Raw genomic sequence first — 113,063 nt, 5'->3', positions numbered from 1 at the left:
GGAGCGGGGGCAACCGGTAATCAGCTCGCATGGGCGCAGAGGCAGTCGCGTACTAACCGAGCAGAATGGGCGTCAGTAGGGAAGGGGGGCCGCTAGCCTGTGCGGCGTGACGGGGAGAATCGAGCGGTTGGTGTACCGGCGCGACCACAAGTGGGCTCGGGAATTGCTGTTACTCCTCGGGGTCGAGGTGCATCCGCAGACCAAGATCGGGAGAGATCTCGTGATGCAGCACCGAGGGCAGGGGCTGGTCATTACCCCGAAGACCACGATCGGCAATAACGTCACGATCTACCAGCAGGTCACCATCGGCCGCGCGTCCCTGGATGGCACGGACGCCGAGAATGGCTTCGAGGGTGTCGAGGTGGGAGACGATGCTGTCCTCTGTGCTGGCGCGAAAGTGTTGGGCGGCGCCGGGGTGTTGCGCGTCGGGACCGGCACCGTCGTGGGGGCTAACTCAGTCCTTCTGAAGAGCACTGGCGACTGGGAGGTCTGGGGTGGAGTGCCAGCGCGAAAGATCTCCGACAGGCCCAGACCCCCGCAGTCGTAGCGGATTCGAGCAGAATGTCAGATCGGGGTGGCGGTCAGCCCCCACCGTTTGCGACCGTGAGGGCGTACCGGGTGCCGTCCGGGGAGGACAGCACCACCGCGCCGGCCGGGACGAAGGTGTCGGCGGCGATCTTCTGGTAAGGGCTCGGCGTGGGCAGGTCCCACGGGTAGCCATTGGCCACCGCCTCCGCGACGGCGCGCTTGGCGGGGCGCCCGTAGTGCACCCCGTCCTCCTCCCAGCCCGCCGCACGCCGCAGACGCAACGGGTCGTAGGGGTCGGCCACCACCGCGGCAATGTCGATGACGGCGGGGTATGCCTTCTTGAGCCAGGCGTTGAAGCTGAGCCACTGCCGCTGACGCACCGCCCCCGGCGCCGAGAAGGAGACCGACGAGAAGCATCCATAGCCCCCGACTCTTCACGAGCCAGATCATTGCGTGACACGGAGAGCCTCCGAGGGGGAACGGTCAAGTTCAGCGCAGATTTCATGGTGCGCCCCCGTCCATGACCATCCCGCCACCAGGGCCAAACGTGGCCGATTGTCCTCGGGAGGGTCGAGGTGCCGTCTGCGACCCAGGTCCGGAACAGCGGGCGCCTAAGTGACGTGACGGTTGAACGAAGTGCCTCTCGTGGAGTGGGCACGATGCTCGTAAGCAGGCCCTGAGAGACTTTCTCTCATGACCAAGTCCCGTGCCCTGATCACCGGCATCACCGGCCAGGACGGCCTCTACCTGGCCGAGCTGCTGCTGGCCAAGGGCTACGAGGTGCACGGGGTGATCCGCGGCCAGAACAATCCGCGCCGCGAGCTGGTCGAGCAACTGGTCCCCGACGTGCACCTGCACAACGGCGACCTGACCGACATGTCGAGCCTGATGCGCGCGCTCAACCTGTCGCAACCCGAGGAGGTCTACAACCTCGGGGCGATCACCTTCGTGGCCGGCTCGTGGGAGAACGCGGTGCAGACCGCCAACGTCACCGCGACCGGCGTCCTCACCATGCTGGAGGCTGTCCGCCTCCACTGTCGCAGCGAACCCAGCGCAGTCCGCTTCTACCAGGCCTCGAGCTCGGAGATGTTCGGCAAGGTGCAAGAGACGCCACAGCGAGAGACGACGCTCCTGTGGCCGCGCTCGCCCTACGGCGTGAGCAAGGTCTTCGGCCACTACATGACGATCAACTACCGCGAGTCCTACGGCATGCACGCCTCCTCGGGGATCCTCTTCAACCACGAGTCACCGCGCCGGGGCGAGGAGTTCGTGACCCGCAAGGTCACCAAGGCGGTCGCGAAGATCCACCTGGGGCTCCAGGACGAGCTGGTGCTGGGCAACCTCGACGCGCGGCGCGACTGGGGGTTCGCCGGCGACTACGTCGAGGCGATGTGGCGGATGCTCCAGCAGGACGAACCAGACGACTACGTGATCGCCACCGGCGTCTCCCACTCCATCCGCGACCTGGTCGAGATCGCGTTCGGTCACGTGGGGATCGACGACTGGCAGCGCTTCGTGCGCCAGGACGAGCGCTTCCGCCGCCCGGCGGACGTGGAGAGCGTCGTCGGCGACGCGAGCAAGGCGCGCGAGGTGTTGGGCTGGGAGCCGAAGGTGGCTTTCCCCGAGTTGATCACCATGATGGTCGAGGCCGACATCGAGGCTCTCAAGGCCGGCTGGAAGTGAGCCGGCAGGTCGTCATCGGCGTGTCCGACCCGCACGAACTTCGGGCCCCCGCTCCGGATCATCGTCATCCGGAGCGAGGGCCTCGCAGATCAGGTCTCGGACCCACCCACCGCAGGTGCGGTCAATGGGTGACGAGCTCTGCTTCGAGCCGCTGCGCGGCTGACGGAATCGCGGCTGCCTGCTCCGTGACCAGCACGACCCGGCCGATCGAGCCGGTGTAGCGATACTCGTCGCCGCGGGAGTAGTCATCGGTCACGGGCGTCCCGGGGTTTGCCCCGACGGTGAGCCGCCCCGCGCCGAACATCGCTGTCCTCGGCACTCTCCCCTCCCCGAGAAGTACCCCGTCGAGGAAGAGCCTTCCGACACCCGACCGGCCCAGCCCGCCACCGTCGTACTCGAACTCGTACTCCGCCACGTGCTCCCCCGCCGGGAGCGGTCGGTTGGCCCGCACGTGCGTCGTCTCGAGGCTGCACAGGTTGTGCGCGAAGGTGAGGATCCCCTGGCGCACGTAGAACGACAGGCCGTTGAACGAGCTGCCCAGACTCACCAGCACCCCGTCGGAGGCGTCGGAGTCGGCGATCAAGGGCACGGTGAACCGGAAGCTCCGGTTGGAGACGTTCGGGAACGAGGCGGAGGGCAGCCGGCGGGTGGTGGGCGGGAGGGTGACCCGGTTGCCCACGTCGTTGACCCTGCGGCCTGCGATCCCGGCGTCGATCCGCTCGATCCCCCGGTCGTCCAGCGGGAGCACCTGGTGGATCCGGGCCTGCTCGAGGAAGAGCTCCTGCAGCGCGGCGAGCCGCTCGGGCTCCTCGGTCGCGAGGTCCCGTGCCTGGGAGAAGTCCCGGGTGATGTCGTAGAGCTCCCAGACGTCGTCCTCGAAGGGGATGGGATCGGTGTTGGAGAGATCCCAGGGCGACCGGTGCTTGGTGACCGCAGTCCATCCCTGGTGGTAGATCCCCCGGTTGCCGAAGATCTCGAAGTACTGCGTGAGGTGACGGTCGGCGGCAGCACCGTCTCGCAGCGCGTAGAGCATCGACGTGCCCTCGATCGGGCGCTGCACGATCCCGTCGACCCGCTCCGGGTGCGGGATCCCCGCGGCTTCCAGCACGGTGGGTGCCACGTCGATCACGTGGTGCCACTGGGTCCGGAGCGCGCCGCGGTCGGCGATGCCCGCCGGCCAGTGGACGACCAGGCCGTTGCGGGTGCCACCGAAGTGCGAGGCCACCTGCTTGGTCCACTGGAACGGCGTGTCCATGGCCAGCGCCCAGCCCACGGGGTAGTTGGCGTAGCTGGTCGGACCGCCGATCTCGTCGAGCCGCTCGAAGATCTCCTCGGCGGTCTCGGGGAGCCCGTTGTAGGTGCGCTGCTCGTTGAACGTGCCGGTCTGGCGACCCTCGCAGGACGCCCCGTTGTCGCCGAGTATGTAGAGGACCAGCGTGTTCTCGAGCTCGCCGCTCTCACGCAGGTGATCGATGAGCCGCCCCACCTGTGCGTCGGTGTGCTCGGCGAAGGCGGCGTAGACCTCCATCAGTCTCTCGGCCACGGCCCGCTCGGTCTCGGTGAGCTCGTCCCAGTGCGGAGCGCCGTCGGGCCAGGCGGTGAGCGCCGTCTCGGTGGGCACGACTCCCAGTTCCTTCTGCTTCGCCAGGGTGCGCTCACGCTGCTCGTCCCAGCCGTGCGAGAACTGGCCGCGGTACCGGTCCTTCCACGACTCCGGGACCTGGAAGGGCGAGTGGGTGGCGCCGAACGGCAGGTAGGCGAACCACGGCTTCCCCCGGTCCACGCTGCGGACCGAGTCGATCCAGTCGGCCGCCCGGTCCACCAGGTCCTCGGAGAGGTGGTAGCCCTCCTCAGGCGTGCGCGGTGGCTCGACCTGCGTCGTGCCGTCGAAGAGGGCCGGGTGGAACTGGTCGTCGGCGCCGCCGATGATGCCGTAGAACTTGTCGAACCCCTCCTCGGTGGGCCAGTGCGTGAAGGGACCGACGTGGGTGATCTCCTCCTGCGGGATCTGGTGCCACTTGCCGAAGACGCCCGTGGCGTAGCCGTTCTCCTTGAGCACCCGTGCCAGGGGGGCGGCGTCAAGCGGTCGGATCCCGGTGTAGCCAGGCGCGGTGGAGGCGAAGTCGGTGACGACGCCCATCCCCACGCTGTGGTGGTTGCGCCCGGTGAGCAGCGCCGCCCGGGTGGGCGAGCAGATCGCGGTGGTGTGGAACCGGTTGAACCGCAGGCCGTCCTCGGCCAGCTGCTCGGCGACCGGCATCGCGCAGGGCCCACCGAAGGCGGAAGAGGCGCCGAAGCCCATGTCGTCCAAGAGCACCACCAGCACGTTGGGGGCACCGTCGGGCGCCTCCACCCGGGCGGGCGCCGGGAACGGGGTGGCCTGCTGACGGTAGTCGTGCTGGGCCTCGACGTCGGGGCGGCTCAGCACGATCGGAAGGTCGGTCCGGTTCATCGGGGTCTCCTCGGGGGGACGGCGGGCGGCGGCGGATCGTGTGTCGGGGGTGGCGCTCACTGGCTCACCAGCTCGGCGCGCAACTGGTCGGCAAGGGAGACCTCGAGCGAGTCGGGTCCGGAGACGAGGGTCACCGTGTGCACCGTGCCGGTGTAGGGGTTCCCGGCCCCACGGGCGTAGTCCTGGGCGACGGGTGAGCCGCGGTCGATCCCGACGTTGGTGGTCTCGTTGGTGGAGAAGGTCATCGGGGTGGTCTGCGCCAGCCGCCCCTGCCCGGCAAGGGCCCCGTCGAGCCACAGCTCGACCGTCCCGCCCGCACCGAACGCGTCACCGTCGAAGTGGAAGAGCACGTCCAGGAGGTGCCGTCCCGCCGGCACCGGCTCGTCGGAGACCACGCTCGTCCAGTCGACCCCGAGTCGGTTGTGCACGTAGCGCACCTGTCCCGCGACGAGGTGGACCGCCAGCCCGCCAGGCGACCCACCGTGCGCGACGAGGACGCCGTCGCTGGCGTCGCTCTCAGCGGTGAAGTCGACGGTGATCCGGTAGGAGGTGGACGTGAGCCGCGGGGTGCCACGCATCCCGACGTAACGGTCGGCCGGGGTGAGGGTGACGCTGATCTCGCTGGGGAGCGTCGGCGGCCCCTGCTCGCCGGCCACCGGGAACTTCCCGACCCGGTCGTCCAGCGGCAGCACGTGGTACTTGCGGGCCTCGGTCAGGAAGAGCTCCTGCAGTTCGGCGAGCTTCTCGGGGAGCTGGTCAGCGAGGTCGTGGGCCTGCGCCCAGTCGGTGTTGGTGTCATAGAGCTCCCAGCGGTCGTCGGCGAAGGTCAGCGCTTCGCGGCTCGCGATCTCCCAGGGGGTGCGGTGCTTGCTGACGGCGGTCCAGCCGTTGTCGTAGATCGCCCGGTTGCCGAAGATCTCGAAATACTGCGTGGTGTGCCGGTCCTCTGCCTCGCGGTCCTCGAAGGTGTGCCGGAACGAGACGCCCTCGATCGGGTCCTGGGCGACACCGAGCAGCTCCTCGGGCTGGGGCAGCCCGGCGGCCTCAAGGATCGTGGGCAGCACGTCGATCACGTGGGTGAACTGCTCGCGGAGCTCGCCGCGGGCCTCGAACCCGGCCGGCCAGTGCACGATCATCCCGTTGCGGGTGCCGCCGAAGTGGGAGGCCGCCTGCTTCGTCCACTGGAAGGGGGCGTTCATCGCCACCGCCCAGCCCACCGGGTAGTGCGGGTAGGTCTCCGGGCCGCCGATCAGGTCGGCCTGGTCCACGACTCGCTGCGGGTCCTCGACGAGCCCGTTGATCGTGAGGTGCTCGTTGAGAGTGCCGCCGAGACCCCCCTCGGCCGCGGCGCCGTTGTCGCCGAGCACGTAGACCAGCAGCGTGTTGTCGAGCTCGCCGGTCTCCCGCAGGAAGTCCACCAGCCGACCGATCTGGGCGTCGGTGTGCTCGGCGAAGGCAGCGTAGGCCTCCATCAAGAGCTGGGCGGCCTCCTGCTCGACCGGTGTGAGCTCGTCCCAGAGCGGTACGCCGGGGGTCCACGGGGCCAGCTCGGTCTCGGGGGGCACCACACCGAGCTCCTTCTGCCGCGCCAGAGTCGCCTCCCGCTGCGCGTTCCACCCCTCGGCGAAGTCGCCGCGGTTGCGCCCGCGCCAGTCGCGCGGCAGGTGGAAGGGCGCGTGGGTGGCGCCGAAGGAGAGGTAGGTGAACCACGGCTTGTCGTCGCTCGAGCGACGAACCTGGGTGATCCACTGCTTCGCCTGGTCGACCATGTCTTCGGAGAAGTGGTAGCCCTCCTCCTCGGTGCCAGGCACGTCGATGGCGGCGGTGCCGTCGTAGAGGGTCGGGGTGAACTGGCTCGACTCCCCGGAGTTGATCCCGTAGAACTTCTCGAAGCCCTCACCGGTCGGCCACCGGTCGAAGGGGCCGGCCGGAGTGATCTCCCAGTCCGGGGTCTGGTGCCACTTGCCGAACGCTCCGGTGGCATAGCCGTTGAGCTTGAGGACCTGCGCCAGCGTCCCTTGGCTGGGCTCGCGCATCGCGTCGTAGCCCGGTGCATTGGTGGCGAAGTGGGTCAGGTTGCCCATCCCCACCGTGTGGTGGTTGCGCCCGGTGAGCAGGGCCGCCCGGGTGGGCGAGCAGATCGCCGTGGTGTGGAACCGGTTGTACCGCAGCCCGTTCTCGGCGAGCTGCTCGCTGACCGGCATCGCGCAAGGCCCGCCGAACGCCGAGGAGGCACCGAACCCCATGTCGTCGAGGAGGATCAGCAGCACGTTCGGGGCCCCCTCCGGCGCGGTCGGCACGCCAGGGCGCGGGAAGGGGACTGTCTGCTGCTGGATGGTCTCCGCAGCCTCGACGGGCTCGGTGGTGAAGTGGTGCGGCAGGCGAGTGCGGTCCATTGAGGATCTCCTGGTGTGGGCGGTGGGTGGACTGGCGAGCAGGTCGAACGTGAGCTGGGCCCGGCGTCAGGCGTCGTTGGCGCAGCGGAAGCCGACGTTGGCCGAGGTGGAGTGGGGGTCGTTGCTGGAGCGGGCGGCGACCCGGTAGCGGTTGCAGTAGGAGTCGTGACAGAGGAAGGAACCACCGCGCATCACTCGCTGGGCCCCTGTGTCGGGACCGCGAGGGTCTTCGAGGGGCGACTCGGCGTACCAGGTCGGTGAGAACCAGTCCTGGCACCACTCCCAGACGTTGCCGGCCATGTTCCACAGGCCGTGCCCGTTGGGGCGGTAGCTCTTGGCCGGGGCGGTCGTGAGGTGTCCGTCGTCCTCGGTGTTCTGCGTGGGGAACCGGCCTTGCCAGATGTTGAGCCGCCAGGAGCCGCCGGGGACGAGCTCGTCACCCCACGGCAGCCGCTTGCCCTCCAGGCCGCCGCGGGCGGCGTACTCCCACTCGGCCTCGGTGGGGAGCCGTTTCCCGGCCCACCGGCAGTAGGCGTCGGCGTCGTGCCAGGTGATGTGGACCACCGGGTGGTCGGGCTTGGCCTGGGAGCGCGCGCCGTGCGGGTGGCGCCAGTCGGCGCCTCGTACCGCGAGCCACCAGGGAGCGGAGTCGACCTGGTGCAGCACGTCGCTCGCAGGCGCGTCGAGTGCCAGGTGGAAGACCGCGGAGACCCCGAGCTGCTCGGCCTCCGTGACGTAGCCGGTCTCCTTGACGAACCGGGCGAAGTCGCGGTTGACCACTGCGGTCTCGTCCAGGAAGAAGTCCCGCAGCTGTACCCGGTGCACGGGGGTCTCCCCGTCGGCGGGGTAGCCCTCGTCGTGGTGGTCGCCCATCGAGAACGAGCCGCCGGGGATCCGGACCTGCCGCTTGGTGGGGCGCTGCGACGCCCGCGGCACCCCGTCACGGCCCGGGTTCGGTGTGGGCAGCAGCGCAGCTCCCGGCGCACCGGCGCCGAGTCCGCCTCCGCAGCAGCTGCTCATGCCGTCACCGAGATCTCGTCCACTGCCCTGTCGCGGTGCCGTGCTGCCGCCCGGTGGGCGTCCGACGCACGGGCCGAGGGGTCCGGGACAGGGACGGCAGCGAGCAGGGCCCGGGTGTAGTCGTCACGCGGAGCGGCGAACACCTCGGCGGCCGCGCCCTCCTCCACCACCCGGCCGGACCGGAGCACGGCGACCCGGTCTGCGACCTGGTGCACCACCGCGAGGTCATGGCTGATGAAGACGCAGGCGAAGCCGAGCTCGTGCTGCAGCCGGGTGAAGAGCTTCAACACCTCGGCCTGGATCGAGACGTCCAGGGCGCTGGTCGGCTCGTCGGCGATCACCAGGCGCGGAGAGAGCACCAGAGCTCGGGCCAGGGCGACCCGTTGCCGTTGCCCGCCCGAGAGCTGGTGCGGCAAGCGGCCGGCCAGGGAGGTGGGAAGCCGCACGGCGGCGAGGAGCTCCTCCACCCGGGCCTTCCGCTCGGCCGTCGTACCCACCCGCTGGATCTCCATCGGCTCCCGGATCGAAGCGCCCACGGTCAGTCGGGGGTCCAAGGACCCAGCCGGGTCCTGGTGGACCAGCGCCAGCTCGCGGCGCAGTCGCTGGAGCCCGCCGGCGCGCAGGCCCGCGAGGTCCTGCCCGGCGACCTCGACCCGTCCGCCGCTCGGGGAGACGAGGCCAGCGACCAGCCGACCCAGGGTGGTCTTGCCGGAGCCGGACTCCCCGACCAGGCCGAGGATCTCGCCTTCCCGCACGTCGAGGGTGACCTGATCGACGGCGCGGTAGGGGGCGTTCCCGTGCCGGCCCGCGAACTCCACGGAGACGTCGTGCAGGACCAGAGCGCGTGCCTCGGGGCGAGCGACGAGCGGCCGCTCCGTCTCTGCGGCACCCGCCGGCGTCGCCTCCGGCATCCGGGGTACGGCGTCCAGCAGTTGGCGCGTGTAGTCGTGCTCGGGTGCCTCGAAGAGCTGAACCGTGCGAGCGGCCTCCACCACCTCGCCGGTCTTGAGCACCACCACCCGGTCCGCACGCTCGGCGACCACCCCCATGTTGTGGGTGATCAGCAGGATCCCCATCCCCGTGCGGTCGCGCAGGCCGAGGAGCAGGTCGAGGATCTCGGCCTGCACCGTGACGTCCAGCGCGGTGGTGGGCTCGTCGGCCAGCAGCAGCTTGGGCTCGTTGGCCAGGGCCAGGGCGATCGCCACCCGTTGCTTCTGGCCACCGGAGAGCTGGTGGGGGAAGTAGTCGAGGCGACTCTCCGGCTCGGGCAGGTCGACCTGACGCAGCAGGTCGAGGGCCAGCGCCCGACCCTCGGCGCGTGAGATCTTGCGATGCGCCCGGATCGCCTGGAGCAGCTGCCAGCCCACCCGGCGCACCGGGTTGAGCGCACTCTGCGGCTCCTGGAACACCAGGGCGACCTGAGCCCCGCGGACCTGGTTGAGCGCCCGCTCGCCGGCACCCACCATCTCCTGGCCGAGCACCTTCACCGAGCCTCGGACCGTGGCGCCCTCGGGCAGCAGCCCGAGCACGGAGCGAGCAGTCATCGACTTGCCCGACCCGGACTCCCCCACCAGGGCGACGACCTCCCCGGCGTGCACGTCGACGTCGATCCCGGCGACCGCGGGTCGTGGGTGGGCGAAGTCGATGTGGAGGTCACGGACCTGTAGCAGCGGTGCGGGCATGTCTATCTCTTCCTCGAGTGGGCGGCGAGCGCCTCGGAGACCAGGAGCAGGCCGAGGACCAGGACCGCGACGACCACGAGCGGACCGATCACCGCCGTCGGGGCGTGGTACATCACGCGAGTCCCCTCCTTGATCAGGGAGCCCAGTGACGGCGTCGGCGGGCTGACCCCGAGGCCGAGGAAGCTCATCGCGCCCTCGATGAAGACCGCCACGGACATCCCCAGCGCCAGCTGCACCATCAGCGGTTCGAGGCTGTTGGGGAAGACGTGCCAGCGCAGGACCCACCAGGAGGAGGCACCGGCGACCCGGGCCGACTCCACGTACGGCAGCTCGCGGATCGTGAGCACCGAGGTGCGCATCAGGCGGCCGAACGCCGGAATCTCGGCGATCACCACGACGGCGGTGACGGTGACCAGCCCCGGCCCGACCAGCATGGTGAGGGCGATGGCGAGGATGATCGTGGGGAAGGCGAGGATCAGGTCGAGCAGCCGCTGGAGCAGCACGTCGGCCCACGCCCAGAACGAGGCGGCCAGCCCCAGAAGCGATCCCAGGGCCGCCCCCACCGGCACGGCCCCGAAGACCACCAGCAGATCGACCCGGATCCCGTGGAGCATCCGGGAGAAGAGGTCGCGGTTGACCTCGTCGGTTCCGAGCAGGTGGGCGCCGGACGGCGGGAGCATGTTGGCGCCGGGGACCTGCTCGTTGGGTCCGTAGGGGGACAGCCAGGGCGCCAGCAGTCCAGCGAGGACGACCACCCCGACCAGGACGGCCCCGACCAGCCCGCGGCCACGCGTGAGCGCGCGCCACACCTTCTCGGGCTCGGCGCTGGACTCGTCTGCGAGGACGGCGGCGTCCAGCACCGCGACGGGCTCGAGAGCGGGTTCCTGCACGCTCATGCGGCACCCCCCAGCCGGATCCGCGGATCCAGCCATGCGTGGGCCAGGTCGGTGGCCAGCTGGACCACCACGAACACCGTGACGGAGAGCAGGAGCATCACCTGCACCAGCGGGTAGTCGCGCCCCGAGATGCCGCGCTCGAGCAGGTGGCCCAGGCCCGGCCAGGCGAAGATCGACTCCACGATGACCGCGCCTCCGAGCAGGTGCCCGACCTGCAGACCGGTGACCGTGATGCTGGCCGGCAGGGCGTTGCGCAGCACCTGGGTCAGCACGATGCGGGTTCGCGGGATGCCCAGGGCACGGGCGGTCACGACGTACGGCTTGTGCATCTCGGTGCGCAAGCCGGCGGTGAGGAACCGGGTCAGTGAGGCGGCGATCGGAGCCGCCAGGCAGACCGCCGGCATCACGAGGTACTGCAGGGTGATGTCGGGGCGTGCCGACAGTCCGCCCGGCGGCTCCCCGCCGGCGGGAAGCACCGGCCACAGCACCCCGAGCAGCAGCACCAGCACCACCCCGGTCACGAAGTTGGGGACAGCCACCGCCAGAGTGCTGAAGGCGGTGACGAGGCTGGTCAGCCAGCGCTTCTCGACAATCACCGAGAGGGTGCTGACAGCCAGCGCGACCCCGACCGCCAGGGCGAGCGCCACCGCGGCGAGGACCAACGTGTTGCCCGCGGCAGCGAGCACCAGCTCGTTGATCGGCCCGCCGACCACCATGGAGCGGCCGAGGTCGAGGGTGAGCAGCGCCCCGACCCAGTTGAAGTACTGAGCGACCTGAGAGCCGGTCAGACCGAGCTCCTGGCGCAGCGCCTCCAGCGCCTCTGGCCCGGCGTCGGCCCCGGCGAGCACCGTGGCCGGGTCACCGGGGACGAGCCGGAGCAGGGTGAAGACCAGCACGGACGCGACGGTCAGCACCCCGAGCGCCGACGGGATGCGGGAGAGCGCGTATCGGGCCACCCGTCACTCGCTCACTGTGGCGTCGGCGAGGTCGATCTCGCCGCGCTTGGACCAGGCCACACCCTCGAGCCCGGCCTTGGTGGCGAACTGGTGCTCGTAGTTGACGAGGCCGATGACGAAGGCGCCCTCGAGCAGGTCCCCGTTCAGGGCGCCGTAGGCCTTCTCGGCGTCCGAGGAGAGACCGTCGGACACCTTCCAGGCGGCCTCGGCGTGCTTCTGGTAGTCGGCATCGACGTAGTTGGAGGCGTTCCGCTCGGAGTTGAACGGATAGGCGCTCACCGTCAACGTCGAGGGCACGTACTGCGCGAAGGCGTGGATGTTGAGCCAGAGGCCCTTGTAGCTGCCCTCCAGCAGCGCCTTGCCGGACGTCGCGATGTCCAGGGGCTCGATCTTGGTCTCGATGCCGATCTCGGCAAGGTTGTCCTGGATGATCAGCGCGATCTGCTCGAAGACCCCGCTGCCGGCTCCGAAGCTGATGACGATCGGCGGCACGTCGCCGACCGCCTCGACGAGCTTGCGGGCGGCGTCGAGATCACCGGTGTAGGTCTGGTTTGCCTGGTCGTCGTGCGCCGGGGAGTAGTCGGGCCAGGGCAGGTTGTCGGTGTCGCCGTGACCGCGGTAGACCTCCTCGAGGATGCGGTCGCGGTCGATCGCTTGGGCGATGGCCTGTCGGACCCTGACGTCGTCGAGCCCCGGCGCCTTGACGTTGGCGCCGAGGTAGAGGGTGCGCTCCACACCGTCGAGGTCGAGGACCTGGAAGGCAGCGTCGTCCTCGAACGCCTCCACGTCGCGGCTCGTCGGGGTGAGCAGGACGTCGACCTGGCCGGACCGAAGCTGGGCGGACTGCGTCTGCGGGTCGGGGACGACGACGAGCTCGACGGTGTCGAGGTTGGGGCGGCCGTCCCAGTAGTCGTCGTTCGCCTCGAAGGTGATCTTGGAGTTGGGGGTCCAGCCCGTGAACCTGAAGGGGCCGGTGCCGATGTAGGACTTGCCTGTGCCGAACTCCGCCAGGGACTCCGCGTCGATGATCGGGACGATGTCGAGGAGGTCGAGGATGTTGCCGACAGGGTGCGCGAGGGTGAGCACGACCGCGTGCTCGTCGCTCGTGTCGTAGTCGGTGATCACGGCGGCGGTGCGCCCGAGCTGGCCGGCCCGCGTGGGGTCGGTGTAGGCCTTGAGGCTGGCCTCGACGTCCTTGGAGGTGAAGGGGCGTCCGCTGTGGAAGGTCACGTCGTCGCGCAGCTGGAGGGAGACCGTCCGGCCGTCCTTCGAGATCTCCCACTCGGTGGCAAGGCGGGGCTGGGGCTCCAGGGAGTCTCCGGGGTAGTCGATCAGGGACTCGTAGACCAGGCCGGAGATGGTGTTCTGGCTGTCCATCCCCTGGTAGAAGGTGGTCGGCTGGTGATCGACGCCCGTCACCAGGGTGACCGAGCCGCCCTTCTGGGGGTCGCCACCGGTGCCACCGGAGGCCTCGTCCACCGCGGAGCTGCAGCCTGTCGCGAGCGACAGGAGCACGGCCGCGGTGGCGAGTGCAGGACCGCGGTGCAGACGGGAGTTCGATGGCATGGGGGATTTCCTCTCGGGTGGTGCTCGGTGATCCGGTCGGTGGGGGAATGCGGGGTGCGGTCAGCTGGGTGAGGCGCCCGGCAACGAGCGCGCTGGCAGCCGGCTGGGTCACCCGGACATGCGCCGGGCGAGTTCGGGCTGGGCTGCCGGGTGCCTTCGCGGCACCGCGTCGAGGGGGTCTCGCAGCACCGCCTCCATGGCGGCGGCGCAGGCGGAGGCGGCTTGGACCCCGCCGTCGAACCTTGCGATGGCGAGGGGCATCGGGGGCAAGGTCGTGGCAGCCTCGAAGGCAGCGGTGAGCTCGCGGTGGGCGGTCTCGCCCGAGCTGAAGGCCTCACCCACCAGGACGACGCGCTCAGGGTCGACGATGTCGCGCACGGCGGCGACGGCGCGGCCGAGCACCTGGGCGCGAGTGCGCAGCATCGCCACCGCCCGTGGGTCGCCGGCCGCGCCGAGCTCGTGCAGGCTCTCGATCCGCGGTGCGGCGACCCAGCCGTGGTGATGGGCACGGGCCGCCAGGTCCGCGTCACTGGCGACGACCTGGAGACACCCGGTGCGGCCGCAGGCGCACTCGACGGACTCGCCGGTGGGCAGGTGATCCAGGCTGTTGACCCCCGGGACGACGACCTGGTCGTCGAGGTCGTGGGCCACGGCGTAGGAGACGGTGTCCCGGGCATAGACGTAGGCCGTCGAGACGCCCTGGGCGGCGGGGTCGCGCAGGCCGGCCGCTGCGACGCCCACCAGGTGCTCGGTCACGACGACGTCGAGCCCCAGCTCCTCCTCCAGCAGCAGCTTCACCTCGGTGCGAGTGATTCCGAGTCCCGACCATGACGCGACGGCGCCGACCCCCACCGGGGTGCGGAAGCGCAGCGAGCGCAGCTGGCCGGCCACGGCCTCGGCGGCTCTGCACAGGTCCGTCTCCAGCGAGTCGCCCCGGGCCAGGATGGCGCGTCGCAGGCACCGGCCGTCGAGCGTGGTGCAGGCGACCGTCAGGACGTGGCGTCCTACGTGCACCCCGACGAGCGTGTAGGACTCCTGGTCGAGCCCCACCGGGATGCCGGGACGCCCCGTCGCTCCGGGCACAGCCAGGTCGTGGCGTTCGCGAACGAGTCCGGTCTCGAGGAGGGCGGTGAGCGCACGAGACACGCTGGCGGCACTACAGCCGGTGGCGGCGGCCAGCCGCTCGCGCGTGGTGGGACCGCCACTGTGCAGACGCTCCAGGACGCGGGAGACGACGGGCCCACGCCGGCCGTGCGCCAGCACGACGAACGGGCTCCGACCCATCCCGCCTCACCCCCCACTTCCGCCTGATCTACATATTGTCACGTAATTTAGTAAAGATTGCGGACAAAGTATGGCCCTCCAGGGGCGCTACCTCAAGTGGGTGCGCGAGTTCCGTCCAGCGTGGAAGAAAGGCATGCCCGTCACTCGGGGAAAGAGGTCGATGGATCGAAGCTCGATGGCCGCCGACCCGGCACCATGTGATCTGCGCCATTGCCAATCTGTGAGTTTCGCTCACGCGCTGGCCGCAACGCGGTCTTTCGTGGGATCCCCTCCCCACTACCGTTCAGTAGTGATAGGCAGGGAGTGACGTGCATCAGAGGGTCAGCGATAATTCGACGGAAGGCTGAACATTCTCGGGATTCAGCGGGGGGATTCCATGACATATGCACCACCACAGGTCGCCACGAAAGAGGCGACCGGAGACGGTCTTATGCGGCCGCCGCATTCCCAGACCCGGCCGAACCGTTGGAGGGCGCGAAACCAGAGCCAGCTCATTCGAGCCATTCCATATCTGGTCTTCGTGGTGGACGCGCTAATCCTCACGATGACACTCGTCTCCGCGGCCTACCTGCGCGACCGGGTCGAGTGGGGTCTCGATAGTGACATCACCGGCGACGTCCGCTGGCTCGCACCGGTGATAGCTCTCGGGTGGCTGGGCGGCATCTTCTTCCTCGGTGGCTATCGTCCGGAGGTCTTCGACGCCGGCCTCGAGGAATACAAGCGTGTCTCCCGCGGCACGCTGATCGCCGCGGCGGTCGTCGGCATCGGGTGCTACCTCTTCAAGTACGACCTGTCGCGGGGCTTCTTCGTGCTCGCGTTCTCCTCCGGAACCGTGATGCTGCTCCTGGGCCGATATGGGTTGCGGCATGCGGCGTATGCGCTCAGGAAGCGCGGGCACCTGCTGCACAAGGTTGTCATCGCAGGCTCGCGCTCTCACGCCGACGAGCTTGCGACCAACCTCGCCCGCGAGCGGCGACTCGGCTACCAGGTGATCGGTGCGGTCACACCGGCCTATGACATGAATGAGCTCACCCCCAACGGCCTCACGGTCTTCGGCGACATCGAGGACCTGGCTCGGATCGCCATCGAGTCCGGCTCCGACGTGGTCTTCATCGCCGGCGGAGCCTTCGGCGCGTCGAGTCAGCTCAAGGAGCTCGCCTGGGCCCTGGAGAACCACGACATCCAGCTCGTGGTGGCGCCGAGCCTCACTGACGTCTCGGGGGATCGGGTGCGTTTCCGTCCCGTAGCTGGCCTGCCGCTCATCCACGTCGACGGGCCGCGCGGTCACCTCGCCACCCGAGGAGGCAAGCGGGCCTTCGATCTTCTGGGCTCGCTCATCTTGATTGTGACGCTGAGTCCCGTTCTGATGCTCGCCGCGCTCCGGGTCAAGCTGCACGATGGCGGTCCGATCTTCTTCGCGCAGACACGCATCGGTAAAGACGGCACACCCTTCCCGTGCCTGAAGTTCCGCACGATGGTCGTGGACGCCGAATCACGCGTGGAGAACCTGCAGCAGGAGCAGGGCTCACAGGCCCTGCTCTTCAAGATGAAGGACGACCCACGCATCACCAGGCCCGGCAGATGGCTGCGCCGCTTCTCGGTCGACGAGGTGCCCCAGCTCTTCAACGTACTGCGAGGCCACATGAGTCTGATCGGGCCGCGACCCCAAGTGCAGCGGGAGGTCGACCTCTACGAGGGTGCGATGATCCGCCGTCTCCGGGTCCGCCCGGGCATGACCGGACTCTGGCAGGTCTCGGGGCGCAGCGATCTCACTCCACAGGAGGCCATGCGGCTCGATCTCTACTACGTGGACAACTGGTCGATGGTGCAGGACTTGGCCATCCTGGCGCGCACCGTCAAGGCCGTCTTCGGGTCCAGCGGCGCCTACTGAACCACTGCTCGACTGCGCTGATCAGCGGTCGCCGAGGAGCCCGATCAGGTAGGCGCCGTACCCGCTCTTGCGCAGCGGCTCGGCGCGCTCCATCAGCTCCTCGTCGCTGAGCCACCCCATCCGCCAGGCGACCTCCTCGGGGGCGCCGACCTTGAAGCCCTGACGGCTCTCGATGGTGCGCACGAAGTTGGAGGCGTCGTTGAGGGAGTCGAAGGTGCCGGTGTCGAGCCACGCGGTGCCGCGGGGCAGCACCGAGACCTGGAGCCGACCCTCGTCGAGGTAGCGGCGGTTCAAGTCGGTGATCTCCAGCTCGCCGCGCGGCGAGGGCTTCAGCTCCTTGGCGTAGCCGACCACGTCGTTGTCGTAGAAGTAGAGCCCGGGCACCGCATAGGAGCTCTTCGGCTCGGCCGGCTTCTCCTCCAGGGAGATGGCCCGGCCCTGGTCGTCGAACTCGACCACGCCGTAGGCGGTGGGGTCGGCGACGTGATAGCCGAAGACCGCGGCGCCCTTGATGTCGGCGAACTCGGAGAGCTGGTTGCCCACCCCGGTGCCGTAGAAGATGTTGTCGCCGAGCACGAGGCCGGCGGTGTCGGAGCCGATGTGCTTCTCACCGATCAGGAACGCCTGGGCCAGCCCGTCGGGGCTGGCCTGCACCGCGAAGCTGATGTTGATGCCGAACTGAGAGCCGTCGCCGAGCAGCCGCTCGAACGCCGCGGCCTCGTGCGGGGTGGTGATCACCAGCACGTCGCGGATGCCCGCCAGCATCAGCGTGGTGAGCGGGTAGTAGATCATCGGCTTGTCGTAGACCGGCACCAACTGCTTGCTGATGCCCTGGGTGATCGGGTGCAGTCGCGAGCCGGTCCCGCCGGCCAGGATGATTCCACGCATGCGGCCCACCCTAGGGCTTCCGTCCCGTCCCTCTAGACTCCACGTCCATGACGCGTCTACTCGTGACCGGCGGGGCCGGCTTCATCGGCTCCAACTTCGTCCACTACCTGATGGAGCACACTGACGCGACGGTCACGGTGCTGGACAAGCTGACCTACGCCGCCAGCCGCGAGGCGCTGGAGGGGCTCCCGGCAGACCGGGTCGAGCTGGTCGTGGGCGACATCGCCGACGCGAGCGTCGTCGACCCGCTGGTCGCCTCCCACGACGCGGTGGTCCACTACGCGGCCGAGTCGCACAACGACAACTCGCTGCACGACCCGAGCCCGTTCATCCAGACCAACATCATCGGGACGTTCACGATCCTCGAGGCGGTGCGCAAGCACGGCGTCCGGCTGCACCACATCTCCACCGACGAGGTCTACGGCGACCTCGAGCTGGACGACCCGAAGCGGTTCACCGAGGACACCGCCTACAACCCGAGCAGCCCCTACTCGGCGTCCAAGGCCGCCTCCGACCACCTGGTCCGCGCCTGGGTGCGCAGCTTCGGGGTGCAGGCCACGCTGTCCAACTGCTCCAACAACTACGGCCCGTGGCAGCACATCGAGAAGTTCATCCCGCGCCAGATCACCGAGGTGATCGACGGCCGCCGTCCCAAGCTCTACGGGTCGGGCGAGAACGTCCGCGACTGGATCCACGCCGACGACCACTCCTCGGCCGTCTGGACGATCCTCAACAAGGGCCGGATCGGGGAGACCTACCTGATCGGCGCCGACGGGGAGAAGAACAACCTCGAGGTCGTGCAGCTGATCCTCAAGCACTTCGGCCGCGCCGAGGACGACTTCGAGCACGTCAACGACCGCGCCGGCCACGACCTGCGCTACGCGATCGAGTCCGGCAAGCTGCGCACCGAGCTGGGCTGGGAGCCGAGGTTCCAGAACTTCGAGGACGGGCTGGGCCGCACCATCGAGTGGTACCAGGAGCACCAGGACTGGTGGCGCCCCGCCAAGGAGGCCACCGAGGCCGCCTACGCGGCGAAGGGGCAGTGACCGTCGTGGCCGACACTTCGCTCCCCTCCCTCGAGACCACCCCAATCCCGGGCCTGGTCGTCGTCCGGCTCGACCTGCGCGAGGACGCCCGCGGGTTCTTCAAGGAGAACTGGCAGCGGGAGAAGATGCTCGCCATCGGCCTGCCCGACTTCGGCCCGGTGCAGAACAACGTCTCCTTCAACTCCGACCGGGGCGTGACCCGCGGCATCCACACCGAGCCGTGGGACAAGTTCATCTCCCTGGCCACCGGCCGGATCTTCGGCGCCTGGGTCGACATGCGCGAGGGCGAGACCTTCGGCGCCACGTTCACCCTGGAGATGGACCCGTCGGTGGCGATCTTCGTCCCCCGCGGGGTCGGCAACAGCTACCAGACGCTCGAGGACGACACCGCCTACACCTACCTGGTCAACCAGCACTGGCGTCCGGGCATCACCTATCCGGCCCTGGATCTCGCCGACCCGACGGTGGCGATCCCGTGGCCGATCCCGCTGGACGAGGCGATCATCTCCGAGAAGGACCAGAACAACCCCGCGCTCGACCCGAGCACCGCGATCGCGCGGCAGAAGACGCTGATCATCGGCGCGAAGGGCCAGCTGGGCCGGGCGCTCCAGGCCGACTTCCCCGACGCCGAGCTGGTCGACCTCGACGAGCTCGACGTGACCGACGCGGAGCAGGTTGCGGCCTGGCCCTGGCGCGACTACGACCTGGTGCTCAACGCTGCGGCCTACACCGCGGTCGACGCCGCGGAGACCCCCGAGGGCCGAGTGACCGCCTGGGCTGCCAACGCCTCGGCCCCGGCCACCCTGGCCGCGCTGGCCCGCGAGCACGGCTTCACGCTCGTGCACTACTCCTCGGAGTACGTCTTCGACGGCACCGCGCCGCTCGAGCCCGGCCACACCGAGGACGAGCCCCTCTCCCCGCTGGGGGTCTACGCCCAGTCCAAGGCGGCGGGCGACCTCGCCGTGGGCCTGGCCCCGAAGCACTACCTGCTGCGCACGTCGTGGGTGATCGGCGAGGGCAACAACTTCGTCCGGACGATGCGCTCGCTCGCCGAGCGCGGCATCTCCCCGGGCGTGGTCGACGACCAGATCGGCCGGCTCACCTTCACCACCGAGCTCTCCCGGGCCACCAAGCACCTGCTGGAGACCGGCGCCGACTTCGGCACCTACAACCTCTCCAACGCCGGCCCGGCGCGCTCGTGGTGCGAGATCGCCCGCGACGTCTTCGAGCTCAGCGGCCGCAGCCGCGACGACGTCTCGGCGGTCACCACCGAGGAGTACTACGCCGGCAAGGAGGGCATCGCTCCCCGTCCGCTGCACAGCGCCATGGACCTGACGAAGATCAGGGCCACCGGGTTCGAGCCGGAGGACGCCGCTGAGGCGCTCCGCCGCTACCTCGCGGGCTGAGGGAAGAGACCGCCGCGCTCAGGCGTCGGCGGTCTCCGACTCGGACTCCTGGCGGCCGTAGTCGTCCTCGAGGCGGCAGATGTCGTCCTCGCCGGTGTAGGCGCCGTGCTGAACCTCGATGATGATGAGCTCTTCGGCGTGCATGTTGGTGATGCGGTGTGCCGCCCCCTGGGCCACGTCGACGGACTCGCCGGGGCCGGCCACGATCGTCTCGCCGTCGACCACGCAGGTCGCGACGCCGAAGATCACGACCCAGTGCTCGGAGCGGTGCTCGTGGGTCTGGTAGGAGAGCCGCTGGCCTGGCAGCACGTGGATCCGCTTCACCTTGTAGCCCTGGCCGTTGTCGATGACGTGCCAGGAGCCCCAGGGGCGTTCCTCGGATGCCAGCATGTGTCTCTCCCCGTTCGTTCCGTCTGGTGTGTTGCCGGCCAACGGTAGCGTGACGGGGGTCGCACGCCCGCGCCTGGTCAGCGCCTGGTCACGCTCTGGAGCGCGGGCCGCACGTCGGCGAGGTAGACGAAGGCCGCGATGGTGAAGGCGATGTTGATCAGTCCGAGCACCCCCGGCAGCACCAGCGCGGCGACGAAGCCCAGGCCCAGGATCAGGCACCAGGTCACCTTGGTCAGCTTGCCGGCCGCCTCGTAGGCCTCCGCGGAGAACATCAGCGACGTGACGAAGGCGAACCCCTTCACCAGCAGCAGGCCGAGGAAGACGACCAGCATGAGGCCGCCCTGAAACGCGAAGAAGTCCACAGGGTCAGGATACGTGCTGACGCACGGGAGCCCCGGGCGCGTCCGCGCCCGGGGCTCCCGTGTCGTGCCGCGTGGTCAGAAGAGCATCAGCTGCGCCTCGTGACCGTTCCTTCAGTCGCCGACCTTCTTGGCGGCGTCGGTGACGGCGTTGGTCGCCGCGGCTGCGGTCTGAGCCGCGGTGGTGGCGGTGGCCTTGGCCGACGACTTGGTGGTGGAGGCCTTCTTCTTGGCCGGGGTCGACTTGACCGCCTTCTTGGCGGTGCTCTTCGCCGCGGAGCCGGTCTTCTTGGCCTGCGTCGTCGTGGTCTTGGCCTTGGCGCTGGTCGACTTGGCCTGCTTCACGGTCGCCTGGGTGGACTGCTGGCGGCGGATCCGGCCGACGAGCACCTCCCCGCGCTTGACCAGCTCGGCGTAGGTCTCGGTGGCGGTGTCGACGTTCTCGTCGAGGAGGGCCTGCACCTTGGCGGGGTAGGTCTTGGCGTCGGCCTGCAGCTCGGAGACGCGCGCCTCGATGCGGGCGCGCAGGGCGTTGAGGTCGAGGTCGAGGCTGGTGACGTCCTTCTGCACCTTCGCGACGCGAGCCTGCACGTCGGCGACGTAGTCACGCACCTTCTCGACCGCGAGGTCGTTGACGCCGACCCCGGCGTAGAAGACCTTCGCGGCCCCGGTCCTGACGTCGAACTTGGTCGTGGTCTTGGCCATGATCGTTCACTCCCTTTCGGTGGATGGAGCCTCGGCGGTCGGAGTCTCCGGCGGTCGAGCTGAGCCCTCCCCGGCGTTGAGCGCCAGGAAGGAGGTGTAGACGTCGAGCAGCGACTGCTTCTGCCGCTCGGTGAGCCTGGGATCGCCCAGGATGGCGGTCTCGGTGGCGCCTTCGTGACCCTCGCGCGGGTCGAGGATCCCTGCCTGCACGTAGAGCTGTTCGGACGAGATGCGCAGTGCCTTCGCGATCTGCTGGAGCACGTCGGCCGAGGGTTTGCGCAGACCACGCTCGATCTGGCTGAGATAGGGGTTGGAGACGCCCGCCAGGTCAGCGAGCTGACGGAGCGACAGCTTGGATGCGAGCCGCTGCTCCCTGAGGTACTCCCCCAGCTCCCCTATCTTCCCCTTGGCCACACCCTCATCGTGCTAGCAATAGTTAGCAGTTGCAAGCACGGCGGGAGTGAGTCACGACACTCACAAATTTGGTATGCCGGTGGGCAGACAGGCGCGGACCTCGCCGACCACCCGCCCGCCGCCGAGCAACTCGGCTCTCCCGGTCGCCCGGACGGCCTCGCCGTCCACGCCCGACTCGCCCAGCACCCCCGAGCGGGCAAGCGCCGCCGCCATCACCACCGGCCGCGCGCGGGCGCCCCCGTCGTCGATCTTGAGCGCGAACGCGCGCCCGTCGGGCAGGGCCACCGCGTAGCAGGCCTCGGCGCCGGCCTTCCCGATCGCGCCCGGGATAGCGGTGAGCAGTGTCGCCTCGTCGCGGGTGGTGCCGGAGACGTAGGTCGGGTGGGACCTGATCGCCTCCGCGACCCGGTGCTCGGGTCCGGAGTCGGCGACGGCCAGCGCCCGGAACGCTCGGGCCAGGCCGGTCAACGAGGTGGAGAGCAGCGGCGCCCCGCACCCGTCGACCGCGACGACCTCGACCGGCTCGCCCGTCAGCTCCGCGAACGTCTCGGCGATGGCGCGCTGCAGCGGGTGCTCGGGAGCGAGGTAGGTCGCGGTGTCCCACCCGCGCAGCACGCAGGTCGCGAGCATCGCGGCATGCTTGCCCGAGCAGTTCATCAGCACCGGTGCCGGCTCGGCGCCCTGGCGCAGGGCCGCCTCCTTCGTGGCGTCGTCCAACGGGAGGTCGGGCGGGGTCTGCAACGCGGTCTCGTCCAGCCCTGCACCGGCCAGGATGCGCCGCACCCCCTCGATCTGGAAGGGCTCCCCCGAGTGGGAGGCCGAGGCAAGCGCGAGCAGCTCGGGAGGCAGGTCGAGCCCGAGCCGCACCATGGCGAGCGCCTGGATCGGCTTGTTGCACGAGCGCGGCAGGATCTGGCCGGTCACGTCGCCGACCGACCACTCCGCCGAGCCGTCGGCGGCGAGGGCGACCACCGACCCGTGGTGGTGCCCCTCGACGAATCCGGAACGGACGACTTCGGCCACGAGGGCGGGGGTGGACATGTCGGTCAGGTTAACGACCGCGCCTTTGAGAGGATGTCGCGCGTGTCCGCCTCCTCGCCGCCCCAGCACTGCCCTACTCCCGCGGAGCTCGACGACCTCGAGCTCCTGGTCTCGGGGGCGTTCGCGCCCACCACGGGGTTCAACGAGCCGGGGAGTCCGATCACCCTGACGCTGCCCGCGGCGCTGCAGGACGCCGAGACCGTCGAGCTGGTCGACCCCGAGGGGCTGCCCCTCGCGCGGGTCTCCGGGACCACGGTGGAGCCGCTCACCCACGCCCAGTTCGGGCCGTTCCGCGACCACTACCTCTCCCCGGCGCAGGTGCGGGAGCGCTACGCCGGGCGCACCGTCGTCCCGGTCACCGACGCCCTGACCACCGCTCAGCTCGACGAGCTCGCGGGCCTCGGGCCGGTGCTGCTCCTCGCCCTGGCCGGCGCCGGCGCCCCGACCCTCTCCCCCGTCGCCCTGGTCCGCGCCAGCCTGGCCGCCGCCGCGCTGCTCCCGGACGCGGTCGTCGTGGTCGTTCCGTTCGCCTCGCACGGGGACGCCGACCTCGACCACGAGCTCGGCGTGCGGGTGGTGGACAACTACGCCCAGGGCGACCCGATCCACGGCCTGGCCGCTCCGTCGGACGACGACCACCCCGACGAGATCGCGGCGATCGTCGACTTCGACCGTCCCGAGCCCGGACGGCAGGGGCTCGTCCTCTTCTTCACCGGCCTCTCGGGCAGCGGCAAGTCGACGCTGGCCCGCGCGCTGACCGACCGCATCCTGGAGCAGGGCACCCGCACCGTCACCTCACTCGACGGTGACGTGGTGCGCCGCAACCTGTCGGCCGGGCTCACCTTCTCGAAGGAAGACCGCGAGACCAACATCCGCCGCATCGGCTGGGTGGCCGCCGAGATCGCCCGCCACGGTGGCGTCGCCGTCTGCAGCCCGATCGCCCCCTTCGACTCCACCCGGCAGCAGGTGCGCGAGATGGTCGAGGAGGCCGGCGGGGAGTTCTTCCTCATCCACGTCGCCACGCCCCTGGAGGAGTGCGAGCGGCGGGACCGCAAGGGCCTCTACGCCAAGGCGCGCCGCGGCGAGATCCCGGAGTTCACCGGCATCTCCTCCCCCTACGAGGAGCCGGAGGATGCCGCCGTCCGGGTGGACACCACCGGCCGGACCATCGACGACGCGCTCGACGACGTGCTCCGCGGGCTCGCCGCCTCCGGTCACCTCGTGCTGAGCGACGGCCCGTTGCCCGGCGCGGCGGTGGTCACCCCCGCCGAGGAGCCGCTGAAGGTGCTCTTCGTCTGCACCGCCAACATCTGCCGGTCGGCGTACGCCGAGGTCACCTCCCGGCGGCTCGTCGCCGGCCGCACCGGCGTCGAGTTCGCCAGCGCCGGTACGCACGGGCACGACAGGGAGCCGCTCGACGCCGAGATGGCCGCCGTCCTCGCCGAGGGCACCGCCCACGACACCTTCGCCAGCCGTCCGCTCTCCCGCGACCTGGTCGCCGACGCCGACCTCATCCTGACTGCCGAGAGCACCCACCGGGGCTTCGTGCTCGAGGAGCACCCGGAGGCCTTCCGCAAGGTCTTCACCCTGGGCCAGTTCGCCGAGGCCGCCGCCGCCAGCGACCTACGCGGCCGGGCGCTCATCGAGGAGCTGGGTCGACGGCGCAGCGCCCCGGACGCCGCGCTCGACATCCCCGACCCCTACCGTCGCGGCGCCGACGCGGCCCGCGCCTGCGCCGACCTCATCGACCGCCACCTCGGCGTGGTCATCCCAGCGCTGACCGAGGTGAAGGACTCCTGATGGACTGGCTCAGCGGAGACGTCCTCACCGGGGCCTTCTTCTCGATCCTGGCGGCCGGCTTCATCGTCGGGACCGTCGTCGGCCTGACCGGGATGGGCGGCGGGGCGCTGATGACCCCTGCCCTCATCTTCCTGGGCGTCGGGGAGACCGCGACGGTCGTCACCGCCGACCTCACCGCGGCCGCGGTCTACAAGACCGGTGGCGCGATCGTGCACAAGCGCGAGGGCTCCCCCAACATGCGGCTGGCGATGTGGCTGGTGATCGGCTCGGTGCCCACCGCCTTGCTGGGGCCCTACCTGGTCTCGTGGTTCACCGACAGCCCCGAGCAGCTCGACCGGACGCTCAAGCTCTGCATCGGCTTCGCGCTGCTGCTGGCGGCGCTCACCTACGCGCTGCGTCTCTACATCAACCTGCTCCGCGTGCGCGCCGGCAACCACGTGGTCGACGACAACCCGGTGATCCGCCCGCTGCCCACCCTGCTGGTCGGCATGGCCGGGGGCCTGCTCGTGGGGGTCACCAGCGTGGGCTCTGGGTCGGTCATCATGATCTCGCTGCTCATGCTCTATCCCGGACTGTCGGCGGTGAAGCTGGTCGGCACCGACCTGGTGCAGGCGGTGCCGCTGGTGCTGGCGGCCGCCATCTCCAACATCGCCATCCACGGGCTCGACTGGGGCATCCTGATCCCGCTGGTCCTCGGCTCGGTGCCCGGCACCATCCTCGGCAGCAAGCTGGCGCCGCGGGTGCCGCAGTCGCTGATCCGCCGCGCCATCGTGGTGGTGCTGACCATGTCGGGCGTCGCGCTGCTCGACAAGGCGGGCTGGGCGCCCCTGGGGGCCGGCGAGGACGAGACCTCACCGATGCTGGTCGCCGCGGCCGGGCTGGTCATGGTGGTGCTGGTGCCGCTGGTGTGGGGCCTCATCCGCAGGACCACGGGGTTGCCGATGTTCGGCTCGCCGACGGTGGCTCAGCTGGAGGACCCGTCGTACCGTCCCGGCCTGGTTGGCATGAAAAAGGACCCCGGCCGTTAGGCTGTGCGCTCAGGTCGGCTGACACTAAGGGGAAGTGTGGAACTCCGCGACTACTGGCGCATCGTCCAACGCCGCTGGATGTTCATCCTCGGAACCGTGGCCGTCTGTCTGGGGGTCGCCGCTCTCCTGACGCTCAACGCGACCCCGCAGTATTCCTCGAGTGCCCGACTCTTCGTCTCCACCAGCCAGTCGGACACCTCCCAGGCCTACCAGGGCAACCTCTTCGCCACCCAGCGGGTCGCCTCCTACGCCGATCTGGTCGGTGGTCGGGAGCTCGCCGAGGTCGTGGGGCAGCGCCTCGACCTGGACGAGGACGAGATCAGTGGGCTCCCCGACCGGGTGAGCGCGGGCGTGGTGCCCGAGACCGTCATTCTCTCCATCACCGCCACGGACCCTGATCCTCGCGCGGCGCAGAACCTGGCTCAGGCCTATGTGGAAGAGCTCCAGGACCTCATCCGGGAGCTGGAGACACCTTCCGGCGAGGACATGGCAGCTCCCATCAAGGCGACGGTGGTGGACGACGCCTCGTTCGACGACACCCCCGTCTCTCCGCAGCCGCTCCGCAACTACGGCCTCGCCGGCGTCCTCGGCCTCCTCCTCGGGCTCGGGATCGCCGTGCTCCGCGAGGTGCTCGACAACACCGTGAAGACGAGCGAGCAGGCCACCGCCGCGGGCAACGCGCCGGTCCTCGGCTCCATCACCTTCGACAGTGCCGCACCTAAGCGGCCCTTGATCACCTCGCTCGAGCCGCACGCGCCTCGGGTGGAGGCCTTCCGGGTGCTGCGGACCAACATGCAGTTCGTCGACGTCGACCAGGACGGCGGGCGCGTCTATGTGGTCTCCAGCTCCGTGCCGGGCGAGGGGAAGACCACCACCTCGGCGAACCTGGCCCTGGCCATGGGACAGACCGGCTCCAAGGTCGTGGTGGTGGAGGCGGATCTCCGCCGCCCGCGCCTCGCGTGGGCCCTTGGCCTGGACAACACGATCGGGCTGACCACCGCCCTGGTCGGCAAGGTCTCGCTTGACGACGCCCTCCAGGAGCACGAGTCGGGCATCACCGTCCTCCCCAGCGGCGCGATTCCCCCGAACCCGTCGGAGCTCCTCCAGTCGCACGCGATGGCGGAGCTGCTGGCGTCCCTGCGCTCCCGCTTCGATCTGGTGATCCTGGACGCGCCGCCCCTGCTCCCCGTCACGGACGCGGCGCTGATCGCCGCGCAGGCGGACGGCGCGCTCCTGGTGGCTCGGCACGGCAAGACCACCAAGGACCAGCTGGCCCACGCGGTCGAGCGCCTGGACGCTGTCGGTGCCCGGACCGTGGGCCTGGTGCTCAACATGGTCCCGCGGCGCAAGGGCCTGGGGAGCTACGGCTACGGGTATGGCTACGGCTACGCACCCGACGTCGAGGTGCAGCCCAAGCAGGGACGGAAGACCGCCAAGGCTTCCGCCTGACGAAGGCTTCCGCCCCGGCTCAGCAGGCCGAGTCGAAGGCGGTGTCGGCGTCTCCGGAGACGATGCTCGGCGTCACTCCCACGACCCCGCCTCCCGTCTGTCCGTCACCCGTGGACATCCGCCAGGTGACGTCGACGTTGTCGGTCGGGGTGAGGAGGGCGACCAACGACGCCACCGGACGCCCGTTGAGCTCGACCGTCTCCACGTCGACCGGCTCCCCGTCGAACTTGACGTCCGAGATCTCGCCACCGACGGGCCCATAGATCCGCGTCAGCACAAGCTGGGACCCGGGGTCGGTGCCGTAGATCCCCCCGCCCGAGATGTAGGCGGGAAGGTCCTCCACCTCGGCCCGCGAGATCGTGGACCCGAGTCGCAGCGACCCGGCGAGCCGCTGGCGGCCCCCAGCACAGGACTCCGCGCGGACCTTCACACCGTGGCGCAGGTAGTAGGACATCTTGGAGCCGGTGGCGTCGTCCAGGGTCACGTCGACGAACGGGGTCTCCGACTGCTCGGACTCCAGCTCGCCAGCCACGGCAGTCCCGGCCAGCTTCTCCTGATCGACTGCCACGAACGAGTGCATGAGGAAACGCCCCTCGCGGCCCGCCCGACCGAACCCGGCCGCCAGGTCCATCGGCGACTCGGGCTCCCCCGTGACCGCGTCGAAGATCGCAACCGCCATCGTCTGGAACCGTGCGTCCTGGGCGGTTGGGTCCTCCAGGTCTCGGTAGGTCTGGTGGAGCAGCTGGTCGACGGCGTTGTCCGCATCGATGGTCACCCCGGCTGCGGAGACGGGTCCCGTCCCCTTGAGCAGGTAGGAGAGCGCGACGGTGTCGAGGCTGAGGACGCCGTCGAGCTCGATGTCGCGGCCGTCCTCGAAGTGCGCGCGCCACAGGTCGGCAGCGCGCGGGAAGTGCGGGGTGAAGTTGGCGTCGTGCCAGTAGGTGCCGAGCTGCACGTCGTAGATCTCCCGCTCCGCCGGGGTGATCGGCAGCACGGGAGCGGCCCGTTCGGGGAAGTCGGAGGTGGAGCCCTGCTCGACCATGGCGATGCGACCACCATCGGTCCGCAGATGTGCCCAGGCACCCGGCAGGCCTCCGCCGGCGCGGATCTCGGCGTTGTTCTGGAAGACCACCAAGTAGTCCCGCGAGCCTGACCCGCCGAGCATGCCCGGCAGGAGCTCGGTCGCGGTGGTCGCGGCACCGAACCCGCGGTCTGCACTTGTCACCAGTTCGGCGTACTCCTCGAAGGGATCACGCAGCGCCGAGACGAAACCGTCGCTGTCGATGCCGGAGACGTCGTCTGCCGCGTCCGCGAGGGCGGTAGCCGCCTCCTGGACCGGGGCCCCGAGCGCGCTCACTGCCGACAGGCTCACCCCGTTGCCGCCGCTCACCTCCCGCAAGAGCTCCGAGGTCTTGAGGAGGGGAGGCACTGCATCAACCGCGAGGGTCTCGAGCGAACGCGCCAACGCACGCACACCGCGTGCGTCGTCGCCGACGACCGGAAGATATCCAGCGACACTCCAGACGACACCGTCGGCTCGCCTCCGGGCCGCGGAGCTCGACTCCTCGAGGTCGCTCGCAGCTGACTCAGCGTCCTCGCGGTCGTCAGCCTGGATCGCGGCCTGCAGCCCGCGCGCGTCACCTTCGGCCGCCTCGAGGTCCCCCTTGAGCTGCCACCCGACCCAGGCGGCGTACCCCACGGTCAGCAGGAGCACGACAAGGAGCAGTCCCAGGGCACGGCGCAGGGTGAACACTCACAGTTCCTTCATCGGTGGTTGGTGAAGTGGGCTCAGCGTAGACAGAAGGCCCCGCCTCCCGAGGGAGACGAGGCCTTCTGGGTCGCTCGTGAGGAGCGATCGATCAGCGGGCGCCGACCTTGAAGTTCACGGTCTCGCGCGAGTTCTTGAACACCGAGTTCTTGGCGGACTTGAACTTGACGGCGACCTTGTAGTTGCCGCGCGGGAGCTTGCCGATGCCGAAGTTGCCCGAGCCGGAGTACTTGCGGGTGACCGTCTTGACCTTCTTGCCGTTGGGCTTGCGGACCACGAAGGTGATCTTGCCCTTGGCCTTGGCGTTGCCGACAGTCGCGATGTTGATCTTGAACCGCACCGGCTTGCCGGGGGTGATCACGTTGGGGACCTTGGGCTTCACGACGGTCTCGACGCTGGGCGGGTAGGGCGCGGCGGTGGCGGTGGTCGCGGCGCCGACAAGGCCGGCGGCGGTCAGGAGGCCAGCGGTTGCGGCACCGGCGATGAGCTTCTTCATGTGTACGTCCCCCATGTGAAAGGCGTCAGAGTTTATTGATATTGGAAGGTCTGCGCCCGACCCTACGTGACGGGATTGGATCGTGCACATCACTCGCGCTATCTGGACACAATGTCACCCAGAGTTAACAACTGGCCCACGCTCGGGCCGGGATGTCCGGGTCCTCCGGGGGCGGGGCTAGCATGTGGGCTGCTGTTCCGACGAGAGGCGCTAGTCAGTCATGACCCACACCCACGCCGACTACCAGCTGAGTCAGCTCGACCAGCTGGAGGCGGAGTCGATCCACATCTTCCGCGAGGTCGCTGCGGAGTTCGAGAAGCCGGTACTGATGTTCTCCGGCGGCAAGGACTCCATCGTGATGATGCGGCTGGCCGAGAAGGCCTTCTTCCCCGCGAAGATCCCCTTCCCCGTCCTCCAGGTCGACACCGGCCTGGACTTCGACGAGGTGCTCTCCACTCGCGACAACTGGGTCAACCGCCTGGGCGTGCGGCTCATCGTGGCGAGTGTCGACGAGGCCATCGCGAGCGGTGTCGTCGTCGACGACGGCAAGACCTCGCGCAACCGCCTCCAGATCGGCACCCTGCTGCACGCCATCGAGGAGGGCGGCTTCACCGCCGCCTTCGGTGGCGGCCGCCGCGACGAGGAGAAGGCCCGTGCCAAGGAGCGCGTCTACTCCCACCGCGACGAGTTCGGCCAGTGGGACCCCAAGATGCAGCGCCCCGAGCTGTGGAGCCTCTACAACGGGCGCATCCACCCGGGTGAGCACATGCGCATCTTCCCGATCTCCAACTGGACCGAGCTCGACGTCTGGCACTACATCGACCGCGAGGGCATCGAGATCCCGTCGATCTACTTCGCCCACGAGCGCGAGGTCATCAAGCGCGACGGCATGTGGCTGAGCCTCTCCGACGCCGTGCAGCCCAAGGGCAACGAGACGGTGGAGAAGAAGATGGTCCGCTTCCGCACGGTGGGCGACAAGTCCCAGACCGGCTGCGTGGAGTCGACCGCGTCCACCACAGCCGAGATCATCGACGAGATCGCCATCGCCCGGGTCACCGAGCGCGGCGCGACCCGCGGTGACGACCGATTCTCCGAGGCGGCCATGGAAGACCGCAAGAAGGAAGGCTACTTCTGATGAGCCCCGAGATCTCTCCCGTCGCCGAGAAGCACGAGGGACGGGCCCCGATGGACCTGCTCCGCTTCGCCACCGCCGGCTCGGTCGACGACGGCAAGTCGACGCTGATCGGGCGCCTGCTGCTCGACTCGAAGTCGATCTTCGAAGACCAGCTCGAGGCCGTCGAGGCGTCGTCGCAGTCCAAGGGCTACGACTACACCGACCTGGCGCTGCTCACCGACGGTCTCCGCTCAGAGCGCGAGCAGGGCATCACCATCGACGTGGCCTACCGCTACTTCGCCACCCCGAGCCGCAAGTTCATCATCGCGGACACCCCCGGGCACATCCAGTACACCCGCAACATGGTCACCGGAGCCTCCACCGCCGACCTGGGTCTCGTGCTGGTCGACGCCCGCCACGGGCTGACCGAGCAGTCGCGCCGTCACGCGGTGCTGCTGTCGCTGCTGCGGGTGCCGCACCTCGTGCTGGCCGTCAACAAGATGGACCTCGTCGACTGGGACGAGGCCATCTATGAGCGCATCCACCACGAGTTCACGACGTTCGCCACCAAGCTCAACATCCCGGACCTCGAGGTCATCCCGATCTCGGCGCTCAACGGCGACAACGTGGTGACCCGCAGCGAGAACACCCCCTGGTATCACGGGCCGACGCTGATGCACCACCTCGAGCACGTGCACGTGGCCTCCGACCGCGACCTCGTCGACGTCCGCTTCCCCGTGCAGTACGTCGTGCGCCCGAAGTCGGACGCCTTCCACGACTACCGCGGCTACGCCGGCATGGTCGCCGGCGGCGTGCTGAAGAAGGGCGACGAGGTCATCGTGCTGCCCAGCGGCATGACCTCGACCATCGAGGCGATCGACCTCTTCGACAAGGAGATCGACCAGGCTTTCCCGCCCATGTCGGTCACCATCCGTCTGGCCGACGACGTGGACGTGAGCCGCGGCGACATGATCGCCCGCGTCAACAACGCGCCCAAGCCCAGCCAGGACATCGACGCGATGATCTGCTGGATGACCAACGAGCCGCTGCGGCCGCGTCAGAAGCTGGCCATCAAGCACACCACCCGCAACGGACGCGCCATGGTGAAGGACATCCAGTACCGCTTGGACGTCAACAGCCTGCACCGGGACCAGGACACCAAGGAGCTCGGGCTCAACGAGATCGGGCGGGTGCAGCTGCGCACAACGGTGCCTTTGCTGTGCGACCCGTACGCGAAGAACCGGACGACGGGCTCGTTCATCCTGATCGACGAGGCCACCGGGGTGACCGTCGGAGCAGGGATGATCAACACCGGCTCTTGAGCTCTCAGAGCATGGCAGAAGCCCCGGGCCTCGGCCCGGGGCTTCTGTCGTCTTGGAGCCTGTTCAGGTCACCCAGCCTCGCGGAGTGACTCCCTGTTCTCGCGATACCAGTCGACCGTTGCTTGAATTCCTTCGCGCAAGCCGATCTGCGCCTCCCAGCCCGCTTCCTGCAGTTTGGTCACGTCCAGAAGCTTCTGCGGCGTGCCGTCCGGCTTGGAGGTATCCCACTCGGTCTTGCCCTGGTAGCCGACTGCCTCAGCCACGAAGCTAGCAATCTCCTTGATGGTGGCGTCGCGACCCGTGCCAACGTTGACCTGCTGGGGTCCGTCGTAGTGCTCCATCAAGTGGACGCACGCTGCGGCCATGTCATCGACGTGGAGGAATTCCCGCCGAGGCGATCCGCTCCCCCAGTTGGTGACCACTCCGGCGCCCGACTCCCGTGCCTCGTCGTAGCGTCGGATCAACGCGGGCAGGACGTGACTCCCCGTGGGGGAGAAGTTGTCACCCGGGCCGTACAGGTTGGTGGGCATGGCGGAGATCCACGGCCGCCCATACTGACGGCGTACTGCCTGAACACCGAGGATCCCGGCGATCTTGGCGATCGCATAGGCATCGTTGGTCGGCTCCAGGTGCCCCGTCAGGAGTGAATCCTCACGGATCGGTTGCTCGGCCAGTCTGGGGTAGATGCAGGACGAGCCAAGGAACAGCAGGCGCTCGGTGCCGTGCTCCAGAGCGGCGTCCATGACGTTGGTCTGGATGCGGAGGTTCTCGCTTAAGAAGTCGACCGGGTAGGTGTCGTTGGCGAGGATGCCGCCCACCTTCGCCGCGGCCAACACCACGTAACGGGGCCGTGTCTCGGCAAAGAAGTCGAAGACGTCGCCCCGCTCCTTCAGGTCGAGCTCGCTCGAGGATCTCCCCACCAGGTTGGTGTGCCCTCGGCCCTCCAACTGGCGCCAGATCCCAGACCCCACCATTCCGCGATGTCCGGCGATATAGGTCGTCGCACTACGGTCTAGTGCACCCGGCACGAAGTCGATGTCCCCCATCAGAACTTCGGCCACCCCTCGAGCGTCGGCTGGTCGATCCAGTGCCGCCCTTCGTGCTGGAGTGCCTCGACGTCCGCGTCGACCATGATCCGGGCGAGCTCGTCAGTCTGTACCGTCGCCTTCCAGCCCAGGTTGCGCTCAGCCTTGCTCGCATCCCCGACGAGAGCATCCACCTCCGTGGGACGGAGGTATCGCTCGTCGAACTTCACGTGCTTCTCCCAGTCGAGGCCCGCGTGCTCGAAGGCGGTCACGACGAAGTCCCGCACCGTGAAGTTGCCGCCGGTGGCGAGGACGTAGTCATCCGGCTCGTCGGCCTGAAGCATGCGCCACATGCCTTCGACGTACTCCGGGGCGTAACCCCAGTCGCGGATCGAATCGAGGTTGCCGAGGTAGACGTGCTCGTCCAGCCCTGCCTTGATGCGGGCGACAGCGCGCGTGATCTTGCGCGTCACGAAGGTCTCGCCACGGCGCGGGGACTCGTGGTTGAACAAGATGCCGTTCGTTGCGAAGAGGCCGTAGCCCTCGCGGTAGTTCTTGGTCACCCAGTAGGCATATACCTTGGCCGCCCCGTAGGGAGAGCGGGGATAGAAGGGCGTCTCCTCATTCTGCGGAGGAGGGGTAGCGCCGAACATCTCGGAACTGGACGCCTGGTAGTAGCGGCACTTCACGCCCGCAACCCGAACTGCTTCCAGCAGACGCATGGCACCGATGCCGGTGGTGTCGCCTGTGTGCTCGGGTTCGTCGAAGCTCACTCGGACGTGCGACTGCGCGGCGAGGTTGTAGACCTCGTCGGGATCGATCTCTCCGAGCAGCGTCACCAAGCGGGCCCCGTCTGACAGATCGCCGTAGTGGAGAAAGAGTTTGGCTCCGGGGTTGTGCGGGTCAACGTAGAGGTGATCGATCCTCGAGGTGTTGAAGGTTGAGGCGCGGCGGATGAGTCCGTGAACCTCGTATCCCTTGCCCAGCAGAAGCTCCGCGAGATAAGAGCCGTCCTGCCCAGTGATTCCCGTAATCAGGGCCTTCTTCATGTAACGCTCCTCCATCTACGCGACGGGCGACGCTCAACGAGATCCGAAATCCAGTTCTCGAAACTGTCGAGCGCAGCACTCTCTGAAAGGTGTTCTCTAAAAAAAGCGCGGCCGCGGTCGCCAAACTCATCCGTCGCGTCCTTATCGCGCGCCACTGATTCTACTGCAGTCAGGAGCGCCTCTGGCTCCCCAGGCTCGACGCGGACACCCGCCCCCGATAGCGCGATTTCCCCTGCGGTGACACTCCCTGTGGCCGTGGCAGCGATGATTGGCCGGCCGCTCGTGTAGTAAGAAGTCAACTTACTTGGGACTGACATTTCCGCAACCCCCGGCAACTCGTTGACCAACAGAACATCCGCGGCTGCGAGAGCTTTCCCGTAATCACCATCCGAAAGAGGCGGGAGGAATTCGAGGCGTTGCACGCCCGCGCTCGCCGACACAAGGGAGGGCAATTGATTTCCCCCGCCTAGCAGAACGAAGCGCACTTGCGAGACGCGATCATCCGCGCATCGAGCCGCGTTGATCACGTTCTCCAGTCCTTGCTTGACCCCCATATTTCCCGCGTGGAGCGCGATCACGTCCGAATCCTTCCATCCAAAGTGAGCGCGAAAGGCCTGTCGATCAGCAGCATCGACTGGTTGCATGTGGCTCCAGTTGCGGATGACACGCACACTCTTCTCCGGCAAGCCGAACTCTCCGCACATGATATTCTGGAACCGCGAATGTACAACCGCCACACCATCGCTCGTTCGCACCGCGAGGGCTTCGATGCGAGCCACGACGCTCGCTATAGTCGACCCCACCTCACCCGTCTCAGCTATGCCTCGGGAGTAGAGATCTTGAACCCAAATGCCGACGGGGGACCTGCGGCGCGTCAACCTAGCACGCAAAAGACTGACGGCACTGGACAGTAGCGCGGGACTGACCAGAATCACGACATCTGTCGTACCCCAGTTCTGAATAGCAGCGCGCAACCCAAACGCAGACTCCATGATGATTCGTCGAGCAGTTGTAGGGTCGCTCGGAACGGGATGCCACAGGCGGGTAATTTCGACCCCGCGCTCAGTCCGTGTCTCCCTCCAAGCCCCATAATTTGGAAAGATCTCCCAGTTGGGGTAGTGCGGGACTCCGGTTATCACCCGCACCTCGTGCCCCCTAGAAGCTAGCCCTTCGGCGAGCTTCGTCGTGTAGGGAGCATTCCCGCTCGGTTCAGGAGCGTAATGCATGCCAATGATGAGGACCCGTAAACCATGTCTCATCGGGAAGACCCTCTCGCTCTGTCCATGCCGTCAGGCTAGTGGCCCTAGCGCACGAACAGAGAACCCAACCAGTGCTCCCGATGGTCAGACTCGCGTCTCGCGCCGTGGCGCCCTTCCGCGTAGCCTCTCCAGCACCGCCGTAGAATGGCCCCATGGACTCACCCACTCGCAGTCTTTCGGGCTTCAGCGGGGCTGGCTATGACATTGGCCGCGGCAAAATCACACAGGCCCTTTGGTTACTGGTCTCGGGATCCGTGTTCATGCGATGGTGGATGCCTGCGCGCTGTCGCGTCTGGCTCCTGCGCGCGTTCGGTGCCGACGTGGGGGAGGACGTGTTGGTCCGTCACCGCGTAAGGATTCACTGGCCATGGAAGCTGCGAATCGGTGATTCTTCTTGGATCGGCGAGGGTTCTTGGCTGTTGAATCTTGAGCCCATCGACATCGGCGCCAATGTGTGTGTATCGCAAGACGTGCTGCTGTGCACCGGGAGCCATGACAGACATTCGAAAACATTCGAGTTTGACAATGGCCCTATAGTCGTTGGAGATGGGGCGTGGATTGCCGCGCGAGCCACGGTTTTGCGGGGCGTCACAATTGGACGCCGAGCCACAGTAGGCGCCTCTGCCCTGGTCACGACTGACGTTCTTGCCGACTCTCTCATTCTGGCTCCTTCCGCCAAGACGAGACGTGCATCCTGATGCGCATACTCCAAGTAGCGACGCTTGTCAGCCCAGACGGTGCATACGGCGGCCCAGTTCGAGTAGCAATAAATCAATGCCGAACACTTCGGGAGTTGGGGCATGAAGTTACATTCGCAGCCGGTGAACGTGGCTACGCTCAGGTGCCTACTGAACTCGACTCAATCCCCGTCAGGCTGTTCCCTGTTCGGCGAATCGTGCCGGGAACCGGATTTGCGGGGTTGAGTTCGCCACACTTACGCCGATGGCTCAAAAGGGAGGCGAGCCAGTTCGACGTAGTTCATGTACACTTGGCACGCGACCTCGTAACATTGCCGATTGGCGCAACAGCTCTACGACTAGGGCTGCCTGTCGTAGTCCAAACGCATGGAATGATCGACAAGAGCACCAACCCGCTCGCTCGACCTATCGACGCTGTCCTCACCCGTCCCATCTTGCGAAGCGCCTCCGCCGCCCTGTTTTTGACCCAGCGCGAACGTAGGGATGTCGAAGAGGTTGCTGGACCGCTGGCACACATGAAGGAACTCGGAAACGGAGTTCCTCTGCCTTCTGATCAATTATTCGCGCGCCGCCCGAATGTGCTATTCCTCGCGAGGCTACAATCGAGAAAACGACCCGTCGATTTCGTTAAGGCGGCCATGCAATTGGCGAACAAGCACCCAGATACTCATTGGCTTCTTGCCGGCCCCGACGAGGGGGAAGCGGCGGCCGTAACAAGACTGATATCTGAGTCGAGGCTTAAGAACCTGACATGGGTAGGTGCGGTCCCGCCGGAAGACACGCTCGCCCATATGGCCTCTGCCGCAATCTACTGTCTCCCGTCTGTGGATGAGCCGTATCCGATGAGCGTCTTGGAGGCCCTATCGGTCGGTACTCCAGTGATCGTTACCGACTCGTGTGGCCTTGCGGACGCGGTGGCCTCGTCTGGGGCAGGGCTAGTCACCGACGGATCCGTCCAGTCCTTGGTTCACGCCCTGGACCAGATGCTCGGCAATCCGGCAGAGCGTGTTCGGATGGGAGAGCGGGCGGCACATCTTGCTGCCACTCGATTCAATATGGCATCGGTGGGCACTGCCCTTGAATCCATCTACGCCGAGGCCATTTGATTTAGATGCGCCGAGTTCTTATCGTACAGCCCTATGTTCCACTATACCGGGTTTCGTTCTTCAATTCCTTAGAGTGCACACTGCGAAGGCAGGGGGTTTCCTTAGTTGTCGCCGCCCCCTCCGCAACGGGAGATCAGGCGAAACGAGGAGACGCTGCATTGGACCAACCATGGCATCTCCGCACGGAACAGCGCGTCAAGACACTACCATTCGCGAAATTCACATACTACGGCGCCGCCACGCATATTCTGAAAGCGCATGCCGTAATCGTCCCCGCCGCTGCTTCCTGCCTTGACACGCATCTAGCAATGCTCGCACAAATCCGGGGGACTAGAGTAGGACTATGGGGGCACATTGCCAACTACGTCAAGGAGGCGAACCGTCTAGATGTGGCCATCGAGACAAGGCTGATCAAACGGGCAAACCACGTTTTCGCCTACACGGATGCCGGAGCAGCCGAGGCCAAGTCACGCGGCGTACCAACTGAACGAGTCACCTCGGTCGGCAATACAATCGATACAGGTGAACTGGAGACCGCGCGCGCTCAACTAAGGGCGACTGAGATTTCTTCCTTCCGTGATGCCCTAGGCATAGGCGACACGCCGACCGGCTTGTACTTGGGTGGCCTTGACGCGGACAAGCGAGTTGACCTACTGGCGGCGTCCCTAGATCTCCTGTGGGCTCGGGGTATTCCATTCAAGCTTCTCGTCTGCGGGTTGGGTGTTGAGCGGGAACGCCTGACCCCAGCGTCGGAGCGGGGGCAGGTGGTACTCCTTGGGCAGGCAGATGCGCGCCTCAAAGCTATCGCCGGCGCCGCATCGTCAGTCTTGGTGAACCCCGGACGAATCGGATTAACCGCTGTTGATGCGCTGGTGCTCGGTCTGCCACTTGTCACGTCTGACTGGGCGTACCATGCGCCGGAAGCGGAGTACTTGGTCCCTGGAAGGGATCTATTCACCACCACTTCTGATCCGGGCGACTTTGCGGATCTCATCATGGCGGTCTGCTCCGCCCCGCCCGCCACTCTATCGGCACCCCCAACCCTCGAGCGAATGGTTTCGTCGTTTGCTTCCGGTATAACCACAATGCTCAGCCGTTGATTTTGCTATCTCTGCATGCGAGGCAGTGTGGGCGCACCTAATTCCCATCGATTGCAGTGCAAATCACCTCTGCGAACACTTCGGGAGTAAACTGCAGGATTTCTGGATCACTAATCGGTTCGTCGAACTGTTCGCGGGAGTAGATCATTTGCTGCGTCAGGTTCGAAAGATTCGGGGCGACAGGGAAGACTCCACGCATATCGCGCACCGAGTCGAGCACCCCACACTGTGCGGATACTACCGCGTGGAGCCCGGCTGCCAGAGCCTCGTTCACGACCAATCCCCAGACCTCTTCAGAGGAAGCCAGAATCAGAGTGTCGTGATTGGCAAGCACCTCCGGCAAGTCAGCGTTGTTGATATGCCCCACGACTTGGACGCGCTCCGATATCTCCCGGGAAGTCAAGTATTCGACGATCCTTGCCTTTAACGGACCGGTGCCAACTATGGTTAAAGTGTCGTCCGGCCTTGCTACTTGTTCAAAAGCGCGGATGATCTCTAGAACACGCTTCCGCGGGATTAACTGACCGACGTAAATGAACGCATGTCCGACGCGCGAGACATTTGAGCGTGTCTTCTGAGCTTGAAAGAAGGCCGAAGTGTTTACGGAGTTGAAACCCACTCGAATCCGCTCCGGCGGTACACCCATGGCCTCGACGGCCGCCGCAGCGGCGATGCCCGGCACGACGACGCACGACATCGCCCGAAAAAAGATGCGTCGCGCAAATGGAATCGGCCCCTTTCGCCATCGTTGCGACTCTAGTGTACTTTCGTAGAATGCGATGACGCGAGACCCCTTAAACCTGGCCGCGAGCAGAACTTGGAAATAGGCGGGGGATTCCCATCCCCCCAGGATCACAACTCCCCTGCGAGGCACCCACTTTGAACCGATGAGGCTTCGTATGACGTAATGCCGGTGAGGCCCTCGGCTCGCGCGGATCGCTGGGAGCTCTACGTATTTCACTCCGTGAGATTCGCTATGCTCCCAATCATTGGGTCTACCGGCTTCGCCAGCCCGGATGGTTTCGTTTGATTCGAGCAGCCCGACCGTGAGGTCGTGTCGATGCGAAAGGTGCCGCCACAGCGGCACGCGGTACGGCGCAGCCATATTGGTGAGCCACAGGACCTGACGCGTCGACTGTTCCCTTTGACCGTTCATCTACGACTCCTGGTTCGCCGCGTTGAGGCTGCATGCCGGGCTGAAAGCGCCTCGACAGTGTGCACTACTGACGAGTACGACGCTGTCAATGAGCGGTTTGCGAAGACAGAGGTACCTGTGCCTCAGAACGGCTTCGTCTGCTATGGGAAAGTCGTGGCGATTTCTGCGATCGTCACGCCCGCCCCGGGTGGTCTGCCCCATGGATTGCGTGAGGTGCGCGATCCATCGGTCGCACGAGGTCAACGGGTTGTGCGTCCCAGGTCCCGAACGGCTGACCCGTGGATTCTCGTGCCCCACGAGCCCCTCAGTAGGAGGTATGGCACCCCGCGGATGCACCGCGGTTCAGCGGGAAGGTCCTGAGTCGCCGCTCCCATGGGTTTGGGCATCGGTCCAGAGGCGGGCACGCCCACGCGAGGCGTAGCTGATCGCCTGCCCTGAAGTACTGGGGACGTTCAGACGAGCCGAACAAGCGGCCGCTCGAGCAGATCAGTCATCAAATGATCGAGGACGTTGTCGACCGCCCGGAGATTGTCGATGTCGACGGCACGCGAAAACTGACCCCCAGATTGCCGTTGACAGAGATGTGCGTAAGCACCAGACGATGTACAAGGCAATTTGCGGCCACGCCCGTGGCGAGCTAGAACACGACTGGCGAAGCGACTGCGCCGCGGCTGAGCAGTTCTCGCGCCCCAGAACAGCGTCGACAACAGCCGCCGGCCGCGGTTCGTCGACCCGATGGCACCGATGGCACTGACCAGCGAGGCCCCGGCCGAAGTCGAAGACCGCACCGTGCCGGGCCTCGGAAAGTGAGCTCGTCGTCGGCGCCGCCCAGGATTCGGGGATCGCGACGCAGGTCGAATGCTCGAGCAGGTCTGTCATGCTCGCCCCCGTCGGACGCGACTGTAGCGCCGACGCCGTCCGCCAGACCCTCATCGACATCGGGGACAACTGCCCGACGCGCTACGCCGATCGGCTCACCCGGACCAGGCCTCTGAAAGGTCAAGGCGCCGCGCCTCCACGTGGCCACCGACTCGCCGTCTACTTCTGTGAACCCGCCTCGCCCGTCGGCGCGGCAGCAACCGGAACACCATCGGCCGCCTGCAGCAGTACTTCCCCAAGGGTGTCGACCAGTCCAAACTGACGATCGACAAACTCCAGCACGACGCCGACGAGCTCAACGGCCGGCCCCCGAAAGTCGCTCGATCGAGACACCCAACTGAGCGACTCGCTGCTTAATATGACGTCTCTTGACCATGACCGTTGCTGGGACGGCTGGAATCCAAGCCCCGCGAGGGCAAGGTCCACTGCGCCGACGTGCTCGACACCTGCTCCCGACGCGTAATCGGATGGTCGATCGACTCCACACACACCGCTGCGATAGTGACCAGCGCCTTGGGACGGCCATCGACAGGCGTCTCGACCGGGTACAGCTGCCCTGCACGGCGATCCACTCCGATCAGGGTATGGAATCCACCTCCTTGGGCGTTGCCCCGCGGGGGGGGGGCGGGTTGGACGCTTGGAAGGGCCGATCAACGACTGCTACGACAACTCCTTGATGGAGACATTCTGGTCCCGCATGCAGGTCGAGCTCCTGGATCGCGCACGCTGGCCTACGAGAACGCGGTCTTCGACGGACCTGGAAATCTGGCACAACCGACAGCTCCACTCCGCACTGGAATTCCTTCCCCTAGGCCTGTTCGAAGCGCAGGCTCGATCAACCTTGGCTCAGAATCCATCATCCGGGCTCCACCATTCCTGCGGCACCCCAAACTCTCCGGACACGCCGGAGGCGCTCAAACTCGCCCATAGGGCCATTCCAGCCGTAAACGCAAGGGCCACCCTTGGGCCCGAAGTAGACACGCGCCCTCGGCGCAGCCTTGCATAAGCGACCTACTCTCCTGAAAGGACCCGCCTCCTACTAAGAAGGCGAAGACCCAGCGCGGTCAGGACGCTGAGGAGCAGCGCTTGGGCCACGGCGAACGCGGTAGCGGCCCCGAGGGCACCCCAATTGGATGCAACCAGTGCCGTTATCAACAATTGAACGGCGACCACGAAACCCATCGCAGCAGCCACTGCACGCTGGAATCCCCGCGCTTGCAAGAACCCCGCAACAGGCTGGTTGCCGATGGCCGCAGTCGTTCCAATCGCAAGCACTGTCAGCACCATCGCAGAGTCCGCATAATGAGGTCCGAGAAGTATTCCGACTACCCATTTGGAGGAAGCAGCCACAGTTAGTGCTGCCGCGACTGCGAGGCCGATTATCCATAATCCGGGAATCACCGAACGCAGTGCTTGGGATGCACTGTGGGCTCGCGCGACGATCGGCAGCATCGCCTGCGTGAAGGCGTTAACCACTAGGGCGAGAGGCGCCGTCCAGCGATTCACTGCCCCGTATATGCCTGCAGCATTTGGACCCGCCACTATTCCAAGCAGAACGACATCCAGTCCCTGAGCGCTCGTCGCTACCGAGAACGAGCCAAAAGCCGCCGAACCGTGCCAAGGATTCGTCCCTCGCCAGCTCCAACGGAATCTGATGCCCAGAGGGGTGCACAGGACGGCAACAACAGTTGCCATCAGGGCTCCAGCGCACAAACCCCCCACAAGGGAGGCTTCCGGCGGCCAGCCGGCCGACCACAGGGCACCCATGGCGCAAGCAGCCAGCGTCCTTTCAATCACTTGTAGCAAACCAACTAGGGGCGCCTGCTGGGCTGCGCGCAGGGGCACGCACGTGGACTGAATCAGGACCGTTGTGAACGCTACAAGTCCAGCCGCTGCCAAGAGCCAGGAATCGGGCCGCAATGCTAGAATCGTCCCTGCCCAAAGGATGGCAACCAAGCCAGCAAGAGTGGCCTTGCCTATGTATCTCGAGCTCACTTGGCGGACGCTCAGCCGACTGGCCGCGATCTCCCGCACCCAGAGGCTATTTGTACCGAAATCGAGAATTCCGGCGGCCACCGTTCCTAAGGCCAAAGCCGTCACCGCTCCCCCAAAGGAGGAAGGGGTTGCCTGTGCGGCTGCGACTAGGTACATCGCGGCAGTGATCACTTGTCCCAAACCGGTGCCGAAAGCGAGCCCAAGAGCCTGTGCATTGATGGACCCTTTACGTGGCGTCAACTGATCAAGGCTCTCGCGAAGTCGTCTTCGTCCAAGGGACCGGATGGGTTGGGTTCGTCGAAACTCATAACCCGCTCAATCGCGGACATGATTGCGCTCCGCTCCAACTGTGCCCAAGTCGCCTGACCTGGCACGGCGTCACAATCTCGCCGCAAAGAATGTGCGCCTGCCGCGAGGACCCTAGTGCCTGCCGCTCTCGCCTTCCCGAATAGCCCACTAGGCCCTTCGTTCGAGTGCGCTAGGACAACGACGTCTAAGGCCCCAATTGCTGAATCCAACTCAACTTCATCCAAGAGACGGTCAACCACCACCGTCCTGACGCGGCGAGAACTGCACTCCTCATGATCCCGTAGGAAGTCGGAAACCTCGGGGGCAATCTGGCCAGCAACCAGCAGCCCCACCGGCTTGGCAAGGGCGACGCCCTCCAGCGCGCTGACAACCAGCGGAACGTTCTTCCTAGGGGATACTGCACCGAGAATGCCGAACCACACTCTTGACGAGTCGAGGGACCAATCTCGTTTCAGATTTGTGATATTCGAAGGTTTCGCCGAAAAACTCACGGGATCCTGCACTATAGGCAACGGACTCGATGTCGCAGATACGCTGCCCAGCGTCTTAACTCGAATCGTGCGGCAGCAATTCAGCGACAAGAGCAGAGCCCACTTCACGGCCCACTTAATTCGGCCAAGGACAACGCCACCCTCCCTGTCAGCCTGGCTTCGCATAATCAGGAGGGACAAATCCCCTGGTGCACGCCATCCTCTCCTCAGGAACAGCGCCTTCAGATGCCGATCCGCGTCCGGGACAACCGTTAGGTTCGCCATAGTCATCTGTGCAGCCACTTCAACTTGTCGCCAAGTCGCCTCGTCCGAAAATATCAAGCTTATGTTCTTCCTATACGCCGTCAAGTGGAGATCGAAGGCTTGGCGCGCCGCAGGCGTATCGGGAAGTAGCAGGGTTACGTTTTCCCCGCTGTTCATTAAATATCGAATCAGCAGGCGCACATAGTAAAGGCGGTGCCCCGTCGCGTTCAACTCAGCGATTAAGATGTTCTTGGGCGCCTGTGTGCTGCGTTCCGGGTTGCGGGAGCGGCCACCGGGCCGCCGTCTCCATCGTTCGCTCAGCAGATGGGTTGGCAGATCACGCACACGCGTCAGAACTGATTTGGAATTGAGCGACACACTCATACACCGATTCTCTGAGGGGCTGACAGGCGTTCCAAGACCGCGCGGAGACGAGAGGCACATTGGCTGTCAACGTAACGCGACAACTTTCCGAGCGTAAGCGCAGTTCATCACTCCGCTAGCGAGCGATTCTGTACCCTACGGTCCACTTCGATCCCATTGGAAGAGGGTACAGCGCTAATGATCCTCCATTATATGACGTAGGCTTCATCCCGCGTCCGAGTAGGACGGCTCCGTGGCCCCTGACTCCACAGAAGCCGAGGCCATCAAGCTCTTCGCCAACACCTACCTCGCGATGCGGGTCGCCTACTTCAACGAGCTCGACTCCTTCGCCGTCACCCGCGGCCTCGACACCCGCGCCATCATCGACGGCGTCGGCCTCGACCCCCGGATCGGCACCCACTACAACAACCCGTCCTTCGGCTACGGCGGCTACTGCCTGCCCAAGGACACCAAGCAGCTCCTCGCCAACTACTCCGAGGTCCCCCAGACCCTCATCTCGGCCATCGTCGAGGCCAACCGCACCCGCAAGGACTTCATCGCCTTCGACATCCTCGACCGGAAGCCCTCCGTGGTCGGCATCCACCGGCTCATCATGAAGGCCGGCTCGGACAACTTCCGCTCCTCCTCCGTCCAGGGATCATGAGGCGGATCAAGCAGTCCACCGCCTCGCACTTGGAGAGATGCAATCTGACCGTCAAATTGAGTTTAGAGTCGACTAGTGGCGCGGATTTGAGGTGGTCGGACGGTTGGCCTTCGCGAGGACTTGTTCGGCGGTCTTGGTCCAGACGAAGGGATGTGAGCGGTCGTTCCAGCCGTCGCTGAACGCACGGATCTTGGCGTTGAGGTCCTTGACGGACTTGAAGACGCCGCGGCGGGTGGCTTGGCGTTCGACGATGCCGAACCAGACCTCGACCGGGTTCATCCACGAGGCGTGGGTAGGGGTGAGGTGCACGACGAACCGGGGGTTCTCGGCGAGCCACGCGCGGACGTTCTTGTGCTTGTGGGCGGCGTAGTTGTCCATCACCAGGTGCAGCTGGACCGGTTGTCCGTCCTCGTCGAGGACGTGACGGTAGGTCCGCTCAATCTGCTTGAGGAAGGCTACGAACTCCGGGTGGCGATGTCTAGGGCGGCGAACAGGGTACTGGTCGTGGCGGTAGTAGTCGTGCGACCTGCGCTCGATTCGGCCATCCTGCATGGGCAGGATCGGCACGGTCCGGTCAGAGCTTGGATCAGGGACTTCTCATCGATGACAGCACGATCGCGTTCTCCGGCCGGGCCAGGTAGAGCCCGCAGATGTCGGTGACCTTGCCGACCAGCTCGGGGTCGGTGGAGAACCGGAACGACTCGGCCTTCCATGGATTGACCCCGTAAGCCTTCCATGGATTGACCCCGTAAGAGCGCCACGCTCGTGCGGTCGAGGTGTTGGGGACCTTGAGCCGATCGGGGCCAGCAGCCGGGTCGACCAGCTGGCGAGGCCGGCCAGGACGTGGCACGTTCGCCAAACCCGCGATCCCATGCTCCTCATAGCGCCCGCGCCAGTTCAGCACCGTGGTCACGGTCGCGTCGGTCAGCTCCGCGATCCGCGGTGTTGGCGACGCCGTCAGCGGCCAGCCTAACGATCCGTGCGCGTTTTGGCTGCCGTCGCGCCGCCCCGGTTCGAACGATTCCAGCGTTCAAGGTCCGCACGGTCACCGCCGCGAAGGACAAGAGCAGGAGCAGGGCGATTCGCCATGCCGCAGGATTTCAGATCTCAACCATCTATCTATTTCCGACACGCGCCACTAGTTGCACCTCTCGGCCTCTCAGAGACTAGCCAGATACATATGAGCAAGGCGGTCCCATTCGCCATTGCCTGCAACAGGGATCCCCGGAGCACGATCACCATGTAGAACGGCATAATCGCCCCAGCGATCGCCGAAGCTCCTCCGGTGGATATGGTGTGAGTAAACGCGCGGTCGCTTTTTGCGAGCACATAACCTAAGAGGCACAGTACAACAATTACGCCGACGAATCCCGCTGCAATATAGGCCTCAGCCCACAGCGGTGCAGATAGGTTGGTAAAACCATATCCACGCGCTTCCGCCAGCAGCACTCCTGTGTCTAGCGGCTTACTCGGCCACCAGTTCCGCGGCACAAAGAACAGCATCGCACCTAATGCCTGCTGAACACCCTCGAACCCGTGCGTCCGGACATAGTAGACGGTGTTACATAACTGCGCGAAAGAGTCATAGTCGCCACTCTTGGCCAGTAGTGAGAATTCGAAGGCACGCGTTGTACCACCTGAGCTACGGCGGAAAATGTCTGAAAGGGGAAAGATCACCACTAGTCCACCGATAAGCCCCAAGAGCGTGGCGCGTGTTCGGGCCCGTGTTGCGGTCGCACCAGCGAGTACAGCAAGGCTCAGGAGCACGGTTCCAAAGATGATTCGAGGACTGCTCACCGGATTGTTCACGAGGATGAGTAGTAGCCCTACGCTTACGGTCGTTAGGCCTAGCGGAGAACGCTGTCCTCTTGCGCGCGCCTGACGTCTTATCCAGACTAATGCGTGGAACGTTACGAGGGGAAGGGCGAGCGCAAATCCGCTGGCCAAACCCGCCATAGCGGAGTTGGGGAATGCTGCGGAGCGGGCCATGCTCAGTGCATCTCGACTTGTGAACATCGGAGCGAGGCCCGTTCGATGGACGACCAAGCCAACCACAATAAAGCACACTAGGACCATCACGCGGGTCCGAGATTCGGAAATGACCCTGCCCGCGGGTGAACTTTGCACTAGCCCTTGGCGACGTCCCAACCAAGACCCCGCTTCAAGAGCGGCTAGGCCAGTCAGCGCTATTAACAGCGCTGTGCGTTGCGTATTGTCGAGCACGTAGGGCGTCGTGTCAGGATCGATATTCAATCGGATCTGTAACAGGGGGGCGAGGCCCAAGAATGTATAGACGAATGACCACGTTGAAGCGGCATACAAACTTGGCGCGGCCCTGGCAATGAGGATAGCGAGGTGCACAGCGGCCCACACCATGACGAGCATCGCAAGTGGCCAAGGCCCCTCGGTGCGCGGGGTGAAAGCGTCAGTGAGCGCTGGCCCCCCGACGGCCAGTAGGCCGAACGCAGTCACAGCGATCGGGATTGACGCTAGCGTCCGACGAAGATCCCCCTCTGTGTCCTCCGATGTCGAGGTCGTCGCAGTCACCCCAGTCACTCTATACGCCTGCACCGGCTCTGCCTCCAGACGAGCTGTCAGAGCCGTTCTTGGGCCACCTGTGGAACGAGTACTCGCAGATCGCAACGCCGAAAGCCCGACTTCGTTTGGTCAGGCGGCGGCACCGCGACGTTCTCGGAAGGTGGTTGCCACGGTGGCCATCCCGTCGCGCATTTGGTGCGTTCGGTGGCTGTGCACCCGAACCCATTGTGAGGGGCCGCATTCCAGCCCGCCATGGTGACAGCATCGAGTGCAAGACGCCGCCTCCGAGGAGGAGCCAGAAGGGCAGGTCGCTTAGCCTGATGACGCAGTCAGGCAGTCGGCGAGCCCGGTCGGCGTACCGCTCACTTCCACGCTGTGCCGCGCGGCGGAGTGAGCGGCCGCTTCCATCCTAGTCGATTTCTTTCTTCGCAATCGCACTCAGCTTCCCAATGGGTCGCGCAGGCACCCCTGCGGCAACAACATCGGACGGGATACACCGGAGACAACGGAGCCCGCACCGATCACAGAATTGTGTCCTATCCGCGCACCCTTCAAGGCGATCGAACGGGTTCCGATAAAGACATTCCGTCCTATCCTGACCTCGTCCTCGGGTTTAGGGAAAGGAAGAGCTGCATACCTTCTCTTGGGATGATCCAGCGGATGGAAGTCAGTGTCTGAAATTATGACGTCCGCGCCGATCGGAGCGCCCTCTCCAATTGTAACTTTGCATGCGCAACATATCGCCCCACCGGTCATCCCTACATCCGCTCCGATATCGAGGTGCGCGCCGGGCAGCATGGCCCTCAAAATCACCGGGTGTTGGATACCAAGCGTCGCCATTGATACGTCAGAGATGAACCGACTGCGAGTTCCAATCTCTATTTGCGCTCCACGTGCGACGTCGATGATCGGCGTCCCATGAACCGCACGCCCGCTCCAACCGTCACCCCGCGTCTGCGAAGCAGAGTCGATTACAAGTCTGACTCGATACGGCGAGCCGCGCGCCGGCCAAAGGAAGTCACGCATGCCACCTTAGCGCCCCCTGTCTGGAAGCCAGCTATCTCCACGAAATGGCAGAGCGTGTCTCGCCTGATTCGCGTCGGCGCCCAAGGCGCTTCGCTCGCCGCCTGTAGAACGTAAGGTCGCGGAGTCACCAAGCAGTCAAGCATCATTTCGGCTCTACGTTCGGCGAAGCCATCCTCTGAGGTGTTCTCAAGCATCACGCGGACGATGCGCGGCCACGGCTCGAAATACGCGACGCATGACCGCACAGAGACACGGGAGAAATACTGCTCGGCCTGCAGCGCGGCCGGTGAGCGAAATGAAGGCACGGGTTCGAACTTCGCGTGAAGCGCGGACCGACGTCCCTCAGTGAACGCACGGGCTGATTCCTCGCGATCGAGCGGAGTGGGACAACCCTGTATCGGCTCTTAGAGGCGAACGAGCAGATAAGGTGCTGACCCAAGGTTATGGCCGTGCTCGCTGACCAAGCAGGAGCGCCTGAAGTATCCCCAGCAACCCTCCAGCCGTGTTCGCCACCACGTCGACGTACTGCGCGCTCCTGATCGGCAGCAGCAGCCCCTGCGTCAGCTCGATCGCTAACGAGCCGACAAACGCATAGACGACCCAGTTGGCCCACGGGTGCTTCGGCAGCGTGAGCGAGGCCAACAGGGTCAGCGGGGCGAACATCAACGCGTTGAGACCGAACTGCACCCGGCCGGGAGTTGCGAGCTCGTGCGGGAAGCCGATCCAGAGCAGCACGTCGCGGGTCTCTGCGATCACCCGGTTTGCCAGCGAGGCGTCGGGCTGGAAGAGCACGCCCGCGAGGAAGACGACGTACCCGGCCAGGAGCAGGAGGAGCGGGCGTCGGGTCACCGCCCCAGTGTGGCGGGTGCGTGGGGCTGCCTGTTCAGCAATCCCCCCGACTGGGTACAGGCCGACTCGAACCAACCCACAGGAGGAATACAGATGGCCACCGGTTACAACGTGCCCGGCATGACCGCCAAGGACAGCGAGACCGTCGTCAAGGCGCTGCAGGACAGGCTCTACGCCTACAACGACCTGCACCTGACCCTCAAGCACGTGCACTGGAACGTCGTCGGTCCCAACTTCATCGGCGTCCACGAGATGATCGACCCGCAGGTCGAGGCCGTGCGCAACTTCGCCGACGACACCGCGGAGCGGATCGCCACCATGGGTGGCGTGCCGATCGGCACCCCCGGCGCGCTGGTCAAGGCGCGCTCCTGGGACGAGTACTCCATCGGGCGCGACACCGCCCAGGCCCACCTCGGCGCGCTCGACCTGGTCTACGTCGGCATCATCAAGGACAACCGCAAGGCGATCGAGGAGGCCGGTGAGCTCGACCCGATCACCGAGGACCTGCTCATCTCCCAGACCTCCGAGCTCGAGCAGTTCCACTGGTTCGTCCGCGCCCACCTGGAGAACGCCGCCGGTCAGCTGAGCACCGCCGGTGCCTCCACGGAGAAGCAGGCGGCGTCCAAGGCCAAGGGCGGCAGCAAGAAGAAGTAGTCTCCGCTCCTCGCTACGACTCCGCAGCTCCGGCCCCGAGAAGGGGTTCGGAGCTGCGGTCGTCTCCTGCTCTTCTCCGGTGCGACGCCCGCCCCGGGCGGACCCTTCACTCCCCGGTCACCATCCGTTCACCCGCGCCGGGGACCCTCCTCGCCATGAAGACGACAATCGCCGCCCTCGCCACCCTCCCCCTCCTCGCCGCCGGAGGCGTCCTGGTCGCCGCCCCGGCGTACGCCGACGACGTCAGCTGCCGCGGCACCCTGGGCGCCACCACCCTCGACGACAACCTCGTCGTCCCGCGGAACGTCACCTGCCGGCTCAACGGCACCCGGATCGAGGGCAACATCGAGGTCGAGAGCGGCGGGACGCTGGTCGCCAGAGGCATCCGCGTCGACGGCGACATCCAGGGCGAGGGGTTCCAGCGCGTCGTGGTGAAGCCGCGCAACGGCGACCGCTCCCGCGTCGGGGGCAACATCCAGCTCGAGGACGGCGGCAAGGGCCGGATCGTGCGCACCGTCGTCGACGGCGACATCCAGCTCGAGGACAACGGGCGCTTCGTGGTGCGCCGCAACGCGGTGGACGGCAACCTGCAGTGCGAGGACAACAGCCCCCGACCGGCCGGTGCCGGCAACCGGGTCGCCGGTGACAAGGAAGGCCAGTGCCAGAGGCTGTGAGCCTCAGAGCAGGTCGAACTTCTGCCCCAGCCGCTCGGAGTCCTCGCTCCCGGACTCCACGCACGCCCCGCTGATCCCGAGGCTGACCCGACCGGCCTCGAACTTCGACTCCTGCACGTTCAGCCGGACCTTCTCCTCGCCTTCGCCGTCGACCAAGATCGCGTAGGGGCGGGGGGTGTCGGCGGCGTTCTCGACCTCCCAGCCGTCGGCCACCAGGGCGTCGGAGGCCGCGGCCACCCGGGCCGCGGCCTCACCCTCGCCACCGGTCAGGGTGCCGCCGCCCAGCACCTGCATCGAGCTCTTCGGCTCGACCCCGCAGACCCGCCACTCCGCGTCGGCCTCGGAGACCTCGAAGCCCGCCTGCCCGAGCACCTCGACGGCGTCGCGGAACCGGCTCTCCACCAGCTCCTGCGCCTGGGAGAGCGCCGCCCGGGACTCCTCGGGATCGGGCTCGCCGCCGCACGCACCCAGCATGAGCACCAGCATGGCACCGCCGACCAGGGTCCGCACCCCGCCCATCAGTCGTCCTCCCTCGTCTGCGACTTGCCGGGCACGCCCTGGGTGGGCTCCCGGTCGACCTCCGGGTCCACCGGAGAGCCGAAGAACGGGTCGTAGGAGTGCTCCGCCTCGTTGACCTGGTCGCCGTGGCCGTCGACGATGAGGCCGATGTTGTAGAGCGACTCGGTGTTCACCGACAGATAGTTGGAGTGGGCGTCGCCCCAGTTGCGGATGTCCTCACGGTCCACCCGCTCCGCCTCGAACCGGGTGGCGCCGAAGTCGTCCTCCGACGGGTCCCTGCCCAGGCCCAGCCCAGCCTTGCCGGCCCAGCCCTCGTCACCCAGGACCGCGACGATGTCGCGGCTGTCGCGGCCCACGTAGACGTGGTCGCGCCCCACGCTGAAGTCGTCGGCGTGCTCGGCCGGACCCGCCCCGGGGCTGCCGACCAGCACCACGTCGTCGGCGTCGAGGTCGAACTTGCCCGTCGCGTACGACGTCGTGGTCGAGCCGTAGCTGTGCCCCACGGCGGTCAGGTGCGCCCGGTCATCGGGGTCGTCGCCCCGGCTGGCCCGCAGGCCGTCGATGGCGTCGGCGAGGCGTCGGCCGCCGTCCTCGGCGCGGCCCTCGGTCAGCGTGGCCATGTCGACGGGGCTGTCGGGTGCGTCGTACCCCAGCCAGAACATCGTCGCCACGCTCGATCCGTCGCCGTTGTAGCGCGTCGCCTCGTAGAGGTTGTACATCTCGCTGGTGTAGTCGTCGACCTTGCCCATGTCGGTGGTGATGCCGGGGGTGAAGACCGCGACGTCGTCGGCGGTGTCGAGGTCGCCGATCGCGACCGCGACCCGCCCGTCGCCCTCGAAGGCGGTCGGGTCGTAGAGCCACAGCTGCGCCCCCGGCCTGCCGCCGCCCGGCAGCGGGTCGTCATAGCCCTCCGCGCTCTTCAGCGCGCTCTCCGTCGCCCGGGCGTTCGCCAGCGCCTTGCGCTCCAGCGGGGTCAGGGTGCCGTCGTCCTCCTTCGCCGCCAGCCGGGCCAGGTCGCCGTCGAGCAGCACCCGGTTGGCGTCGTCGCGGGCACCGGCCGGCAGCCCGTCGGCGGCGCCGATCACCTCCGGGTAGGCCGAGGTGACCGCCTCCCGCTCCGCGTCGGTGAGCCCTTCCCACCAGTCGTGGACCTGCTCCGGGCTCGAGCTGGGGCCGGGCGCGCCGGGCTTGGCCATCGCGTCCCTGGCGGCGTCGCTGACCCCGCCCAGGTCGGAGAGCGCGTCGCCCAGGTCGGTGGCCGCCTCGAAGGAGCGACGCAGCAGGTCCTCGGCGGCCTGCACCTGGGCGAGGAGCACGTCACGGTCGGTGACCAGGTCGTCGACCGCCCGGGTGAGGTCCCGCGCCCGGCTCTTCAGCTCCGCGATCTGCGCCGGGGTCGCCTCGGTGGTGGCCGCGATGTCGGCCACCAGCACGTCGCGCCGCGAGTTGAGCGTCGTACGACGGTCCTGGAGCTGCTCGTGGGTGCGCAGCAGGTCGCGCAGGGTGTCGGCGTAGGAGGTGACCGCGTGGCCGATCCGCTTGACCGTCGCGGCCATCGAGGCGTGCTCCCCCGACGCCTTGCCGGCGGCCTCCCGGTAGGCGACGTAGGCCTCACCCCACCAGCCGTCCTCCATGCTCTGCAACGAGGCGGCGGAGTCGCCGAACTCCTCGTAGCGCCCGGCCGCGGCGTAGAGCGCCTCGGCCAGCGAGTCGGCACTGCCCGGGTTGCCGCCGGGCCGCCGGATCGCCGCGACCTCCGCCGGGACCAGGATCGTCACCGTGCTCATCGCTGCGGCCCCAGGCGCCCGTCGAGCTGGCTGTAGTCGGAGGCCTGGCCGGAGTCGGTGCCGACCACGTCGGCCACCGAGGCGCGCAGCGCGCCGGTGAACCCCACCGCGATCGCCTGGCTCTCCTTGGCATAGCCCGTCCACGCCGACAGGAACGCCGACGCCGCCCCCTGGACGCTCGGCGCGACCCCGCCCGTCGGCGCAGAGCCGAGCTCCTCGGCGGCTTCGGTCATCAGCGTCTCCAGCTCCTCCCACCGGCCGATGCCGCGCTGGATGGCCGCCATCTCCCACTCCATGTGGGTCATGAGGCCACCGCCAGCTCGCGTGCCGTCGCCTCGCCCACCGGGTGGTCGGCGCTGCGCACCCGCAGCACCAGCCGCCCGGCCTCGGGGACCAGCACCAGCGAGAGCTCGGAGCGGCCCAGCTCGCCGTCGCGCCCGGCCATCACCCGCGGGAAGCCGGTCGGCGGCACCAGCACCTGCCACCCGTCCTCGCGCAGGGTCTGCGCCGCGGTCTCCAGCCGGGCGGCGACCGTCACGGGGTCGGCCCGGTCGACCGTCAGGGTGATCTCGCGGCGCACCCGGTCCGACGCCCCGCCCGGCACCCAGCGCGCCCGCCAGTCCGCGTGGACGTCGCCCAGGTCGCCCACCAGCCGCACCCACGCCCGGCGTACGTCGTGGTCCTCACGCGCCGCGACCTCCGTGGGGTCCGCCGCCGGCGCCCCCGGCGGGGTCTCGACCCGCGCCTCGGTCGGCAGGACCACGATCTCGACGTCGAGGTGCCGTCGTCGCACCACCGACCAGAACGGGTCGGCGGTGACCACCCGGGCGGCCGCCCGGCCGTGGTGACCCGGTGAGGGACGCTGGTCGTCGCTGTCGCTCATCTCATTCCTCCGCGTCGAGACCCGAGAGCTCGCGGACGCGCTCGGCCAGCAGGTCGGTCGCCGTCCGGTACTGCTCCGCGGTGTGCGGCTTGTAGTCGAGCAGGCCCTTCTTCCCCTGGGGCCCGAGCCCGGTGAGCGCCACCTCGTAGGGCCCGACGGTGAAGTAGGCCTTCCGGGTGTCGCCCTTGAGCTTGCTGTCGTCGAAGAGGTAGGCCACGTCGGCGGCCGTCCCGTCGAGCTGATCGACCAGGCCGATCACCCTGGCCTGGTCGATCGTCACCTCGTCCCACAGATGCTGCGGGTACGTCGTCCGCACGAAGTGGGCCGCGAGCACCTCCAGGGCCTCCACGGCGTCCTGGGCGAAGCGGATCTCCACGGTCAGGTCTGCGGTGTAGCCGATGTCCCCCCGGGCGTTCCTCTCGCTGACCTGGCGGGTGCACGAGCTGGACGACACCTGGGTGAACGGCTCAGACCCGATCGCGCGGCGCTCCTCGGGGGAGCGCGGCAGCGACATCACCTCGGGCTGGTCGGTCTCCGCCTTGCCGAAGACCTCCTCGAAGATCTCGGGCGTGAGCACCTCGCACGGCTCCAGCCAGGCGATCCCCTCGGGCGACTCCGTCGAGCCGTCGAGGCTGGTGGGCAGCGGCTGCCCGGCGATCGCCGGGTCGGCGATGCGCTCCGCGATCGTGGCGAAGAGCTGCTTCATCACCGGCACCTGCTGGCGGTACTCCTTCGGCGTCAGCGGCGGGGGCGTGAAAGTGCTGATGTCGGAGGTCCCCAGGGAGACCGAGACCATGGCGTGGCCGTGCCCGACCACGAACTTGCGGCCGCCCTTCACGTGGAGCACCCCGTCGAGCCCCTTGACCGGCACGCCGCCGGACCGCTTGGCGCTGTCGATCTCGAGGTCGATGATCCACTGCTCGGCGTTGGTGCGCCGCAGGTAGGCCAGCTCCTTGCCGGTCCCCGACCGCTCGGTGCGGCGCATCTTCTTCGCCACGGTCTCGGCGTCGGCGAAGTTGCGCACGTCCACCTGGAGCAGCGTGGAGTTCTTGCGCTTCGGGTCGAGGTCGTGGTCGTTGTAGAGGTAGCGGCAGCTGGTGTCGACGCTCTCACCGACCGTCCGGGAGATCCGCTTCACCTCCTGGTTCGACACCGGGACCGACTGGATCCGCTGGGTGACGTAGCCGCGGGGCGACATCGGCTTGGTCGCTGCCTCGACCACCTCCACCGGCAGCAGCGCGCACGCCTGGACGGCCGGGTTGTCGCCGATCATCACCGGCTCGGGGGCCGGGGTCTCCTCGATGGGCTGCGCGGTCGTCGCGCCGCCGCCCTCGCCGCCCCCGGCCTCGTCGTCGGACCCGCTCCCCCGACTGGTGATCGAGACCGCCAGCGCCGCCACGATCACCGCCACCACCACGAAGACGACGGCTCCGAGCGCCACCTTGCTCCCCGTCGTACGACCTTGCTCCATGTCTCTCCCGCATCCGTTCCGCGCACGCTCGTCCCTGCGCGCCCCTCCTGCCCCGTTGCGCACCTCGGGAAACCCTCTGACCACCGCGATGGCAGGATCGCCCGTATGCATCTGGCTCGGCGACTGCGACAGACGATGGCGGTGTCGCTCGGTGCGACGCTGCTCCTCCAGGGGCTCGCCGGCTGCGCCGGCGCCGCCGAGCCGAGCGATCCGGAGCCCACCGCGGGGTCATCGGCCCGCGAGGCCGGCGACCTGTTGCCCTACGCCACCATCGACTCCTCCCGGCTCGAGGCCGGTGACGGCAGCGACGACCGCCCCAACATCGTCATGGTCCTCACCGACGACATGCGCGCCGACGAGCTCGACGAGATGCCCAAGACCCAGGCGCTGATGCGCGAGCGCGGCCTGGCCTTCACCGACGCCATCTCCCCGCACCCGCTCTGCTGCCCGGCCCGCGCCGAGCTGCTGACCGGGCAGTACGCGCAGAACAACGGCGTGCGCCACAACGAGTCGAAGTACGGCGGCTACGGCCGCATCAAGACCAAGAACACCATCGGCACCTGGTTCGCCGAGCAGGGCTACAACACCGCCTTCATCGGCAAGCACGCCAACGGCTACGAGCACGACAGCCCCCGCGACCCCGGCTGGCACGTGTGGGAGCCGATCACCGGCAACCCCACCGACTACTACCGCTTCCGCTTCTTCGGCAACGAGCAGTGGCGCGACGACTACGTCACCGACCGGATCGCGGAGAAGACCGACGACGCGGTGCGCAAGATGGCGGCCGCCGACAAGCCGTTCCTGCTGCTCTCCAACCACATCGGGCCGCACGAGCGCCAGCAGTACGGCCCCGGCGGGCTGGTCGACCCACCCCCCGCCAAGCGGCACGCCGACTACCCCGTCAACAAGGTGGCGCCCCCCATCAAGGCGCCCTCCTTCAACCGCAAGGTCGAGGGCGGCCTGCCCCGCAAGATCGCGGTCAAGCAGCGGATCAACACCCGCAAGGTCCAGAAGCGCTGGGAGGCGCGGGTGCGCTCGCTGCAGTCGGTCGACGACGCCGTGGCCAGCCTCTTCGCCCGGCTCGACGAAGCCGGCGAGGCCGACAACACCTACGTCATCTTCACCTCCGACAACGGCTTCAGCCTCGGCGAGCGGCGCCTGCACAAGAAGAACAACCTGGTCCAGGAGGCGCTGCTGGTCCCGCTGGTGGCCACCGGCCCCGGTGTCCCGGCCGGCGCCACCTCCGACCTCCAGGTCACCCTCGTCGACCTGGTCGCCACCATGGCCGACCTCGGCTCGGTCAAGCCGCGCCTCGACGTCGACGGGGTCTCCTTCAAGCGCACCCTGCTCGGCGGCACCCAGCCGTGGCGCGACACCACGCTGATCCAGACCGGCGACAAGTACAAGCCGCGCAAGCACCGCAACCTGCGCTGGAAGGGCTGGGGCCTGCGCGGCGTCCGCACCGACCGCTACGCCTACGCCCGCGACGTCAACACCGGCGAGCGGCTGCTCTTCGACCACGCCCGGGACCCCTGGGAGATGCGCAACGTCGCCCGGGCGCCGAAGTACCGGCGTACGGTCGCCGCGCTCGACAAGCGGGCCACCCGGCTGATGCGCTGCGCCGGCGCGGCCTGCAACCGGACCTTCGGGAAGGTGCCCGGCCCGCGCTGACCTCAGCCCAGCCGTGGCGGGAAGCGTAAGCACCGTCGGCAGCGCCGACATGGTGCTTTTGCTTCCCCTCACCGCTCCACCACCCGCCAGCGCCGGGCCTGGGACGACGACCTGGCCCGCTCCACGGCGGCCAGCATCCGGCGCACCTGGACCTGGGTGCTGTCCCCCGCCACCACGGTGAAGGTCTCCAGCCCGACGGCGCGGAAGCGCTCCGCCCGGTCGACGTCGGACCGGTGACGGGAGCGGGAGCGGTGCAGGGCGCCGTCGTACTCCCCCGCGACCCCGAGCTCGGGGGCCAGGAGGTCGGCGACGCCCACCAGCCGCCCCGCCGGGTCGATCACCCGCGCGTTGAGCAGCGGCTCCCCCAGCCCGGCGTCCAGCTGCCAGACCAGTCTCATCGCGGTCTCCCGGGGAGAGGCGCTGCCCTCCCGGGCCAGCCCCAGGGCCCATCTGGCCCGGCGGGTGCCACGTCGGCGTACGTCGTCGTCGAGGCGGGCGCGCACCCGGGCCGAGCTGGTCAGGCCCGCCGCCAGGACCATGTCCATCACCACCACGGCCGCCCGGTCGTGCGGGGCGAGCATCATCTCGTCGAGCACCGCCGTCTCCACGTCGCTGCACGGGATCGACTGCCGCCGGCACCCGGGAGCGGGGGCCGTCGTACGGATCGTCCTGGCCCCGGGCACTGCCCGGCGGTATGCGTGCGGGATGCGGATCGGCACCGGCAGCCACGAAGAGCCGTCGGCGGAGAGTCCGTCGAAGAATCCGCCGCCGGCGAGCCTCAGGCTCGCCCAGCCCGTGACCAGCCCACCGGGCGGCAGTGCCGGCGCCACCTCGGCGGCTCGTTGCTCCGGGGTCCGGGGCACCTCGGCCGGCACGTAGAAGCCGCCGCCCACCCTCCGCCACTTCCTGCCTCGCGCCTGCCCGCGGGTCGGGCCGTGGACGCCTGAGGGGTCCAGTGGCACCGGCGGCGCGACCGTGGCCGGCCGGCAGACCGGGCGCCAATCGTCTCGTTCCATGACAGGAGCGTCATGGAGAGCAGAGGGGATCGCGCGGTCTGCCGCCGCCCACCTGTGCACGACCCACGTGGCGGGAAGCCGGAGCACCGGCTGGGGAGACCGGGTGGTGCCTCAGCGTCCCGCCGCGCGAGACTCGGCCTGCTCCCGCGACTCCCGGGCGGCCTCGCGCTCGAGCCTGGCCAGCCGCTCGACCTCGCCCTGGCCGACCGTGCCGTCAGCGGTCTTCGCCGCCAGCCGGGTGGTGACCGACTCGTCGCGGATCCGGTCGGCCCGCTCCCGCACCTCGGGAGGCAGCCCCTCCGCGCCGGCGACCAGGTGGGAGTACGACGCCACCACGGCGCGGCGCTCGTCGGCGGAGAGCCCGCGCCACCACTCCCGGACTTCCGCCGGGGAGCTGTCGTCGCCCGGGGCGCCCTTCTTGGCCATCGCGCGCTGGGCGATCTCGGGACGGCCGCCGTCGACCGCGGTCACGTCGTCGCGGTCGGTGGCGGAGTCGAGGGTGTCGACCAGGAGCTCTTCGTTGCTGGTCGCCAGCTCGGCCAGGGCACGGTCGTCCTCGACCAGGGCCTGGTACATGCGGTCGAGCTCCTCGGCGCGAGCCTGGAACGCCTGGACCTGCTCGGGGGTGACCGTCCCGGCACCGTTGATCTCGGCGGCGAGCGCGGCGACCCGGTCGTCGAGCCGCCCTTTGCGCTCCACGTGCTGGTCGTAGGTGCGCTGGTGGTTGCGCAGCCGGTCGGCGCAGGCGATCAGCACCCGCCCGCTCCGCTTGAGGGTGTTGCGCATCCGGCCGGCCCGGACCGCGACGCGCTTGGACTTGCGCACGTACTCGGCGCTGCTGTCGCCGCCCCACCCGCGCATCCGCCCGAACTGCGCGGACTCATCCGAGAACTCGTCGAACCGGCCGGCCGCCTCCAGCACGACGCCGGCGAGGGCATCGATGCCGGCCGGGTCGCCCTCGGGCTTGAAGAGCGGCTCGGGCCGGGAGACGGGCATCGCGATCTCGACGCTCGCGGTGGTCACGGCAGCGGGCCCAGTCGTGAGGCGAGGCCGGGCGAGGCCGGCATCGCCGGCGGCTCCGGCGGGGTGGGCGGCTCGCCCGGGCAGGCGACGGCGAGCTGGGTGAAGGTCTGCGCGAGGTGGCCGTCGGTGGTGTCGAAGTCGCGCAGCGTCTCCTCGAGCGCCGTGACGATGTCGCCCGCGTCGTCGGCGGCCTCCTTGGCGTAGACCGCCCAGGCCGCGGCGAACTCCTGCCCGACGGCCTGCACGCGGGGCGGTAGCGCTCCGGTGTTCGCGGACCCGAAGTCGCCCGACGTCTCGGTCATCAGGGCGACGACGTGCTGCCAGTCCCGCACCTCCCGGACCACGTCGTTGCGCCCGATCAGGATCTCCCGCATATTGCCTCCCCCGTTCCCTCCCCCAGGCGGCCGGAACGCGCCGCCGAGCGGAAGATGACCCCCGCCGCGTCGTCCCAAACCCGGCTCCTGACACATCTCAACCGCTGGAACGAGGAGGCGAGGGGCGGGGCGGCTCAGGCCAGGAAGGCCGCCACCCGCTCGTGGTAGCCCGGCGGCTGCAGCAGGAAGGAGTCGTGCCCGTGCGGCGAGGCGATCTCCGCGAAGTCGACGTCGACCCCGCAGGCGCGCAGCCGCTCGACCATCCGCTCCGCCTGCGCGGTGTCGAAACGCCAGTCGGAGTCGAACGACGTCACCTGGAACCGCGCGGTCGTCCGGGCCAGCGCCTCGGCCGTCGCCGGGTCGCCGAAGGGGTCGAAGTAGTCGAGCAGCCGGGTCAGGTAGAGGTAGCTCAGCGCGTCGAACCGGTCGAGGAACGTCTCCCCCTGGTGCTGCAGGTAGTGCTCGACGGCGAAGTCGGGAGCCAGCGTCCAGTCGTCGCCGGTGCGGTCGCGCCGGTGGCCGAACTTGCGCTCCAGCGACTGCCCCGAGACGTAGGTGATGTGCGCCATCATCCGCGCCACCTTCTGCCCGCGCCGCGGGGTGACGCCGTGCTCGGCGTACCGCCCGCCGTGGAAGTCGGGGTCGCCCATGATCGCCTCCCGCGCCACCGCGGAGAAGGCGATGTTCTCGGGGGTGAGCCGGGATGAGGCAGCGACCACCACCGCCCGGTCGAGCTCGTCGGGTGCGTCGATCGCCCACTGCAGCACCTGCATGCCGCCGAGCGAGCCGCCCACCCCGGCGTACAGCCTGGTCACCCCCAGGTGGCGCAGCAGCCGACGGTGCACCTGGACCAGGTCGCTCATGTGCAGCAGCGGGAAGTCCAGGAAGTACGGCGACCCGGTCGCCGGGTCGATCGACAGCGGCCCGGTCGTCCCCGAGCAGCCGCCCAGCAGGTTGGGGCTGACCACGAAGAAGCGGTCGGTGTCGACCGGCTTGCCGGGCCCGATCAGGTTGTCCCACCAGCCGCGCTTCTTCGCGCCCACGTGCATCCCGGCGGCGTTGGCGTCACCGGTCAGGGCGTGACAGACGAAGACCACGTTGTCGCGGGCCGGCGACAGCTTGCCGTAGGCCTCGTAGGCGACCTCGACGTGGTCGAGCCGGCCGCCGCCACGCAGGTGCAGCGGGTCGGTCTCGGAGGCCACGACGGCGCGCTGGGTCTCCACGTAGCCAAGGGTGCCGCTCACGCGGCGACCCTACTTGCTCAGCCGATCAGCACCCCGCGGCTGGTCAGGGGTGCGACCCCTCAGCGCACCGCCGCGACGTCCTGCCGGAACACGTTGAGCCTCGCCGGTGACGGTGCCGACGACCACCCCGGCGGTGGGCGGGTCCTCAGGGCAGCGAGAAGCGGGGACGTCATCGCACCCGCACCCCGCGACTGGTCACGACGGACGGCTGCTGGCCCGCTCGTGAGTAGGTGACGCGGAACGAGAGCGTCGTGCCCCGGTCGGCCTTGCGCACGACGTGGAGCGTGCCGGTCGCTCCGGGGACGGGCTTCCCGTCCCGGAGCCACTGGCGGGCGACCGTCCACCCCGGGCGGGGCCACGGCAGGCCCACCAGCACCCCGCCCACCCTGGGGATCCCCAGGACGAACGGGAGCGGACCGTCGACGGGCGACGGCGTCGGGTCGAACGTCGGGCTCGGACCCGCCGTCGGGCTCGGGTCGGTGCTGGGACTCGGGTCGGTGCTGGGACTGGGGCTGGGGCTGGGGCTGGGGTCGATGCTGGGGCTGGGCGACGACCCCACGCGCCGCGGCTCGATCTCCACGAAGGCGGCGCGGTCCTCGTCGACGAGCACGCCGACCCCGTCGTACCCCTCGCCGCAGGGACGGTAGGGCAGGCCGCCGGGCATCGTCGCCTCGAAGGGCCCGTCCGGATAGAGGGGGCGGGAGCTGGCGAAGTACGTACCTGCCCGGAGTCCCACCACCGAGAAGCGGCCCTCCGTGCGGAGCGGCAGCACCCCGGCCTCGACGCACGACGTCGTCCCCGGGCCGGGCCCCCAGGTCTCGAGCAGCACGTCGGCGACGCGGCTCCCCCCGTCCTCGGCGACCTGTCCCTGGAGCACCCCTCCCCGGAGGTCGAGGTCGACCTGCGTCAGGTCCTGCGTGGACACCTCGACGGTGGTGCGCGTCCCGGCGGTCCCCAGCCACACCGGGTCGGCCGCGGGGAGCTGCTGCCCGAAGCGCACCTGGTAGCGCCCGGAGTCCACCCGGACCGACCACGCGCCGTCCTCGTCGGTGACCGTGCTCGAGCTGTAGACCAGCGAGCCGTCGTCCCGCACCTGCGAGACCACCGCGTCCGTGACCCGCACCGGCTCCCCGCGCACCGTGAGACGCCCACCCAGCACGCGGGCGCCGCGCCGCAGCTCGGGGTAGACGTTGTAGGTGCCGGGACCGGTCAGGACGATGTCCTGCGCCTCCTCGACCGTGACCGCGTCGGGATGGAACTCGGAGATCCAGCCCTCCGCCCGCACCTCGAGGCGGTAGGTCCCCGGCTCCAGGGGATCGCTGTGGAAGAGCCCGTCGTTGTAGCTGCGCAGCTCGTGACGCGGCTGCCACGGGCCGGTGCCGCCCTCCCGGGCCCACAGCGTCAGGGAGGGGTTGTCGACGTAGGGGCTCCATCCTCCGTCCCCCGCCTTCACCCAGCCCTTGAGGTAGATCGGCCCCTCGCTGGGCGTGGGGTCGCTGGGCGTCGGGACCGTGGTCGCCCCGGCACCCGAGGTCGCCGTGAGGTGGAGCATCCCGGAGACCAGGGCCACCAGGGCGACCGCGATCAGAGGGCGGACGTACCTGAGGACGCGTGCGCTCATGGCGGGGCCCTTCCCAAGACCAGCGCGCCGTCCCTGCCAAGACGGCACCCCTTCACCCTAGGGGCGCAACCTACGGTCCGGTAGGCCCAGAACTGGGGACGCGTGAGCGATCCGAAACATCCGGGGAACGACGACGGGCCGCCCCCAGGAGGTGGGGACGGCCCGTGGTCTCGACGAGCTCGACCGGCGCAGGGTCACCCGGACCGGCGCAGCGTCAGCCGGACCGGCGCAGGGTCAGCCGGACCGGCGCAGGTCGGCAGTGCTCACTTGGCAGCAGCCAGCGCTTGCTCCAGGTCGGCGATGAGGTCCTCGACGTTCTCGATGCCGATCGAGAGACGCACCATGTCCTCCGGCACGCCGGCGGCCTCGAGCTCCTCGGGCGTCAGCTGGCTGTGGGTGGTGGTGGCGTTGTGGATGGCCAGCGACTTGGCGTCGCCGATGTTGGCCAGGTGGCTGAAGAGCCCCAGCGACTCGATGAACGTCTTGCCGCCCTCGCGCCCCGACTTGAGGCCGAAGCTCAGCAGGCCGCCGTAACCCTTGCCGGTGAAGGTGCGGTCCGCGACCTCCTTGTAGGCGCTGGACTCCAGGCCCGGGTAGCTCACCCAGGAGACCGCGTCGTGGCCCTCGAGGAACTGTGCGACCTTGAGCGCGTTGTCGCTGTGCCGCTCCATCCGCAGGTGCAGCGTCTCGAGACCCTGGAGGAAGAGCCAGGAGTTCATCGGGGTGATCGCGGCGCCGGTGTTGCGCAGCAGCACCGTGCGGGCCCGGATGATGTAGGCCGCCGGTCCGGCGGCCTCGGTCCAGACCGCACCGTGGTAGGCCGGGTCCGGCTTGGTCAGCCCCGGGAACCGGTCGGAGTGCGCTGCCCAGTCGAACTTCCCCGCGTCGACGATGACGCCGCCGATGGAGGTGCCGTGGCCGCCGATGTACTTGGTCGCCGAGTGCACCACCACGTCGGCGCCCTGCTCGAGCGCGCGCACCAGGTAGGGAGTCGGCGCGGTGTTGTCGATGATCAGCGGCAGGCCCGCGGCGTGTGCCGCCTCGGACCAGGCCGGGATGTCGATGACGTTGATCTTGGGGTTGCCGACGGTCTCGCCGAAGACCAGCTTGGTCTTCTCGTCGACGTGCTTGGCCAGCTCCTCGGGCTTCTCCGGGTCGACGAAGCGCACCTCGATGCCGAACTGCGGCAGGGTGTGGGCGAAGAGCGCGTAGGTGCCGCCGTAGAGGGTGGAGAGCGCCACGATGTTGTCGCCGGCATAGGTCAGGTTGAGCACGGCGTACGTCGTGGCCGCCGAGCCGCTGGCCGTCGCGAGCGCCCCGACGCCGCCCTCGAGCTGGTTGATCCGGTCCTCGAAGACCGACTGGGTCGGGTTCATGATCCGGGTGTAGATGTTGCCCGGCTCGGCGAGGGAGAACAGGTTGGCCGCGTGCTCGGTGTCGTTGAAGACGTAGGAGGTCGTCTGGTAGATCGGCACCGCGCGGGCGTTGGTCGTCGGGTCGGCCTCCTCCTGTCCGGCGTGCACGGCGAGGGTCTCGGGGCGGTAGGTCATGTGGTGCTCCTGTCGGGTGCTGCGTGGGTGCTCGTGACTGCTGCTCAAACTAGAGCAGAACAGTAGACATTTGGGGCTGCCGGGGCGCCGGCCGTCCACGGATCGGGTGACGTCGCGAGCCCCCGGCCCACCCGCCGGCGGCGGCGAGGGGCTCGGGGGCTCGCGTGACGCCTCCCCGAGAAGGGGCGTCGTCGAGGGTCAGACGGCGATGGCGATCTCGGCCACCTCGCCGATCTGGGCGCGGACCGTGCGGTCCACCGGGTCGGCCTTGGGGGCCAGCGTGCGCAGCGTCCAGTCGCCGTCCTTGGCGAAGAACCGGAAGTGGCCGCTGGCCGAGGTCGGGACCTCGGCGGTGAACTCGCCGGCGGCGTCGAGCAGGCGCACGTAGGCCGAGCCGACCGGCTCGCCGCCGCGGGTGACCTGCCCCTGGATCACGGCCTCCTTGGCGACGTTGACGCCGTCCAGGGAGAGGCCGCCCTCAGTCGCTCCGCACATCTCAGGCCTCCCCGGGCTGGTCGCCGAGAGCGATCGGCACGCCGACGAGGGAGCCGTACTCGGTCCAGGAGCCGTCGTAGTTCTTGACGTTCTTGAAGCCGAGCAGCTCCTGGAGGACGAACCAGGTCAGCGAGGAGCGCTCACCGATGCGGCACAGCGCGATGGTGTCCAAGGAGTCGTCGATGCCGACCTCGTCGTAGAGCTTGCGCAGGTCCTCGTCGGACTTGAAGGTGCCGTCGTCGTTGCAGTTCTTGCTCCACGGCACGTTGAGGCTGGTCGGGATGTGGCCGGCGCGCTGGGACTGCTCCTGCGGCAGGTGGGCCGGGGCGAGCAGGCGGCCGGCGTACTCGTCGGGGCTGCGCACGTCGATCAGGTTCTGCACGCCGATCGCGGCGACCGCGTCGTCGCGGAAGGCCCGGATCGACCGGTCCTGCTCGGTGGCGGTGTAGGTGGTCTGCGCCCGGGTCGGGACCTCCTGGACCAGCTCGCGGGAGTCGAGCTCCCACTTCTTGCGGCCGCCGTCCATCAGCTTGACGTCGCGGTGGCCGTAGAGCTTGAAGTACCAGTAGGCGTAGGCCGCGAACCAGTTGTTGTTGCCGCCGTAGAGCACCACGGTGTCGTCGTTGCTGACGCCACGCTCGGAGAGCAGCTTCTCGAAGCCCGCCTTGTCGACGAAGTCGCGACGCACCTGGTCCTGCAGGTCGGTGGTCCAGTCGAGCTTGATCGCGTTGCGGATGTGGCCCTTGTCGTAGGCGGAGGTGTCCTCGTCGACCTCGATCAGGACGATGCCGGGGGTGTCGAGGTTGTCCTCGACCCACTGCACGGTGACGAGGGAGTCTTCGCGGCTCATGGGTTGCTTCTCTCTTTCGGTGGGGTGTGCTTCTCGACGTGCTGGTGGAGCGTGTGGACGGGGGTCAGGAGGGGTGGGGGGCGCCGGAGCCGAGGCCCAGCCGGCGGCCGACCAGGTAGAGCTCGCATCCCAGGCAGAACCCGACGACCGCGTTGAGCAGCGCCGCGGCCAGCGCGAAGCCGGTGGCGACCAGGCCCAGGACGGTGAGGCCGGAGAGCAGCCCGACCAGGCCGACCACGGTGAACGCGAGACCGACGGTCTGGGCGAAGCGCGGGGGCGCGGCGTCCTCGAGGTGAGCCGGAGCGGCGAGCCGCGGCCGGACCAGGCTGCCGAAGAGCCAGGCGTACGGCGTGTGCTGGACGCCGCGCAGCGCCCCGACCGCGAAGACCAGGGCCTGGACGGCGAGCAGCGCGGTGGCCACCGGCCCGGGCGCCGTCAGCAGCACCGCGGCCAGGACGACCGTGGTGAGCGCGGCGGCGAAGCGCGGGCCGCGCGGATCGATCTGGGTGCTCATGGGGTGGTCCTGTCCTGCTCGACTGAGCCTGGTCACTGCCTTGTCACTGCATGGCTGCACGCCGGCCGGATCTCTCACGGCAGACGGGCCGGAGCCGCGGAGCGGCGCACGGCGCGGGGGCGACGGACTGCGGGAGCGGCCGGACGGCCGGGCGCAGCGAGTGTGGGGTCGGCCCCTCAGGACATTCGACAGAGGGACGAGCGCATGCGGCAGTGATCCACTGCGCGCCGCTTCGTCAACCAGGTCGAGCTCATGGTGACGAGACTAGGTGCAGGCGGCGCGGAGCAGAAATGCGCATCTCACCATGCGGAATGGGCGTCCACATATTGGTCAGGCCGGCTCGCGGGGACCGCTCGGCCCGAGCCGTGCGAGCACGCCCCGTACCTGCTCCCGGGTCGGCACGCCGGCGGCCCTGGCCACCTCGCGCCCCTGGCCGTCCAGGACCAGCGTGGTGGGCGTGCGCATCACCTTGACGCGGCGCACCAGCTCCAGGTGGGACTCGGCGTCGACCTCGACGTGGGCGACGTCGCTCATCGACTCGGCGACCTCGGCCAGGGTACGGCGGGTCGCCCGGCAGGGGGCGCAGAAGGCGCTGGAGAACTGGAGCAGCGTGGCGCGCTCCCCCAGCGCGTCGGTGAGGTCGGTGCCGGCGAGCAGGGAGACGGCCTGCTCCTCCGAGGACTCCGGCACCGTCCCGGACTCCCGGCGTGCCGCCCGGGGCGCCTCGTCGTCCGCGTCTCGGGGGGCCGGGGCGTGGCGCCAGCGGCCGTCGCTCCAGGCGCGCCACCCGGCGAACGCCGCCGCGGCGGCCACGGCGATGAGCAGCACCCACTGTCCGGTCGTCACGTCGGCGTCAACACCGCCACCCGGGCCGACCATTCCCCGCCCGTCCGGGCCCCGGCCCGGCGGAAATGCCAGAAGGCCCCGCCCCGGCAACGCCGGGACAGGGCCTCCTGAGGATCAGAAGGTCACTTCTTGCCCTTCTTGCCCTTCTTCTTCTTGTTCTTCTTGCCCTTGTTGCCCTTGTTGCCGGCCTTGCCCTTGTTGGCCTTCTCGAGCTTCTGCTTCGAGACGGTGGACTTGGACTCGACGAAGTTCTTGCCGTTGAAGACGAAGGCGACCTTGGCCTTCTTCGCCTTCTTGCCCTTCAGCTTCTTCATGGCCTTCTTGAACTTCTTGGAGCTGAGGACCTTGGCGATCTTGACGTTGGCCTTGCCGTTCTTCACCTTGGCGGAGCCGACGTTGACCATCTTCTTCTTGTTGATGACCAGCTTGATGGCCACCTTGCCGTCGACGGCCGAGGCAGCGATGGACGGCGCCGAGACCTTGACCGCGACCTTGCCCTTCTTGGCCTTGGCCTTGGTGGAGGTCCCGGACTTGACGGCCACGGTGGAGTCGCTGACCGCGATACCGGAGTAGACCTTGTCGTAGGCCTCGACGCGGTTGCCCACGCGGACGGCAATGGTCTTGCCGAAGTGCGCAGCGGTCAGGGCCAGGCTCGGACCCGAGGCCACGGCGACGCCGTCGGCCAGCCACTCGTAGCTGAATTTGGCGCGGCCCATGGCGTTCCACACGCCCGGGTCGGCGGTGAGGGTCGAGCCCACCAGCGCGTCACCGGCGATGGTCGGCCGGTCGATGGCGACCAGCGACTTGGTCAGCGAGGCGTCGATGCCGCCCACGCGCGTGGCCGAGGGCACGACGACCTTGGTCGCCTTGCTGCGGACGGTGCCGTTCCAGAACTCGCCCACGTGGTCCTCGCCCCAGAAGGAGACCGTGTAGGTGCCCGGGCGCAGGCTGGAGATCTTGTAGGTGCCGTCGGACTCGATCGAGACGCCCTCGACGGAGTCGCCGTCCTCGTCGTAGAAGGTGACGCCGGCGCCCATGAGGGGCTCTCCGGTCTCGGAGGTCACGGTGCCGGTGACGCCGCCCGTGCGGACGAGCTGGATGTTGGCCGTGGAGGGGAAACCGGCCGTCGGGATCGCGGTGGCGTTCTCGAACGACTCGGTGCCGCCGTACCAGGCGCCGAGGGCGCCGAAGCCGTCGATGCCCGTGGAGTTCTTCTCGCGGACGTCGAAGCCGTTGGCGGCGACCTTGATGGCGTCGTCCGGGATCCCGTCCAGCTCGGTGAACTGGTAGACACCGCTGCGGTTGGTGTAGGTGCTCTGGGTGACGCTGTCGTCGAAGTCCGCCGGGGTGCTGCTGACGGAGACGCTGACGCCGACGAGCGGGGTGCCGTTCTGGTCGGTGACCAGGCCGGAGAGGTCGACGCCGGTGACCGGCTCGACGACCCGCGGGGTGAGGGCGAAGTTGATGCCCGTCACGGCCTGGTCCTTGGCAGCGGGGACGAGGTTGGGAGCGTTGCCCGACGGCACGTTGTTGTAGGACTCGCCCACGTACTCACCGATCTCGTTGTCCGAGACGGAGATCTCGTAGGAGCCGGCCGAGAGGCCCTCGAGCAGGTAGAGACCCGCGGCGTCGGTGTAGTCGTAGAAGGTGGCGCCGGTCGCGGAGTTGACGCCCGTGACCCGGATGCGGTCGAGGGGGGCGCCGGCGTCGCTGGTCACTGCACCGGAGATGGTGGCGCCCTTGGTCAGCGCGATGTTGCCCACGTTGGCGCCGCCGGCGCCGTTGACGGGGGTGGCGGTGGCCAGGGAGACCTGGTCGTTGAACCACTCGGACGCGAAGCCGGGCGCGCTGATCTGCAGCTTGACGTCGGTCTCGCCGGTGGCCACCTCGAAGACACCACCCTTGCGGGTGTACTCCTCGCGGAGGTAGTTGCCGGTGGAGGCCTCGTAGACCTCCACGCTGGCGCCGACGAGCGGCCGGCCGGCGGCGTCGGTGACCGCGCCCGTGACGTACGGGGCGTAGTCGATCGTCCACGGCGACATCTGGACCACGCCGGTGGTCACGGCGATCGGGGTGGCCGCGGCCTCGGTGGTCTGGTCGAGGTAGTACTCGCTGCGCAGGCGGGCGTCGTAGGAGTCGAAAGAGACCTTGTAGGTGCCGTTGGCCGGCACGGTGGTCGACAGGCGGCCGAAGTCGACGTAGTCGGTGGTGACGTAGTCGCCGTCGGCGGTGTAGACCTCGATGTACCCGTCGACCGGGTTGCCCTTCGGGTCGACCAAGGTTCCGCGGAGGTTGTCCTCAGCGGCGTAAGCAGGGACGCCTCCCATCGAGAGAGCCCCCATGACCAGGGCCCCCGCGGCCCCAGCAGACACCAGTCGGCGCATGGCGCCACTGATTTGCGTTCCCATCTTGTGCCTTTCTACCCGCGGTCAGCCGAATGCCGACCTGGCGAGCACGCTAACCGTTTTTACTTTCGCGGGGGCCGGGATCCTGCACCCACGGCGTAAAGTGATCTCGAGCACTAGAGTTTGCGTGGGTTCGGGCTCGTCAGCCGCCTGCGAAGGGCGGCAGGAACTCCACGGTCGACCCCGGCGCGACCAGCACGCTGTGCGGGGCGGACCGGCCCACCGGCCGGTCGTCGACCACCGCCGAGCACACGCCCAGCACGCCTGCCAGCCGGTCGGACTCGGGGTGCAGGGCGATCGCGCGGGCCACCAGCGCCTCGAGGGTGAGGGGCTCGGAGGCGGGCACGACGTCGCTGGCCACCCCGGCCGCGTGCCGGGCACCGGCCCAGTAGCGCAACGTGATGCCGCCCTCACCGTGACCAGCCGATGGACCGATGTCGCCCGTCTGCACGTCCATGACCGATATCATCCACCAAGTCGCGAGAGTGGGGAGGTGGTCATGGGCACGCTGCTGCTGCTCACCAGCGCCCTCCAGCCTTCGGCCGAGGTGCTGCCGGGGCTGACCCTGCTCCCCCACTCGGTGAAGATCCTGCCCGCGGAGGGGAGCGCGCTCCTCGAGGCTCCCGACGCCGACCTGGTCCTGGTCGACGGACGCCAGGACCTCGCCCAGGCCCGTGACCTGTGCCGGTTGATCCGCACCACCGGCGCCGACGTGCCGGTGCTGCTCGTCGTCACCGAGGGTGGTCTGGCCGTCGTCGCCCACGACTGGGGCATGGACGACGTCGTGCTCCACACCTGTGGGCCGGCCGAGCTGGAGGCCCGGATCCGGATGGCCACCGGCCGCCTCGCGGCCCTCCGCGCCGCCGCCGACCCCGACGCCCACGTCATCCGCTCCGGCGAGGTCGTGGTCGACGACGCCTCCTACACCGCCCGGATCGGCGGTCGGCCCCTCGACCTGACCTTCAAGGAGTTCGAGCTCCTCAAGTACCTGGCCCAGCACCCCGGCCGGGTGTTCAGCCGCCAGCAGCTGCTCCAGGAGGTGTGGGGCTACGACTACTTCGGCGGCACCCGCACCGTCGACGTCCACGTGCGGCGACTGCGCGCCAAGCTGGGCCCCGAGCACGAGACGCTGATCGGGACGGTGCGCAACGTCGGCTACCGCTTCGTGCTGCCCAGCCGTGGCGACGGCCTGGTGGGCTCCACGGAGCCGGAGACCGCCGACTCCTGAGCGCCTTCGCCTAGGCTCGGGCCATGCCCACCCTCGAGGCCCTGATCTCCCGCGCCGAGGCGGCGGACGGCGTCGCCCCCTTCGACGAGGCCACCCTGATGGCGTTGCGCACCGGCCGGGTCAGGTCGCTGCGCCGCGACGACGGCCTCGCCCTGGTCCGCGACCACGAGCTGGCCCTCCTCGTCGACCCCCCGGCCCGCGGGCACGGCGTGGGCGGCGACCTGGTCGTCCAGGCCCTCGCCGAGCATCCCGAGGTCTCCCGCGCCTGGAGCCACGGCAACCACCCCGCCGCCGCCCGGCTCGCGGCCCGTCACGGCTGGGAGCGGGTCCGCGACCTGTGGGTGATGCGCCGCAGCGCCGAGGAGCTGCCCCCCCTGGACCAGCCGGCCGACGTGGTGGTGCGCAGCTGGCGCGACGACGACCGCGACGAGCTGCTGCGCGTCAACGCGGCCGCCTTCGCCCACCACCCCGAGCAGGGGGCGATGGACGCCGACAACCTCGCGCTGCGGATGGCCGAGCCGTGGTTCGACCCCGAGGGGCTGATCGTCGCCACCGATCCCCAGGGGCGGATGCTCGGCTTCCACTGGACCAAGCAGCACTCGCCCCAGCAGGGCGAGGTCTACGTGGTCGCGATCGACCCCGCCGCCCAGGGCCGCGGGCTGGGCCGGCTGCTCACCCACACCGGGCTCGCCCACCTGGCCAGGCGCGGCGTCTCGGAGGTCATCCTCTACGTCGAGGCCGACAACACCGCCGCCGTGGCGACCTACACCGGGCTCGGCTTCCGGCACGCCGACGCGGACACGCACGTCATGTACGCCCGCCCCTGAGCTCCCTGCTCGTCGAGGGGTCGCTGAGCTCACTGCTCGGCGAGGGGTCGCTGAGCTCACTGCTCGTCGAGGGGTCGCTGAGCTCACTGCTCGGCGAGGGCTGTCGAGGGCCCGTCGAGGGGCGGTCAGCGCAGCTTGGGCCGCACGTGCAGCCCGACCTCCGGGTCGACCACGACCTCCTGGGTCGCCGGCATCTCGGCCACGCTCAGCTGGGCGTCGACAGGGACGTTGCGCTTGACCACGGCCAGCGCGATCGGTCCCAGCTCGTGGTGCCGGGCGCTGGAGCCGACGAAGCCCACGACCCTGTCACCCTCGCGCACCTCCGCGCCCGCCTCGGGCAGCCTGTTCTCGGTGCCGTCGAGGTGGAGCAGGGTCAGCCGGCGCGGCGGACGGCCCAGGGTGTGCACCCGGGCGACCGTCTCCTGGCCGCGGTAGCAGCCCTTGTCCAGGTGCACCGCGGAGCCGATCCAGCCCACCTCGTTGGGGATCGTGCGGTGGTCGGTGTCGACGCCGAACCGGGGCTCACCACGCTCGATGCGCAACGCGTCGTAGGCCCACAGGCCGCACGCCGGGCCCGCCGCCTCGGCGTACGCCGTGAGCTGGTCGCGGGGCACCAGGTCGAAGGTGCCACCCCCGGCCGGGCGCCACATCACCGCGAGGTCGTCGGCGAGCGTCACCTCGACCCGCATCATGAAGCGCATCCGGTCCAGCCACTGCACCAGCGCCTCGCCGGCGCCCGGCTCGGTGTGGCCGACGAAGGTCTCGCCGTGGTCGACCCCGTGGAAGTGGTGCTCGACGTGCCCCTGCGGGCTCAGCACCAGCGCCTGCGTCGGGGTGCGCGGGGGCAGCACCTCGAGGTGCTGGGTGGTCAGCGAGTGGAGCCAGGTCAGCCGGTCCGGGCCGGTGACCCGGAAGACGTCGCGGTGGGAGAGGTCCACGAACCCGTCGCCGGAGGCCAGGGTGCGCTGCTCGACGTTGAAGGAGCCGTAGTGCGCCGCCACGGGAGCGTCGACACCGTCGCCGCTCACCGCCCCGGGCAGGTCAAGGAACGGGCTGGTCGTCGCCGTGCTCATCACAGTCCTCACATCGTCCGAAGATCGCCAGGTGTCCGACGTCGGTCACGAACCCGTGCCGGGCCCGCAGCAGGCCGAGGAACTCCTCGGCCTCCCCCGGGTCAACCGAGGTGACCTTGCGGCAATTCCGGCACACCAGGTGGATGTGCTCGGACTCCCGGGCGGAGTGGTAGGTGGGCGCCCGGTCGCTGAGGTGCGTGTGCCGGACCAGGCCGAGCTGCTCGAGCACGTCGAGCGCGCGGTAGACGGTGGAGAGGTTGGCCGCCCCGCCGACCTGGTCGCGGATCTCGTCGGGGGTGGCGTGGCCGAGCTCCTCGACGGCCTCCAGCACCAGCCGGCGCTGCGGGGTCAGCCGCAGGCCGCTGCCGCGCAGCGCCTCGGCGAGGTGGTCGGAGCCCGCCGTCATCGCCCGCTCACGCCCGCTTCAGGCGCGCCCACAGGTGAGGCTGCAGCGCCTGGCCCACCGCGGCCATGTCGTAGGCGTAGAGCAGGTCGCCCTCGACGTTGCCGTAGAGCCGCTTGCCCGCGGTGACCTCCTTGGCCGACTCGGTGCGGACCACCGCGTCGGTGGTCAGGTCGAGCTTGCCGCCGGTGGCCTCGCCGTACCAGACCTCGACGAACCCGGTGTTGTGCGCGAGCAGGAACTCGACCTTGCCGGGCTCGGGGCAGCGCAGGAAGCCGGTCTCGATGGCGCCGTCACGGACCTTCTCGCCGTTCTCGTCGAGGACCCACGCGCGGGACATGTAGTGGAAGAACGGCCGGCCGTCGTGGGTGAAGATCAGCTCCTGGCCGAACTGGAACTTCTCGATCGTCGGGTAGTCGCCGTGGCCGTTGCCGCGCCAGGTGCCGAGCAGCCAGGCGACCGGGCCGCAGTTGGGGTGCAGGTTGTCGGGGAGCTCGAACGGCATACCGCCACTGTAGTGCGGCGCCGGGCCGCCCGGTTTGGCAGACGGCTCGCGGGGGGATGGACCCGGGCATGGGACTGAAGCCGACGCACCGCCCGCCCCGCCCCCGGCGGCGCGCCGGCACCCTCTCGCTCGCCGCGTGCACCCTGCTGCTGGCAGGGCTGCTGGCAGGGTGCCAGGGGCAGGCGACCGAGGAGGCGCCCAGCCCGGCCCCCGATCCGGCCTCCCCCGCCGCGACCGAGACGCCGTCCGAGGATGGTGCCGCGCCCGACGCGGCGCAGTGCCTGCTCTCCGCGGACCAGCTCGCCCGGATCACCGGGGTGACGCAGGCCGCCATCGAGCCGCGCAAGCCCCGGGAGACCCTGGTCTGCGAGCCCGAGTCGGCCGACGAGCGCGGCGTGTGGATCTGGTGGTACCTCGAGGAGAGGGCCGGTGCGTCTTCCCCGACCTTCGCGGAGCTGAAGGACGAGGTGGAGCTGCCCGGCGGGGAGATCGCGCGCGCCACGCTCGACGACGGGAGCGAGGCCTGGCTGGTCCAGGGCGGGTCGCAGGCCCAGCCCGCCCTCCAGGTGATCGCCGCCGTCGACGCCACCGTCGTCCAGGTCTTCGCCTCGACGATGCCCTCGCCGCAGGACCCGTTTCCCCGGCAGCGGCTCACCGACGAAGCGCTCGCCACCGCCGCCGCGCTGCTCTCGGCCCTGGGCTGAGCAGCCGGGCGACGCCGGACGGGCCCCGACCTAGAGTGGCCCCATGAGTCGCGCACTGGTCGTCAAGGTCACCTGCGGAGCCGAGGACGCCGAGCGCCTCAACCAGGCGTTCACCGTCGCGGCGGCGGCGACCGCCGCCGGTGCGGACGTCTCCCTCTGGCTCACCGGCGACGCCGCCTGGATGGGGGTGCCGGGGCGCGCCGAGGAGTTCGACCTGCCGCTGGCCACGCCGCTGTCCCAGCTGCGCGACGCCGTGCTCGGCGCCGGCCGGCTGACCGTCTGCTCCCAGTGCGCCGCCCGACGCGGGCTCGTCGAGGCCGACATGGTGCCCGGCGTACGGGTGGCCGGCGCGGCGCTCTTCGCCGAGGAGGTCCTCGGGGAGGGCGTCCAGGCGCTGGTCTACTGACCCCCCCCGCCGCGGACGTCATCACCATCGGTCGCCGGGGCCACCGCTCGCGATGACCTCCGGCGGGAGCGCGCGGGACGTCATCACCAGCGGTCGCCCCAGGCGCCACCCACGATGACGTCCGGCGGGAGCGCGCGGGACGTCATCACCAGCGGTCGCCCCAGGCGCCACCCACCATGACGTCCGGCGAACCCGCCGTCCGGCGAACCCACCGCGCCGGCAAGCCCGCGGGCGGGCGTCAGGCGGGGCGGACGCCGAGCAGCTCGCGCGCCGCGGCGGGAGTCATCGGCTCGCGCTGGGCCAGCTCGCCGGCCGCGACCGCGCGGCGTACGAGCTGGGCGTTGGACTCCACCGGTACGCCGCGGCTGATCGTCAGCACGTCCTCCATCCCGACCCGCAGGTGACCGCCCTTGCTGAGCGAGGCCAGCATCACCGGCAGCGTGGAGCGACCGATGCCGGTCGCCGACCAGGAGGTGACCTGCGGCGGCAGGTCGCGGACGGCGGCGACCATGGCGTCCGCGGTGCCGTCCATCCCGCCCGGCACCCCCATCACCAGGTCGACGTGGACCCTGCCGCCGGCCGGCAGCCCGTAGCGGTCCAGCAGCCGGGTCAACGCGTGCACCTGTCCGAGGTCGAAGAGCTCGAACTCCGGCACCACCGCCCGCTCCTGGGCCAGCTGGTAGAGCTCGACCACGAAGGGCCACGGGTTGAGGAAGACGTCGTCGCCGAAGTTGGTGGTGCCCATGGTGAGGCTGCAGGAGTCGGGCTCCGCGTCGAGCACCTTGAGCCGCTCGGCGAGCGGGTCGTGGACCGATCCGCCGGTCGAGAGCTGCACCACCAGGTCCGTGCTCTCGCGCAGCGCGGCGACCGTCTCGCGCAGCCGGCCGCCGTCCAGGGTGGGCCGGTGCTCGGCGTCGCGGACGTGCACGTGGATCATCGCCGCCCCGGCGGCCTCGCACTCCCGCGCGGTGGCGACCAGCTCCTCCAGCGTGCTGGGCAGCTGGGGGCAGTCGGCCTTGGAGGTCTCGGCGCCGGTCGGGGCGACGGTGATGAGCAGGGGGCCTGGCATGGACCCATGCTGGCAGACTCGGACTCAACTGCCCCAGCATCGAACAGGAGGATGTTCTTCGTGCGCGCCGTGGTTCAGCGAGTGGTGTCGGCTTCGGTCTCTGTGGACGGAAGAGTTGTGGGGCAGCTGCACGGGCCGGGACTGTTGGTCTATCTCGGGGTCACCCACGACGACGGCCCGGACGAGATCACCTGGATGGCCCGGAAGGTGTGGAGCCTGCGGGTGCTGCCCGAGGAGCGCTCGGCCAGCGAGGTGGACGCGCCGATCCTGGTGGTCAGCCAGTTCACCCTCTACGGCGACGCGGTGAAGGGGCGGCGACCCACCTGGGCGGCCGCCGCGCCGGGGCCGGTCAGCGAGCCGGTGTACGACCAGTTCTGCGGCGAGCTGCAGGCGCTGGGAGCGCGGGTGGAGAAGGGGATCTTCGGCGCCGACATGCAGGTGGAGTCGGTCAACGACGGTCCGTTCACGCTGCTCCTCGAGCGCTGAGCCGGCGCCCACCGCGGGACCGCCGGGACCGCTGTCCGCCCGGCCCGCTCCGTCAGACCCCGCTGGTGTCCTGCTCCAGCCGCTGCAGCTCGCGCCGGATCGAGGCGTTGCCGAGCCGCAGCCGCATCTGGGCCGTCCCCGGGAGCCGGCCGACGCCGTGGGTCAGGGGCACGTTGACCGCCATCCGCCAGGCGTTGAACCAGGGCGGGCGGACCGGGAGGCCCAGGTCGCGCATCGCGCCGAGGCCGAGGAGTCCGGTGGCGGTGCTCAACGTCCGCTCCCGCTCCCAGCAGGCGGCCAGGCGGCCGCGCTCGACGGAGTCGATCGACGCGATCAGGGCGCGGGCGAGGTCGCGGCTGTTCTGGTCGGGCGGCGGGTCGCCGGCGAGGAACCGGTAGAGCAACCGGCGACCGATCCGCTCGGTGCGCGGCAGCCACTCCTCCTCCACCCCCATCAGCCACCCCACGTAGGACCACAGGTGCATGACCGCGTCGCCGTCGCGGCGGGAGACACGGTGGCCGAGCAGCCTCGCGTGCAGCAGGAAGCTGGTGCTGAAGACCCCCAACGTGCTGGCCTGGTCGTACTGGTTGATCGGGGTGCCGCGCAGCTCCCAGTCCCAGTCGTCGGCGCGCTCGAGCTGGTCGTTGATCATCGCGTGCACCAGCCTCACGTGGACGGCCGCGCGCCACCCCGGCGCCCGGGGCGCGAGCCCGCCGGGGGCGGTGATCGCCAGCCACCACGCGGTGGTCTCGGCCAGCCGCCGCCCGGCGTCGGAGCCCAGCAGCCGCCCGGTCCGCACCAGCGGCTCCAGCGCCGCAGCGGTGCGGTAGCCCCCCAGCAGCGACCCCAGGCCCAGCACCCGCAGCCCGTCGACCCCGAACCGGCGGCAGGCCAGCGCCCCCCGCTCCAGCAGCTCGTCGTCGACCCAGTCGGGGCGCGGCTCCAGGGTGGCCGCGAAGGCGCGCAGCGCCGGGGGCGTGTCGTCGTCGACGCCGCGCTCGAGGGCGTGCGTCACCTGCCCCATGGTGACGCTGCGGTCGCGGCGGATCGCGCCGGCCAGCGCCGCCCCGGGCTCGTCGCGGCGCAGCAACGCCTCCTGGAGCCGGGCCACGTCGGCGGACGTGGGCCGGGCACCCGGGCCGGCGACCAGCCGCAGCGGCGCCGCGGCCCGCTCGGACCAGCGCGGGTCGAGCCGGTAGCGGCGCGGGACGGCACGCGCGGGGTGGTCCGAGAGCATCGTGTTGCCTGGCATTCCAGGAACCCTAGGGACCCCCACCCACCGTGTCACCCCCGCGTTCACCGAGCAGTGCCACACTGACAACATGTCCTCCCCGCTCCCCCTCCACCTCGGCGCCAGCAGTGCGGAGGGGCCGGTCGAGGCCGCGCCTTTCGCCCACGCGCCCGACACCTTCGACGTCGAGCCGCCCTACGTCCCCGATGCCGAGACCGTCGCCGCGGTGGAGCAGTACGACGACCGCTTCCTGGACCGCGAGCTCTCCTGGCTGCGCTTCAACGAGCGGGTCCTGGAGCTGGCAGAGGACCCCTCCGTGCCGCTGCTGGAGCGCGCCCGCTTCCTGGCGATCTTCACCAGCAACCTCGACGAGTTCTTCATGGTCCGGGTCGCCGGGCTCAAGCGACGGATCGCGGCCGGGGTCGCCGTCCGGGCCGCCTCCGGGCTGCTGCCCCGGGAGATCCTGGAGCACATCTCGCGCCAGGCCGGCGAGCTGATGCAGCGCCAGGCCAGGCTCTTCCTCGACGAGGTCATCCCGGCGCTGCGCGACGAGGGCATCGAGCTGGTCCGCTGGGACCAGCTGACCCGCGAGGAGCAGAAGTACTGCAAGCGGATCTTCAAGGAGCGGGTCTTCCCCGTGCTCACCCCGCTCGCGGTCGACCCCGCCCACCCCTTCCCCTACATCTCCGGCCTCTCGCTCAACCTGGCCGTGATCGTGCGCGACCCCGAGGCCGGCACCGAGCACTTCGCGCGGGTCAAGGTGCCCCAGATCTTCAGCCGCTTCGTGCCCCTGGGCAACCAGCGGTTCGTGCCGCTCGAGGACGTCATCCGCGAGCACCTCAAGCGGCTCTTCCCGGGGATGGAGGTCGTCCGCTCCCACACCTTCCGGGTCACCCGCAACGAGGACCTCGAGGTCGAGGAGGACGACGCCGAGAACCTCCTCAAGGCCCTGGAGAAGGAGCTGCTGCGCCGCAAGTTCGGCCCTCCGGTGCGCCTGGAGGTCGAGGACTCCATGAGCAACCGGATGCGCGACCTGCTCGTCTCCGAGCTGGGCGTCCAGCCCGACGAGGTCTTCGCCCTGCCGGGGCCGCTGGACCTGCGCGGGCTGCACGGCATCGCCGACCTGCCCCGCGAGGACCTGCAGTACCCGGCGTTCGTGCCCACCACCCACCCCCTGCTGGCCGAGGTCGAGTCCGCCTCACCGGTCGACGTCTTCGAGGCCCTACGCCGTCACGACGTGCTGCTGCACCACCCCTACGACTCCTTCGCGACCTCGGTGCAGCGCTTCCTCGAGCAGGCGGCCGCCGACCCGCACGTGCTGGCCATCAAGCAGACCCTCTACCGGACCTCGGGCGACTCCCCGATCATCGACGCCCTCGTCGACGCCGCCGAGGCCGGCAAGCAGGTGCTGGTGATCGTGGAGATCAAGGCCCGGTTCGACGAGCAGGCCAACATCCGCTGGGCGCGCAAGCTCGAGCAGGCCGGGTGTCACGTGGTCTACGGCCTGGTGGGCCTCAAGACCCACTGCAAGCTGGCGATGGTGGTCCGCGAGGACCCCGACGGGATCCGTCGCTACACCCACATCGGGACGGGCAACTACAACCCCAAGACCGCCCGTACCTACGAGGACCTCGGGCTGCTGACCTGCAACGACGCCATCGGTGAGGACGTCGCCCACCTCTTCAACAACCTCTCGGGGATCTCGCGCGACGCCACCTACGACACCCTCCTGGTGGCCCCCTCGACCGTCCGGAGCGGGCTGATCGACCAGATCCACGCCGAGGTGGCCCACCACCTGGCCGGCCGCCCCGCGCGGATCCGGATCAAGGCCAACTCGGTGGTCGACGAGGCCGTCATCGACTCGCTGTACCTCGCCTCCCAGGCGGGCGTGCCGGTGCAGCTGCTGGTCCGCGGCATCTGTGCCCTGCGCCCCGGCGTGCCCGGACTCTCGGAGACCGTGCAGGTGCGCTCGGTGCTGGGCCGGTTCCTGGAGCACAGCCGGATCTTCTGGTTCGAGAACGGCGGCGAGCCGACCGCCTGGATCGGCTCCGCCGACATGATGCACCGCAACCTCGACCGCCGGGTCGAGGTCCTGGTGCGGCTGCCCGACGACGCCAACCGCGACCGGCTCGGCGCGGTCCTCGACCTCGCCTTCGACCCCGGGACCCGCGCCTGGGAGCTCGGAGCCGACGGCGAGTGGCGCCGCCACCAGGGTGACGTGCACCTCCAGTCGGCGCTCATCGAGCGCCAGCGCCGGCGTCGCTGAGCCCGGACGGAGGCCCTGACTTGCGTTCCGACGTCGTCGTGCCCGTAAAGTGAAGTCGTTCCCGTCCTGCTCACCAGGAGTTGTCCGTGGGTTTCAGGTTCCGCCCCGTCGAGTCTTCCTTCTACGACCTCTTCAGTGAGTTCGGCACCCACCTCGTGAGGGGCGCCGACATCCTCGCCGAGATGCTGTCGGACGAGTCCGACCGTGACGACGTCGCCCGGCGCATGCGCGAGGCCGAGCACGCCGCCGACGAGACGACCCACGCGATCATCCGCCGGGTCAACTCCACCTTCGTCACGCCGTTCGACCGCGAGGACATCTACGACCTCGCCTCGGGCCTCGACGACATCATGGACATGATGGAGGAGGCGGTCGACCTCATCCTGCTCTACGAGGTGCGCAACCTGCCCTCCGAGCTGTCCAACCAGGTCGAGGTCATCCAGCGCTGCGCCGAGCTGACCGCCAAGGCGATGCCGCGGCTGAAGTCGATGGCCGACCTCAACGACTACTGGATCGAGATCAACCGTCTCGAGAACAGCGGCGACAAGAGCTACCGGCGCATCCTGGCCAGCCTCTTCAGCGGCAAGTACGAGGCGCTGGAGGTGCTCAAGCTCAAGGACGTCGTCGAGTCCCTCGAGGGCGCCATCGACGCCTTCGAGAAGGTCGCCAACACGGTGGAGCAGATCGCGGTCAAGGAGTCCTGACCCGATGGAGCTCGCGATCGTCATCGCGGTGGTCGTCGTCGCCCTCGTCTTCGACTACACCAACGGCTTCCACGACGCCGCCAACGCGATCGCCACCTCGGTCTCGACCCGGGCACTGACGCCGCGGGTCGCGCTCGGGATGGCGGCCGTCATGAACTTCGTCGGGGCCTTCCTCGGCCAGAAGGTGGCCCACACGGTCTCCGACGTCATCGATCCCGGGCTGGGCAGCCATGCCCTGACCATCGTGATGGCGGGCCTGCTGGGCGCCATCGCGTGGAACATGATCACCTGGTACTTCGGTCTCCCCTCCTCCTCCTCGCACGCCCTGATCGGCGGCCTGGTGGGCGCCGCGCTGGCCGCGGGCGTCTTCGTCAAGTGGGACACCGTGGTCGCCAAGGTCGCGATCCCGATGATCCTCTCGCCGCTGGTCGCCTTCACGCTCGGCTTCGTGGTCATGCTCGGCATCATGTGGGCGGCCCGCCGGGCCAACCCCTCCAAGGCCAACCGGGGCTTCAAGATCGCCCAGACCATCTCCGCCGCTGCGATGGCGCTCGGTCACGGCCTCCAGGACGCGCAGAAGACGATGGGCGTCATCTTCCTCGCCCTGCTGGCCGGCGGCCACGTCTCCGAGGGCGACGGGCTGCCCCTGTGGGTGATCATCGCCGCGGCCACCGCGATCTCGCTCGGCACCTGGTCCGGCGGCTGGCGGATCATGCGCACCCTGGGCCGCCGGATCATCCACCTCGACCCGCCCCGCGGCTTCGCCGCCGAGTCGGTGGCGGCCTCGGTGCTCTACACCACCGCCTACGTGTGGGAGGCGCCGATCTCCACCACCCACACCATCACCTCCGCGGTGATGGGCGTGGGCGCCACCAAGCGCCTCTCCGCGGTGCGCTGGGGCGTGGCGAAGTCGATCCTCGCCGCCTGGATCCTCACCTTCCCGGCGGCCGGCCTGGTGGCCGCGATCTGCTACTGGATCGCCCACCTCTGGCTGCCGTGATCCTTCCGGGACCTTCGACCCCTATCCTTCTGCCATGATCTCGTCGACCGGCGGGCCCACGCCGGTCCAGCGGATCACCGCCACGGCCGTGCACGCCTACACCGCGGTCGGCTCCGTGCTGGCCCTGCTGATGGTGCACTTCTCCTACGAGGGCCGGGTCGAGCTGGTGCTCTGGCTCTTCCTCGTCGCGATGGTGATCGACGGCACCGACGGGATGCTGGCCCGGCGACTGCGGGTCAAGGAGGTGCTGCCGGGCTTCGACGGCGCACTGCTCGACAACATCGTCGACTACATCACCTACGTCTTCGCCCCGATGGTGCTGCTGTGGGCCAACGGCTACCTGCCGGCGGGGTGGCTGGGCGGCGTCTGCGCGGCCGTCCCGCTGCTGGCCTCCTGCTACCAGTTCTGCCGCACCGACGCCAAGACCGACGACCACTTCTTCCTGGGCTTCCCCAGCTACTGGAACATCGTCGCCTTCTACGCCGTCGTCCTCGGCCTCAGCGAGACCGTCACGGCCGCGCTGATCCTGGTGCTCGCCGTCCTGGTCTTCGTGCCGGTCAAGTACGTCTACCCCTCCCGCACCCCCGCGCTGTGGGCGGTCAACATGACGCTGGCGTCGCTCTGGCTCGTCCTCTTCGGTCTCATCACCGCCGACCTGCCCGACCCCCCCGACCTGCTGGTCGCCCTCTCGCTGGTCTACGTCGCCTACTACGTCGCGGTCAGCCTGTGGCTCACCGCCCGCAGCGCGGGTCGGACCGTGGTGGCGCACCGCGACGCCCGGCGCGAGCGCCAGCTCGTCTGACGCACTCCCGCGCGCCCGCCCGCCGTACGCCGCCCGCCGACCGCCCGCCGTACGTCATCACGACTGGTCGCCCGAGGCACCGCTGACGATGACGTCCCGCGGCAGCCGCGGCCGCCCCGGGCGTACGTCATCACAACTCGTCGCCCGAGGCACCGCTGACGATGACGTCCCGCGGCAGCCGCGGACGCCCCGGGCGGACGTCATCACGACTGGTCGCCCCAGGCACCGCTGACGATGACGTCCCGCGGGAGGGGGCAGCCCCGCGAGGCGAGGGCCCGGGCGACCTGGCGGAAGAAGTCGTCGGGGGCCACGCGCAGGCCGAGCAGCGGCAGTCGCAGCACCAACGCTCCGTGCATGGTCATCTCGTTCTGGCGAAGCGCATCGGGCACCACCACCGAGGCCCACTGGTGGTGCGCGCCGTCGACCTCGACGACGACCCCCCACTCCTCCCACATGACGTCGAGGAAGTGCGTGCCGTGGGCACTTCTGCGACGCACCTGCCGGGTGGGCTCCGGCAAGCCACGGCTCCGGCACTCGCGCGCGAAGTAGCAGCTCCGGAGTGGTCAGCCCCTGCTGGACGGCCATGGTGAGGATGAGCGCAGCCTGCCGCCGAGTCCGCGCCCAGAGCGCGGCACGGATCGCAGCCACGTGGGGCTGCGTCCTCGGCACGCCCTGCGGCACGACGTCCGCCGCGTTCCACCTCCGGGTCTGCCGCATGTCGACACCCGGTACCCGGGTGACCAGGGCACCGCGCGGCAGCGAGACGCGGATGCTGTCGGCATCGAACCCCTTGAGGCCTGCCGCGACGAGTGCGGAGACGCCGTCGAGGCAGGCACGTGGTCCGGCCTCCAGCACCGCCACCCACTCCCTCGCCCGGTCGTCGAGAGGACCCGTGTGGACGGCGAGCGTCTGCCGCCCGGTCCGCCGCCAGCGCTCCGCGCGGACCTGGGCGCGGACCTCCGCCCGGGTGACGCCGGCGGCGTACAGCTGGCGACGGGACACGATGCCGGCCTGGGGCGCGGCCAGCGCGGCCGCCCGGCGGCGACGCGCGTGACGGAGCTCGATGGCGGGGCGCGGTCCCTGCGGTGACATGGTGACGAACCTGCCTGAGCAGGCCACGGCGCTGCTCGCGCGAGCGCGCAGCCCTGTGGAGGAGTACGTCGTCCCCAGGCCGCCGCCGTCCCCGCGCCCTCTTCGGGCGTCATCGGGAGCGGCTCCCCCGACGACCGCTCGTGATGACGTCCCGCGGGAGGGGGGCGGGAGGGCGGCTGCCGACGCCCGGACGTCATCGGGAAGGGCTGCCCCGACGACCGCTCGTGATGACGTCCCGCGGGAGGGGGCGGGGCGGGTCAGCCGAAGCGGCCGGAGATGTAGGCCTCGGTGGAGGGGTCGTCGGGGTTGGCGAACATCTTCTGGGTCGAGTTGAACTCGACCAGGTGGCCCGGCTCGCCGGTGGCCTTGAGGTTGAAGAAGCCGGTCTCGTCGGAGACCCGGGCCGCCTGCTGCATGTTGTGGGTCACGATCACGATCGTGTAGTCGCTCTTGAGCTCGTGGATGAGGTCCTCGATGGCGGCGGTCGAGATCGGGTCGAGCGCCGAGCAGGGCTCGTCCATCAGCAGCACCTGGGGCTCGACCGCGATCGCGCGGGCGATGCAGAGCCGCTGCTGCTGGCCCCCCGAGAGGCCCATCCCGGGCTTGCCGAGCCGGTCCTTGACCTCGTTCCACAGGTTGGCGCCGCGCAGCGACCGCTCCACGATCTCGTCGGCCTCGGCCTTCTTCATCTTGCGCGCGTTGAGCCGGTTGCCGGCCAGCACGTTCTCGTAGATCGACATGGTGGGGAAGGGGTTGGGGCGCTGGAAGACCATCCCGATCTGGCGCCGCACCTCCACCGGGTCGACCCCGGGGTCGTAGAGCGACTGGCCGTCGACCACCACCTTGCCCTCGACCCGCGCGCCCGGGATCACCTCGTGCATCCGGTTGAGCGAGCGCAGGAAGGTCGACTTCCCGCAGCCGGACGGGCCGATGAACGCGGTCACCGACCGCGAGCGGATCGTCATGGTGACACCCTGGACGGCGAGGAAGTCGCCGTAGTAGATGTCGAGGTCGGAGATGTCGATGCTCTTGGCCATCGGTTCGTCGTTCTCTCTCTGGTGCTTCGTCGGGAAAGCGGGTCAGCGGCCGGTCTTGGGGGCGAAGCGCCGGCCGATCGCACGGGCCAGCAGGTTGAGCGTCATCACGATCGCGATGAGCACCAACGCGGCGCCCCAGGCCCGCTCCCGGCCGAACTCGGGCGGGATCCCCGGCTGCATGTAGGAGTAGTAGATGAAGACCGGCAGGGTCGCCATCCGCTCGGCGAACGCGTTGAGGTTCACCGAGTCGGTGTCGCCGGCGATGATGAGCAGCGGCGCGGTCTCGCCGGCGACCCGGGCCACGGCCAGCATCACCCCGGTGACGATGCCGGCCATCGAGGTGGGCAGCACCACCTTGGTCACGGTGCGCCACTTGGCCACGCCCAGGGCGTACGACGCCTCGCGCAGCTCGTCGGGCACCAGCTTGAGCATCTCCTCGGTGGAGCGGACCACGATCGGGATCATCAGCACCGCCAGCGCCACCGACCCACCGAACCCCATCCGGACCCCGGGGCCGAAGAAGAGCACGAAGAGCGCGTAGGCGAAGAGACCGGCCACGATCGAGGGGATGCCGGTCATCACGTCGACCAGGAAGGTGATCACCCGGGCGGTGCGGGTGCCGGCGCCGTACTCGACGAGGTAGATCGCCGCCATCACGCCGATCGGCACCGAGATCGCCGCCGCCCAGGCGGTGATGATCAGGGTGCCCAGGATGGCGTGGTAGATCCCGCCGCCCTCGCCGACGACGTTGCGCATCGAGAAGGTGAAGAACTCGCGCGACAGCGCCGGGACCCCGTTGCCGATCACCTGCCACAGCAGGCTGATCAGCGGCACCATGGCCAGCCCGAAGGCGCCCCACATCAGGGAGGTGGCCAACCGGTCGCGGGCCCTGCGCGAGCCCTCCACGGCGCCGGACCAGACCGGTAGCGCGACCAGGTGGGTGAGGGCCGCGACCAGCACACCGGCGACCGGCCCCCAGCCGAGGACGACCATCGGCAGCGCTCCGACGGCGACGGCCAGGGCGAGGACCAGGGCCGGCGCCTGGGCGGGAAGCTGCGGGCGGACCAGCGGGATCGACCCGGCCGGCGCGGCGGCGGGAGCGGCGTCGCCCTCGGAGCCGGACGGCTGCGTGGCCGAGGCGTCGGGCTGCGTCTTCAGGTGCGTCGGGGTCTCCATCTCAGCGACCTCCCTTCACGGCGCCCCGCGTGGCGATGAGCCGGGCGAGGAAGTTGACGACGAAGGTGACGACGAAGAGCACCAGGCCGGAGAAGATCAGCACGTTGACCCGCACCCCGGAGGCCTCGGGGAACCCGAGCGCGATGTTGGCGGCGATGGTCGACGGGTTGACCGAGGAGATCAGGTTGAAGGTGATCACCCCGGTCGCGGAGAGGACCATGGCGACCGCCATCGTCTCGCCCAGCGCCCGGCCCAGGCCGAGCATGACCGCGGAGATCATCCCCGACCGGGCGTAGGGGAAGACGGTCATCCGGATCATCTCCCACCGGGTCGCGCCCAGGGCCAGGGCCGCCTCCTGGTGGAGGGTGGGGGTCTGGGCGAAGATCTCGCGGCAGATGGCGGTGATGATCGGCAGCGCCATGATCGCCAGCACCAGGCCGGCGGTCAGGATGGAGCGTCCGTTGGCCGGGCCCTCGAAGAAGGGCAGCCAGCCCAGGTGCTCGGCCAGCCACTCGTAGACCGGGTGGACGCGCGGGGCGAAGAACTGGATCCCCCACAGCCCGTAGACCACCGAGGGCACGGCGGCGAGCAGGTCGATCAGGTAGCCGATCGGCTTCGCCAGGCGCCGCGGGGCGTAGTGGGAGATGACCAGCGCCAGCGCGATGCTCAGCGGGGCCGCCACCAGGATCGCCAGCAGGGCAGCCAGCAGGGTGCCGAAGAGGAGCGGCCAGACGTAGACGACGATGTTGTCGGCGCCGATCCGCTCCGACGGGGCCGTGATGGCCGGGACGCCCTCGATGGTGAGGAAGAGGGCGACCCCGGCGAGGGCGACCAGGATGAGGATCCCGGCGGCACGCGCCAGCCCGGCGAAGACGAGGTCGCCGGTACGCCGCACCCTGACGGGGGCGGCAGCACGCTCGGTGGTTGCCGTGGGCACGAGGGTCCTTCCTGGTCCGGTCACGCGGGGAGGGCGGGGGTCACCCGGCGGAGATGGCGTCGACGTGGCGCTGCGCCTCCTCGGCGAGGGAGTCCGCGAGCGGCGCGGAGCCGGCGTTCTCCTGGGCGGTGGCCTGGCCCTCGTCGCTGAGGACGTAGGTCAGGTAGCCCTTGACCAGCTCGGCGGTGGCGGCGTCCTCGTAGGTGCCGCACGCCATCAGGTAGGAGGTCAGCACGATCGGGTAGACGCCGGCCTCGTCGGTCTCGTAGTCGAGGTCGAAGACCATGGAGGTCTCGGCACGGCCCTCGACCCGCGGGGAGACCTCGAGGATCTTGGCGGCGGCCTCCGCGGTCGGCGCCACGAACTCCTCGCCCACCTGGACCCGGGCGACGCCCAGCTCCCCGGCCTGGCTGGCGTCGGCGTAGCCGATGCTGTTGACGCCGTTGCCGACCGCGGAGACGACGCCGGAGGTCTGGTTGGCGCCCTCCCCGGCCTTGATCGGCCACTCCTCCACCTCGCCGTGCGGCCAGGCGTCGGGGGCCACCACCGAGAGGTAGTGGGTGAAGTTCCCGGTGGTGCCCGATTCGTCGGAGCGGTGGACGGCGGTGATGGCGGCGTCCGGCAGGTCGGCGTCGGGGTTGGTCTCGACGATGGCCGGGTCGTCCCAGCGGGTGATCTTGCCGTTGAAGATCCCGGCGATCACCTCGGGGGTCAGGTTCAGCTCGTCGACGCCCTCGACGTTGAAGACGACCGCGATGGGAGAGACGTAGTTGGGGATCTCGATCGGCGCCGCGGTGCACCGCTCCGTGGCCGCGGAGAGCTCGCCCTCGTCGTCGTCGAGGTAGGAGTCGGAGCCGGCGAAGGCGAAGCCGCCGGAGACGAAGCCCTCGCGGCCGCCGCCCGAGCCGGTGGGGTCGTAGTTGACGGTCACGTCGGGGTTGGCCTGCTGGAAGCCGGCGCGCCAGGCGTTCTGGGCGGCCTCCTGCGAGCTGGCACCACCCCCGTTGAGGGTGCCGGAGAGGCCGGACGGCGACTCGCCGTCGGCGGAGGCTTGCTCGTTGGCCGCGCCGCAGGCCGAGAGGGTCAGGGTCAGGGCCGCGATACCGGGGACGATCACCCGGCGGAAGGAAGTGCTCGTCACTTCGTTGTCTCCTGAGTCTTCATGAGTGCTGACAACAGGAGTGAAGACCGTCGAGGTGACCATCGCCCCGGGCGCCGGTGAACGCCGGGTGAACGGGGGTGGGGAGTTGGTCGAATCCCGCGCCCTCAGGCCCGGGGGGCGCCGAGCAGCTCGGTCGCGACCACCCGGCGACCGCGGTGGTGGACCACCACCATGCCGCCCTTCTCGAGCCGCGTCATCGGCAGCCCGAGGGCGGCCAGGACGTCGGGCAGCACCGGACGATGGGTGCACACCACCGCGCACTCCTCGGTGTCGAGCAGCCGGGTGACCAGCGCCGTCACCGACCGGGCGGTGGCGTCCTCCTCGCTGAGCACGTCGGTCGCCTCGATCGCCAGCCCGTCGGCGGCCAACGGCGCGACGGTGTCGACGCACCGGGTGGAGCTGGAGGTCACCACCCGGGTCACGCCGTACGCGTCGAGCACCGGGGCCAGCGCGTGGGCCTGCTCGGCGCCGACGTCGGTGAGCGGCCGCTCGCGGTCGTCGCCGTCCCACCCCTTGCGCGGCAGCGCCACCGCGTGGCGCAGCACCACCAGGGCCTCGGTGCGACGCCGCAGCCGCCGGGCGTGCTCCAGGGTCGTGCGATCGCGGGCGTAGGTCAGCCGGGAGGCCGCCTTCGACCACGGCACCCACGCGACGCGGTCTATCTCGCCGGCGCGGGTGTAGTGGTCGACCGCGTCGTCCCCGCGCACCCGGGCCGCCCAGTAGTGCACGACCTTGTCGCGCCCGCCGGTCTCGTAGCGCTGGCGCGGCAGCGGCACCCCCAGGCGCACCCGCAGCCCGGTCTCCTCCTCGACCTCGCGCACCGCGCAGGCCGGCAGCTGCTCGCCGGGGTCGAGCTTGCCCTTGGGGAAGGACCAGTCGTCGTAGCGGGGGCGGTGCACCAGGAGCACCTCGTGGCCCGGGCGGCTGACGACCGCGCCGGCGGCCACGGTCTCCGCACCCCCGATGGGGCCCTGCGCCGGCATGACGGCAGTCTCACACACCGGCGACGCCGGGCGGAGGAGCGCGGCCGCTCAGCCGGCCAGGTCGCGGCGGCGCAGCCCGGCCAGCCCGACGCCGGCCGCCGCCACGGCCAGGGCGAGCACCACCGTCGCGGGCACCGGGTCCCAGGAGTCGGCCGGGAGCAGCGGCAGGTGCCAGAACGGGGAGAGGCCCGCGACCGCGTCCGGCAGGTCCAGCAGGTCGCCCAGGTAGGACTGGAGGAGGGCGAAGGCGAAGAACGCCCAGGCCAGCACCGTCCCGCGCGGCCACCACCCCAGGAGCAGCACCGCCGAGGCGGCCACCAGCAGCACCGCCGGCACGGTCGCCAGGCAGGCGCCGAGCAGCGGCCAGAAGAGGCCGGGGTCACCGGAGACGAGGGCATGCGTGCCGGCCATGCCGACCCCCACCAGCAGCATCACCAGCAGGGTGCCGCCGACGGTGACGCCCAGCTGCCCCGCCGCCCACCGGGTCCGGGAGACGCCCGTGGCCAGCACCACCTCGGCCCGGCCGTCGGTCTCCTCGTGGCGCAGCCGCATCGCGGAGGAGACGGCGTACGCCGAGGCGAGCACGGCGAGGAGCGAGACGGCGAAGCCGAAGTAGCCGCGGACCACGTCGTCGAGCCCGCTCCCGATGACCTCGGCGATCTCGGGGTTGGAGGCCACCAGGGTCTCCACCTCGCGGCCGACCGCCCCGAAGAGGCAGCCCATCGCCAGCAGGCCCGCTGCCCAGCCCAGCGTCATGCCCCGCTGCACCCGGAGCGCCAGCCCGAACGGGGTGCCCAGGGAGGCCGGGGCCCGTGGTCGCCCACCCCGCGGCTGCAGCAGTCCGGCGCCGAAGTCCCGGTGCGCGGCGAGCCACGCCGCGCCGGCCAGCACCAGCGCGGCGAAGGCGAGGAGCAGCAGGAGCGGCCACCACCGCTGGTCGCCGTAGGCCCGCACGCCCTCCTGCCAGCCGAACGGCGAGAGCCAGACGAGGCGGCCGCCGCGGACCGCACCGACGCCGCGGAGCAGGAAGAGGAGACCCAGCACCGCGATCGTCAGCCCCAGCGCGGCCCGGGCCGAGGAGGCCACCTGCGCCGCGACCGCGGCCACGGCGGTGAAGGCCAGCCCGACGCCGACCAGCGCGGCCCCGTGGAGCAGCGAGCCGCTCGCCGGGAGGCCGGCGGCGAGGAGCACCGCGGCGTCCAGCAGACCGACGAGCAGGCAGGCGCCGGCGGCGACCAGCAGCGTCGCGGCGATGGCCGAGTGCCGACCGAGCACCGTGCTGCGCAGCAGCTCGGCGGCGCCCGACTCCTCCTCGGCCCGGGTGTGCCGGACCACCAGGAAGGTGACCATCAGCGCGACCAGCACCCCCGAGGTGGCGGTGAGCTCGTAGGCGGTGATGCCGCCCAGGGTGTCCACGGCGTACGGCGTCCCGTTGAGGAGCTTGCCGGCGGCGCTGCTCTCGACGGTGGCGCGGTAGCCGGCCACCTTGGCGGGGGTGTCGTAGAGGGACTGCAGGGACGCCGCCGAGACGGCGGTGAGCGCGGTGAGGCCGACGACCCACAACGGCAGCCGGACCCGGTCGCGGCGCAGCGCGAGCCGGACCAGGTGGCGGGTGCCGGTCAGGTCGCTCACGGGTCGATCCGCTCGCCGTACTGCTGGAGGAAGAGCGCCTCCAGGGTCGGGGGGTGGGCCTGCAGGGAGAGGAGGCCGGCCTCGGAGAGGTGGCGCAGCGCCTCGCCGATGCGGGCGGAGTCGACCTCGAAGGAGACCCGCCCGTCCTGGTGCTGCACGTGGTGGACGCCGGCGACCTCGTCGAGCCCGGCGGCGGGCCGCGCGGTCTCCGCGACCACGGTGGTGCGGGTCAGGTGCCTGAGGTCGGCGAGGGACCCGGTGAGCACGTTGACGCCCGCGCGGATGATGCTGACCCGGTCGCAGAGCGCCTCCACCTCGGCGAGGATGTGGCTGGAGAGCAGCACCGTGGCGCCCTCGGCGCGCATCTCGTGCACCACCCGCTGGAACTCCGCCTCCATCAGCGGGTCGAGCCCGGAGGTCGGCTCGTCGAAGAGGTAGAGCTCGACCCGGGAGGACAGCGCAGCGACCAGCGCGACCTTCTGGCGGTTGCCCTTGGAGTAGGTGCGCGCCTTGCGGGTGGGGTCGAGCTCGAAGCACTCGAGCAGCTCGGCGCGCCGCCGTTCGTCGAGCCCGCCGCGCATCCGCCCCAGCAGGTCGATCACCTCGCCCCCGGTCAGGGTGGGCCAGAGGTTGACGTCGCCGGGCACGTAGGCGAGGCGGCGGTGCAGCTCGGCGGCCTCGCGCCACGGGTCGCCGTCCAGCAGCCGGACCCGCCCCTCGTCGGCGCGCAGCAGCCCGAGCAGCACCCGCATCGTGGTCGACTTCCCCGACCCGTTGGGCCCGAGGAAGCCGTGCACCTCGCCGGTCTCCACCCGCAGGTCGAACCCGTCCAGAGCCCGCACAGTGCCGAAGGTCTTGACCACCCGCTCGATCTCGATCGCGCTCATGTGCCCACTCTGGCAGCGGGACGACCGGGTGGGGAGACGCCCGGGTTTGCGCCTCGCTAACGGAAGCGGCGCAGGCGGAGGCTGTTGGTCACCACGAAGACCGAGGAGCAGGCCATCGCGGCGCCGGCGAGCATCGGGTTGAGCAGGCCGGCCGCGGCGAGCGGGAGGGCGGCGACGTTGTAGGCGAAGGCCCAGAACAGGTTGCCCTTGATCGTCGCGAGGGTGCGCCGGGAGAGCCGGACGGCGTCCGCGGCGGCGCCGAGGTCGTCGCGGACCAGCGTCAGGTCGCTCGCCTCGATCGCCACGTCGGTGCCGGCCCCCATCGCCAGGCCGAGGTCGGCCTGCGCCAGGGCGGGGGCGTCGTTGACGCCGTCCCCCACCATCGCCACCACCCGGCCCTCGTCCTGGAGCCGCTTGACCACGTCGACCTTCTGCGCGGGCAGCACCCCGGCGACGACCTCGTCGATCCCCACCTGGGCGGCGACCGCACGGGCGGCGCCCTCGTTGTCGCCGGTGACCAGCAGCGGACGCAGGCCCAGGCGCCGCAGTTCCGCGACGGCGGCGGCCGAGCCCTCCTTGACGGTGTCGGAGACCACCAGCACGCCCCGCACCCGGCCGTCCCAGCCGACCGCGACCGCCGTACGCCCCTGCGACTCGGCGGCCTCGACCGCCGCGGCCAGGTCGCCCGGCAGGTCGCCGTCGCCGACGGTGGAGGCACGGCCGACGGTCACCACCCGGCGCTCGCCGTCGACGTCGACGACCGCGCGCGCCCCCAGCCCGGGCAGCACCTCGAACTCCTCGGCCGCCGGACGGTCCGGGGTCGCCTCGACCACGGCCCGCGCGATCGGGTGCTCGGAGCCGGACTCGACGGCCGCGGCGAGCGCCTGCAGCCGCTGGCGGTCCTCACCGGCGCCGGCCACCACGTCGACCAGCGACATCCGGCCGGTGGTCACGGTGCCGGTCTTGTCCAGCACCACGGTGTCGACCCGGCGGGTCGACTCGAGCACCTCCGGGCCCTTGATCAGCACCCCCATCTGGGCGCCGCGGCCGGTGCCGACCAGCAGCGCGGTGGGAGTGGCGAGGCCGAGAGCGCAGGGGCAGGCGACGATGAGCACCGAGACCGCGGCGGTGAAGGCGGCACTGGTGGTGGCGCCTGCGCCGAGCCAGAAGCCGAGGGATGCCGCGGCCAGCAGCAGCACCAGGGGGACGAAGACGCCCGAGACCCGGTCGGCCAGTCGTTGCACCTCGGCCTTGCCGGACTGCGCGTCCTCGACCAGCCTGGCCATCTGCGCCAGCTGGGTGTCGCCGCCGACCCGGGTGGCGCGCACCAGCAGCCGCCCGCCGGTGTTGACGCAGCCGCCGATCACCTCGGAGCCCGCGCCCACCTCCACCGGCACCGACTCGCCGGTGACCATCGAGGCGTCCACCGCCGAGGTCCCGGTGACCACGACGCCGTCGGTGGCGATCCGCTCGCCGGGGCGGACGACGAACTCGTCGCCGACGACCAGCTCCTCGACCGGGACCCGGGTCTCCACGCCCTCGCGCAGCACCGCCACCTCGCGGACGCCGAGGTCGAGCAGGGCGCGCAGCGCGGCGCCGCTGGCCCGCTTGGCCCGCTTCTCGAACCAGCGGCCGGCGAGCAGGAAGGTGGTGACGCCGGCGGCGACCTCCAGGTAGAGGTTCATCGTCGGGTCGCCGCGGGCGATGGTCAGCTCGAACTCGTGGGTCGTGCCCGGCTCGCCGGCGGAGCCGAGGAAGAGGGCGTAGAGGGACCACCCGGTGGCGGCGAGCACCCCCATCGAGACCAGGGTGTCCATGGTCGTCGCCCCGTGGCGCAGGTTGGTCCAGGCGGCCCGGTGGAAGGGCCACGCGCCCCAGGTCACCACGGGCGCGGCGAGCACCAGGGAGGCCCACTGCCAGTGCTCGAACTGCCAGGCCGGCACCATCGACAGCACGATCACCGGCAGCGAGAGCAGGGCCGACCAGATCAGCCGGGTGCGCAGCGCCTCGACCTCGGCGTCGCGCCGGTCGGGTGCGGTGGCGGCCCGCTCCTCGGACGACGAGGGCGGGGGCGCCGGCAACGCGGCGGAGTAGCCGGCCGCGGCCACGGTCTCCAGGAGCACCTCGGGGGTGACCGACTCCGGGATCCGCACTCTCGCCTTCTCGGTGGCGTAGTTGACCGAGGCGGTGACGCCGTCGAGCTTGTTGAGCTTGCGCTCGATGCGGTTGGCGCAGGAGGCGCAGGTCATCCCGGAGATCTCCAGCTCCAGGTCACGCGTGGGCTCCATCTGGCCCACCGTCTGGTCAGTGGTCATGGCTCCCCTCCTGGTGCTCGTCCCCGGCCCCGTCGCCGACGGGCGCGCCGCCGGCCGTCACGGTGAAGTCGGCGGTGCGGACGCTCCCCTCGTGCTTGAAGTCGAGGAAGAGCCGGTAGGTGCCTGCGGTCGGGAAGGTGGTGGCGAAGGTGATCTCGGGCCCACCCGGGCCGGTGCCCTCACCCTCGGGGTGCACGTGGAGGTAGCCGAGGTCGCCGGCGCGCAACGCGACCAGGTGGCCGTGGGCGCCGAGGTAGGGCTGCAGGTCGGCGACCGGCCGCCCGGCACGGCGTACGGCCAGGGTCAGCTCGGTCGCGGCGCCGGGCGCGGTGTCGCCGGTCAGGGTGACCTCGTAGTCCCCCACCCGGTCGCGGAACCTCTCCCGCTGCTCCCCGGCCGGAGCGAACCGCCCGGCGACCGCGAGGTCGTCGGCGAGCGTGACCTGCTCCCAGCCCGCGGGGACCAGGTCGGCGATCACCCGCCAGGTGCCGGCGGTGAGGTCGGCCTGGGTCGTCCAGACCCCCGTCTCGGGGTCGAGGACCGGGTGCAGGTGCTGGAAGCCGACGAGGTCGCGGCGCACCACGATGAGGTGCAGCTCCTTCTCGTGCTGGGTCTCGTAGTCGAGCAGCGGACGCCCGCTGGAGGTCTCGATGGTGAAGTCGAGCCGGGTCGCGCGGCCGGCCGGGAGAGTGCGGTCGGCCAGCGCGAGGGTGAAGCCGTCGGCACGGGCGGTGAGCCCGGAGACGTCGTGGCCGGCGGCCTCCGGGTCGTGGGACGACTCGGCGTGCTCGGAGTCGGCGTGCCCCGTGTCGTCAGTGTGTTCCGTGTCGTCAGTGTGTTCCGTGTCGTCGGGGTGCGCGGCGGGGTCCGCGTCGAGCGGGCCGACGGCGCGGCCCACCCCGGCGGCCAGGGCGAAGGCCAGGACCAGCGCGCCCACGAACGCGGCGACTCTCGACGGCGTGCTCATCCTCGACCTCCTCGCCCAGGGACTCGTGCGGTGACTCGTGTGCTGCGGGGGTCAGGCCAGCGCGTAGCCCGCCTCCTCGACGGCGCCGCGCACGGCGGACTCGTCGACGGGCTGCTCGCTGGTGACGGTCAGGGCGCCGGTCTCCAGGACGACGTCGACGGCCTCCACGCCGGGCACCTCGCTGACCTCCTCGGTGACGGAGGCGACGCAGTGCTGGCAGGTCATACCGGTGACGGTGAAGGTGGCGGTCTGGGACATGGGCCCTCCTGGGGTGATGGTCAGGACTTCACGAGGCGGGCGATGGCCGCCACTGCCTCGTCGATCTTGGGTTGGGCATCGCCCGCGCGGGCGGCGTCGACCACGCAGTGGCTCAGGTGGTCCTCCAGGAGACCGAGGGAGACGGCCTGGAGCGCCTTCGTCATCGCACTCACCTGGGTGAGGATGTCGATGCAGTACTTCTCCTCCTCGACCATCCGCTGCAGCCCCCGCGCCTGCCCCTCGATGCGGCGCAGGCGGGCGAGGTAGTCGTCCTTGCCCTGGATGTAGCCGTGGTGGTGCTCCATACCGTCCAACGTACCCCTGGGGGGTACCCGTATCAAGGCGGCCGGCGCACGCGACAGGAAGGCCCCGCCACCAGGTGGCGGGGCCCGGACAGGACCGAGGTGCGGCGCCGGCAGCGCGGCGCCGGAGTCTCAGCGCTGGTGCGGCACGGGAGCGACGCCGAGGATGCGGTCGATCTCCTCGGTGGTCAGGCGGTCGTCGGACTCGCTCGCGGCAATGATCAGCGTCGTCGTGAGCTCGACCTCGCCAATGAGGTCACCATCCTCGAGAGTCACATCGAACGGATCGTGCACGTGGTGAGCCTCCTCACGGATGGATGAGTCCGGATTTCGTGGACAGTGAGCCCGAACTCGCGGACTGCTTGTTCTAGCGTGCCCCTTTTGTGGAACCCGAAACAGTCGATCCCCCAAACATCCCCCAACTGAGGGAGACGCTTCTGACCCACTCGGGGCCTTGACAGGGCGCCCGGTCACATGTCCGAGCGCTGAGACAAGTCTACAAGCGCGGACCTCGCGACCGAAGAGGGCGCTCACCCGGGAAGCCGGCCAACATGCCACACCCTGAGACGGACCGAGGCCCCGTCCTTGCGGACGGGGCCTCGGCACGAAGTCGTGGAACAGGTGCTCCACGTTCGAGAATCACACAGCGCGGACGTTCTCCGCCTGCGGGCCCTTCGGCCCCTGGGTGACGTCGAACTCGACCTTCTGGTTCTCGTCGAGGGACTTGTAGCCCTGCGTCTGGATCGCCGAGTAGTGCACGAAGACGTCGTCGCCGCCGTCCTCCTGCGCGATGAAGCCGAAACCCTTCTCGGCGTTGAACCACTTCACGGTGCCTTGAGCCATTGCTCTGTTACTCCTGTTATCGGGCGAGAGGCCGTCACTTCGACGACCCCGCATCAGATGCGGTGACACGTCGCTCCGACCCGGGGTATCGCACTCGAGAAGAAACGCCGTTGGATCACAAACTCCGCGGGCGTCTACCTGCTGGAACTTGCACCTGTTGCACCAACAACACTACCAACAAAGCGCCTCATGGCCAGATCCCGAGCGGATGAAATCCCATCGATTGGGTGAACTTCTCGTTTCAGGGTCATCACAGCGCACCCGCCGAGGCCCTCCTTGCGCTAGCCGCCGACATCGAGCCGCCCCTTCTCCATCTCCCGGGTCAAGGCCCTCAGGAACTCCACCACCGCCGGGCGGGCCTCCGGCGGCACGGCGGCGGCAATCTCCTTCATCCGCTGGTGCATGGCGTCGAGGTGCTCGTGCATCTCGCGCCGGGCGCGGGCGGTGGGGACCAGCAGCACGGAGCGGCGGTCGGCGGGGTGCGGCACCCGCTCGAGGTGGCCCGACCCCACGAGCCGGTCGACCAGGCCGGTGGTGGCGGCGGTGGTGATCTGCAGGTGGTCGGCGAGCTTGCGGGGGGTGACGCCGTGCGGCTGGGGGGCGCCTGCGTCCTCCGCCTCCTGCACCCGCCGGATCACGTGGCGCAGCGCCTGCAGGTCGGTGGTGTTGACCGCCATCGAGCTGCCGACTCGGCGACGCATCTCCCGGTCGGCCCGGACCAGGTGCCGCACGGCGCGCAGCAGCTCGGTCTCCGCACCCGAGTACCCGGTGGTCATCCGGGTACTCGAGGAGTCAGCGTCGTCGGTCACGAAAGTATCTTAGTCAGTTGATATCTAGATTGCCTAGTAATATGCTTTCGGTTCTGACACGGGAGGAATCTGGCGATGGAACGCACGCTCACCCGCGAGCCGGGCCCCCGGCCACCGGAGCCCGCTGACGAGGCCCTGCCCGACCGCCTGCCCGCCGGCGACCCCCAGGACCTGGTCGTGCTCCTCGACGAGGAGCACCGCCGCCCGATCGGCACCGCCCCGCGCGAGGGCGTGCACGGCGCCGACACCCCCCTGCACCTCGCGTTCTCCTGCTGGGTGCTCGACGAGTCCGGGCGGGTGCTGATGACCCGCCGAGCGCTCGGCAAGCGCTCGTGGCCCGGCGTGTGGACCAACTCCTTCTGCGGCCACCCGCGCCCGGGCGAGCTCCTCGCCGACGCCGTACGCCGCCACGGTCGCGCCGAGCTCGGCCTCGACGTCACCGCGGTCACCTCCCTGCTCCCCGACTTCTCCTACCGCGCCGTGGACGCGGCGGGCGTGGTGGAGAACGAGTTCTGCCCGGTCTTCGTCGCCGTCGCCACCGCGCCGCCCCAGCCGCACCCCGACGAGGTGGCCGAGCACACCTGGGTGGAGATCTCCGACCTGCGCACCGCCCTGACCGCCGCCCCCTGGGCCCTGAGCCCCTGGCTGCGCGAGCAGGCCGCGGCCCTCGACGCGGACGACGCCTGGTCGCGGCTCAGCACCGCCGGCGCCGGCCCCGAGCCAGCACCCGAGCCAGGGCAAGACCCGGACCCGCGCAGCCAGGAGACCGAGCGATGAGCGTGCAGAGCGAGATCGACCGCCTCCTGCGACCGGCCCGACAGGTCGAGGGGCTGCCCCGCGACCGGGCCGCGCTGGCCGCCGCGCTCGACGTGGGCAGCCAGGGTGGCAAGCGCTTCCGGCCGTGGCTGCTGACCAGCGTCCAGCAGGCCCTCGTCGGAGGGGGTGAGGCGCCGTCCCCGGCCTCCACGGTCGACCGGGTCGCGGCCGCCGTGGAGCTGCTGCACACCGCCTTCGTGATCCACGACGACGTCATCGACAACGACGACACCCGGCGCGGCCGCCCCAGCGTGCCGGGCTGGTTCCGGGCCGACGCCCGCGCCCTGCCCGAGGCGCGCGCCGAGGAGGCGGGCGCGACGTCCGGCGACGACGTCTACGCCCGCGCCGGCGCGGTGCTGACCGGCGACCTGGCGCTGGTGGCCTCGGTCCGCGCGGTCGCCACCTGCGGCGCCCCGACGGCCGTGGTGACCCGGCTGCTCGACCTCCTCGACACCACCCTCCTGGTCTCGGCGGCCGGCGAGCTGGCCGACGTGCGGCTGGCCCGCGGCGGCGGCTCCGCCCCTGAGGAGTCGCTGGCGGAGGCGCTGGAGATGGCGGAGTACAAGACGGCCGCCTACTCCTTCGTGCTGCCGATGCAGGCCGGGGCGGTGCTGGCCGGGGCCGAGGAGCACGTCGTCCGGGCGCTCGGCGAGATCGGGCGCCGGCTCGGCATCGCCTTCCAGCTCCACGACGACCTCCAGGGCGTCTTCGGGACGGGCGAGACCACCGGCAAGGACCCGCTCGGCGACCTGCGCGAGGGCAAGCGCACCCCGCTGGTGGTGCACGCCGCCCGCAGCCCGCACTGGCCGCGCGTGGCCCGGCACCTCGGCGACCCCGCCCTGACCGAGGCGCAGGCGGTCGAGATCCGCCAGGCCCTGGTCGACGCCGGCTCCCGCGACTTCGTGGAGGCCCTGGCCGCCGAGCACCTGCGCGCCGCCCGCGACCAGGCCAGCACCTTCGACCTGCACGAGTCCCTGGTCGACCCGCTGGTGGAGGCCTGGTCGCCCCGGCCGGCCGTCCCCCCACAGGGGGCCACCCATGCCCACCCGCAGGTCTCCGTCGCGGCCGGTGCGGCATGAGCGCCGAGACCAACCCGCCGGCCCCGGTCCCGGCGGGGGCCGCCGGGAAGAGCGCCGTGTCGCGCGACCTGGCGCCGTACCAGCTCTACGACCAGGTCGCGGAGGCGACGTCGGCGCTGGTGATCAAGCGCTACTCGACCTCCTTCGGCATGGCCTCACGCCTGCTCGCCGAGCCGGTCCGCACCCACGTGTGCAACGTCTACGCCCTGGTCCGGGTCGCCGACGAGATCGTCGACGCCCCCCGCCCCGACTCCCGGCGCGCCCAGCAGGCACTGCTCCTCGACGGGCTCGCCGCCGACGTCCACGCGGCGCTGCGCACCGGCCACAGCGCCAACCTCGTGGTCCACGCCTTCGCCCGCACCGCCCGCACCTGCGGCATCGGGCCGGAGCTGATCGACCCGTTCTTCGCCTCGATGCGCACCGACCTCTTCCGCGAGGAGCACGACGAGGCGAGCTTCGCCGAGTACGTCTACGGCTCCGCCGAGGTGGTCGGCCTGATGTGCCTGCGCGCGTTCCTGGTCGAGCGTCCCGCCGCCGACCGCGAGTACGTCGAGCTCCGGGCCGGCGCCCGGCGACTCGGCGCCGCCTTCCAGAAGGTCAACTTCCTGCGCGACCTCGCCTCGGACAGCGACGACCTGGGCCGCAGCTACTTCCCGGGGCTCGACGTGCGGACCTTCGCCGAGGCCGACCGCGACCGGCTCCTCGACGACATCGACGCCGACCTGGCCGCCGCGGCCGCCGTGGTGCACCGCCTGCCCGCCGGCAGCCGGCGGGCCGTCGCCGCCGCCCACGCCCTCTTCGCCGAGCTCTCCCGACGCCTGCGCCAGACCCCGCCCGAGGTGATCCGCGCCCGGCGGATCCGGGTGCCGGGGGCACGCAAGGCGCGCGTGATCGCCCGCGCCGTGGCCAGGGGCGCGTGATGGGCCGGCGTCACCGGCCCGACGGCACCGGGGCGGGCACGGCCCCCGGCCGGGTCGCCGTGGTCGGGGGCGGCATCGCCGGCCTGGCCACCGCCGCGCTGCTGGCCGAGGACGGCTGGTCGGTCGACCTCTTCGAGCAGCGCGACGAGGTCGGCGGCCGGGCCGGCAGCTGGAGCCGCGACGGCTTCCGCTTCGACACCGGACCGTCGTGGTACCTGATGCCGGAGGTCTTCGACCACTTCTTCCGGCTGCTCGGGACCAGCGCCGGGGAGGAGCTCGACCTGACCCTCCTCGACCCCGGCTACCGGGTCTTCTTCGAGGGCCACGACGAGCCGTTGGAGATCCGCACCGACCGGGAGCGCAACCTGGCGACCTTCGAGGCCGTGGAGCCCGGCGCCGGGGCCCGGCTCGCCGACTACCTCGAGTCGGCCGCGGACGCCTACCGGATGGCGGTCGACCGCTTCCTCTACACCAGCTTCGACTCCCCCCGCTCGCTGCTCCACCCCGAGGTGCTGCGCCGCACCCCGACGCTGCTGGGGCTGCTCGGCCGCTCGCTGGAGGACCACGTCGCCGCCCGCTTCCGCGACCCGCGGCTGCGCCAGGTGCTGGGCTACCCGGCCGTCTTCCTCGGCTCCTCCCCCGCCCGGACGCCGTCGATGTACCACCTGATGAGCTCCCTGGACCTCGACGACGGCGTGCTCTACCCCCAGGGCGGCTTCAGCCGGCTGATCGAGGCGATCGCCGACCTGGCCCGGGAGCGCGGCGTCCGCATCCACACCGGGGCCACGGTGACCTCCCTCGACACCACCGCCCCCCGGGCCGGCCGCGCCCGCCGCCTCCGCCGTCCGCGGGCCCGGGTCTGCGGCGTCACCTGGCGCGACGCCACCGGGGTCGAGCACCGCGTGCCGGCCGACGTGGTCGTGGGTGCCGCCGACCTGCACCACCTCGAGACCGAACTGCTCCCGCCCGACCTGCGCACCTATCCGGAGTCGTGGTGGCGGCGTCGCGACCCCGGCCCCGGCGCCGTGCTGGTCTACCTCGGCGTCGAGGGCGAGCTCCCCGAGCTGGAGCACCACACGATGTTCTTCACCCGCGACTGGGACCGCAACTTCGGCGACGTGCTGGGCACCCCCGGCCGCGTCCCGGACCCGGCCTCCTCCTACGTGTGCCGGCCTTCGGCCACCGACCCCTCGGTGGCCCCTGCGGGCAGCGAGAACCTCTTCATCCTCGTCCCCGTGCCGGCCGACCCCGGGCTGGGGCGCGGCGGCCTCGACGGCGCCGGCGACCCGGCGGTGGAGAAGGTGGCCGACGCCGCGATCGCGCAGGTGGCCGACTGGGCCGGGGTGCCCGACCTCGCCGAGCGCGTCGTCGTACGCCGCACGGTGGGTCCCGGCGACTTCGCCGCCGACCTCAACGCCTGGTCCGGGGGGATGCTCGGCCCCGGCCACACGCTGCGGCAGAGCGCCTTCCTCCGGGCCGGCAACGCCTCGCGGCGGGTCGAGGGGCTGCTCTACGCCGGCTCCGGCACCATCCCCGGGGTGGGGCTCCCGATGTGCCTGATCAGCGCCGAGCTGGTGCTCAAGCGGCTGCGCGGCGACCGCTCGACCGGACCGTCGCCCGAGCCCGAGCCCGAGCCCGGTCGTCCCCGGCCCGGCACCACCCGGCAGGGGGCTGTGTGAGCCTGCTCTACCTCGGCTTCGTGCTCGTCTCCACGCTCTGCATGGCTCTGGTCGACCACCGCTGGCGACTCTTCCTCTTCGACCGCCCGCGGGTCGCGGTGGCCGCGGTGGCCGCGGGCTTCGTGCTCTTTCTCGTCTGGGACCTCGCGGCGATCGAGCTCGCCCACTACAGCAAGGGCGACTCCCCCGCGATGACGGGCATCGAGGTGGCCCCGGAGCTGCCGCTGGAGGAGCTCTTCTTCATCGTCTTCCTCAGCTATCTCACCGGGGTGCTGCACGCGCTCTTCCGGATGCTCCTCGCCCGCCGGGCGGCCCCGGCCGAGGAGGAGGCGTGAGCTACCTGGCCCTGGCCGGGCTCTTCCTGGCCGCGACCCTGCCGGTGCTGCTGCTGGCGGTCCTGCTGCGCCGCGCCGATCGCGGGTGGTGGGCGGCCACCGGGGCGACCGCCCTGGCGCTGGTCGTGCTCACCGCGGTCTTCGACTCCCTGATGATCGCCGCCGACCTCTTCCGCTTCGACGAGAGCGCCCTGTCGGGGGTGCACGTCGGCCTGGCGCCGGTGGAGGACTTCGCCTGGCCGCTCGCCGCGGTCGCGGTGGTGCCCTCGGTGGTGCTGCTGCTCACCGGCGAGCGGCGCCGAGGCAGCCGGCTCGGTCAGCTGCTGGCCTCCTCGCGACCGCTCTCGTGGGTCAACACCGCGTTCCCCTTCGGGGCCGCCTACCTGCTCGCCGGGGGCGGGCCCGACGCGGCCTTCTGGATCGGCTGCCTGTGGTTCCTGGTCCCCTACAACCTGCTGATGTACGGCGTGAACGACGTCTTCGACTACGAGTCGGACCTGCGCAACCCACGCAAGGGCGGGGTCGAGGGGGTGGTCCTGGACCGCGGGCTGCACCGCGCCACGCTGTGGGCCGCCGCGCTGTCCAACCTGCCATTCGTGGTGGTGCTGCTGGCGCTGGGGTCGCCGACCTCCGCGCTGGTGCTGGGGGTGAGCGTCTTCGCGGTGGTGGCCTACTCCGCGCCGGGGCTCCGCTTCAAGGAGCGCCCCTTCCTCGACTCGCTCACCTCCAGCACCCACTTCGTCAGCCCGGCCGCCTTCGGCCTGGCGCTGGCGGCCGCCCGCGGCGCCGACGTCGCGCTCGACACGACGGTGCTCGCCGCACTCGGCGGGTTCTTCGCCTGGGGCGTCGGGTCGCACGCCTTCGGCGCCGTGCAGGACGTCGCGGCCGACCGGGCCGGCGGGATCGGGTCGATCGGCACGGTGATGGGAGCCCGGACGACGACCTGGTTCGCCCTGGCCGCCTACCTGCTGGGGGGCGCGCTGCTGCTCCTGTTGCCCTGGCCGGCCACGCTCGCCGCGGCGCTGGTGCTGCCCTACGTCGCCAACGTGGCGCCCTACCTGGGGATCACCGACGAGGAGTGCGAGCGGGCCAACGCCGGGTGGCGCCGGTTCCTCTGGCTCAACTTCCTCACCGGCTTCCTGGTCACCCAGCTGATGATCTGGATCGCGCTGCGCTGAGGCGGGGCTACGGGCCGACCCGGCGCTGCCGCAGGCTGGCCTGCCACCGCTCCCACGGCGGCTGCACCGCCCAGTTGAGGCGCAGCGTGGTAACGGCGCGGGCCATCCGGCGGCGCAGCTGCGGCAGGCCGCGCACCGACCGCCCGGAGACCCCCACCCGCATCCCGGGCACGAAGCGGAGCCTGGCCTGCGGCCCCAGGGCGAAGGCCAGGTCGAGGTCGTCGTGCACGTCGGCGGTGGTGTGCACCCGGGCGCGCGCGGCCTCCCAGGAGCTGCGGCGCACCGCCATGCTCGACCCCCACAGGGTCAGGTGGCCCAGGGCGAGGTGGGTGAGCGCGAAGTAGGACCCGAGGTAGAGCAGCGTCGCCAGCCGGCGCAGCCCGGGCGGGAGGTCGTGGAAGCGCCCGTCGCCGGTGACCGCGTCGACCTCGGGGTCCGCCATCGCCCGGGCCACCTGGGCCACCCAGTCCGGGCCGGGGCGGGAGTCGGCGTCGAGCCGGCCGATCACCTCGCCGCGGGCCGCGTCGTAGCCGGTCGCGGCGGCCGGCGGGATGCCCGCCCGGGGCTCCACCACCACCCGGGCCCCGCCCGCCCGGGCCACGGCCGCGGAGTCGTCGGTCGAGCCGTTGTCGACCACCACCACCTCCAGGGGCGGCACCGTCTGGCCGGCCAGCAGCCGCAGGCACTCGGCCAGCTCGACGGCGTCGTCGCGCACCGGGATGACCACCGAGACGGTGGGGCAGCGCCCCGGGTCGCCCGCGGGTCTGCCCTCGGGCCCGCGCTCGTGGGCGCTCACCGGACTTCTCCCCGGGCTTCCCTCCGGGCTGCTCCCCGGGCTTCTCCCCGGGCTTCTCCGGGCGGCTCCGGGCGCGCGTCACCAGGCAGGGTCCGCGCCACCAGCAGCCCGGCCACCACGGCGCCCAGGACACCGGCAGCCAGGTCGCCGACAGTGTCGTCGTACCCGACCTGGATCCGCGGGTCGATCAAGGTGTGGCCGAGCCACTCCCCGATCTCCCACAGCGCCGCGAGGGCGGCCGCCAGGGCCGCGGTGACCACCACCGCCCCCAGCCTCGGGCGCGCTCCCGCGTCGCTCCCCCCGGGAGCCGGCAGGGCGCCGACGCGCACCAGCAGCTGCCAGCAGAGCACGCCGATCAGGCCCGTGGCGAGGGCGTGGACGACGAGGTCGAGACCCGGGACGGTGACGTACCAGTCGAGCTGGGCCGCCCAGGCCCCGACCAGCAGCACCACCCCGTAGAGGGCGTCCAGCCACCCCGGCGTACCGAGCGCGCGGGGCAGCATGACCCCGCCCAGCACCAGGAAGAAGAGGGCGAAGCCCAGCCAGCCGTAGAGCACCGTCCCGGCCACCACGCTCACCAGGGACGCCACCCGCACGAGGTCGGGCGCGATCAGCGGCATGGAGCGAGCCTACAAAGGGTGAGGTCGCTCACCCCGGATGGGCTCGGCCACGCTCGTGACGGCGGGGCCGCGACACGCCCGGCGCGTTGACGATTGGACAACGACGGGGGGGCGTGTGTTGTCGTGGACGAGTCGCGGCGGTGCAGCTGAAGCTCCCGAATCCGTCGAGGCGCCTCCCCATCGCGAGGCGCCCGCGCCGTGACCTCGATGCCCGGCAAGGCGGCGTCGCGTCCGAGCGCCACGGCAGCCAAGATGCCACCGGCGCAGAGCCCGAATGAGGAACACACTTGCGCGCATCCACCCCCCACTCCACCCGTCGCGGCCTGGGCCGCGTCGTCCCCGGTGTCGCCGCGACCGGCTCGGTCGCCCTGGCACTCGCCCTGTCGGCGGGTCTGGTCCCCGGCACCGTCCAGACCGCCCAGGCGGCCCCCGCCCTGGCCGACGGCCAGGTCGCGGTCACCGTCGACGTGCCCGACCGCCCGCTCTTCCAGGTGGCGGCCGACTCCCGCACCAGGCCCGACAAGGTCCTGGAGGGCTACGGCATCGACGTCGACCGCGACGACCTCGTCAAGGTCGTGCGCAAGGGCCGCTTCGTCGCCGGCAGCGGCAAGAAGGTCCGCCACGGTGACCGGGTCAAGCTGATCGACGTCCGGAAGCGGATGCAGGTCAAGCGGGTGCGCACCGAGCCGCGCACCGTCGAGGTGCCGACCACCAAGCTCAAGCCCGGGAAGCGCAAGGTCGTCCAGCAGGGCAAGCCCGGCGTGCAGCGCGTCAAGGCGCGCCGGACGACGCACAACGGCAAGCTCGTCAAGTACGACGTCGTGAAGCGGACGACCGTGAAGAAGGCGACCCCGCGACGGGTCCTGGTCGGTCGCAAGGCGGCGACCGTGCCCGGCACCGACGGCCTCAACTGGGGCGCCCTGGCCCGCTGCGAGTCGGGCGGCAACCCCCGTGCCGTGAACGCCGCCGGCTACTACGGCCTCTACCAGTTCAACGTGGGCACCTGGAACAGCGTCGGTGGCTCCGGCATGCCGCACCACGCCTCGCCGGCCGAGCAGACCCACCGCGCCAAGCTGCTGTACAAGTCGCGCGGCGCCCAGCCGTGGCCGCACTGCGGCCGCTACCTCTGAGCCGCTGGCGCTGACCCTTCCCCCGCGGGACGTCATACGAAGTGGGGGCTCCAGCAGCCACCTCGTATGACGTCGCGCCGGAGGGACGGGCGGCGGGCGGCGTCAGGTCCCGGGGACCCCGTGGACGGCGACCGTGAGCAGCACCGCGGCGTCCTCGACGGCCTCCAGGTCGTGGCGGGTCGGGGGGATGAGCAGGTACTCCCCCGGCCCGCCTTCCCATGTCTGGTCGCCGGCGTGCAGCCGGACCCGGCCCTTGAGCACCTGCAGGGTCGCCTCTTCGGGGCTGTCGTGCTCGCCGAGGCGGTGATCGGCCAGCAGGGCGATCAACGTCTGGCGCAGCGCGTGCTCCTGGCCGCCGTGCAGGGTGTGGGCGCTGCGCCCCGGCCCGCTCTCGCGGGCCCGCGCGAGCTGCTCGTCGATCAGCTGGGGCAGTGACGTGACATCCATGGATCCTCCGTCGGGTCGGTTGAGTGTCGCGCCCCCCGTACCCGGTCGCGGCGCGAGGACTCGGGCGAGAGCCTCAGGTCGCCGGGTCGGGGCCGGCCAGGAGGGCCGCGGCCACCGCGACCGCCTGCACCCGGATCTCCGGGATCGCCGTGGTCTCCCACAGCTCGCCGCGGCGCAGCGCGCCCAGGACCCAGATCGGGAGCTCGCCGTCCGCGCCGAGCAGCTGCCCCTCGCGGCTGCGCAGCCCCAGGCCGAGCTCGTCGGTGCCGGCGACGGGGTCGCCGCCGCCCACACCCAGGAGGCTGTCCAGGACCGGGTTGCCGAGGGTGCGCAGGTCCTGACGCGGGCCCGTGCAGTTGACCACCCACCTGGCCCGGAGCGGCTCGCCGTCGGCGACGGTGACGACCAGGCCGTCGCCGGCGGGGTCGGCCTCGACGCCGGTGATCTTCCCGGCGCGGACCTCCAGCCGGCCTGCGGCGCGGTGCTCGGCGATCACCGTGTCGCTGGCCGGCGGGATGCGGTGCCGGTGCACTCCCCACTCACCGGCCACGTCGCGCAGGAACGCCTGGCGGTCGGTCACCGCGAGACGCCGCCACAGCTCCGCCACCCGGTAGCGGATGCCGTCGATCGCGGGGCGCCAGTCGCCGTTGAGCTGGGCCACCGCCGAGACGTGGGCGTGGGCGGCGGCGCGGATCTCGGGCATCGTCGTGCCCCACTCGCGCACGTCGGGCACGACCTCGCCCAGGTAGGAGGGGGCGTGCGCCTGCGGGAGCCGCCCGTTGCGGGAGAGGGCGACGACGCGACGGCCCGGGGCGGCCGCGAGGGCGCTGAGCGCCACGTCGACCATGGTCAGCCCGGTGCCGACGACGAGCACGTCCGCCACGTCGGCCCCGCGATCGCCCGCGGACGCCAGGTCGGACAGCATCGGGTCGAGAGCACCGGGGCGCCAGGGGTCGGCGATGTAGCGGGGCTCGCCGGAGAGGTCGCGCGGGGCCCAGGCGTCACCCACGCTGGGCAGGCCGGTGGCCAGCACCGCCCGGTCGGCGTGGAGCTCCGCACCGTCGTCGGTGGTGACGGTGACGCCCTCGGGCGTCGGGACGACGCGCTGCGCGAGGCGGCGCACGTGCGAGACGACCACCCGGTCGCCCGCGGCGGCCAGCGCCTCCTGCCAGCGCTGGCGCAGGTAGCGCGCCCACTCGCGGCGGGGAGCGAACCAGTAGCTGGCGTCGTCACCCTCGACGAGCTCCTGCTCGACGCACCAGGTGGCGAAGTCGAAGCGGTCCTCGGGGTCGCACGACATGCCGGCGGCAGGCACGTTGAGCAGGTGCTGGGGGTCGGTGGTGGAGAAGGCCGCTCCGGAGACGAGCTCCGAGGAGGGGTCGACGAAGGTGATCTCGAGCCCCGTGCCGGAGGCGCTCTGCCGCACGAGGTTGAGGGCGACCAGCGTGCCGGCGGCCCCGGCACCCACGATCGCGATCCGCAGCGCGCCGTCTGCAGGGGACATCACCGGCTCCTGACCTTCCGGCCGAGGGACTGGTCGGCCGGAACTCACGTTTGTAGACATTGTTAGGCGAGTTTAAGCCGTTCGGCTCGTGGACGAGAATTCCCGCGCCGCGGCACCGTGACGGACTGGGCCGAGCAGCAGCTCGAAGGCCGCGAGCCACGGCGGACGGCAGCACCGGCGAGTGCTCGTGCCGTTGTACCCGGGCCTTGTTGGGTCTCCGGACGAGGCGCATGCTGAGGGATTCGCGTCATTCCGATGGATGGGGACGTAGCTCATGAAGAAGACAATTCTCGGCGCACTCTCCGCGCTGGCCCTCGTGGTCGCGCTGACCGGGGCCACCAGCAGCAACCAGACGGCCTCCGCACAGGCCGAACTCCCGTGGATGAACACGAGCCTCTCGCCGACGGAGCGGACCGAGCTCCTGCTGAACGCGATGACGCTCGACCAGAAGCTCGAGCAGATCTTCAACCGCCCGGTCTACAACGAGGACCTCGACGACGGGACCGACGGCAACGGAAAGGGCTGCGACTTCACCCAGATCGGCCGTCACATCGAGGGCATCCCGGAACTGGCGATCCCCGACTTCCGGATGGCCAACGGTGGCACCGGCATCCGGGGCGGCGACTGCCTCCCGGAGCCGACCGCCACCGCGTTCCCGGCCCAGATCTCCTCCGCGGCGACGTTCGACCGCCCCCTGGCCGACCGTTGGGGCCAGGTGCTCGACTACGAGCTGCGGGCCTGGGCGCACCAGGTGCTGTGGGGACCTGTCCTGAACCTGATCCGCACCCCCTACGGCGGGCGCAACAACGAGTTCTTCAGCGAGGACCCGTACCTGACGGGCGCCCTCGCGTCGAAGATCATCAGCGGCATCCAGGAGCGTCGGGTGAGCCAGGCGACGGCCAAGCACTTCGTCGCCAACGACTCCGAGTTCCAGTTCGAGCGGTGGACCGCGGCGATCCGGGTCCCCTCCCGGGCGATGCACGAGCTCTACCTGCTGCCGTTCGAGATGGCCGTCAAGGACGCCAACGTGGCTTCCATCATGTGCGCCTACGGCTACGTCAACTTCAGCTACAACTGCGAGAGCAAGCCCCTGCTCCAGCAGACCCTGCGCCAGGACTGGGGCTTCGACGGCTACGTCTTCTCCGACCGGCGCGCCCAGCAGAGCACGGTGCCGTCGATCCTCGCCGGGACCGACGTCGAGGTCGACGAGCAGCCGGAGTGGTACCAGCCCGCTGTGGTGAAGGCCGCCATCAACGCCGGCGAGATCACCGAGGCCGACATCGACGACATGCTCCGCGACCGCTACATCAAGATGTTCGAGTTCGGCGACTTCGACGACCCGGCCACGTCGTTCGGCTGGGACCAGCTCAAGGACGAGCTGGCCCAGGGCGGCCCCCACGCCGACGTCGCCAAGGACGCCGCCTCCGAGAGCCTCGTGCTGCTGCGCAACGAGCGCAAGCAACTGCCGCTCAACGCCGGAGCGATCGACTCGGTGGCGCTGATCGGCCCGACGTGGTTCGCCGGCCAGGCGACCCTGCCGCCACGCAGCGGTGACCGGACGCGCTTCATCTCCGTCAACGCGCCGTACGAGGTCACCCCCCAGGAGGGGCTGGAGAACACGCTGCGCCAGCTCGGCGCCGAGGACGCCACCGTCACCTACAACAACGCCAGGAACATCGGCAACGCCATCGACCTGGCCGAGAGGTCCGACGTGACCATCCTGATGGTCGGTGACGTCGCCCGCGAGACCTGGGACAAGAACAGCAACTACCAGGACGAGAACCCCGGCGGCAACGTCTCGGGTGCCGGCAACGAGATCCCCGACCTGGACCTGCCCACCGTGCAGGGCACCAACCAGCAGGAGCTGATCCCGCGGATGCTCGACGCGGTGCCCAACACGATCATGGTGCTCAAGACCCAGGGGCAGGTGAACATGCCCTGGATCAACAAGGTCGACACCATGGTCGAGGCGTGGTACCCGGGTCAGGAGGACGGCAACGTCGTCGCCGACGCGCTCTTCGGGGTCACGAACTTCTCCGGCAAGCTCCCGGTGACCTTCGGGCGGACCGACCGTGAGGCCGCCTACCAGAGCCAGGAGCAGTACCCCGGCTACGAGGAGGACACCGGTGTTCCCGGTGGCATCGGTCGCGACCCGATCCCGGGGGCGCCGCAGCGGGTCGTCCGCTACACCGAAGGCCTGAAGATGGGCTATCGCTGGTACCAGGCGACCAACACCAAGCCGCTGTTCCCGTTCGGCTTCGGCCTGTCCTACACGACGTTCGACTACAGCAAGCTCGACGTGGACAAGGTCCGGCAGAACGGGACGACGACCGGGCTGCGGGTCAGCTACACCGTGACCAACACCGGCAAGGTGGCCGGCCAGGAGGCCTCGCAGGTCTACCTGCGGCTGCCCCGTGAGGCCCGGGAGAACTTCAACCGCCTGGTCGAGTTCGAGAAGGTCCAGCTCCAGCCCGGTGAGAGCAGGCGCGTCTCGGTGGTCCTGGACGGCAGCGCGTCCAACCACCCGTTCTCCTACTTCGTGCCCGAGGATCCCGACGACCTCGCACGGTGGGCGGACGGAGAGTGGACGACGCCGAAGGGGAACTTCACCGTCTACGTCGGCGGATCGTCCGAAGACCTTCCCCTGCAACAGACGGTGGGCATCGGCGACATCACCACGACGCCGCCGACTACGCCGCCTGCTCCCCCGACCACCACCAAGAAGCCTTCGGTGATCAAGAAGCCGACCGTTCGCCCGAAGCCGGTGACCCCGAAGACCCGAGCCCTCATCAAGTTCCGGGTCGTCTCGGGAGGGAAGCCCGCCACGGGCAAGGTCGAGGTGAAGAAGAGCGGAGTCGTGATCGGACGCGACACCCTGAACAGCCGCGGCTTCGCGCGGGTGAGGATCTCCCGGCTCAAGGCGGGCGTGCGCCAGGTCAAGCTCCTCTACCTCGGCTCGGAGGTCTCGAAGCGAGCGACCCGGAACCTGGTGATCCGGGTGAAGCAGAAGAAGGGGAGAAGGTAGGGCGCTGCCCCCCAGGTGGCTGCCCGTGCCGACCGGTCGGCGCTGCGGAACCGTCCTCTGCCTGCTCGCGCTCTCGCTGGGCGCCTGCACGGGGGGCGGTCCCGCAGCGCCACGCGAGACGCCCGGGGAGACCACCGGCTCCTCCGCGGACGGCCCCAGGGCCGGCTTGGTCGCCCCGGACGGCACCCCCGTCGAGGTCGCGGCGCCGGGCCCGCCGACCGGCACGTCCCACGACGTCACCGACCTGGGGGCCGACCCGGAGTCCGGCACCGGGGACGACGCCCCCGCCATCCGGAAGGCGCTGGCCACGGCGGAGCCCGGCGACGAGGTCGTCCTCCCCGCCGGGGTCTTCGACCTGCGCTCGAGCCACCCCGACGACGAGGAGGCGAACCTGCTCCTGCCCGACGACGTGCGGCTGCGTGGGGCCGGACCGGGCGCCACCGTGCTCCGCACGTCGTTCGACGGGGAGGAGGACAGTGCGGTGGTGCGCGCCCCGGGCGTGCACGACGCCGCCGTCACCGGTCTGACCATCAGCTCCGAGCACGTAGGGGAGCTCGGCAGCGACCCTGAGGAGGAGGGCCCGGGAGGCGGGCCGATGTACGGCGTGCAGATCGGGGCGGGCAGTGGTCGGATCCTGGTGGAGGACGTCGCCGTCGAGCTGTTCCAGCGCCACGGCATCACCCTCAAGGGCAGCAGCGAGGTGACCGTGACCGGCTGCCGGGTCGCCGACGCCACCAGCGTCGGCCCCGGTGGGTCCGGGTACGGGATCGCGGTCGAGGGCATGGCGGACCAGCGCGACCCGGACGCCGTCAACGACTCCCGCCACAACGTGGTGGTCGACAACCACCTGGACGGGACGCACCTGCGGCACAGCATCCTGCTGCAGTTCCCCACGCACAACAACCTGGTCGCCGACAACACCATCGAGGGGGGCGTGCTGGACGCGATCGACCTGCACGGCGAGGGCGAGTACCTCAACGAGATCCGCGGCAACACGGTCAACGACGTCGACGCCGCCGCCATCGCCCTGGGCAACTCCGGGGGCGAGCAGAACCGGCACGACGCGAGCGGCGAGGGGAACTGGATCCACGGCAACACGCTGACCGGCAACACCCAGGGCGTGCTCGTCATCCTCGGCACCCCCGACACCGTGATCGATGCCAACGAGATCGAGGGGCGCAGCCGCTCCGAGGTGGGAATCGAGCTGCGCAACGCACCCGGCACCGTGGTCCGCGACAACGCGGTGACCGGCACCGGGGCGCAGTTCTGGGCCGTCGCGGTGATCGCGGACGGCGGTGCGGACGGCCGGGGCGCCGGCGTCGCCACCGACGTGCTCATCGCCGGCAACCGCCTGACCGGAGCGGGGAACGGGATCGTGGTCGAGGCCGGTCGCAACATCACGATCGAGGAGAACACCCTCGACGTCCGGGGCACGCCGTTGCAGGTCGCGGAGGAGGCCCAGGTCCGAGGCGCTTCACGGTGACCGGCTCGGGTGCGAGCGCAGAGTTCCCGCCTCGTGCCAGGGAACGTGTCTGCCAGACTCACGGACGTGGATCCAGGAACCCGTGCTCCCTGGCAGGTGAGCGCAGAGCAGCAGCTCAAGGTGCTGCGCGTCTCGCTCCAGGTGGCCGCGGCACTCGCCGTGGCGGGCCTGGTCCTCGCGGTCGTGGTCTACGACCCCGACGACGAGGGGGCGGGGTTCCTCGGCCTCTTCGCCCTCCTCGTCGCCATCCCGCTGCTGGCCCTGGTCGCCGTCGTGGTGCTGCTGCGCCGGCTGCTCCGCGCCGGCATCGCCCGTGCCCTGGCCGGCGAGACCCGCCTCCTCGCCTCCGCGTCGGGGGGCACGGCCGCCCTGGGCCTGGTCGGCGTCGTCTCGTCGTTCAGCATCCCGCTGGCCTTGCCCCTCGTCGTGGCGCCGGCGGTGGCGGGGTTCTTCGCCGTCCAGACGATCCGGGAGGTGCGGGCCGAGACCCGGTCGAGGGGCTGACCCGATCGACGGCGAGGGGTCGTGGCGAGGGGTCGTGGCGAGGCACGCCTGAGTGGCCGCCCTGGTAGCGGGGACGACCGGCCCGACGGGCCGACGGGGCCCTGCTCGGGAACTGCCTGCTGGGCCGGTCTCCCGGCAGCGCCCGGAGTACCACCGCGGGGAGCGAACGCAGAGGGCGACGAGCGTCATGCGCGTCGCCCTCTGTCGTGCTTCCGGAAGGACACGCGCCTGCACCGGCCGGGGTGACAGCATGGCGGCCATGCCACGCCGCTGGAACGAGATCGACTGGAATCAGGACCGCCCGTCTGTCCAAGACCTGATCGACTCGTGGAACACCATCACCTGGGAGCGGCGTCCACTGTCGGTGCCCGAACTCGATCGCTATCTCGACCATCTTGCTCGCACCCACGTCAATGGCGGTTACCTCGTCGGCCGCTGGCAGGCCGTCGACTACTCCGAAGTCACAGCGTGGTTCGCAGCGCGCAACAGGTTCGAGGAGTACGAACTCCTTCGGGTCTTCTTCGACAGTCCGACGATTCGCGCTCACCTCACCGACCTCCAGCTACCGGCCGACCTGCGCGGCGTCGGAAAGAGCTTCCGCCAGGAGCCATCGGGGCCCCTCACACTTGATGGCCTGCTGGCGGGTGTGCTCGTCTCTGGCGGTGCATACGAACGTTTCCGAGGGCTGGCGAGGGAGGCGAAGGACATCGCGAGCCACGCCGTCGACGCTCTCACCGCCCGGCGCTACGAAGACTTCCGACTTGACACTTCGCACGAGGCCTGGACGCCCTGGTTCTACGACGTCGCTTGGGACCGCACATTCGTGCTCACGGATCTGGCGAACGCGGAGGTCACGGTCATCTGCATCACGGACACTGACTGACGACCTAGCCGCGCTCTAGGCAAGGCATCGGGTGGGCAGTCAGATCATCTCGGAGTCATCCGGGAAGGGCAGCCACCAGACGAGCGACTCGTCCCACGGCTCGAAGTCGCTTTCACGAGGTCAATGCGCTCCACCAGGTGCAGAGTGTGCGCCGCAGGTCCGACACCGGCAGGCCGTTTCGCAGCGCAACCCGGACCGCCAGTAGGCTCCCGGAGGAGGTTCCATTCCGTAGAGGGTTCCGTCGAGGCTTCCGTGGATTAGAGAGTGGAACCCCCGGGCCTCTAGCTCAATTGGCAGAGCAGCGGACTTTTAATCCGTTGGTTCAGGGTTCGAGCCCCTGGAGGCCTACCGCTCCTGTGATCGCCGCCCACCCCCTCCACAGCCGGACACGGCCGTCGTGTCCTGGGGTCGCCGAAGAGTTCCCACGTGGGGCCGACAGAGGGCAGAAACGTGGCCGTCCTGTGGATCGCCGCTCCGTAGCGTTTCTTCCATCAACCCGGCCAGTCAGCACCAAGGCTGACAGCCAAAACCCCCCAGGAGCAGAAGATCATGCGCAACACCAAGAAGGTCCTCGTCCCGCTCGCCACCCTCCTCGCCGCCGGCACCATCGCCGTGGGCTCGGGCGCCTCCTTCAACTCGACCTCGAGCAACACCATCAGCTCGGTCACCTCCGGCACCCTGACCCACACCAACTCCAAGGCCGGCCAGGCCATCTTCGCCCTCGACAACATCAAGCCCGGCGACACCGTCAACGGCACCCTGACCCTGAAGAACACCGGCTCCCTCGACGCCGACTTCGGCCTCACCGAGGTCTCCTCGACCAACACCTTCGTCGGCGACAACCTCACCCTCGTCATCACCGACGCCGCCGGCGGCGAGCCCGTCTACACCGGCACCTTCGGCGGACTCGCCGACGGCACCCGCGAGGACCTCGGCACCATCGCCGCCGACAAGAGCCGCACCTACACCTTCACGGTCGCCCTCGACCCCAACGCCGTCAACGACAACCAGGGCAAGACCGCCAACGCCGTCTACACCTGGGACTCCGTCCAGCTGGCCGCCACCACCACCAACCAGTGATCCGCGCTCCTGGGTCACCGGGTTGATAGGCGGGGCGTCCCCCGGGCGCCCCGCCACCCCCGGCCCAGGTCGCACCTCCCCCTCGGCACCGGTCACCCAGCGCCTCCCAGACTGACGACCCGGAGTCGACATGTCCCACCACCACCGCACCACGTTCTCCCACCTCGCCGCCGCCACGACCCTGGTCATGGCGGCGTTGCTGGTCCCGGCCCTCCTCACCTCGACGCCTCACGTCCCGGTCCTCGTCGTGGAGGGCGCCGCCCTGGTCGGCGGCGTCGCCGCGGCACTCGGCATCTGGGTGACCAACAGCTTCGAGTCCCGGCTCTTCGCGACGCTGGTCTCGCTCCACGTCACCACCGGCACCGTGCTCAACCTGACCGTGGGCCTGCCGGGGGCCTCAGCCCCCGCCGAGCTGACCGCCGGCCGGGCCCTGCTCCTCGCCCTGTGCCTGCTCGCCCCCGCCCTGATCGCGCTGGACGCGCGCGCCCGTCAGTCGCGGCGCCGGTCGGCGAGGCGCCCCTACGCGCTGTGACCCCCACCGCGGGACACGGTT

Annotated in this window: 106 protein-coding genes, 1 tRNA gene and 1 pseudogene; 40 read left to right on the top strand and 68 right to left on the bottom strand. The window is 69.9% G+C overall.

Annotation, left to right across the window (positions count from 1 at the left end):
* Positions 1 to 106 precede the first annotated feature (106 nt).
* Positions 107 to 547, top strand: a complete 441-nt coding sequence (locus tag AC4BGE_RS12500) for a serine O-acetyltransferase (protein ID WP_490575491.1) — start codon at positions 107 to 109, stop codon at positions 545 to 547.
* A gap of 34 nt (positions 548 to 581) precedes the next feature.
* On the opposite strand, the gene AC4BGE_RS12495 is transcribed toward AC4BGE_RS12500, so the two are convergent.
* Complete coding sequence (locus tag AC4BGE_RS12495) at positions 582 to 908, bottom strand: hypothetical protein (RefSeq protein WP_490575490.1); 327 nt, start codon at positions 906 to 908, stop codon at positions 582 to 584.
* 313 nt (positions 909 to 1,221) lie between these two features.
* Here AC4BGE_RS12495 and gmd (AC4BGE_RS12490) point away from each other — a divergent pair, with 313 nt between their 5' ends.
* Entirely contained in the window at positions 1,222 to 2,211 is a 990-nt protein-coding gene (gene gmd / locus AC4BGE_RS12490) for a GDP-mannose 4,6-dehydratase (RefSeq protein WP_490575489.1), read from the top strand.
* Between the two features lie 121 nt (positions 2,212 to 2,332).
* On the opposite strand, the gene AC4BGE_RS12485 is transcribed toward gmd (AC4BGE_RS12490), so the two are convergent.
* The 8 genes from AC4BGE_RS12485 to AC4BGE_RS12450 all read right to left on the bottom strand — a co-directional run bounded on the left by AC4BGE_RS12485 (position 2,333) and on the right by AC4BGE_RS12450 (position 14,463).
* Entirely contained in the window at positions 2,333 to 4,663 is a 2,331-nt protein-coding gene (locus AC4BGE_RS12485; RefSeq protein WP_490575488.1) for an arylsulfatase, read from the bottom strand.
* Between the two features lie 56 nt (positions 4,664 to 4,719).
* Positions 4,720 to 7,059 carry an arylsulfatase gene (locus tag AC4BGE_RS12480; protein ID WP_490575487.1) on the bottom strand — a complete coding sequence of 780 codons (2,340 nt, stop codon included), beginning with the start codon at positions 7,057 to 7,059 and terminating at the stop codon, positions 4,720 to 4,722.
* Between the two features lie 66 nt (positions 7,060 to 7,125).
* Complete coding sequence (locus tag AC4BGE_RS12475) at positions 7,126 to 8,079, bottom strand: formylglycine-generating enzyme family protein (protein WP_490571261.1); 954 nt, start codon at positions 8,077 to 8,079, stop codon at positions 7,126 to 7,128.
* A complete protein-coding gene (locus AC4BGE_RS12470) occupies positions 8,076 to 9,761 on the bottom strand; it encodes a dipeptide ABC transporter ATP-binding protein (protein ID WP_490575486.1) in 1,686 nt (561 codons plus the stop codon). The genes AC4BGE_RS12475 and AC4BGE_RS12470 overlap by 4 nt, the downstream gene beginning before the upstream one ends.
* Positions 9,762 to 9,763: 2 nt before the next feature.
* Positions 9,764 to 10,657 (bottom strand): ABC transporter permease, encoded by an 894-nt coding sequence (locus AC4BGE_RS12465; RefSeq protein ID WP_490575485.1) that lies wholly within the window; start codon positions 10,655 to 10,657, stop codon positions 9,764 to 9,766.
* Positions 10,654 to 11,613, bottom strand: coding sequence for an ABC transporter permease (locus tag AC4BGE_RS12460; RefSeq protein ID WP_490575484.1), 960 nt, complete (start codon positions 11,611 to 11,613; stop codon positions 10,654 to 10,656). Before AC4BGE_RS12460 ends, AC4BGE_RS12465 begins: the two co-directional genes overlap by 4 nt.
* Positions 11,614 to 11,616: 3 nt before the next feature.
* The gene (locus AC4BGE_RS12455; RefSeq protein WP_490571265.1) at positions 11,617 to 13,179 is read right to left on the bottom strand and encodes an ABC transporter substrate-binding protein; all 1,563 of its coding nucleotides are present in this window, start codon (positions 13,177 to 13,179) and stop codon (positions 11,617 to 11,619) included.
* A gap of 108 nt (positions 13,180 to 13,287) precedes the next feature.
* Positions 13,288 to 14,463: an ROK family protein gene (locus AC4BGE_RS12450; protein WP_490575483.1), complete on the bottom strand. Its 1,176-nt coding sequence runs from the start codon at positions 14,461 to 14,463 to the stop codon at positions 13,288 to 13,290.
* A gap of 376 nt (positions 14,464 to 14,839) precedes the next feature.
* Between AC4BGE_RS12450 and AC4BGE_RS12445 the strand changes: the two genes are divergently transcribed.
* Complete coding sequence (locus tag AC4BGE_RS12445; RefSeq protein ID WP_490575482.1) at positions 14,840 to 16,354, top strand: sugar transferase; 1,515 nt, start codon at positions 14,840 to 14,842, stop codon at positions 16,352 to 16,354.
* A gap of 21 nt (positions 16,355 to 16,375) precedes the next feature.
* On the opposite strand, the gene rfbA is transcribed toward AC4BGE_RS12445, so the two are convergent.
* On the bottom strand, positions 16,376 to 17,242 hold the full coding sequence (rfbA, locus tag AC4BGE_RS12440) for a glucose-1-phosphate thymidylyltransferase RfbA (RefSeq protein WP_490575481.1): 867 nt from the start codon (positions 17,240 to 17,242) through the stop codon (positions 16,376 to 16,378).
* Between the two features lie 47 nt (positions 17,243 to 17,289).
* Between rfbA and rfbB the strand changes: the two genes are divergently transcribed.
* Positions 17,290 to 18,288, top strand: a complete 999-nt coding sequence (rfbB, locus tag AC4BGE_RS12435) for a dTDP-glucose 4,6-dehydratase (RefSeq protein WP_490575480.1) — start codon at positions 17,290 to 17,292, stop codon at positions 18,286 to 18,288.
* 5 nt (positions 18,289 to 18,293) lie between these two features.
* Positions 18,294 to 19,694, top strand: coding sequence for a sugar nucleotide-binding protein (locus AC4BGE_RS12430; RefSeq protein ID WP_490575479.1), 1,401 nt, complete (start codon positions 18,294 to 18,296; stop codon positions 19,692 to 19,694).
* A gap of 18 nt (positions 19,695 to 19,712) precedes the next feature.
* On the opposite strand, the gene AC4BGE_RS12425 is transcribed toward AC4BGE_RS12430, so the two are convergent.
* The 5 genes from AC4BGE_RS12425 to AC4BGE_RS12405 all read right to left on the bottom strand — a co-directional run bounded on the left by AC4BGE_RS12425 (position 19,713) and on the right by AC4BGE_RS12405 (position 22,603).
* Positions 19,713 to 20,084: a phosphomannose isomerase type II C-terminal cupin domain gene (locus AC4BGE_RS12425; protein ID WP_490571271.1), complete on the bottom strand. Its 372-nt coding sequence runs from the start codon at positions 20,082 to 20,084 to the stop codon at positions 19,713 to 19,715.
* A gap of 77 nt (positions 20,085 to 20,161) precedes the next feature.
* Entirely contained in the window at positions 20,162 to 20,446 is a 285-nt protein-coding gene (locus tag AC4BGE_RS12420; protein WP_490575478.1) for a DUF2516 family protein, read from the bottom strand.
* Between the two features lie 111 nt (positions 20,447 to 20,557).
* A complete protein-coding gene (locus AC4BGE_RS12415) occupies positions 20,558 to 21,148 on the bottom strand; it encodes a hypothetical protein (RefSeq protein ID WP_489963999.1) in 591 nt (196 codons plus the stop codon).
* A gap of 6 nt (positions 21,149 to 21,154) precedes the next feature.
* Positions 21,155 to 21,562 carry a helix-turn-helix domain-containing protein gene (locus tag AC4BGE_RS12410; protein WP_489964000.1) on the bottom strand — a complete coding sequence of 136 codons (408 nt, stop codon included), beginning with the start codon at positions 21,560 to 21,562 and terminating at the stop codon, positions 21,155 to 21,157.
* A 60-nt stretch (positions 21,563 to 21,622) separates the two neighbouring features.
* Positions 21,623 to 22,603 (bottom strand): asparaginase, encoded by a 981-nt coding sequence (locus tag AC4BGE_RS12405; protein WP_490575477.1) that lies wholly within the window; start codon positions 22,601 to 22,603, stop codon positions 21,623 to 21,625.
* A 42-nt stretch (positions 22,604 to 22,645) separates the two neighbouring features.
* Here AC4BGE_RS12405 and cysC point away from each other — a divergent pair, with 42 nt between their 5' ends.
* Genes cysC through AC4BGE_RS12390 form a run of 3 tightly spaced genes read left to right on the top strand, consistent with a single transcriptional unit; the run spans position 22,646 to position 26,880 of the window.
* Positions 22,646 to 24,403 carry an adenylyl-sulfate kinase gene (cysC, locus tag AC4BGE_RS12400; protein WP_490575476.1) on the top strand — a complete coding sequence of 586 codons (1,758 nt, stop codon included), beginning with the start codon at positions 22,646 to 22,648 and terminating at the stop codon, positions 24,401 to 24,403.
* Positions 24,403 to 25,431 (top strand): sulfite exporter TauE/SafE family protein, encoded by a 1,029-nt coding sequence (locus tag AC4BGE_RS12395; RefSeq protein ID WP_490575475.1) that lies wholly within the window; start codon positions 24,403 to 24,405, stop codon positions 25,429 to 25,431. The genes cysC and AC4BGE_RS12395 overlap by 1 nt, the downstream gene beginning before the upstream one ends.
* A 3-nt stretch (positions 25,432 to 25,434) precedes the next feature.
* Positions 25,435 to 26,880, top strand: coding sequence for a tyrosine-protein kinase domain-containing protein (locus AC4BGE_RS12390; RefSeq protein ID WP_490575474.1), 1,446 nt, complete (start codon positions 25,435 to 25,437; stop codon positions 26,878 to 26,880).
* Positions 26,881 to 26,899: 19 nt separating this feature from the next.
* On the opposite strand, the gene AC4BGE_RS12385 is transcribed toward AC4BGE_RS12390, so the two are convergent.
* Together AC4BGE_RS12385 and AC4BGE_RS12380 are read right to left on the bottom strand one after the other, a co-directional pair.
* On the bottom strand, positions 26,900 to 28,633 hold the full coding sequence (locus AC4BGE_RS12385) for a DUF4012 domain-containing protein (protein ID WP_490575473.1): 1,734 nt from the start codon (positions 28,631 to 28,633) through the stop codon (positions 26,900 to 26,902).
* A 106-nt stretch (positions 28,634 to 28,739) separates the two neighbouring features.
* Positions 28,740 to 29,144, bottom strand: a complete 405-nt coding sequence (locus tag AC4BGE_RS12380; RefSeq protein ID WP_490575472.1) for a hypothetical protein — start codon at positions 29,142 to 29,144, stop codon at positions 28,740 to 28,742.
* Between the two features lie 220 nt (positions 29,145 to 29,364).
* On the opposite strand from AC4BGE_RS12380, the gene cysD reads away from it, so the two are divergent.
* Both cysD and AC4BGE_RS12370 read left to right on the top strand, forming a co-directional pair.
* Positions 29,365 to 30,279, top strand: coding sequence for a sulfate adenylyltransferase subunit CysD (cysD, locus tag AC4BGE_RS12375; protein WP_490575471.1), 915 nt, complete (start codon positions 29,365 to 29,367; stop codon positions 30,277 to 30,279).
* A complete protein-coding gene (locus AC4BGE_RS12370) occupies positions 30,279 to 31,580 on the top strand; it encodes a sulfate adenylyltransferase subunit 1 (protein ID WP_490575470.1) in 1,302 nt (433 codons plus the stop codon). The genes cysD and AC4BGE_RS12370 overlap by 1 nt, the downstream gene beginning before the upstream one ends.
* Positions 31,581 to 31,648: 68 nt before the next feature.
* Here AC4BGE_RS12370 and AC4BGE_RS12365 read toward each other — a convergent pair whose 3' ends face one another.
* Genes AC4BGE_RS12365 through AC4BGE_RS12355 form a run of 3 tightly spaced genes read right to left on the bottom strand, consistent with a single transcriptional unit; the run spans position 31,649 to position 34,880 of the window.
* The gene (locus AC4BGE_RS12365; protein ID WP_490575469.1) at positions 31,649 to 32,641 is read right to left on the bottom strand and encodes a GDP-L-fucose synthase family protein; all 993 of its coding nucleotides are present in this window, start codon (positions 32,639 to 32,641) and stop codon (positions 31,649 to 31,651) included.
* Positions 32,626 to 33,654 carry a GDP-mannose 4,6-dehydratase gene (gene gmd, locus AC4BGE_RS12360; protein WP_490575468.1) on the bottom strand — a complete coding sequence of 343 codons (1,029 nt, stop codon included), beginning with the start codon at positions 33,652 to 33,654 and terminating at the stop codon, positions 32,626 to 32,628. The genes AC4BGE_RS12365 and gmd (AC4BGE_RS12360) overlap by 16 nt, the downstream gene beginning before the upstream one ends.
* A complete protein-coding gene (locus AC4BGE_RS12355) occupies positions 33,651 to 34,880 on the bottom strand; it encodes a glycosyltransferase family 4 protein (RefSeq protein ID WP_490575467.1) in 1,230 nt (409 codons plus the stop codon). Before AC4BGE_RS12355 ends, gmd (AC4BGE_RS12360) begins: the two co-directional genes overlap by 4 nt.
* Before the next feature lie 185 nt (positions 34,881 to 35,065).
* Here AC4BGE_RS12355 and AC4BGE_RS12350 point away from each other — a divergent pair, with 185 nt between their 5' ends.
* From AC4BGE_RS12350 to AC4BGE_RS12340, 3 genes are all read left to right on the top strand, one after another.
* Positions 35,066 to 35,611 (top strand): LbetaH domain-containing protein, encoded by a 546-nt coding sequence (locus tag AC4BGE_RS12350; RefSeq protein WP_490575466.1) that lies wholly within the window; start codon positions 35,066 to 35,068, stop codon positions 35,609 to 35,611.
* A complete protein-coding gene (locus tag AC4BGE_RS12345; RefSeq protein ID WP_490575465.1) occupies positions 35,611 to 36,717 on the top strand; it encodes a glycosyltransferase in 1,107 nt (368 codons plus the stop codon). The genes AC4BGE_RS12350 and AC4BGE_RS12345 overlap by 1 nt, the downstream gene beginning before the upstream one ends.
* Positions 36,718 to 37,106: 389 nt before the next feature.
* Positions 37,107 to 37,817, top strand: a complete 711-nt coding sequence (locus tag AC4BGE_RS12340; protein ID WP_490575464.1) for a glycosyltransferase — start codon at positions 37,107 to 37,109, stop codon at positions 37,815 to 37,817.
* A gap of 37 nt (positions 37,818 to 37,854) precedes the next feature.
* Here the strand turns inward: AC4BGE_RS12340 and AC4BGE_RS12335 are convergent, their stop codons facing one another.
* Positions 37,855 to 38,499: a glycosyltransferase family 4 protein gene (locus AC4BGE_RS12335; RefSeq protein WP_490575463.1), complete on the bottom strand. Its 645-nt coding sequence runs from the start codon at positions 38,497 to 38,499 to the stop codon at positions 37,855 to 37,857.
* Between the two features lie 3,584 nt (positions 38,500 to 42,083).
* Positions 42,084 to 43,091: a glycosyltransferase family protein gene (locus AC4BGE_RS12330; protein WP_490575462.1), complete on the bottom strand. Its 1,008-nt coding sequence runs from the start codon at positions 43,089 to 43,091 to the stop codon at positions 42,084 to 42,086.
* A gap of 427 nt (positions 43,092 to 43,518) precedes the next feature.
* Between AC4BGE_RS12330 and AC4BGE_RS12325 the strand changes: the two are divergent.
* Positions 43,519 to 43,911: pseudogene (locus AC4BGE_RS12325) on the top strand (UDP-glucose 6-dehydrogenase); the annotation flags it as partial.
* Between the two features lie 78 nt (positions 43,912 to 43,989).
* Here the strand turns inward: AC4BGE_RS12325 and AC4BGE_RS12320 are convergent.
* The 5 genes from AC4BGE_RS12320 to AC4BGE_RS12300 form a co-directional block, all read right to left on the bottom strand.
* Entirely contained in the window at positions 43,990 to 44,469 is a 480-nt protein-coding gene (locus tag AC4BGE_RS12320; protein ID WP_490575461.1) for a transposase, read from the bottom strand.
* Between the two features lie 34 nt (positions 44,470 to 44,503).
* Positions 44,504 to 44,776 carry a hypothetical protein gene (locus AC4BGE_RS12315; protein WP_490575523.1) on the bottom strand — a complete coding sequence of 91 codons (273 nt, stop codon included), beginning with the start codon at positions 44,774 to 44,776 and terminating at the stop codon, positions 44,504 to 44,506.
* Between the two features lie 260 nt (positions 44,777 to 45,036).
* Complete coding sequence (locus tag AC4BGE_RS12310; protein WP_490575460.1) at positions 45,037 to 45,726, bottom strand: hypothetical protein; 690 nt, start codon at positions 45,724 to 45,726, stop codon at positions 45,037 to 45,039.
* A 1,167-nt stretch (positions 45,727 to 46,893) separates the two neighbouring features.
* Positions 46,894 to 47,211, bottom strand: coding sequence for a DapH/DapD/GlmU-related protein (locus AC4BGE_RS12305; protein WP_490575522.1), 318 nt, complete (start codon positions 47,209 to 47,211; stop codon positions 46,894 to 46,896).
* A gap of 711 nt (positions 47,212 to 47,922) precedes the next feature.
* Positions 47,923 to 48,330, bottom strand: coding sequence for a VanZ family protein (locus AC4BGE_RS12300; protein ID WP_490575459.1), 408 nt, complete (start codon positions 48,328 to 48,330; stop codon positions 47,923 to 47,925).
* A gap of 93 nt (positions 48,331 to 48,423) precedes the next feature.
* On the opposite strand from AC4BGE_RS12300, the gene AC4BGE_RS12295 reads away from it, so the two are divergent.
* Together AC4BGE_RS12295 and AC4BGE_RS12290 are read left to right on the top strand one after the other, a co-directional pair.
* Positions 48,424 to 48,984, top strand: coding sequence for a Dps family protein (locus tag AC4BGE_RS12295; protein WP_490575458.1), 561 nt, complete (start codon positions 48,424 to 48,426; stop codon positions 48,982 to 48,984).
* Positions 48,985 to 49,139: 155 nt separating this feature from the next.
* Positions 49,140 to 49,658 (top strand): hypothetical protein, encoded by a 519-nt coding sequence (locus tag AC4BGE_RS12290; RefSeq protein WP_490575457.1) that lies wholly within the window; start codon positions 49,140 to 49,142, stop codon positions 49,656 to 49,658.
* 3 nt (positions 49,659 to 49,661) lie between these two features.
* Here the strand turns inward: AC4BGE_RS12290 and AC4BGE_RS12285 are convergent, their stop codons facing one another.
* Genes AC4BGE_RS12285 through AC4BGE_RS12265 form a run of 5 tightly spaced genes read right to left on the bottom strand, consistent with a single transcriptional unit; the run spans position 49,662 to position 54,318 of the window.
* A complete protein-coding gene (locus tag AC4BGE_RS12285; RefSeq protein WP_490575456.1) occupies positions 49,662 to 50,177 on the bottom strand; it encodes a hypothetical protein in 516 nt (171 codons plus the stop codon).
* A complete protein-coding gene (locus tag AC4BGE_RS12280) occupies positions 50,177 to 51,964 on the bottom strand; it encodes an alpha/beta hydrolase (protein ID WP_490575455.1) in 1,788 nt (595 codons plus the stop codon). Before AC4BGE_RS12280 ends, AC4BGE_RS12285 begins: the two co-directional genes overlap by 1 nt.
* Positions 51,961 to 52,269, bottom strand: a complete 309-nt coding sequence (locus AC4BGE_RS12275; protein ID WP_490571294.1) for a hypothetical protein — start codon at positions 52,267 to 52,269, stop codon at positions 51,961 to 51,963. Before AC4BGE_RS12275 ends, AC4BGE_RS12280 begins: the two co-directional genes overlap by 4 nt.
* The gene (locus AC4BGE_RS12270) at positions 52,266 to 52,847 is read right to left on the bottom strand and encodes a hypothetical protein (RefSeq protein WP_490575454.1); all 582 of its coding nucleotides are present in this window, start codon (positions 52,845 to 52,847) and stop codon (positions 52,266 to 52,268) included. The genes AC4BGE_RS12275 and AC4BGE_RS12270 overlap by 4 nt, the downstream gene beginning before the upstream one ends.
* 1 nt (position 52,848) lies before the next feature.
* On the bottom strand, positions 52,849 to 54,318 hold the full coding sequence (locus AC4BGE_RS12265) for a hypothetical protein (RefSeq protein ID WP_490575453.1): 1,470 nt from the start codon (positions 54,316 to 54,318) through the stop codon (positions 52,849 to 52,851).
* 105 nt (positions 54,319 to 54,423) lie between these two features.
* Here AC4BGE_RS12265 and AC4BGE_RS12260 point away from each other — a divergent pair, with 105 nt between their 5' ends.
* Positions 54,424 to 55,989: a sulfatase family protein gene (locus AC4BGE_RS12260; RefSeq protein ID WP_490575452.1), complete on the top strand. Its 1,566-nt coding sequence runs from the start codon at positions 54,424 to 54,426 to the stop codon at positions 55,987 to 55,989.
* 68 nt (positions 55,990 to 56,057) lie between these two features.
* Here AC4BGE_RS12260 and AC4BGE_RS12255 read toward each other — a convergent pair whose 3' ends face one another.
* From AC4BGE_RS12255 to AC4BGE_RS12200, 12 genes are all read right to left on the bottom strand, one after another.
* On the bottom strand, positions 56,058 to 57,005 hold the full coding sequence (locus AC4BGE_RS12255) for a hypothetical protein (RefSeq protein WP_490575451.1): 948 nt from the start codon (positions 57,003 to 57,005) through the stop codon (positions 56,058 to 56,060).
* Positions 57,006 to 57,116: 111 nt separating this feature from the next.
* A complete protein-coding gene (locus AC4BGE_RS12250; RefSeq protein WP_490575450.1) occupies positions 57,117 to 58,028 on the bottom strand; it encodes a hypothetical protein in 912 nt (303 codons plus the stop codon).
* Positions 58,025 to 58,402 (bottom strand): hypothetical protein, encoded by a 378-nt coding sequence (locus tag AC4BGE_RS12245; protein ID WP_490571300.1) that lies wholly within the window; start codon positions 58,400 to 58,402, stop codon positions 58,025 to 58,027. Before AC4BGE_RS12245 ends, AC4BGE_RS12250 begins: the two co-directional genes overlap by 4 nt.
* A gap of 134 nt (positions 58,403 to 58,536) precedes the next feature.
* Complete coding sequence (metX, locus tag AC4BGE_RS12240; RefSeq protein ID WP_490575449.1) at positions 58,537 to 59,646, bottom strand: homoserine O-acetyltransferase MetX; 1,110 nt, start codon at positions 59,644 to 59,646, stop codon at positions 58,537 to 58,539.
* 169 nt (positions 59,647 to 59,815) lie between these two features.
* A complete protein-coding gene (locus AC4BGE_RS12235; RefSeq protein WP_490575448.1) occupies positions 59,816 to 61,267 on the bottom strand; it encodes a hypothetical protein in 1,452 nt (483 codons plus the stop codon).
* Positions 61,268 to 61,530: 263 nt separating this feature from the next.
* Positions 61,531 to 62,817, bottom strand: coding sequence for an O-acetylhomoserine aminocarboxypropyltransferase/cysteine synthase family protein (locus tag AC4BGE_RS12230; protein ID WP_490575447.1), 1,287 nt, complete (start codon positions 62,815 to 62,817; stop codon positions 61,531 to 61,533).
* Positions 62,818 to 63,015: 198 nt separating this feature from the next.
* The gene (locus AC4BGE_RS12225; RefSeq protein WP_490575446.1) at positions 63,016 to 63,312 is read right to left on the bottom strand and encodes a DUF1416 domain-containing protein; all 297 of its coding nucleotides are present in this window, start codon (positions 63,310 to 63,312) and stop codon (positions 63,016 to 63,018) included.
* Position 63,313: 1 nt separating this feature from the next.
* A complete protein-coding gene (locus tag AC4BGE_RS12220; RefSeq protein WP_490571305.1) occupies positions 63,314 to 64,162 on the bottom strand; it encodes a sulfurtransferase in 849 nt (282 codons plus the stop codon).
* 64 nt (positions 64,163 to 64,226) lie between these two features.
* A complete protein-coding gene (locus AC4BGE_RS12215) occupies positions 64,227 to 64,676 on the bottom strand; it encodes a DUF4395 domain-containing protein (protein ID WP_490575445.1) in 450 nt (149 codons plus the stop codon).
* A gap of 330 nt (positions 64,677 to 65,006) precedes the next feature.
* On the bottom strand, positions 65,007 to 65,522 hold the full coding sequence (locus tag AC4BGE_RS12210) for a TlpA family protein disulfide reductase (RefSeq protein WP_490575444.1): 516 nt from the start codon (positions 65,520 to 65,522) through the stop codon (positions 65,007 to 65,009).
* Between the two features lie 122 nt (positions 65,523 to 65,644).
* Entirely contained in the window at positions 65,645 to 67,801 is a 2,157-nt protein-coding gene (locus tag AC4BGE_RS12205) for a carboxypeptidase-like regulatory domain-containing protein (protein WP_490575443.1), read from the bottom strand.
* 268 nt (positions 67,802 to 68,069) lie between these two features.
* Positions 68,070 to 68,384, bottom strand: coding sequence for a MoaD/ThiS family protein (locus AC4BGE_RS12200; protein WP_490571309.1), 315 nt, complete (start codon positions 68,382 to 68,384; stop codon positions 68,070 to 68,072).
* Between the two features lie 42 nt (positions 68,385 to 68,426).
* Between AC4BGE_RS12200 and AC4BGE_RS12195 the strand changes: the two genes are divergently transcribed.
* Both AC4BGE_RS12195 and mshD read left to right on the top strand, forming a co-directional pair.
* Positions 68,427 to 69,155 (top strand): response regulator transcription factor, encoded by a 729-nt coding sequence (locus AC4BGE_RS12195; RefSeq protein WP_490571310.1) that lies wholly within the window; start codon positions 68,427 to 68,429, stop codon positions 69,153 to 69,155.
* A gap of 23 nt (positions 69,156 to 69,178) precedes the next feature.
* Entirely contained in the window at positions 69,179 to 69,982 is an 804-nt protein-coding gene (mshD, locus tag AC4BGE_RS12190) for a mycothiol synthase (RefSeq protein WP_490571311.1), read from the top strand.
* A gap of 125 nt (positions 69,983 to 70,107) precedes the next feature.
* Here mshD and ygfZ read toward each other — a convergent pair whose 3' ends face one another.
* From ygfZ to AC4BGE_RS12175, 3 genes are read right to left on the bottom strand one after another with little or no spacing between them, the layout of a single operon-like run.
* Positions 70,108 to 71,055 (bottom strand): CAF17-like 4Fe-4S cluster assembly/insertion protein YgfZ, encoded by a 948-nt coding sequence (ygfZ, locus tag AC4BGE_RS12185; RefSeq protein WP_490575442.1) that lies wholly within the window; start codon positions 71,053 to 71,055, stop codon positions 70,108 to 70,110.
* Positions 71,024 to 71,461: a Fur family transcriptional regulator gene (locus AC4BGE_RS12180; RefSeq protein ID WP_490571313.1), complete on the bottom strand. Its 438-nt coding sequence runs from the start codon at positions 71,459 to 71,461 to the stop codon at positions 71,024 to 71,026. The genes ygfZ and AC4BGE_RS12180 overlap by 32 nt, the downstream gene beginning before the upstream one ends.
* Before the next feature lie 7 nt (positions 71,462 to 71,468).
* Positions 71,469 to 71,963 (bottom strand): heme-binding beta-barrel domain-containing protein, encoded by a 495-nt coding sequence (locus AC4BGE_RS12175; RefSeq protein ID WP_489964039.1) that lies wholly within the window; start codon positions 71,961 to 71,963, stop codon positions 71,469 to 71,471.
* Between the two features lie 68 nt (positions 71,964 to 72,031).
* On the opposite strand from AC4BGE_RS12175, the gene AC4BGE_RS12170 reads away from it, so the two are divergent.
* Both AC4BGE_RS12170 and AC4BGE_RS12165 read left to right on the top strand, forming a co-directional pair.
* Positions 72,032 to 72,667, top strand: a complete 636-nt coding sequence (locus tag AC4BGE_RS12170; protein WP_490575441.1) for a hypothetical protein — start codon at positions 72,032 to 72,034, stop codon at positions 72,665 to 72,667.
* Positions 72,668 to 72,710: 43 nt separating this feature from the next.
* Positions 72,711 to 73,073, top strand: a complete 363-nt coding sequence (locus AC4BGE_RS12165; RefSeq protein ID WP_490575440.1) for a DsrE family protein — start codon at positions 72,711 to 72,713, stop codon at positions 73,071 to 73,073.
* Positions 73,074 to 73,311: 238 nt separating this feature from the next.
* Here the strand turns inward: AC4BGE_RS12165 and AC4BGE_RS12160 are convergent, their stop codons facing one another.
* Positions 73,312 to 74,142, bottom strand: coding sequence for a beta-keto acid cleavage family enzyme (locus tag AC4BGE_RS12160; RefSeq protein ID WP_490575439.1), 831 nt, complete (start codon positions 74,140 to 74,142; stop codon positions 73,312 to 73,314).
* Between the two features lie 60 nt (positions 74,143 to 74,202).
* Between AC4BGE_RS12160 and dtd the strand changes: the two genes are divergently transcribed.
* Positions 74,203 to 74,628, top strand: coding sequence for a D-aminoacyl-tRNA deacylase (dtd, locus tag AC4BGE_RS12155; RefSeq protein WP_490575438.1), 426 nt, complete (start codon positions 74,203 to 74,205; stop codon positions 74,626 to 74,628).
* A 52-nt stretch (positions 74,629 to 74,680) separates the two neighbouring features.
* Here the strand turns inward: dtd and AC4BGE_RS12150 are convergent, their stop codons facing one another.
* Positions 74,681 to 75,880 (bottom strand): oxygenase MpaB family protein, encoded by a 1,200-nt coding sequence (locus AC4BGE_RS12150; RefSeq protein ID WP_490575437.1) that lies wholly within the window; start codon positions 75,878 to 75,880, stop codon positions 74,681 to 74,683.
* Between the two features lie 70 nt (positions 75,881 to 75,950).
* Here AC4BGE_RS12150 and AC4BGE_RS12145 point away from each other — a divergent pair, with 70 nt between their 5' ends.
* The 4 genes from AC4BGE_RS12145 to AC4BGE_RS12130 all read left to right on the top strand — a co-directional run bounded on the left by AC4BGE_RS12145 (position 75,951) and on the right by AC4BGE_RS12130 (position 80,631).
* On the top strand, positions 75,951 to 78,125 hold the full coding sequence (locus tag AC4BGE_RS12145; RefSeq protein ID WP_490575436.1) for an RNA degradosome polyphosphate kinase: 2,175 nt from the start codon (positions 75,951 to 75,953) through the stop codon (positions 78,123 to 78,125).
* An 86-nt stretch (positions 78,126 to 78,211) separates the two neighbouring features.
* Positions 78,212 to 78,829: a DUF47 domain-containing protein gene (locus tag AC4BGE_RS12140; protein WP_490571321.1), complete on the top strand. Its 618-nt coding sequence runs from the start codon at positions 78,212 to 78,214 to the stop codon at positions 78,827 to 78,829.
* 4 nt (positions 78,830 to 78,833) lie between these two features.
* A complete protein-coding gene (locus AC4BGE_RS12135; RefSeq protein ID WP_490571322.1) occupies positions 78,834 to 79,829 on the top strand; it encodes an inorganic phosphate transporter in 996 nt (331 codons plus the stop codon).
* Positions 79,830 to 79,863: 34 nt separating this feature from the next.
* Positions 79,864 to 80,631 (top strand): CDP-alcohol phosphatidyltransferase family protein, encoded by a 768-nt coding sequence (locus tag AC4BGE_RS12130; protein ID WP_490575435.1) that lies wholly within the window; start codon positions 79,864 to 79,866, stop codon positions 80,629 to 80,631.
* Positions 80,632 to 80,834: 203 nt separating this feature from the next.
* Here AC4BGE_RS12130 and AC4BGE_RS12125 read toward each other — a convergent pair whose 3' ends face one another.
* The 15 genes from AC4BGE_RS12125 to AC4BGE_RS12055 form a co-directional block, all read right to left on the bottom strand.
* On the bottom strand, positions 80,835 to 81,149 hold the full coding sequence (locus AC4BGE_RS12125) for a DUF559 domain-containing protein (RefSeq protein ID WP_490575434.1): 315 nt from the start codon (positions 81,147 to 81,149) through the stop codon (positions 80,835 to 80,837).
* Positions 81,150 to 81,980: 831 nt separating this feature from the next.
* The gene (gene pstB / locus AC4BGE_RS12120; RefSeq protein WP_490571325.1) at positions 81,981 to 82,760 is read right to left on the bottom strand and encodes a phosphate ABC transporter ATP-binding protein PstB; all 780 of its coding nucleotides are present in this window, start codon (positions 82,758 to 82,760) and stop codon (positions 81,981 to 81,983) included.
* Between the two features lie 42 nt (positions 82,761 to 82,802).
* Positions 82,803 to 83,936 carry a phosphate ABC transporter permease PstA gene (gene pstA / locus AC4BGE_RS12115; protein ID WP_490575433.1) on the bottom strand — a complete coding sequence of 378 codons (1,134 nt, stop codon included), beginning with the start codon at positions 83,934 to 83,936 and terminating at the stop codon, positions 82,803 to 82,805.
* Position 83,937: 1 nt separating this feature from the next.
* On the bottom strand, positions 83,938 to 84,873 hold the full coding sequence (pstC, locus tag AC4BGE_RS12110; RefSeq protein ID WP_490575432.1) for a phosphate ABC transporter permease subunit PstC: 936 nt from the start codon (positions 84,871 to 84,873) through the stop codon (positions 83,938 to 83,940).
* 40 nt (positions 84,874 to 84,913) lie between these two features.
* Positions 84,914 to 86,014: a phosphate ABC transporter substrate-binding protein PstS gene (gene pstS / locus AC4BGE_RS12105; protein WP_490575431.1), complete on the bottom strand. Its 1,101-nt coding sequence runs from the start codon at positions 86,012 to 86,014 to the stop codon at positions 84,914 to 84,916.
* Between the two features lie 125 nt (positions 86,015 to 86,139).
* Entirely contained in the window at positions 86,140 to 87,018 is an 879-nt protein-coding gene (locus tag AC4BGE_RS12100) for an NUDIX hydrolase (RefSeq protein ID WP_490575430.1), read from the bottom strand.
* Positions 87,019 to 87,066: 48 nt separating this feature from the next.
* Positions 87,067 to 88,650 (bottom strand): ABC transporter permease, encoded by a 1,584-nt coding sequence (locus AC4BGE_RS12095; protein WP_490575429.1) that lies wholly within the window; start codon positions 88,648 to 88,650, stop codon positions 87,067 to 87,069.
* Positions 88,647 to 89,537, bottom strand: coding sequence for an ABC transporter ATP-binding protein (locus AC4BGE_RS12090; RefSeq protein WP_490575428.1), 891 nt, complete (start codon positions 89,535 to 89,537; stop codon positions 88,647 to 88,649). The genes AC4BGE_RS12095 and AC4BGE_RS12090 overlap by 4 nt, the downstream gene beginning before the upstream one ends.
* 56 nt (positions 89,538 to 89,593) lie before the next feature.
* On the bottom strand, positions 89,594 to 91,852 hold the full coding sequence (locus AC4BGE_RS12085) for a heavy metal translocating P-type ATPase (RefSeq protein WP_490575427.1): 2,259 nt from the start codon (positions 91,850 to 91,852) through the stop codon (positions 89,594 to 89,596).
* Positions 91,842 to 92,819, bottom strand: a complete 978-nt coding sequence (locus AC4BGE_RS12080) for a DUF8832 domain-containing protein (protein ID WP_490575426.1) — start codon at positions 92,817 to 92,819, stop codon at positions 91,842 to 91,844. Before AC4BGE_RS12080 ends, AC4BGE_RS12085 begins: the two co-directional genes overlap by 11 nt.
* 51 nt (positions 92,820 to 92,870) lie before the next feature.
* Positions 92,871 to 93,077, bottom strand: coding sequence for a heavy-metal-associated domain-containing protein (locus AC4BGE_RS12075; protein WP_490571334.1), 207 nt, complete (start codon positions 93,075 to 93,077; stop codon positions 92,871 to 92,873).
* A gap of 20 nt (positions 93,078 to 93,097) precedes the next feature.
* The gene (locus AC4BGE_RS12070; RefSeq protein WP_490571335.1) at positions 93,098 to 93,382 is read right to left on the bottom strand and encodes a metal-sensitive transcriptional regulator; all 285 of its coding nucleotides are present in this window, start codon (positions 93,380 to 93,382) and stop codon (positions 93,098 to 93,100) included.
* 129 nt (positions 93,383 to 93,511) lie between these two features.
* Entirely contained in the window at positions 93,512 to 93,673 is a 162-nt protein-coding gene (locus tag AC4BGE_RS12065) for a hypothetical protein (RefSeq protein WP_490571336.1), read from the bottom strand.
* Between the two features lie 345 nt (positions 93,674 to 94,018).
* On the bottom strand, positions 94,019 to 94,222 hold the full coding sequence (locus tag AC4BGE_RS12060) for a cold-shock protein (RefSeq protein ID WP_068108172.1): 204 nt from the start codon (positions 94,220 to 94,222) through the stop codon (positions 94,019 to 94,021).
* A 281-nt stretch (positions 94,223 to 94,503) separates the two neighbouring features.
* Complete coding sequence (locus AC4BGE_RS12055) at positions 94,504 to 95,031, bottom strand: MarR family winged helix-turn-helix transcriptional regulator (RefSeq protein WP_490571337.1); 528 nt, start codon at positions 95,029 to 95,031, stop codon at positions 94,504 to 94,506.
* Positions 95,032 to 95,106: 75 nt separating this feature from the next.
* On the opposite strand from AC4BGE_RS12055, the gene idi reads away from it, so the two are divergent.
* From idi to AC4BGE_RS12025, 6 genes are read left to right on the top strand one after another with little or no spacing between them, the layout of a single operon-like run.
* Positions 95,107 to 95,808: an isopentenyl-diphosphate Delta-isomerase gene (gene idi, locus AC4BGE_RS12050; protein ID WP_490575425.1), complete on the top strand. Its 702-nt coding sequence runs from the start codon at positions 95,107 to 95,109 to the stop codon at positions 95,806 to 95,808.
* Positions 95,805 to 96,926, top strand: coding sequence for a polyprenyl synthetase family protein (locus AC4BGE_RS12045; RefSeq protein WP_490575424.1), 1,122 nt, complete (start codon positions 95,805 to 95,807; stop codon positions 96,924 to 96,926). The genes idi and AC4BGE_RS12045 overlap by 4 nt, the downstream gene beginning before the upstream one ends.
* The gene (locus AC4BGE_RS12040; protein WP_490575423.1) at positions 96,923 to 97,846 is read left to right on the top strand and encodes a phytoene/squalene synthase family protein; all 924 of its coding nucleotides are present in this window, start codon (positions 96,923 to 96,925) and stop codon (positions 97,844 to 97,846) included. The genes AC4BGE_RS12045 and AC4BGE_RS12040 overlap by 4 nt, the downstream gene beginning before the upstream one ends.
* Complete coding sequence (crtI, locus tag AC4BGE_RS12035; protein WP_490571341.1) at positions 97,846 to 99,525, top strand: phytoene desaturase family protein; 1,680 nt, start codon at positions 97,846 to 97,848, stop codon at positions 99,523 to 99,525. The genes AC4BGE_RS12040 and crtI overlap by 1 nt, the downstream gene beginning before the upstream one ends.
* Positions 99,522 to 99,860 carry a lycopene cyclase domain-containing protein gene (locus AC4BGE_RS12030; RefSeq protein ID WP_490575422.1) on the top strand — a complete coding sequence of 113 codons (339 nt, stop codon included), beginning with the start codon at positions 99,522 to 99,524 and terminating at the stop codon, positions 99,858 to 99,860. Before crtI ends, AC4BGE_RS12030 begins: the two co-directional genes overlap by 4 nt.
* Entirely contained in the window at positions 99,857 to 101,038 is a 1,182-nt protein-coding gene (locus AC4BGE_RS12025; protein ID WP_490571343.1) for a prenyltransferase, read from the top strand. Before AC4BGE_RS12030 ends, AC4BGE_RS12025 begins: the two co-directional genes overlap by 4 nt.
* A gap of 7 nt (positions 101,039 to 101,045) precedes the next feature.
* On the opposite strand, the gene AC4BGE_RS12020 is transcribed toward AC4BGE_RS12025, so the two are convergent.
* Together AC4BGE_RS12020 and AC4BGE_RS12015 are read right to left on the bottom strand one after the other, a co-directional pair.
* On the bottom strand, positions 101,046 to 101,834 hold the full coding sequence (locus AC4BGE_RS12020) for a glycosyltransferase family 2 protein (RefSeq protein WP_490575421.1): 789 nt from the start codon (positions 101,832 to 101,834) through the stop codon (positions 101,046 to 101,048).
* Positions 101,831 to 102,454, bottom strand: a complete 624-nt coding sequence (locus AC4BGE_RS12015; RefSeq protein ID WP_490575420.1) for a DUF2238 domain-containing protein — start codon at positions 102,452 to 102,454, stop codon at positions 101,831 to 101,833. Before AC4BGE_RS12015 ends, AC4BGE_RS12020 begins: the two co-directional genes overlap by 4 nt.
* 287 nt (positions 102,455 to 102,741) lie before the next feature.
* Between AC4BGE_RS12015 and AC4BGE_RS12010 the strand changes: the two genes are divergently transcribed.
* Positions 102,742 to 103,584, top strand: a complete 843-nt coding sequence (locus AC4BGE_RS12010) for a resuscitation-promoting factor (RefSeq protein WP_490575419.1) — start codon at positions 102,742 to 102,744, stop codon at positions 103,582 to 103,584.
* A 102-nt stretch (positions 103,585 to 103,686) separates the two neighbouring features.
* Here AC4BGE_RS12010 and AC4BGE_RS12005 read toward each other — a convergent pair whose 3' ends face one another.
* Both AC4BGE_RS12005 and AC4BGE_RS12000 read right to left on the bottom strand, forming a co-directional pair.
* Positions 103,687 to 104,031, bottom strand: coding sequence for a cupin domain-containing protein (locus AC4BGE_RS12005; RefSeq protein WP_490575418.1), 345 nt, complete (start codon positions 104,029 to 104,031; stop codon positions 103,687 to 103,689).
* Positions 104,032 to 104,104: 73 nt separating this feature from the next.
* Complete coding sequence (locus AC4BGE_RS12000) at positions 104,105 to 105,535, bottom strand: FAD/NAD(P)-binding protein (RefSeq protein ID WP_490575417.1); 1,431 nt, start codon at positions 105,533 to 105,535, stop codon at positions 104,105 to 104,107.
* 274 nt (positions 105,536 to 105,809) lie between these two features.
* Between AC4BGE_RS12000 and AC4BGE_RS11995 the strand changes: the two genes are divergently transcribed.
* From AC4BGE_RS11995 to AC4BGE_RS11965, 7 genes are all read left to right on the top strand, one after another.
* Positions 105,810 to 108,560 (top strand): beta-glucosidase family protein, encoded by a 2,751-nt coding sequence (locus AC4BGE_RS11995; protein WP_490575416.1) that lies wholly within the window; start codon positions 105,810 to 105,812, stop codon positions 108,558 to 108,560.
* A gap of 25 nt (positions 108,561 to 108,585) precedes the next feature.
* Entirely contained in the window at positions 108,586 to 110,043 is a 1,458-nt protein-coding gene (locus AC4BGE_RS11990; protein WP_490575415.1) for a right-handed parallel beta-helix repeat-containing protein, read from the top strand.
* 66 nt (positions 110,044 to 110,109) lie between these two features.
* The gene (locus AC4BGE_RS11985; RefSeq protein ID WP_490575414.1) at positions 110,110 to 110,547 is read left to right on the top strand and encodes a hypothetical protein; all 438 of its coding nucleotides are present in this window, start codon (positions 110,110 to 110,112) and stop codon (positions 110,545 to 110,547) included.
* Between the two features lie 250 nt (positions 110,548 to 110,797).
* Positions 110,798 to 111,430: a hypothetical protein gene (locus AC4BGE_RS11980; RefSeq protein ID WP_490575413.1), complete on the top strand. Its 633-nt coding sequence runs from the start codon at positions 110,798 to 110,800 to the stop codon at positions 111,428 to 111,430.
* A gap of 275 nt (positions 111,431 to 111,705) precedes the next feature.
* Positions 111,706 to 111,778: transfer RNA gene (locus AC4BGE_RS11975), tRNA-Lys, on the top strand.
* A 201-nt stretch (positions 111,779 to 111,979) separates the two neighbouring features.
* Positions 111,980 to 112,510, top strand: a complete 531-nt coding sequence (locus tag AC4BGE_RS11970; protein ID WP_490575412.1) for a TasA family protein — start codon at positions 111,980 to 111,982, stop codon at positions 112,508 to 112,510.
* Positions 112,511 to 112,640: 130 nt separating this feature from the next.
* Positions 112,641 to 113,042 carry a hypothetical protein gene (locus tag AC4BGE_RS11965; protein WP_490575411.1) on the top strand — a complete coding sequence of 134 codons (402 nt, stop codon included), beginning with the start codon at positions 112,641 to 112,643 and terminating at the stop codon, positions 113,040 to 113,042.
* Positions 113,043 to 113,063 lie beyond the last annotated feature (21 nt).

The organism is Nocardioides sp. Z50_6, assembly GCF_058215755.1.
Note: the sequence above shows the minus strand (reverse complement) of the source record. Positions and strands in the feature narration are given on the sequence as shown.

Coding starts and splice junctions, on each gene's coding strand:
- AC4BGE_RS12215 (WP_490575445.1), bottom strand. CDS start 64,676: ATGAGCACCCAGATCGATCCGCGCGGCCCGCGCTTCGCCGCCGCGCTC.
- AC4BGE_RS12195 (WP_490571310.1), top strand. CDS start 68,427: ATGGGCACGCTGCTGCTGCTCACCAGCGCCCTCCAGCCTTCGGCCGAG.
- AC4BGE_RS12480 (WP_490575487.1), bottom strand. CDS start 7,059: ATGGACCGCACTCGCCTGCCGCACCACTTCACCACCGAGCCCGTCGAG.
- AC4BGE_RS12275 (WP_490571294.1), bottom strand. CDS start 52,269: ATGACCCACATGGAGTGGGAGATGGCGGCCATCCAGCGCGGCATCGGC.
- AC4BGE_RS12090 (WP_490575428.1), bottom strand. CDS start 89,537: ATGAGCGCGATCGAGATCGAGCGGGTGGTCAAGACCTTCGGCACTGTG.
- AC4BGE_RS12220 (WP_490571305.1), bottom strand. CDS start 64,162: ATGAGCCGCGAAGACTCCCTCGTCACCGTGCAGTGGGTCGAGGACAAC.
- AC4BGE_RS12225 (WP_490575446.1), bottom strand. CDS start 63,312: ATGTGCGGAGCGACTGAGGGCGGCCTCTCCCTGGACGGCGTCAACGTC.
- AC4BGE_RS12475 (WP_490571261.1), bottom strand. CDS start 8,079: ATGAGCAGCTGCTGCGGAGGCGGACTCGGCGCCGGTGCGCCGGGAGCT.
- AC4BGE_RS12160 (WP_490575439.1), bottom strand. CDS start 74,142: ATGCCAGGCCCCCTGCTCATCACCGTCGCCCCGACCGGCGCCGAGACC.
- AC4BGE_RS12415 (WP_489963999.1), bottom strand. CDS start 21,148: ATGGCCAAGACCACGACCAAGTTCGACGTCAGGACCGGGGCCGCGAAG.
- AC4BGE_RS12370 (WP_490575470.1), top strand. CDS start 30,279: ATGAGCCCCGAGATCTCTCCCGTCGCCGAGAAGCACGAGGGACGGGCC.
- AC4BGE_RS11980 (WP_490575413.1), top strand. CDS start 110,798: ATGGCGGCCATGCCACGCCGCTGGAACGAGATCGACTGGAATCAGGAC.
- AC4BGE_RS12100 (WP_490575430.1), bottom strand. CDS start 87,018: ATGCCGGCGCAGGGCCCCATCGGGGGTGCGGAGACCGTGGCCGCCGGC.
- AC4BGE_RS12045 (WP_490575424.1), top strand. CDS start 95,805: ATGAGCGTGCAGAGCGAGATCGACCGCCTCCTGCGACCGGCCCGACAG.
- AC4BGE_RS12180 (WP_490571313.1), bottom strand. CDS start 71,461: ATGACGGCGGGCTCCGACCACCTCGCCGAGGCGCTGCGCGGCAGCGGC.
- AC4BGE_RS12470 (WP_490575486.1), bottom strand. CDS start 9,761: ATGCCCGCACCGCTGCTACAGGTCCGTGACCTCCACATCGACTTCGCC.
- AC4BGE_RS12445 (WP_490575482.1), top strand. CDS start 14,840: ATGACATATGCACCACCACAGGTCGCCACGAAAGAGGCGACCGGAGAC.
- AC4BGE_RS12485 (WP_490575488.1), bottom strand. CDS start 4,663: ATGAACCGGACCGACCTTCCGATCGTGCTGAGCCGCCCCGACGTCGAG.
- gmd (WP_490575489.1), top strand. CDS start 1,222: ATGACCAAGTCCCGTGCCCTGATCACCGGCATCACCGGCCAGGACGGC.
- AC4BGE_RS12000 (WP_490575417.1), bottom strand. CDS start 105,535: ATGTCCCCTGCAGACGGCGCGCTGCGGATCGCGATCGTGGGTGCCGGG.
- AC4BGE_RS12170 (WP_490575441.1), top strand. CDS start 72,032: ATGGGACTGAAGCCGACGCACCGCCCGCCCCGCCCCCGGCGGCGCGCC.
- AC4BGE_RS12060 (WP_068108172.1), bottom strand. CDS start 94,222: ATGGCTCAAGGCACCGTGAAGTGGTTCAACGCCGAGAAGGGTTTCGGC.
- AC4BGE_RS12305 (WP_490575522.1), bottom strand. CDS start 47,211: ATGACCGGTGGGGCGATATGTTGCGCATGCAAAGTTACAATTGGAGAG.
- AC4BGE_RS12450 (WP_490575483.1), bottom strand. CDS start 14,463: ATGGGTCGGAGCCCGTTCGTCGTGCTGGCGCACGGCCGGCGTGGGCCC.
- AC4BGE_RS12230 (WP_490575447.1), bottom strand. CDS start 62,817: ATGACCTACCGCCCCGAGACCCTCGCCGTGCACGCCGGACAGGAGGAG.
- AC4BGE_RS12070 (WP_490571335.1), bottom strand. CDS start 93,382: ATGGAGCACCACCACGGCTACATCCAGGGCAAGGACGACTACCTCGCC.
- AC4BGE_RS12295 (WP_490575458.1), top strand. CDS start 48,424: ATGGCCACCGGTTACAACGTGCCCGGCATGACCGCCAAGGACAGCGAG.
- AC4BGE_RS12165 (WP_490575440.1), top strand. CDS start 72,711: ATGAGTCGCGCACTGGTCGTCAAGGTCACCTGCGGAGCCGAGGACGCC.
- gmd (WP_490575468.1), bottom strand. CDS start 33,654: ATGAAGAAGGCCCTGATTACGGGAATCACTGGGCAGGACGGCTCTTAT.
- AC4BGE_RS12135 (WP_490571322.1), top strand. CDS start 78,834: ATGGAGCTCGCGATCGTCATCGCGGTGGTCGTCGTCGCCCTCGTCTTC.
- AC4BGE_RS12075 (WP_490571334.1), bottom strand. CDS start 93,077: ATGTCCCAGACCGCCACCTTCACCGTCACCGGTATGACCTGCCAGCAC.
- AC4BGE_RS12380 (WP_490575472.1), bottom strand. CDS start 29,144: ATGAAGAAGCTCATCGCCGGTGCCGCAACCGCTGGCCTCCTGACCGCC.
- AC4BGE_RS12150 (WP_490575437.1), bottom strand. CDS start 75,880: ATGCCAGGCAACACGATGCTCTCGGACCACCCCGCGCGTGCCGTCCCG.
- AC4BGE_RS12085 (WP_490575427.1), bottom strand. CDS start 91,852: ATGACCACTGACCAGACGGTGGGCCAGATGGAGCCCACGCGTGACCTG.
- AC4BGE_RS12270 (WP_490575454.1), bottom strand. CDS start 52,847: ATGAGCGACAGCGACGACCAGCGTCCCTCACCGGGTCACCACGGCCGG.
- pstB (WP_490571325.1), bottom strand. CDS start 82,760: ATGGCCAAGAGCATCGACATCTCCGACCTCGACATCTACTACGGCGAC.
- ygfZ (WP_490575442.1), bottom strand. CDS start 71,055: ATGAGCACGGCGACGACCAGCCCGTTCCTTGACCTGCCCGGGGCGGTG.
- AC4BGE_RS12290 (WP_490575457.1), top strand. CDS start 49,140: ATGAAGACGACAATCGCCGCCCTCGCCACCCTCCCCCTCCTCGCCGCC.
- AC4BGE_RS12235 (WP_490575448.1), bottom strand. CDS start 61,267: ATGAGCGCACGCGTCCTCAGGTACGTCCGCCCTCTGATCGCGGTCGCC.
- AC4BGE_RS12350 (WP_490575466.1), top strand. CDS start 35,066: ATGGACTCACCCACTCGCAGTCTTTCGGGCTTCAGCGGGGCTGGCTAT.
- crtI (WP_490571341.1), top strand. CDS start 97,846: ATGGGCCGGCGTCACCGGCCCGACGGCACCGGGGCGGGCACGGCCCCC.
- rfbB (WP_490575480.1), top strand. CDS start 17,290: ATGACGCGTCTACTCGTGACCGGCGGGGCCGGCTTCATCGGCTCCAAC.
- AC4BGE_RS11995 (WP_490575416.1), top strand. CDS start 105,810: ATGAAGAAGACAATTCTCGGCGCACTCTCCGCGCTGGCCCTCGTGGTC.
- AC4BGE_RS12455 (WP_490571265.1), bottom strand. CDS start 13,179: ATGCCATCGAACTCCCGTCTGCACCGCGGTCCTGCACTCGCCACCGCG.
- AC4BGE_RS12080 (WP_490575426.1), bottom strand. CDS start 92,819: ATGAGCACGCCGTCGAGAGTCGCCGCGTTCGTGGGCGCGCTGGTCCTG.
- mshD (WP_490571311.1), top strand. CDS start 69,179: ATGCCCACCCTCGAGGCCCTGATCTCCCGCGCCGAGGCGGCGGACGGC.
- AC4BGE_RS12395 (WP_490575475.1), top strand. CDS start 24,403: ATGGACTGGCTCAGCGGAGACGTCCTCACCGGGGCCTTCTTCTCGATC.
- AC4BGE_RS12130 (WP_490575435.1), top strand. CDS start 79,864: ATGATCTCGTCGACCGGCGGGCCCACGCCGGTCCAGCGGATCACCGCC.
- AC4BGE_RS12260 (WP_490575452.1), top strand. CDS start 54,424: ATGCATCTGGCTCGGCGACTGCGACAGACGATGGCGGTGTCGCTCGGT.
- AC4BGE_RS12345 (WP_490575465.1), top strand. CDS start 35,611: ATGCGCATACTCCAAGTAGCGACGCTTGTCAGCCCAGACGGTGCATAC.
- AC4BGE_RS12255 (WP_490575451.1), bottom strand. CDS start 57,005: ATGGAACGAGACGATTGGCGCCCGGTCTGCCGGCCGGCCACGGTCGCG.
- AC4BGE_RS12405 (WP_490575477.1), bottom strand. CDS start 22,603: ATGTCCACCCCCGCCCTCGTGGCCGAAGTCGTCCGTTCCGGATTCGTC.
- AC4BGE_RS12465 (WP_490575485.1), bottom strand. CDS start 10,657: ATGAGCGTGCAGGAACCCGCTCTCGAGCCCGTCGCGGTGCTGGACGCC.
- AC4BGE_RS12280 (WP_490575455.1), bottom strand. CDS start 51,964: ATGAGCACGGTGACGATCCTGGTCCCGGCGGAGGTCGCGGCGATCCGG.
- AC4BGE_RS12285 (WP_490575456.1), bottom strand. CDS start 50,177: ATGGGCGGGGTGCGGACCCTGGTCGGCGGTGCCATGCTGGTGCTCATG.
- AC4BGE_RS11970 (WP_490575412.1), top strand. CDS start 111,980: ATGCGCAACACCAAGAAGGTCCTCGTCCCGCTCGCCACCCTCCTCGCC.
- AC4BGE_RS12040 (WP_490575423.1), top strand. CDS start 96,923: ATGAGCGCCGAGACCAACCCGCCGGCCCCGGTCCCGGCGGGGGCCGCC.
- pstA (WP_490575433.1), bottom strand. CDS start 83,936: ATGGAGACCCCGACGCACCTGAAGACGCAGCCCGACGCCTCGGCCACG.
- rfbA (WP_490575481.1), bottom strand. CDS start 17,242: ATGCGTGGAATCATCCTGGCCGGCGGGACCGGCTCGCGACTGCACCCG.
- idi (WP_490575425.1), top strand. CDS start 95,107: ATGGAACGCACGCTCACCCGCGAGCCGGGCCCCCGGCCACCGGAGCCC.
- AC4BGE_RS12245 (WP_490571300.1), bottom strand. CDS start 58,402: ATGCGGGAGATCCTGATCGGGCGCAACGACGTGGTCCGGGAGGTGCGG.
- AC4BGE_RS12425 (WP_490571271.1), bottom strand. CDS start 20,084: ATGCTGGCATCCGAGGAACGCCCCTGGGGCTCCTGGCACGTCATCGAC.
- cysD (WP_490575471.1), top strand. CDS start 29,365: ATGACCCACACCCACGCCGACTACCAGCTGAGTCAGCTCGACCAGCTG.
- AC4BGE_RS12015 (WP_490575420.1), bottom strand. CDS start 102,454: ATGCCGCTGATCGCGCCCGACCTCGTGCGGGTGGCGTCCCTGGTGAGC.
- AC4BGE_RS12355 (WP_490575467.1), bottom strand. CDS start 34,880: ATGCATTACGCTCCTGAACCGAGCGGGAATGCTCCCTACACGACGAAG.
- AC4BGE_RS12145 (WP_490575436.1), top strand. CDS start 75,951: ATGTCCTCCCCGCTCCCCCTCCACCTCGGCGCCAGCAGTGCGGAGGGG.
- AC4BGE_RS12320 (WP_490575461.1), bottom strand. CDS start 44,469: ATGCAGGATGGCCGAATCGAGCGCAGGTCGCACGACTACTACCGCCAC.
- AC4BGE_RS11965 (WP_490575411.1), top strand. CDS start 112,641: ATGTCCCACCACCACCGCACCACGTTCTCCCACCTCGCCGCCGCCACG.
- AC4BGE_RS12200 (WP_490571309.1), bottom strand. CDS start 68,384: ATGGACGTGCAGACGGGCGACATCGGTCCATCGGCTGGTCACGGTGAG.
- AC4BGE_RS12005 (WP_490575418.1), bottom strand. CDS start 104,031: ATGGATGTCACGTCACTGCCCCAGCTGATCGACGAGCAGCTCGCGCGG.
- AC4BGE_RS12265 (WP_490575453.1), bottom strand. CDS start 54,318: ATGGAGCAAGGTCGTACGACGGGGAGCAAGGTGGCGCTCGGAGCCGTC.
- AC4BGE_RS12175 (WP_489964039.1), bottom strand. CDS start 71,963: ATGCCGTTCGAGCTCCCCGACAACCTGCACCCCAACTGCGGCCCGGTC.